This window comes from Corynebacterium casei LMG S-19264 (genome assembly GCF_000550785.1).
Classification (GTDB): domain Bacteria; phylum Actinomycetota; class Actinomycetes; order Mycobacteriales; family Mycobacteriaceae; genus Corynebacterium; species Corynebacterium casei.
In genome coordinates this window covers 1,610,883-1,726,225 of record NZ_CP004350.1, presented here as the reverse complement: position 1 = coordinate 1,726,225, position 115,343 = coordinate 1,610,883, and the positions used below count along the sequence as shown (strand labels likewise).

The following is a 115,343-nucleotide window of genomic DNA, read 5'->3' as shown; positions in this document are numbered from 1 at the left end:
TCGAAGGACAGGCCGAGCTCGGATGCAACTTTCTGACGCGGCTTAATGCGCTTGTGCACTCGCAGCAAAAGGTTTACTTCGGCCTGGCTGAGGTTGTCCTCGCGCGCAACAACTTCTGGGTGCGTGGTGCCAACGCGATCTTTAAAGCCCGCCACCAGGTCCCAGCCGCTGTTGCGGGCTGCCTGGTATGCGGTGTAAACGTTGGTCGATGTCATGTTTCATAGACTAGGAACAGCGTGCGGAACCAACAAGGGCAACTGCAAAGTGACGATAAAATCTGTGGATAACTTTTTTGCTATTTTTCTGAAACTTCGTCTACCTGGACAGATAGGCTGTGTAATTTCTTCTGCACCATGGTCTTAGCGAAGTAATCAAAGGGATGTTGGGCGAAACCGAAGATGGATAGGCCGAGTATCACCACGATGGTGGGCTCAACATAATGAATACCAAAGGCGGCGAGGATGGTCAGCAGCACCCAACTGTTGCGAATCGCGGCGGTTTTATAACCCGGGGTAATGGAGATGATGTCCAGATTCAAAGACCATTTGCCCAAGGAGGTATTCCATCGGCCCTCCACCACGGTGCGGTAGATGAAGAAGCACAGCGAAAATGCGTAAATCTGGTACAAGGTCGCGGCGTGGCCGACCAGGGGAGCATCGGCAGTTAAGTTGATGAGCCACTGGATGATGAGGATGACTGCACCGACGGCAAAACCGTCGATCCAAAAGCCGATGGCGCGGCGAACAAGAACAGACAAGCGGTAGCGCATGAAAAATACGTTACATGGCTCGTGTCAAGGATTGCACTGCTTGCAGCAAGGATGTAGTATTAATGAGGCGTGTCTATGCCTGCGAGCGGTTTCAATCAGTATAGGAGGGTTGACTTCGTTGGCGCGGTGAGATTGATACAACGAGTACAAGAGATGCGTTTCTGTCCATTTTCTATCTCCTAACAATTCGGAGCACACTTTAATATGCCCACTTCTAACACCCCTCAGGTAGCGATTAACGATATCGGTACCGCTGAGGACTTCCTCGCAGCAGTCGACGCAACCATCAAGTACTTCAACGATGGTGACATCGTCGAAGGTACCGTGGTTAAGGTTGACCACGACGAGGTATTGCTCGACATCGGATACAAGACCGAAGGTGTCATTCCGTCCCGCGAGCTGTCCATCAAGCACGACGTCGACCCAGATGAGGTTGTCGAGGTCGGCGATCAGGTCGACGCTTTGGTTCTGACCAAGGAAGACAAAGAAGGTCGTCTGATCCTCTCCAAGAAGCGTGCTCAGTACGAGCGTGCTTGGGGCGCCATCGAAGAGCTGCAGGCGAAGGAAGAGCCAGTTACCGGTACCGTTATCGAGGTTGTCAAGGGCGGCCTCATCCTGGATATCGGCCTGCGCGGCTTCTTGCCAGCATCCCTCGTTGAAATGCGTCGCGTCCGCGACCTGGAGCCATACATTGGCCAGGAGCTGGAAGCAAAGATCATCGAGCTCGACAAGCAGCGTAACAACGTTGTTCTGTCCCGCCGTGCATTCCTTGAGCAGACCCAGTCTGAGGTTCGCTCTGAGTTCCTGCACCAGCTGCAGAAGGGCCAGGTCCGCAAGGGCGTTGTCTCTTCCATCGTCAACTTCGGCGCATTCGTCGACTTGGGCGGCGTAGACGGCCTGGTGCACGTTTCCGAGCTGTCCTGGAAGCACATCGACCACCCATCTGAGGTTGTGACCGTTGGCGACGAAGTAACCGTTGAGGTTCTGGACGTCGATCTGGACCGCGAGCGCGTATCCCTCTCCCTGAAGGCAACTCAGGAAGATCCATGGCGCGTATTCGCACGTACCCACGCTGTGGGCCAGATCGTGCCAGGCAAGGTCACCAAGCTGGTTCCATTCGGTGCGTTCGTTCGCGTCGAAGAAGGCATCGAGGGCCTGGTTCACATCTCCGAGTTGGCACAGCGCCACGTTGAGGTTCCAGACCAGGTTGTTGGTGTCGGCGAAGAGGTAATGGTCAAGGTTATTGACATCGACCTCGAGCGTCGTCGTATCTCCCTGTCTGTTAAGCAGGCAGACGAGGATTACACCGAAGAGTTCGATCCATCCAAGTACGGCATGGCTGACTCTTACGACGAGCAGGGTAACTACGTCTTCCCAGAGGGCTTCGACGCAGATACCAACGAGTGGAAGGAAGGCTTCGACGAGCAGCGTCAGGCTTGGGAGGCACGCTACGCTGAGTCCGAGCGTCGCTTCCAGCTGCACACCGCTCAGATCGAGCGCCACCGTGCGGCTGCTGCAGAAGCAGCTGAGACCGAGGCAGCTTCCTCCAACTACTCTTCCGAGTCCAACGATGCAGCTCCGGCATCTGAGGCACCGGCTGAGTCCGCAGGTTCCCTCGCATCTGATGAGCAGCTCGCTGCTCTGCGCGAGAAGCTTGCTGGTGGCGAGAACTAATTCTCACCGCTAACTAAGCAACGCGCCCCCCGCTTCATTGCGGTGGGCGCGTTCTTTTATAGTTTTGCTCGGATTGACCACTTTCGGGGTTAGAGGCCCATCTGCCGATGACGTCACGGAGAATTGTGCTTTCTTGTGCGCTATTGCGTTGAAAACGCCGTGGCTATGCCCGTTACTGTGCTTCTGTGTTGGATTGCTGTGGGCTTGCTTCTGGTTGCTGCGGGAAGCTGGAGAAAGCCTAAGAATCAGTTAAACGTTGAATAGTAGTTGATTTTATTGGCACATTCTGCTTAGGATGTAACCTACAACACCCACAGGGTTGTTACTCGTAATGGAGGCAAGACCTGAGTGGCTTTTCTATTGTGAATTGCTGCTCAGGTCTTTTCGTGTTTTACCGAGACGGAAAGAAGGTACATCTCATGTCAAAGACTGAGATGCGCACCGCTGCGGAGGAAATCCTCGCAGGCATCGGTGGTGCGGAGAACATCACATCCTTTACTCACTGCGCGACGCGTCTGCGCTTTGAGCTGGCGGATGTTTCAAAGGCCGATAAGGATACGCTGGATGCGATCCCGAAGGTCATGGGCGCTGTCCCACAGGGCGGCCGCAACTATCAGGTTGTTATCGGTGGCGATGTTGCCAGCGTGTACAACGAAATGATTCAGCTGCCTGGTGTCAAAAAGACCGACGCTGACATCAAGGCCGCTAACCGTGCGAAGTCCAAGGGCAAGATGCCGTGGCTGGACACCGCGTTTGAGTATCTATCTGACTCCTTCCGCCCAATTCTGGGCGTGCTGCTTGGCGCTTCCTTGATCATTGCGTTTACCGCGGTGATGGAAGCTTTCGGCGTGGTGGATACCCGTTCGGAAGATAAGGCAGCAATCTGGTTCTTCATCGACGCCATGTGGCGCTCGGTGTTCTACTTCCTGCCAGTGATGGTGGCGTACAACGCGGGTAATAAACTCCGCATTGACCCGTGGGTTCCGGCGGCAGTCATGCTGGCGCTGTTTACTCCAGAGTTCCTGAACTTGAAGGAAAACCCGATCGCGCAGTGTGTTGTTGATGAAACACTGGGCACGGAATCCTGTTCCATTACTTTGCTGGGTATCAACGTTATCCTGCCTGATTATGGCGGAAACGTCTTCGTTCCATTGATGATGGCACTGGTCGCAGCGGCCGTATACAAGGGCTTCCAGAAGATCATTCCTTCGGCAGTGCACATGGTCTTCGTACCGTTCCTCACCCTGGTTGTGGCCATCCCAGTCACCGCAGTTCTCATCGGCCCATTCGGAGTGTGGCTCGGCGGCATCATCGGTGAAGGTCTGGCATGGATGAACGGCAACGCACCATTCGTCTTCGCAATCCTGATTCCAATGCTCTACCCATTCTTGGTTCCACTGGGTCTGCACTGGCCACTGAACGCTTTGATGCTGGTCAACATTGAGGCCTTGGGCTATGACTTCATCCAGGGCCCAATGGGCGCATGGAACTTCGCTTGTTTCGGTGCCACTGCAGCTGTTCTGGCTATCTCGATGCGTGAGAAAGACCCAGAAATGCGTCAGACTTCCGGTTCTGCTCTGGCGGCTGGTCTCTTCGGTGGTATTTCGGAGCCTTCGCTCTACGGTATTCACCTGCGCTTTAAGCGCATCTACCCGCGCATGCTGGTCGGTTGTTTCGCAGGTGGTCTCACCATCGCCATCCTGGGCACCGCGTCCGGCGGCGTCACCACCAACGCATTCGTATTTACTTCCTTGCTCACCATCCCGGTCTTCTCCCCAATGTTGACCTACACCATCGCGGTGGCCGTCGCATTCGTAGTAGCATTCGCGCTGATTTACTTCACCGACTACCGCACGGCAGAAGAAAAGGAAATTTCCCGTGAGCGCGCAGCAGCAGCTGGCATCATTCCGGCTGAAGAAAAGGAAGAAGTAGCACCAACCGCTGACCTGGTTTCCCCGGTAGACGGCATGGCTGTCAAGCTTGAAGATATTGATGACAAGGTCTTCGCTGGCGGAACCTTAGGTCAGGGCGTGGGCATTGTTCCTATCAACGGCCACATCCTCAGCCCAGTCGCGGGCACCATCGCGACGGTGACCAAGACTGGCCACGCATTCGGTATCAAGACCGATGATGGGGTAGAGGTTCTTGTCCACGTCGGCATCAACACCGTTCGCATGAAGGGTGAAGGCTTCGAGCCACAGGTTGCCAAGGGCGACCGTGTCGAAATCGGTACCGCTTTGGCCGAGGTTGACTTGGACAAGATCAAGGAAGCAGGTTATGACTCCACCGTGGTCATGACCGTGACCAACACCAAGGCAATGGCTGAGGTTGCCGGCACTGCGGAAGGTGCAGTCAAGGCAGGCGAGGCAGTGGTCAGCGTAAAACGCTAACCTAGTTATCGATGCAAATCCTTCGAGTATTTAATAACAACGTCGTTCTCGCACGTCGCGGGAACGACGAGGTTATTGTGACCGGGCGCGGCTTGGGGTTCAAAGCTCACCACGGTGATGACATTGAACCCGCGCGCGTGGCGCAGGTGTTTACGCCTTCGTTGGGCCGCGACCCAGACCACCTGGCCATCATGCTGGCGGCGCTGAGCCCGGACTACATTGACAAGGTGGTTGCAGCACTAGACAAGGTTGGAGTGGATGCAGAGCTCACGCTGGTCGTGGCGTTGGCAGACCACATCCAGTCCGCAGTCAAGCGCACCCGGGCAGGCCACCACATCAGCTACCCGTTGCGCGCTGAGGTGGAGCATTTGTACCCGGAGGACTATCGCCGCAGCACCCAGGTCTTGGCGCTTGTCAACGCTGAGCTGGAAACGCCGTTGCCAGATGAGGAGGCCATCGCTTTGGCGCTGCATTTGGTCAACGCGGGCTTCGCGTCAGGGGACTTGTCGCAGACCTACCGCATGACAGGTCTTATCCAGCAGTTGATCGCCATAATCGGTGAATTTTTGGGTAAAGAGCTAGATTCCGAAGAAGTCACCGTGGCCAGGTTTATTACCCATTTGCGGTATCTTTTCGTGCGCATGCAGCAAAATAAACAGCTAAGTGCGGAACATTCGGCGATTGGCCGCGCTATCGTGGAGGCGTACCCGCGCGCGAGTGAGTGCGCGAAGATTCTGGCCAATATCATCGAGCTGCGCATGGATGATCCGCTCACAGATGATGAGATTTCATACCTTGCGCTGCACGTTGCACGACTTGAGGGAAAGCATTGAAAATCATCGGTTTAACAGGCGGTATCGGTAGCGGCAAGTCCACGGTCGCACAGCTTTTTGTGGAAGAGGGCTTTCCTCTTATCGATGCCGATGTCATCGCACGTGAAGTCGTCGCCGCAGGCCAACCGGCATTGCAAGAGCTTGCCGATGTTTTCGGCGCGGACATCTTAGAGCCATCGGGAGAGTTAAACCGCCAGCTGCTGGCGCAGCGCGCGTTTGTGGATCGTGAGACCACCGACAAGCTCAACGCGATCACCCATCCGCGTATTCAACAGCGCACGCAAGAGCTTTTCGATGCATACCGCGAAAAAGATGTTGAAGCCGTCATCTATGACATGCCGCTGTTGGTAGACAATGGTCTGGATCGCGCGATGGATTGGGTCATCGTTGTTGATGTTGCGGCTGAAGAGCGCATCCGCCGCTTGGTGGAATACCGCGGGCTGGATGAAGAAGACGCTCAGCGTCGCGTCAAGGCGCAAATTCCGGATGGATTGCGCCTGGCAGCAGCGGATTCTGTGATTGATAACAATGCTGCGATTGACAACCTCAAACCACAGGTGGACCAACTGATCTCGGATGCGCCCTGGCTTGCCTAGCAGCGTAGAATAGCCGTTATGGCTTTTGCAGGAGAACACCCGATATATTCTCAGTCCGAGCACCGCCCGGTCGGCGAAATTGAACGCACCGGTCGGGCGTTCGAGGTAGTTTCTGAGTATCAACCTGCCGGCGACCAGCCAACGGCTATCGCGGAGTTAGACCGCCGTCTCAATGAGGGCGACCGTGATGTGGTGCTGATGGGTGCTACCGGTACGGGTAAGTCGGCGACGGCAGCGTGGCTCATCGAAAAGCAACAGCGTCCAACGCTGGTGATGGCTCCGAATAAGACTCTGGCGGCGCAGCTTGCCAACGAACTCAAGCAGCTGCTGCCGAATAACGCGGTGGAGTATTTCGTGTCTTATTACGACTACTACCAGCCGGAAGCGTACATCGCGCAGACTGATACCTATATTGAAAAAGACTCCTCGATTAATGAGGACGTGGAGCGTCTGCGCCACTCGGCGACCTCCGCGCTGCTGTCACGCCGCGATGTCGTGGTGGTCAGCTCCGTGTCCTGTATTTATGGTCTGGGTACGCCGCAGTCTTATCTGGACCGCTCGGTGCTGCTGCATATTGATGATGAAGTAGAGCGCGACCAGCTGCTACGCCTGTTGGTGGACATCCAGTATGAGCGCAATGATGTGGGCTTTACCCGTGGTACTTTCCGCGTCAACGGTGACATCGTGGATATTATCCCGGCCTATGAGGAACGCGCCGTGCGCATTGAGTTCTTCGGTGATGATATTGATGCTCTGTATTACATCCACCCGGTGACCGGCGACATGATTGAAAAAGTCGACGAGCTGCGAATCTTCCCGGCAACGCACTACGTGGCGGGACCGGAGCGCATGGAAAAAGCCGTGCAGGCGATCAAGGAAGAACTTGCTGAGCGCCTAGCTGACTTGGAAAACCGCGGCAAGCTGCTCGAGGCGCAACGCCTGCGCATGCGCACCGAATATGATCTAGAGATGATTGAGCAGGTCGGATTCTGCTCCGGCATTGAGAACTATTCGCGCCACATGGACGACCGCGGTCCCGGTACCGCGCCGGCGACGTTGATGGATTATTTCCCGGAAGACTTTCTCACCATCATCGACGAGTCACACGTGACCGTGCCGCAGATTGGCGGCATGTTCGAAGGCGATATGTCGCGCAAGCGCAACCTGGTGGAATTCGGCTTCCGCCTGCCTTCAGCAGTGGATAACCGCCCGTTGACCTTCGATGAGTTTGAGCAGCGCGTGGGCCAGACCGTCTATCTGTCGGCGACCCCGGGCAATTATGAAGTGGCTGCTGCTGGTGGTGAGTACGTGGAGCAGGTCATTCGCCCGACCGGCCTGGTGGATCCACAGGTCACGGTCAAGCCGACCAAGGGCCAGATTGATGATCTCATTGATGAGGTCCGCGAGCGCACGAAGAAAAACGAGCGTGTGCTGGTCACCACCTTGACCAAGCGCATGGCTGAGGACCTGACGGATTATCTGCTGGAGCACGGCATCCGCGTGCGCTATTTGCACTCAGATATTGATACGCTGCAGCGCATCGAGCTGCTGCGCCAGCTGCGCTTGGGCGAATATGACGTGCTCGTCGGTATTAACCTGCTGCGTGAGGGCCTTGACCTTCCCGAGGTATCGCTCGTGGCCATCCTGGACGCGGACAAAGAGGGCTTCCTGCGCTCAACCACCTCGTTGATTCAGACCATTGGTCGTGCGGCTCGTAACGTCTCCGGTGAAGTCATCATGTACGCCGACAAAGTCACGGAGTCCATGGAACGCGCGATTGATGAGACCGAGCGGCGTCGCGAAAAGCAGATTGCGTACAACAAGGAAATGGGCATTGACCCACAGCCTTTGCGCAAAAAGATCGCGGACATTCTGGACCAGGTCTATGAGAATGAGGGTGACGGCGAGTCCGATCCGGCATCTATTGTGGACAAGCCCGACGTGTCCATGATGGCGGCGGATGAGGTGCAAAAGCTGATTGATGATCTGTCGAAGCAGATGGCTGCCGCCGCGCGTGAGCTGAAATTCGAATTGGCAGGGCGTCTGCGCGACGAGATTGCTGATCTAAAGAAAGAACGCAGAGGACTCAAAGACGCGGGAATTTAGTGCAATAATAAATTCAATAGGTAAATTTCCGATCTCGACCAAGAAAGTGAATTTAAATGCTTACTTATGACACCATCGCTGTAGGTACTGACGGTTCTCCAACCTCCCTGCGCGCAGTCCGCGCCGCTGCCAGCATGGCGCGCGCGTATGAGGCCAAGCTGATCATTATTTCTGCTTTCTACAACCAGCCTGGCGCAATGCTTGGTGCACCTGACTCTGAAAGCGTCCCAGTCATCGACCGCGCTGATGCACAGTCCTACCTGGATGATGCAGCGGCCATCGCACAAAAGGAAGGCGCGAAGGCAATAGAGGTCATTGGCAAGTCCGGCGACCCAGTCAAGGCGATGCTGGAAGTGGAAAAGGACTACAGCGTGGACATGTTCGTTGTCGGCAACCGCGGCATGAACTCCGTGCGTGGCCGTGTTTTCGGCTCCGTGGCAACGGAACTAACGCGTAAGGCACAGGCAGACGTTGTCGTGGTAAACACCACGTCTGAGCGCAATTAATTAATTCTATTGTTAGACTGATATCAACAAATTATCGCGTGCGAAAGGTCAACATGAGCGAATATGACACCATCGTTGTGGGTACCGACGGATCCAAGTCGTCCCTTCTGGCAGTAGAGCGTGCAGCACTCATCGCGGCGGCATTTGATGCCACGCTGATTATCGGCTGCGCTTATTACGAGAACAAGGAAGAAGCATCCAAGACCCTGCGCCAGGAGTCTGTCACCATCTTGGGTGATGACATTGCTGCTGAAAACCTTGCTGCGGGCAAGGCTCACGCAGAGAAGCTCGGCGTGACCAAGGTTGAAACCGCTGTGCGCGCTGGCACCCCAGTGCAGGCACTGATGGCGATTGTTAACGATAACAACGCTGACCTGCTGGTTGTTGGTAACCGCGGCATCAACTCGCTAACCGGCCGCCTACTGGGCTCGGTTCCTGCAGATGTTGCACGTCAGTCTGACTGTGATGTCATGATTGTGCACACCGTGAACTAAGACTTCACAAATAAATACGCCGCTAAGTGGAAAGTACTCACTTAGCGGCGTATTTCGTTTTTAGTTATTCGGGTGTTTATCGAATTCCTCGATCAGCTCATGCCCGCTTTCGCCGTGGATAAACGGCACGGCCGCCCGCGCGCTTTTCGCCACTTCCGCCAAGGGTGCCACGGTGCCGTGGGAGAGCACATGCTCACGCGGGGTCAGGGTGCGCACGGCGACCATCTTGATCTGCGTCGGGTGCTCTTTGACCACCTCTGAGAAGATCAGCGGATCATGCTGGCCATCATCGCCAACCAGAATCCAAGTCATGTTTGGGTAGTCAATGATCAGGTTTCGCAGCTGCACCTTCTTGTGCTCCATGCCGCTGCGAAACAGCCCAGTATCGGTTGGTCCCCAGTCAGTCAGCAGCATTGGCCCGCGCGGAAAGCCGTGCTGGCGCACAAACCGGTTCAGCGTTCGGTAGGTATTCCACGCGCCGGTGGAGAGGTAGAAGACCGGGGCTTCTGGATGCGCTTCTTGGATGCGGCGGAAGAAGGCCGCCATGCCATCGACAGGCATGCGCGTGTTCGTGCGCTTGACCCACGAATTCCACGCCGCGACCATCGCGCGCGGCAGCCAGGTGACCAAGATGGTGTCATCAATATCGCTGATGATGCCCACCGGGCGGTCAGAATCCGCCACCATGACATCAGCGGTGGCATCCTGTGCGCCTTGAATTGAAATCTTGGCAGTGTGCCATCCTGGCTCCAAGCCTGGGTTGTCCATGCTGATGTCAATGTAGCCATTCGCGTCCGTCTGCGCGTGGACTTCCTTGTCACCGATTGTGACCGTGAACGGGAAATCCGTTAGCTGCACGGTGAGAAACTGCCGCCACCCACGCTGCTCCGGACGATCATCGGGATGTGCACCCGGCTGCTTCGCCGAAGGGCTTTCCGGATCCACCGCCAGCACGCGTCCAAAGATGCGGATGCTATTTTTCGAACCATATCCGGTGTACCCACTAATAGCAGGCACCCAACCACGCTTAGATGCGAACTTCACTGCAGTCTTATTGATGGTTTGCTCTGTTTTGCGGACGATGTCACTGAAAGCCATGGTTGCCAATTCTAGTGGAATTCCTCGGGCCACTCACCGATAATGGTCAAGGTTTGCGTTGCGCGGGTCAGTGCGACGTAGAGGTCGTTGATGCCCAGTGGGCTGCGTTCGATGATGTCCACGGGGTTGATGACAGTCACGTGGTCGAACTCAAGGCCTTTGACTTCCTCGACGTTGTTGACGTCAATGACCGCGTTGAGGCGGCCGTTGTCATCGGTGAAAATGCCGGCCTTAAGCGGCTTGTCGGAGTACTCAAGGAAGCGGACTGGTTCACCGTCGCGGATTGACTCGGTCTGCTGTGCGGAATCGTCCACGCTTTTGCGCACCTTGTACGCCAAGTCCGCAATGGGCTGTGGCGTGCGGTAATTGACCGTGAGATGGTGAATGCGGAAGCGATCGCCCACGAATTCACCGAGGGTGTCTTCCCAAGCATCAACGCCGGCGGGGGAGCTGGTCTGACTAGTATCGCCGACCACCGTCATCCAGCGCGAAGGGGTGCGGCGAAAGACCATGCGCCACTCCATCGGGGTGAGCTCTTGGGCCTCATCGATGACCACATGGCCATAGGCCCAGGTGTAGTCGGCGGCGGCACGCTCAGCGGTGGAGCGATGGTCCAAGGTCTGTTGGCGGCGAGCAAGTGCTTCGGCGTCAATCACGTCATGCGCGGAGAGAATCTCGGCCTCAAACATGTCGTCATCATTATCCGTTGACATCGAAGAAGACAGGATATCCAGCGCGTCTTCCGCATCAGAGACTTGCTCTTTCCACGCTGCACGCTCGGCTTCTTCCTGGGCCTCCACATCGGGCATGCCGATGAGCACCGCTAGCTCATCCAGCAGAGCCACATCCGCGGCCGACCAGGCTTCAATGCCATCGAACTGCGTCGGACGGAATAGCGCCTCACGGGTCTCATCGTCATAGGCATAAGCCGCATGAGCAATGGCATCCTCAGAACCCAGCAACTCCGCCAGGACGGATTGTGGGGAGAGCGTCGGCCAGAAGGCATCGATAAGCTCTTGCACCGCGGGGGTCTCTGAAAGATCATCAAAGAGCTGGTCGACATCGGCACGCGAGAGCAAGTTCTTGCCGCCCAACGGATCCGCACCAATCTTGTTAGCCATCTGCTCCGCGAGAGACTGCACGAAATGCTCAATGAACGCGCCGCGGGCATCATTATGCGGCTTGTGCGAACGCCGCGCACGAGTGCGTGCCGCCTTGACCATATCCGGAGTGGCAGTCAGATAAAGCTGCTCTACCTTGATGGAGACCGGATCTTCCGGCACAACCTGGTACGCGCGCAGGGCCTCGCCCAAGATACCCACCATGGCATCCGAGCCCTTGATTTCACGCGTGAGCAAAGAGTCCTGCAACGTTGCCGTAACACCGGGGAAAAGCTCCGAAATGGTAGACAGCACCACGCCGGTTTCACCGAGTTCAGGCAGAACGCGGGAAATATAGTCCAAGAAAGTTGAGTTAGGACCCAGGATGAGCACGCCGGTCGATGCCAAGCGTTCGCGGTGGTTGTAGAGCAAATATGCTATTCGATGCAGCGCCACCGCCGTCTTACCCGTACCCGGGCCGCCGTCAACCACCATGACTCCACGGCGCTCATCACGAATGATCTCATCCTGCTCACGCTGAATGGTCTCCACGATGGAACTCATGTGTGTGGTACGCGCGCGTTCCATCGCTTGGTGCAGCGCTGATTCGCTGGTGATGCTCGCGTCATTATCAACATCAACCGCTGCGGCTGCGAGCTCGCGGGCTAGCACCTCATCGGTGATATCAGTGACCGTGCGTCCCTTGGTGCGAATATGGCGACGCACCGCAACATCCTCTGGCTGCGCAGTAGTGGCCAAGTAGAAGGGCCGCGCCATTGGTGCACGCCAGTCCAACAGCAAGGTGCGGTAGTCATCTTCGCGGGCATCCAAGCCCATGCGGCCGATATAGCGGCGGTCCAAACCATCTGCGGTGGGATTATCACCTGGGGCATCAACGTCGATGCGGCCGAAGACGAGGCCGAGCTGCGCCAGGTTGAGGCGGTCCAGTTTGCCCTGGAGCAAGTGGTACTCGGTCTCACGGCGAACCAAGGCGTCTGAGTCGGGGTTAGCGGGGTCAACGTCTGCTTGGACTTCGTTCAGGCGCTGGTTGGCGTCCGCGACTTCCTTGTCCAAGCGGTCAAAGAGCATGTCGACATAGGTTTGCTCCGCTGCAATTGCGGAAGCTTTCTCTGTCTGAACTGGAGAATTAGGGGAGGAGGGGTTAGGTGTTGACGGCGAGGTCACGGAGGGCATCAACTTCCTTGGATGGTGATGAGTAAAAAATAGAACAACGGCCCAGCATACAAAAAGCTGGGCCGTTGTGGGTAGAGCGTGTGACGAACTAGATGTTCTTGCCAACCTTCTTGATTGCCTTAGCAATCTTCTTGTCAGCTTCCTTCTGGAACTTGTTCGCCTTCTTGTTCCACTTCTTGGCGGAACCACCGGAAGACTTCTCAGCCTTGGTCAAAGCCTTGTCGGCCTTCTTCTGTGCCTTGGAAGCGTTCTTAACCACTGCCTTGCGGGCGGTCTTTGCGTTATCTTCCGCGGTAGCCAACCAGTCACCAGCGTTGTCATTGACAAAGCCGCGTGCGGTCTCGGTGTAATCCTTAGCGGAGTCACGCACGTTAGCGATCAGGCCCTTGCCGGCATCCTGCCAATCATCCTTGTTGTCATCAACGTAGGAGCGTGCCTCATCGACATGAGACTTAGCAGTGTTGAGCAAGTCCTTGCCGGTGTCCTGCCACTCATCCTTGTGGTCATCCACATAAGAAGTCACACGGTCGGAGGTGTCCTCAAACCAGTCGGTGGCCTTGCCGGTCAGCTTCTGGGTTTCAGACTTGGTTGGCAGCGCAGCCTGTACCTTCTTGCTGGTGCGCTCACCAGCCTTCTGTGCGCGCCAGGTCAAAGATGGCTTGCCCTCACGGTCCTGGGTGGTGATAAAGAGTGCGCCCAGCAATGCGGTGTTGGTGATCAGCGCATTGCGGCCCTCGGTCTTTTCCTTCTCAGAGTCCGCAGACCAGAAAGCATTCGCGCCAACCAGTGCTGGCAGGCTGGTGCCAGCCAAAACAGCAGCGGAGGTGCGAGGAGCCTTGCCAATGGCAAACAGGGAACCTGCGCCGACGCGTGCACCAGCAAGTGCGCGCGCTACCAGCTCAGGATCACTTGGAATGTAGCCGGCGTACTCGCGTGGCAGCACCTTGCGCAGGCGCTCCAACATGTTTTCGGTTTCCGCAATGTGCTGGTCGGTGTTGCGCAGAGTGTCAACGCCATCCCAGACAAAGAAGGACGCGAGCATTGGACGGGCGATTTTACGTAGCATTTGTTTTTAGCTCCTTCAAATAAAGTTCGCAAACTTTTCTAGTCAACCAGTGTACGCATTTTGTCAGCACAGATGACTGAAATTTTATGTTTCCAGTAAAATTGTTATCGGTTCGCGACTACCAGCGGCGGTCCCACCAGTCACCCAGGTGTGGGCGCTCATCGCCCAGCGTGGTGGCCTTTCCGTGGCCCGGCCAGACCACTGCTTCATCGGGGTAGATGTCAAAGAGTCGTTCCGTAACATCCTTGTAAAGACGCACGAAGTCGCCTTCAGACGTGGTCTTGCCCACTCCGCCAGGGAATAAGGAGTCACCAACAAACAAGTGCGGCACACCGTCCATGTCTACGGCCAGACACGCGCCACCTGGAGTGTGTCCGCGCAAGATAATGACGTCATGTTCCCGGCCGCCGAATTCGATGGTGTCATCGTGCTGCAATTCGACATCGACAGACGATGGCAACGCTGGCGATTCCAGGAATGCTGCATAGTGCGTGGCGTCGGTTTCTTTCAAGACTTCTTGCAGCGCGCGGACATGGTCCCAGTGGCGGTGGGTGGTGAGAACCTTGGTGATTTTCACGCCGGCTTGTTCAGCCATGGCCAAAATGGCTTGGGCATCATCGGCGGCATCAATAAGCAGGCCTTCACCGTTTGATGCGAGCAGGTAGCAATTGTTGTCCATCTCAGAAACTGAGATGTGATGGAGAGTAATATCGTTCGTCATATTCACCACCTTACGGGTATGTTCGATGAAGAGTAGAACATAAAAGTCATCAGAGGAAGAGAAAAACCAACAAGTGGCTGATCGTTTAGTAGTCCGCGGTGCACGTGAGCACAACCTTAAAGGAGTGGACATTGATGTCCCGCGCGACAAAATGGTGGTATTTACCGGCCTGTCCGGTTCCGGCAAGTCTTCGCTGGCCTTTGACACTATTTTCGCCGAGGGTCAACGTCGCTACGTTGAGTCTTTGAGCTCCTATGCCCGCATGTTTTTAGGCCAGATGGATAAACCCGATGTGGACTTTATTGATGGTCTGTCGCCGGCGGTGTCCATTGACCAGAAATCCACCAACCATAACCCACGCTCGACCGTAGGTACGATTACGGAAATTTATGACTACCTGCGCCTTTTGTTCTCTCGCGCGGGTACCCCGCACTGTCCGAAGTGTGATGCGACTATTGAGCGTCAAACTCCGCAGCAGATTGTGGATTCTATTTTAGCGCAGGAAGAAAAGCTCAAGTTCCAGGTTTTGGCTCCGGTTGTGCGCAAGCGCAAGGGCGAGTTTGTGGATCTGTTCGAAGATTTGGCGGCGCAGGGTTTCGTGCGCGCGACCGTCGATGGAGATCTGATTCAGCTCAATGAGCCCCCGAAGCTTAAGAAGCAGATTAAGCACGATATCAACGTTGTGGTTGACCGTTTGCAGGTCAAAGCTTCTGCCAAGCAGCGTCTGACGGATTCGGTGGAGACTGCGCTGCGGCTTGCCGATGGTCTGGTGACCATTGATTATGTGGACAACGAAGAGTTGACCCACACCTATTCGGAGAAGGCATCCTGCCCGAATGGCCACGCGCTGACCATTGAGGAATATGAGCCACGCGCCTTTTCCTTCAACGCACCATTTGGTTCTTGCCCAGCTTGCGATGGCATCGGTACCAAGACTGAAGTGGACTTGGATCTGTTGATTCCAGATAAGGATGCACCAGCAGTCGAGGCCATCCAGCCGTGGAGCTCTTCGCCGAACTCCAAGTACTTTGTGAAGCTGGTTGAAGGCTTGGGCAAGGCGATGGACTTCGATCCGAACGCGCCGTTGAGCTTGCTCACCGAGGAGCAGCGCGATGCCCTGATTTACGGCACCGATGAGGAAGTCAACGTCCGTTACAAGAACCGTTATGGGCGCCAGCGCAACTGGACCGCACCTTTTGAGGGCGCAATCGGCTTCCTTGAGCGCAAGCTCGAGCAAACGGATTCTGATTGGGCCAAGGACCGCCTGCTGCAGTACACCCGCCTAGTGCCTTGTCCTACCTGTAAGGGCTCGCGCCTGCGCCCAGAGATCCTTGCTGTGCGTTTGGCAGCGCAAGGATTTGATGAGCTGTCCATCGCAGGTCTGACTGGACTGTCCATTGAGGATGCCTCGAAGTTCTTGGATTCTTTGGTGCTTGGTCACCGTGAAGAAATCATCGCCGGTGCCGTGCTGAAAGAAATCCAGGCACGTCTGCGCTTCCTGTTGGATGTCGGTTTGAACTACCTAACCCTGGACCGTGGTGCGTCCACCTTGTCCGGTGGTGAGGCACAGCGTATTCGTCTGGCAACGCAGATTGGTTCCGGTCTTGCCGGCGTGCTTTACGTGCTAGATGAGCCTTCCATTGGTCTGCACCAGCGTGATAACCACCGTCTGATTGAGACGCTGAAGCGTCTGCGCGATATCGGCAACACCCTGATCGTGGTGGAACACGATGAAGACACCATCCGTGAAGCAGACTGGCTCATTGATATCGGGCCACGCGCTGGCGAATACGGTGGCGAAGTCATCTACCAGGGCGAGCCCAAAGGCATCTTGAAGTCCAAGGAGTCTTTGACCGGACAATACCTATCGGGCGCAAAGAAGCTTGGTGTGCCGGATTCACGCCGGGAGATTGATAAAGAACGCACTCTGAAGGTCGTGGGTGCGCACGAGAACAACCTGAAGAACATCGACGTGGAAATCCCACTGGGCGTTCTGGTGTGTATTACCGGTGTGTCCGGCTCCGGTAAGTCCACTGTGGTTAATCAGATTCTGGCCAAGACTCTGGCGAATAAGCTCAACCGTGCGCGTCAGGTGCCGGGCCGCGCGGTGCGCGTCGAAGGCGTTGAGCACTTGGACAAGCTGGTGCAGGTTGACCAGTCTCCAATTGGCCGCACCCCACGTTCCAACCCGGCTACGTACACGGGTGTCTTTGACAAGATCCGTAACTTGTTCGCTGAGACCCAGGAGTCCAAGGTTCGCGGCTACAAGCCGGGACGTTTCAGCTTCAACGTCAAGGGCGGGCGCTGTGAGGCGTGCCAGGGTGATGGCACCATCAAGATTGAGATGAACTTCCTACCAGATGTTTATGTTCCGTGTGAAGTCTGTGAAGGCGCACGCTACAACCGCGAAACCCTAGAGGTTTTGTACAAGGGCAAAAACATTGCTGAGGTCCTCGACATGCCTATCTCTGAGGCGTCTGAGTTCTTCGAACCCATCACCTCCATTCACCGCTACCTGGCAACCCTGGTGGATGTGGGTCTGGGCTATGTCCGTCTTGGTCAGGCCGCAACCACCTTGTCTGGTGGTGAAGCGCAGCGTGTGAAGTTGGCATCTGAGCTGCAAAAGCGCACCAATGGTCGCACCATCTACATTCTGGACGAGCCAACTACAGGTTTGCACTTTGAAGACATCCGCAAGCTGATGCTGGTCATTCAAAGCTTGGTGGATAAGGGCAACTCGGTTCTCATCATTGAACACAACCTGGATGTCATCAAGGCAGCCGACTGGATTGTGGACATGGGGCCGGAAGGCGGAAACGGCGGCGGCACCGTAGTGGCTGAAGGCACACCTGAGGATGTCGCTGCAGTGCAAGGCTCCTACACGGGCCAGTTCCTCAAGCCAGTTCTGGAGAGCTAGTTGCGGCCCAGGTAATTTCCTGGGCTAGTGTTTCTTGACGTGACTTCACATCAGAACTCGCCACGTGCGAAGAGAAGGACTGCCCGCGGGAAGGCTATGTCCCGGGGAGCCTCACTGACGGTGGCGCTTTCTGCTTCCATCGCGTTGCTCACCGGCTGTGCGATGCCGGGCGGGCCAGGTGCGCCGACTGCCACCACGTCTTCTGCAGCCCCAGGTTTTGTGCAAGAAAAAGACGTTGAGATTCTCGAGGATGAAAACCTCGCGGCCGCCATGGAGCAGATTGTCTCCGATGTCGAGGACAAATATGGCGCGACCGTATCGCTGGCGGTAGTCGGTGATACCGATGAACACCTGGCTGGTGGCGAGGGGGCTGAGCCCGCCTGGTCAACCATCAAGGTTCCCATCGCCATCGCTGCCTTGCGTGACGGCGCGGACGAGTCCCTCGTGGACGCCGCCATTAAAGAGTCAGACAATGATGCTGCCTATGCTTTGTGGCAGCAGGTCGAATGGACTGAGGGCAGCGCGATTGAGAGCATCGAAAAGTTGCTCAATGATTTTGAATCCGATGTCGAAATGGACCAAGCCTTTGGCATGTCCACCTGGAAAGGCAAAGCCCAGGCGCGCTTTGCCTCCCGTCTGGGCTGCGTCCCTGAATCTGAATATGTCTATGACGCCATGCAAGATATCGTGGAGTGGCAAAAGTGGGGCTTATCGGGCCTCGGTGACGTGCACTCCAAGGGTGGCTGGGGCTTGGATGACTCCGATGGTGAGTACACCTCCCGGCAGATGGGCGTGATGCCTGTTGACGGTGGGGAAGTTGGTATAGCCATCTCTACCTCGTGGATGACCTGGGATGATGACATGGCTTTCTTGGATGACACCGAGTATGACTCAGTAGAAGACGTCTCCGCCGCCGCGCTCGATGAGATTGCTAGCCGCCTAGAAACGCTGATTGACAAAGCATTAGAGACCGGCGAGCTCAAGCCAGTCGATGACTGCTTCGCCACCTCAACCTCTCACACACCTACTGAAGAAGAATCCACGGAAGAAGCTTCGGTCTCTGAAGCATCCGCCGAAATCGAATCGGAAGAGCCAACGGAGGAAGAGTCCGCAGAATCCACCGAAGAACCTTCGCGGGAGTCTTCCAAGGAAGACGAAGAATAACCAACAGTGACTTGGGGTGTTGCGATTTGGATGTTGGATAAGGTGGTGTTAAAGTTATCTGCACTACCGCCCGTAGCGCCATTTTCAGGAGCATCGGGTCGCAAGCGGAGCATCTCCCACCTCATTCCGTACAAGGAAACTTGTGCAGGATACAGGTAAAAAGGTAACCAAGCTAGACCAGCCTTTGGATTCGAAGGTGAGTTTGCTTGGCAACTTTTGAGAGCTCCCGGCTGCACTGGTTTAAATATCAGGCAGGCGGGATTTTCCGTTTGTGGCTGGTAGGTGAACAATCTATCCCTTCTCACTTAGGAGACACACAATCAGCTCTGAAGCTCGCATTAATGAGCGCATCCGAGTACCAGAAGTACGTCTGGTCGGTCCCGGAGGCGAACAAGTAGGCATCGTACATACTGACGACGCACGAAAGCTCGCTTTTGAGGCAGATCTGGATCTGGTCGAGGTTGCCCCTAACGCTAAGCCGCCTGTAGCCAAGATCATGGACTACGGCAAATTCAAATACGAGCAGGCTCAAAAGGCCCGCGAATCTCGTAAGAACCAGCAACAGACTGTGGTTAAGGAACAAAAGTTCCGTCCTAAGATCGATGATCACGATTATGAGACCAAAAAGGCAAACGTTGTTCGCTTCCTGGAAAAGGGTTCCAAGGTAAAGGTAACCATCATGTTCCGTGGCCGTGAGCAATCACGTCCTGAACTTGGTTACCGTCTGCTGGAGCGTCTGGCTACAGATGTCGAAGAATTCGGCATCGTGGAGTCCCGCCCTAAGCAGGATGGTCGTAATATGACCATGCTCTTGGGTCCAAACCGCAAGGGTAAGAAGTAGCCCGAAAAGTTCAATTCGACGGTTGTACCGTGCGCTCCTGTTGGGGTGCGCTGCACCGCGTTATCGACTCGTCAAGGATTTAGGAATCTCATGAAGCAGAAGACCCACAAGGGCACCGCAAAGCGTATCAAGGTGACTGGTTCCGGCAAGCTGCGCCGTGAGCAGGCTGGCCGTCGCCACCTGTTGGAAGGTAAGACCTCCAAGCGCACCCGTCGTCTGAAGGGCACCGAAGAAGTTGCTCAGGCAGACACCAAGCGCATCAAGCGCCTGCTTGGCCGCGCGTAATTAGCGCCTAATCACCCACAAATAGTTCGTCAAAGATAGTTAAGGAAGTAACACCGTGGCACGAGTAAAGCGCTCAGTCAACGCCAAGAAGAAGCGTCGCGCGATTTTGAAGTCCGCTAAGGGCTACCGCGGCCAGCGTTCCCGCCTGTACCGTAAGGCTAAGGAACAGTGGTTGCACTCCATGACCTACGCTTACCGCGATCGTCGCGCGCGTAAGTCTGAGTTCCGCAAGCTGTGGATCCAGCGTATCAACGCTGCAGCTCGCATGAACGACATCACCTACAACCGTCTCATCCACGGCCTGCGCCTGGCTGAGATCGAGGTGGACCGCAAGATCCTTGCTGAGATTGCTGTCAATGATTTCGAGACATTCTCCGCACTGTGCGAGGCTGCAAAGGCTGCACTGCCAGAGGACGTTAACGCTCCTAAGGCTGCCTAAGTCTAAGCCTTAAACATACGGCTACTTGAAAGCCCAAGCTCTTCATCTGAATCTCAGATTACGAAGAGCTTGGGCTTTCATAATGTTTCGATAAACAAGTGTTTTCTCAGTGGTGGTTAGTCCCCGTGCGACCTAAGCTGGGCAGCACCGGCTAGAACCTGAAATATCTTTTGAGAGCGAGTTTGCATGACGAATCCTTATAATTCATTCGACCAAGGACGCGACGACTACTCAAATGATGAGCAAACGCCGCGGCCGCAGTCTTATGCCGAGTACCAGGAGTCGTTGAATAGTCCGCAGCCAAACCCACGACAGCAGCTTGCAGACCCGCGCGGGCAGGGCGGGCAACAGGCTTATGACCCGTTTCAGCAGCAGCCCATGGCGGGTGCACCGGCGCCTTATGCCCAGCAGTCAGGACTGATTCGCAATCCCGGCCAACCCAAGTCTTGGGTTGCCACGGTGTTGCTCACGGCGTTCCTTGGCACTTGGGGCGCGCACAATTTCTACCTCGGTTACCGCAATCGCGCGGTCACTCAGCTGGTAATGACCCTGGTTGGTTATTTGACCGCTATTTTCTTGGTTGGCTTCGTCTTGCTTGGCGCCGTTGCGATCTGGGCATTTGTTGACTTTGTTCGCGTTCTGTTGCGCAGCGGTGAATACGGTGTGGACGCTGATGGCGTACCGCTGACCTAGTCCTCGTTAGCCTGCTTGATTCTTGTATTTGCCCGCTGTGTGCTTCGGCTACAGCGGGCTTTGTCATACCCCGGTAGTTGATGGTGAGTTGATTGGTGGGGAAGAGGTTTTTGCGCGAATGCTTATAAGGCATCAGTGGTTGGTAGATTAAACGGCATGGCATTGGATTTTGAACAAGCATTTACCGAACGCACCCCGCGCATTGTTAACGCGGCAAAGCTGCACCGCTCCTCAGCGCGCAAGAAGGCGAATGCTTTCATCGTCGAAGGTGACAATTCCGTAGATGCGGCGGTGTCTACCGGTGCGGCCACGGATGTGTTTGTTACTGAGCGTGCCGCGGAGAAATTCGCGGATATCGTCACAGCGGCGGGCTACATGGACGTCTATGTTCATCCAATCACCGATAGGGCAGTGAAGTCCCTGTCTGATACCCAAACCACCACGGGTATCTTTGCCTTGTGTACTCCTGTGTTGTGGACCCCGGGCAAGATTCTCAACGGCAAGCCGCAACTGGTATCAGTTCCGGTGGAGACCTCCGAGCCAGGCAACGCTGGTACCTTGATTCGCACCTCAGACGCCATGGGCGCGGATGGCGTCATCTTCGCCGGTGAAACCGTGGATCCATTGGGGTCGAAGGTTGCGAGGGCATCGGCGGGCTCGCTATTCCACATCCCAACCGCACGCGATACCAACATCAAAGACGTGCTGGGTAAGCTGCGCTCTTCTAACCTGCAGATTCTTGCCACCGCACCGCAGGGTGATGCAACACTCGATGAGGTGGACTTGTCCAAGCCAACGGCATGGTTGTTTGGCAATGAGGCGCATGGTTTGAGCAAAGAGCTTCTCAATGCCGCTGATATCCGCGTCGGCATTCCGCTGCGAGGTCGTGCCGAGTCTTTGAATCTGGCCACCGCGGCGAGCATTTGCTTGTACGAATCCGCGAAGGCGCAGAACCGCTAGATTCCCATTGATTGTGACCGGAGAGTGAGACGGACTGAGCGTTGGGAAATCCGATGGCAGTCCGTCTCACTCTTTGGTGGGGTTAGCTGCGTGCTTGGTGGGGCGAGACTGTAGGATGGTTGCGTTATCAAACTGAAGTTTTCGTCCAAGTTAAAGAGGTTGAAGGACACGTGTCTGCTACCCCAGAGATAGAAATTAACGAGGCATCATTAGAAGCTGCAGCCAATGAGGCCGTTGCAGCATTTGATGCGGCGACCACCCTCGAGGAGCTGCAAGAAGCTCGCCGTGGGCATCTGGGAGACAAGAGCTTTATATCCCAGGCACGCCAGTCACTTGGAACCTTGCCTAAAAATGAGCGCAAGGATGCCGGCCGCATGGTCAACATGGCGCGCGGAAAGGCGGAAAAGCACTTCGCGGAAGTCAACCAGGTTCTGGAAGAAAAGGCTCGTGCTGAGCAGCTCGCTGCCGAAACCGTCGACGTTACTGTCGCGACCACCCGCCAGCAGACCGGTGCGCTGCACCCAATCACCGCGCTGAACGAGCGCATCGCCGATATCTTCATCGGCATGGGTTGGGAAGTTGCCGAAGGCCCAGAGGTGGAAGCAGAATACTTCAACTTCGACGCGCTGAACTTCAAGCCGGACCACCCCGCACGTACCTTGCAGGACACGTTCTACGTTGGTGAAGAAGGCTCCAAGCAGATTCTGCGCACCCACACCTCACCAGTGCAGGTTCGTACCATGCTGGGCCGCAATGTTCCTGTATACATCGTCTGCCCAGGCCGCGTATTCCGCACCGATGAGCTGGACGCAACCCACACCCCGGTGTTCCACCAGATTGAGGGTCTGGCCATCGATAAGGGCCTGACCATGGCAAACCTGCTGGGCACCCTGGATCACTTGGCGCGTCAGCTGTTCGGTCCTGACACCAAGACCCGCATGCGCACCAACTACTTCCCATTCACCGAGCCATCCGCTGAGGTGGACGTGTGGTTCCCAAACAAGAAGGGCGGCGCAGGCTGGATCGAGTGGGGCGGCTGCGGCATGGTCAACCCAAACGTTTTGCGTTCAGTTGGCGTAGACCCAGAGGAGTACCAGGGTTTCGCTTTTGGCATGGGCATTGAGCGCACCCTGCAATTCCGCAATGGCCTTTCTGACATGCGCGACATGGTCGAAGGCGACGTCCGTTTCACCCTGCCATTCGGCGTCCAAGCTTAAATTCCGAGGAAGGAAAACCACATGCTTATTTCACAAAACTGGCTCCACAGCGTCCTCGGTGAGCACAACCCAGGCTGGACCGTTACTAGCGAAGAACTCGACGCCGGCTTCGTCCGCGTCGGTTTTGAAACCGAAGGCTATGAGCCACTGCCCGAAATCAAGGGCCCAGTGGTCATTGGCCGTGTTGAAAAGATTGAAGAACTCACCGACTTCAAAAAGCCAATCCGCTACTGCCAGGTCAACGTTGGCCAGGCCAACGGCACTGGTGAGCTGCAAGGCATCATCTGTGGTGCTCGCAACTTCGAAGAAGGCTCCCTAGTCCCAGTATCCCTTCCAGGTGCAGTGCTTCCTGGTGGCTTTGAGATCGCCGCGCGTGAGACCTACGGTCACATCTCCAACGGCATGATCTGTTCTGCATCCGAGTTGGGCTTGACTGAAAAGTCCGAGGGCATCATCACTCTTGATGAGTCTTATGCACAGCACATCGGTGATGACGCACTGACTTTGCTCGGCGGCGCTGACACCGTATTCGATGTCAACATCACCCCGGACCGCGGTTACGCATTGTCCATGCGTGGCCTAGGCCGTGAAATCGCCTCCGCATTCGATCTCAAGTTCGTTGACCCAGTCGGTGAGGCATCGGCAGCCAATGGCAGCCTGATTGATATTGACCTGCGCGAGGAAACCAAGGCTATCCGCTTCGGCCTGCGTAAAGTCACTGGCATTGCCCCAAACGCTGACTCACCATTCTGGATGCAGCGCATTTTGATGCTGGCTGGGCAGCGCCCAGTCAATCTGGCAACCGACGTCACCAACTACGTCATGTTCTTCCTGGGCCAGCCAATGCACGCTTTCGACGCCAACAAGGTCGCAGGCAACCTGGTTGTCCGCAATGCACAAGCCGGCGAGAAGTTTGAGACCCTCGACCACGTCAAGCGTGAGCTGTTTGCCGAAGACGTCGTGATCTGCGATGACAACGGAATCCAGTCCATGGCTGGCGTCATGGGTGGTACTACCTCCGAGATCTCTGATGAGACCAGCGATGTCTACTTCGAGTCCGCTACCTGGGATCCAATCACCGTTGCGCGTACCTCACGCCGCCACAAGCTGAGCTCCGAAGCCTCCCGTCGCTTTGAACGCGGCGTTGATCCAGCGATTGTTGAATACTCCTTGGACTTGGCCTGCGAGCTGCTCGTGCAGTACGGCGGCGGCCACGTCGAGGAAGGGCGCACCATCGTGGGCGATGTCCCTGAAGCACCGGTTGTTTCCATGGATGTGTCCAAGCCATCGCGCTACGCCGGCGTGGACTACTCCCGTGAGACCATCACTGCCCGCCTAGAAGAGGTTGGTTGCTCGGTTTCGGCATGTGACAACGGCAACGCTGTGGATGTGACTATCCCATCCTGGCGCACCGACATTGCTGAAGATGTTGACCTGATTGAAGAGATTCTGCGCCTTGAAGGCCTGGAAGCAATTCCTTCCATCCTTCCCATCCCAACCATTGGTTCCACTGGTCTGACTGCGGCACAAAAGCGCCGTCGCGCGATTGGTCATGGTCTGGCATACGCCGGCTACGCAGAGGTCATCCCAAGCCCATTTGTGAACGCAGAAATCTTCAACACGTGGGAACTGGACGCTGATGATGAGCGCCGCAACGTCGTTTCCGTGCAGAACCCACTGGAAGCGGACAAGTCTGTACTGTCTAGCACCTTGCTACCGAACATGCTTGATGCCATCGCACGCAACGTAGCGCGTGGCCGCACAGATGTCTCGCTGTTTGGCTTGCAGCAGGTGTCTTTCAAGCGCGCTGATTCCACTCCAATGCCAGATGTGTCCAAGCGTCCATCGGATGAGGAGATTGAGCAGTTGGTCAACACCTTGCCAGCGCAGCCACTGCACGTGGCCACCGTTGGTACCGGCAATCTGGAGTTTGAAGGCCCATGGGGTGAAGGCCGTGCCTACACCTACGCGGATGCTATTGAGTCTGCACGCCAGGTAGCACGCTCTGCTGGTGTTGAGATTGAGGTTGAAAACGCTGATGTAAAGCCGTGGCACCCAGGTCGTTGTGCTGCCATCAAGGTTGGTGGGAAAGTAGTCGGCTACGCCGGCGAGTTGCACCCACAGATTCTCAAGGCCATGGGCCTGCCAGCGCGCACCTGTGCGATGGAGCTGGATATCACTGCGTTGCCGTTTACTGAGAACCTGCCAGAACCAGTGCTTTCTTCATTCCCATCCTTGCACCAGGACATCGCGCTGGTTGTGGATGAGGACGTTCCAGCAGAGACCGTTCGCCGCACCTTGGAAGAGGGCGCGGGGGAGCTTCTGGAAAGCGTTGAGCTATTCGATATCTTCCGTGGCGAGAAGCTCGGCGAGTCCAAGAAGTCCTTGGCATTCAAGATGTTCTTCCGCGCAGCGGAGCGCACCCTGACCGATGATGAAGTCAACACTCACCGCCTTGCCGCAGCTGAACTTGCGAGTGAGCGCCTCGGCGCAGAGATGCGCGCATAATGTTTCTTTAATTACCGCGCATTTTCGCTGACAACAAGGCTGCGTTTCCACTAGATTTACAGGTAGAAACGCGGCCTTTTGCAGATCATATGCACCGCTTGAGTTCGGCTACGACACTGAACCGGCTGATAGGTCGGGGCTTCCAGCTTGTTCCTTGTCCGTGGTGTAGCCCCCGCTTTGCCCGTATCTGCTGTGTGGCCTCTGGTTTACCCTTTACATGGAATTTCGAACGATATTCCATGTATAGTTTGCGGTTGCCTGCATAATTTACTATTGTGTTTCACATGACATACAAAGTTGCAATCGCAGGCGCCACGGGTTACGCCGGTGGCGAAGTTCTCCGCCTCCTTCTTAACCACCCGGCATATGCGTCCGGCGACTTGGAAATCGGCGCTTTAACCGGCCACTCCAATGCTGGCCAATCCGTGGCGCAGTTGATGCCCCACCTTCCGCAGTTGGCAGATCGCACCATCGTGGATACCACCGTGGAAAAATTGGAAGGGCACGACGTGGTCTTCTTGGGTTTGCCACATGGCCACTCTGGTCCTATTGCTAAAGCGTTGGGCGAAGACGTTGTAGTCATTGACTGCGCAGCTGATTTCCGTCTGAAAGATGCCCAGGACTGGGAAGACTTCTATGGCTCTGAGCATGCAGGCACCTGGCCTTATGGCATTCCGGAGCTGCCAGGTAACCGTGAGCAGCTCAAAGGCTCGAAGAGGGTAGCGGTGCCTGGTTGTTTCCCCACCACCATGACGTTGGGTGCGCTGCCTGCTATTCATTCGCAGATCATTGAGCCCGACTTGACCATTATCGCGGTCACTGGTGTCTCTGGCGCTGGTAAGAAGGCTTCCGTTCCGCTCATCGGTGCGGAAACCATGGGCAGCGTGAAGGCTTATTCACCTGGCGGAACCCACCGTCACACCCCGGAGGTCATTCAGAACCTCACCCCATTTGCGGAAAAGACCGTCAATGTCAGCTTCACGCCGGTGCTGGCACCGATGCCGCGCGGCATCCTGGCAACGATCACCGCACCGCTGAAGGAAGGCGTGACCCAAGATCAGGTTACGAAGATCTTCGATGAATTTTATGCGGAAGAGCCTTTCTGCCACGTCCTCCCACAGGGCCAGCAGCCGCAGACTCAATACGTGGTCGGCTCCAACATGTGCCACATCCAGGCGCACGTGGACGAGCGCGCCGGAAAGCTGATCATCACTTCCGCCCTGGACAACCTGACCAAGGGCACGGCCGGTGCTGCGGTGCAGTGCATGAATCTAAGCTTGGGTATTGATGAAACCGCAGGACTGCCACAAGCAGCCGTCGCGCCTTAAAAATTAGCTTGAATGAAAAGGACAACCTCCATGACTTCTTCAGAAAACACTGGGCCAGTTGAGTCAGCTGAATCATCTGCCTCTTTGCCACTGGGTGTGACCCTGCCTCAGGGCTTCCTTGCGGCATCCACCACCGCGGGCATTAAGCCTTCTGGCAATTCCGACATGGCACTGGTGGTCAACCAAGGACCACGTTTTGACGCAGCAGCTGTGTTTACCCGCAACCGCGTGGTCGCAGCCCCAGTCAAGGTATCCCGAGCAGCTCTGGTGGAAGGCGAGCCGAATCAGATCAAGGCTGTCGTTTTCAACGCCGGCAACGCCAATGCTTGCAACGGCGCGCAGGGCATGGCGGATGCGAAGAAGATGGCCGAAGGCACCGCGATAGCTCTTGGTCTTGCATCCCATGAGATTGCCGTGTGCTCCACAGGGCTTATCGGGGAGCTGATGCCGATGGATAAAGTTCACGGGGGCATCGAAAAGCTTGCAAAGAACCTGGGCGCGGACCCAAGCTTTGGTGCTGGTGCCGCCACGGCGATTATGACCACTGATACCTTGCCGAAGCAGACCGCTGTGCACGGCGAAGGCTGGACCATTGGCGGCATGGGTAAAGGCGTTGGCATGATGGCGCCATCTTTGGCCACCATGTTGGTGAGCCTGACCACCGATGCCATTGCGAGCCCGGCTGCGCTGGATGAAGCCCTGCGCAAAGCCTGCGATGTCACCTTCAACACCCTGGATGTGGATGGCTCTACCTCCACCAATGACACGGTGATTATTCAAGCAAACGGTGCATCTGGTGTGGAACCAACCCAGGAAGAACTGGATGAGGCCGTGCTGAAGGCTTGTGCCGATCTGGCCAATCAGCTGCAAGCAGATGCTGAGGGCGTGACCAAGCGCGTGAAGATCACCGTCAAAGGCACGGTCTCTGATGAACAAGCATTGAATGCTGCCCGGACCTTGGGCCGCGACAACCTGTTCAAGTGTGCAATGTTTGGCTCCGACCCGAACTGGGGCCGTGTGCTGGCCGCGGTGGGTATGGCTGATGCCGATATGGACCCGGATAATATTTCGGTCTTTTTCAACGACCAACCAGTGTGTGTTGAATCCACCGGTGCACCTGGCGCGCGTGAAGTAGACCTGTCCGGCGCGGACATCGACGTGCTGGTGGACCTGGGTACCAGCGGCAACGGCACGGCTTTTGTGCGCACCACTGACTTGTCGCACGAGTACGTGGAAATCAACTCGGCGTATAGCTCTTAATAAAGGGGGACTAGACATGATGCAAGGAATGACTGACACGGACCGCGCGGCGGTCTTAGCTGAGGCCCTGCCGTGGCTGCAGCACTACCGCAACAAGATTGTGGTGGTGAAGTACGGCGGCAACGCCATGATTGATGAAGATCTCAAGCGCGCCTTTGCCGCTGACATGGTTTTCCTGCGCACCGTTGGCGCCAAGCCGGTGGTGGTGCACGGCGGCGGCCCGCAGATCAATGAGATGCTGGCCAAGATTGGTATCGCTGGCGAATTCAAAGGCGGCTTCAGGGTAACCAGCCCCGAAATCATGGAAGTTGTACGCATGGTCTTGTTCGGCCAGGTCGGCCGAGACCTGGTTAACCTGATCAATTCACACGGTCCTTATGCCGTGGGTACCTCCGGTGAGGATGCCGGGCTATTTACCGCGACCAAGCGCCTGGTCAACGTGGATGGTGAGCTGACCGATATCGGCTTGGTGGGCGACATTACGGACGTGAACCCTTCTGCTGTCATGGACATTATTGAAGCTGGCCGCATCCCGGTGGTCTCCGGTATTGCGCCAGGTACCAGCGGCGAGGTCTACAACATCAACGCTGATGTTGCGGCCGGTGAACTTGCTCAAGCTATCGGCGCGGAACGTCTTGTCATGCTGACCAACGTTGAGGGCTTGTACACCGACTGGCCGAATAAGGAATCTTTGGTTTCCAAGATTGAAGCCTCCAAGCTGGAAGAAATGCTCCCGCAGCTCGATGCCGGCATGATTCCAAAAATGGAATCCGCGCTCAATGCCGTCAAGGGTGGCGTTGCGGCTTCACACGTTATTGATGGCCGTCTGGCGCATTCTGTCCTGTTGGAACTTCTCACCATGGGTGGCATTGGCACCATGGTTTTGCCCGATAATTATGAACGCTCTCGGTACCCAGAAGGCACCGTGTTCAGGAAGGATGATGCCCAGTGAACACTTCTGAGCAAACCTCGAAGGAATCAACTCTAACCAGCGCATGGCAATCAGCCATGATGAACAACTACGGCACCCCGCCGCTGGGAGTTGTTTCTGGGCACGGCGCGTACCTGGTGGATGAAGATGGCAATGAATATCTGGACCTTCTGGCTGGTATTGCCGTGAATTCCTTGGGCACCAACCACCCGGCGGTAGTTAAAGCGGTGACGGAGCAGGTCTCCACTTTGAGCCACGTCAGTAACCTCTTCGCGTCTCCGCCTGCAGTCAAGCTGGCACAGCGTCTGAAAGAGAAAGTAGGAGATGACTCCGCGCGCGTCATTTTCTCCAACTCCGGCGCGGAAGCCAATGAAGCGGCGTTCAAGCTTGCACGTTTGACTGGCCGCGGCCGCATCTTAGCCGCGAACCACGGTTTCCATGGCCGCACCATGGGTTCATTGGCCATGACAGGTCAGCCTTCCAAGCGGGACATTTTTGGCCCACTGCCTGGAGGGGTGGAGTTCTACCCTTATGGCGATATTGAGTATTTGCGCCAGCTGGTGGAGATCAATCCGACTGACACCGCTGCTATCATCCTGGAGCCAATCCAGGGTGAGACCGGCGTTGTGCCAGCACCAGAGGGATTCCTCAAGGATATTCGCGCGCTGTGCGATGAGCACGGAATCTTGATGATTGTGGATGAAGTCCAAACTGGCGTCGGCCGAACAGGCAGCTTCTTCGCCTTTGAAAAGGCGGGCATTGTTCCCGACGTCATCACCATGGCCAAGGGCCTTGGCGCGGGACTACCGATTGGCGCCTGCATTGGCGTGGGCAAAGCCGCAGAACTCTTCGGACCGGGCAGCCACGGCACTACCTTTGGAGGCAACCCAGTGTCTTGTGCCGCAGCGAATGCGGTGTTGGATGTGGTGGATGAAAAGTTCATCGCGGAAGTTGAATCCAAGGGCGAGAAGTTCACCGCGGAAATTTCCAACCTTCCGCTGGTAGACCACGTGCGTGGCCAAGGCCTGCTTTTGGGCGTTGTGCTCAAACAGTCTGTTGCCAAGGCAGTAGTAGCCGAAGGCCTGAAGAACGGGCTAATCCTCAACGCCCCGAGCGATGACGTGGTGCGTATTGCACCGCCGCTGGTTATCACCGAGCAAGACATTGCCGACGCCACTTTCAAGTTGAGCAGCATTTTCAACACGGTGTCGCAGCAAAAATTTAGCTACACCTAGTCACACTGAGCCACTCTGAAACTAGAAACACTTAAGACAGTAAGGATTAACACCTGATGAGCACGACCACGAGGCCAGAACCAATCCCACACGCACCTGAGGTTGGATTGAGCGGCATCCGTCACTTCCTGGCAGATGATGACCTCACGCCAGCAGAGCAGAAGGAAGTACTGGAGCTCGCACTGGAGTTGAAACAGGACCCGTTCAAGCTTCGTCCTTTGGAGGGCCCGAAGTCGGTGTCTTTGCTGTTTTCTAAGTCTTCTACTCGTACCCGATTCTCATTCGAGGCTGGTATTGCCGCGATGGGCGGTCACGCGATTGTGGCGACTGACCAAAGCTCGCAGTTGGGCAAGGGTGAGACTCTGCAGGACACTGCAGCGGTGATGTCACGGTTTACGGAGATGATTATCTGGCGTACCTTCGCGCACCAGAACCTCATTGACATGGCGGAGACCGCAACCGTGCCGATCATCAATTCTTTGACGGATGACTTGCACCCATGCCAGATTCTGGCGGACTTGGTCACCTGTGCCGAAGAATACGGCGGGGTAGAGCAGCTCAAGGGCAAAAAGGCAGTCTACTTGGGCGATGGCAACAACAATATGGCGAACTCCTACCTCATCGGTTTTGCAACCGCTGGCGTAGACATCGCTATTTGCGCGCCGGCTGACTTCCAGCCTGAGCAGCACTTCGTGGATCGTGCACAAGACCGCGCAAACCAGACCGGTGCAACCATTACGGTGACCGACAGCCTGGATGTGGTTGAAGGCGCGGACATCATCATCACCGATACTTGGGTGTCCATGGGCCAGGAAAAAGACGGCAAGGATCGTCGCACTCCATTTATGCCGTACCAGGTCAATGAGGAAATGATGGCAAAGGCCGGCGCTGATTCCATCTTCTTGCACTGCCTGCCGGCTTACCGCGGCAATGAAGTCACCGCTGAAGTTATTGACGGTGAACAGTCCCGCGTATTCGATGAAGCAGAGAATCGTCTGCACGCACAGAAAGCTTTGATGTGCTGGCTTTTAGACAAGGCCGCAGAAGCTTCCGCGAACAACGCTTCGAAAGTTTAAAGTAAATACTATGACCATGCCTAAGACCCGAAATGCACGCCAAGCAAAAATCTTGGAAATTTTAGGGAAGACACGTGTTACCAGCCAAGTGCAGCTATCTGATCTGCTGTTGGATGAAGGAATCGACATCACCCAGGCGACTCTTTCCCGTGACCTTGATGTTCTTGGCGCCAAGAAAGTAAAGCGCGACGGAGGACGTTCCTTCTACTCCGTCGGCGGTGAAATGGACCAGTACGTGGACCAAATCAACGGCCCACGTGAAAAGCTGCGCCGCATGATAGATGAACTGGTGGTGTCTTCGGACAACTCTGGCAACATCGCTATGCTGCGCACCCCAGCTGGTGCCGCGCAGTACCTGGCCAGCTTCATCGACCGTGTTGGCCTTGATGACGTCGTGGGCTGTATTGCTGGCGATGACACCATCTTCGTTCTGGCCCGCGAACCGCTCAGCGGCAAGGGACTGGCGCAGCGTTTGACCGGTCACCGCGAAGAACCATCTGAAGGGCCAACGGTTTAAGAGTTAATTGCCTAACTTGTAAACGGCCAGGGCCAAGACGCCTGACTCTTTGATAAAAGTTCTGGGTCGACCATATAACTGGCTGTATAAGCAGCATCGGCATGCATAGTCCTCATGACTAAAGGGCTCATGCATGTCGAATTTGTATATTATGTATCTTCGTGTATATTTTCCAGTAGATGATTTCATCACGTACTGCCTACGCAAGTAGACGTACCATGGGACAATAAAACCTGTTGTGTGGCTGAAACTTTTCACGGCCACATGTTTGGATTAAGAGGAGATTAAAACTATGAACGCACGTGTCGTGCTTGCTTACTCCGGCGGCCTGGATACCTCGGTTGCCATCCCTTACCTGTCTAAGATGACCGGTGGCGACGTTGTCGCAGTATCGCTGGATCTGGGCCAGGGCGGCGAGGACATGGAATCTGTCCGTCAGCGCGCACTGGATTGCGGCGCGGTGGAGTCCATTGTCATTGACGCCAAGGATGAGTTCGCGGAAGAGTACTGCCTGCCAACCATTCAGGCCAACGGCATGTACATGAAGCAGTACCCACTGGTTTCTGCTATCTCTCGTCCGCTGATTACTAAGCACCTGGTGAAGGCTGCTCAGGAATTCGGTGGCACCCACGTCTCCCACGGTTGCACCGGCAAGGGAAATGACCAGGTCCGCTTCGAGGTTTCTTTCCGCGCGCTGGATCCATCCCTGGACATCATTGCGCCGGCACGTGACTACGCATGGACCCGTGACAAGGCTATTGCTTTTGCTGAAGAGATTGACCTGCCAATTGAACAGTCAGCTTCCTCACCATTCTCCATTGACCAGAACGTCTGGGGCCGCGCGGTTGAAACTGGCTTCCTGGAGGATCTGTGGAACCCACCAACAAAGGATGTCTACGCCTACACCGAGGATCCAGCACTGGGCAACGCACCGGATGAGGTTGTCATCTCCTTTGAGAAGGGCAAGCCAGTAGCTATCGATGGCAAGCAGGTCACCGTCCTGCAGGCCATTGAAGAGCTTAACCGTCGTGCAGGCGCACAGGGCATTGGCCGTCTGGACATGGTCGAAGACCGCCTGGTGGGCATCAAGTCCCGCGAGGTCTACGAAGCACCGGGTGCAATTACCTTGATTCGTGCACACGAAGCTTTGGAAGATGTCACCATGGAGCGCGAGCTGGCACGCTACAAGCGCCTGACTGATGCTCGTTGGTCCGAGGAGGTCTACGACGGTCTGTGGTACTCCCCGCTGAAGCGTTCTTTGGATGCGTTCATTGCTGAGTCCCAAGAGCACGTCACCGGCGATATCCGTCTGGTGCTGCACGCTGGTCAGATCGTTGTCAACGGTCGTCGTTCCCCACAGTCTCTCTATGACTTCTCCTTGGCTACCTACGACACCGGTGATGCCTTCGATCAGACCGCAGCGAAGGGCTTTGTTCAGCTGCACGGTCTGTCCACTCAGATTTCTAACAAGCGTGACCGCGATGGCGGTTTCCCAACCAGCGCATCTGAGTAAATCTCTTTCAACCACGTCTCATTGATTCACGGAGGATAGTTAAGCACTATGCAGCCACATAAGACGAATGAAGGCGCACTGTGGGGCGGCCGCTTTTCCGGCGGACCGTCAGAAGCCATGGCTGCGTTGTCCGTATCCACTCATTTTGACTGGGTGTTGGCACCTTATGACGTTCTAGCGTCAAAGGCGCACGCAAAGGTTCTGCATGCAGCGGCATTGCTTTCCGATGCCGACTTGGACACCATGTTGAAGGGATTGGACGAGCTGGGCGCGAAGGTAGCGTCGGGTGAATTCGGTCCGGCACCAAGTGATGAAGATGTGCACGGCGCCATGGAGCGCGGTCTTATTGACATCGTGGGCACTGAGGTTGGCGGGCGTTTGCGCGCTGGTCGTTCCCGTAATGACCAGGTGGCAACGTTGTTCCGCATGTGGGTGCGTGATGCCATCCGTGACATCGCACTGCAGGTTAGCGACCTGGTGGAAGCAATTTCCGGCCAGGCTGAGAAGCACCCGGATGCGATCATGCCGGGTAAGACGCACTCGCAGGCAGCGCAGCCAATCCTTCTGGCGCACTCACTGCTGGCGCATGCGCAGCCACTGTTGCGTGATATTGACCGCCTGAAGGATCTGGATAAGCGTCTGGCTGTCTCTCCTTATGGCTCCGGTGCTTTGGCGGGTTCTTCTTTGCAGCTCAACCCTGAAGCTATTGCGGAAGAGCTGGGCTTTGATGCGGCTGCGGAGAACTCCCTGGATGCCACCGCATCCCGTGACTTCGCCTCTGAAACTGCATTCGTGTTGGCTCAGATTGCCGTGGATATGTCGCGCTTTGCTGAAGAGATCATCTACTGGTGCACCCCTGAGTTTGGCTATGTCACCCTCAGCGATGCCTGGTCAACGGGTTCTTCGATCATGCCGCAGAAGAAGAATCCTGACGTGGCTGAGCTGACCCGCGGTAAGACTGGCCGCCTGATTGGTAACCTGTCTGGCCTGCTGGCTACCCTGAAGGCGCAGCCGCTGGCTTATAACCGCGACCTGCAGGAAGACAAGGAGCCGATCGTGGACTCCGTGGCACAACTCAATCTGCTGCTTCCTGCGATGACTGGCTTGGTATCCACTTTGGAATTCCACACCGACCGCATGCGTGAGTTGGCTCCGCAGGGCTTCACTCTGGCCACCGATTTGGCTGAGTGGATGGTGCGCGAAGGCGTTCCCTTCCGTGAAGCGCATGAGGCTTCTGGCGAATGCGTACGTCTGGCGGAGTCCCGCGGCGTTGACCTCGTGGATCTGACCAATGAAGAGCTTAAGGGCGTTGATGAACGTTTGACTCCTGCGGTTCGTGACGTGCTGACCATCGATGGTGCAGTGGCATCTCGCTCCACCAAGGGGGGCACCGCTGCCGTTCGCGTCAACGAGCAGCGCGAGACCGTGAACAAGCTCAACTCCGAGTTCCGCACTTGGGCGCAGACACCAGTTCGCCCGGAGGCACAAAACTAAGCGACGCGGAAGCCTTTAGCTTCAACCAACAAGAGAGCCGATTTCCCAAGATATTTAAGGCAAATCGGCTCTCTTCGTCTTGCCCAAGCTCCAGCCGAGCTCAAATCTTCCGCGCAGTAGTTGACGCCAGTCAACTACTGCGCGGAGTCAAAGCGCTCTTGGGCTTCCATCACGTTGCCTAGTTCGGCCTCAATGATGCTGGTCAAGGCCTTGAGCGGTTGCGCGACTTTGGTGCCCAGCTCTGTCAGTGAGTAGTCCACGTGCGGGGGAATGGAGCTACGGACCAGGCGGTTGACCATGCCGTCGCGCTCCAACTGGCCAAGGGTTTGTGACAGCATGCGGTCGCTGATGCCGTCAATCTTGCGGCGCAATTCCGCAAATCGCATGGGGGAGTTGCTTTCTAGAAGGGCCACCATGGTCAAAGATCCCCAACGTCCCGTGAGGTGCTGAAGCGCGCCACGGGAGGTGCACATAGAAGAAAAGACATCAGCACACAGTTCGTTCTGGGGGGAATCATTGCTAGTGGACATGCTCATTACCTTAGTCCCTAAAATGTCCTAAATAAAGTATTGCACTAACTTTTTGGAAGTGCTATATTTATCAACGTATTCAAACGACCCTTTGATTTAGGAGATTTACCAACATGCGTATTGCAGTTACTGGCGCTACTGGCCACCTCGGCGGCCTCGTTATTGAAAGCCTGTTGAACAAGAGTGTTGAAGCATCCGACATCGTTGCCATCGTTCGCAACGAGGAGAAAGCTAAGGACTTGGCTGCGCGCGGCATCAACATTGCGGTTGCGACATATGACGATGAAGCTGCCCTGAAAGCTGCACTCAACGGAGTTGACCGCCTCGTGTTCGTCTCCGCTTCTGAGGTTGGCAAGCGCGTTGAACAACACTCCAACATCATTGCTGCTGCGAAGGAAGCAGGCGTCTCCTTCATCGCTTACACCAGCTTGCTCAACCTGGATTCTTCCGAGCTCTTCCTCGCGCCTGAGCATCAGGCGACTGAAAAGATGCTTGCAGAAAGCGGCATTGAGCACGCTAACCTGCGCAATGGCTGGTACTGGGAGAACTATGCAGCAGCTCTGGAGACAGGCAAGGCAATGGGTAAGTTCTTCTCCGCTGCTGGTGAGGCAAAGGTTGCTGGCGCAGCCCGCAAGGACTTCGCAGAAGCTGCAGCTGTAGTAGTTACCACCGACGGTCACGCTGGCAAGACTTATGAACTAGCTGGAGGACCAGCTCTGACCTACCCAGAGATCGCTGCACAGGTCGGCGAAGTTCTTGGCACCGACGTCGAGTACGTTAACCTCACCGTTGAAGAGTATGAGAAGTCTTTGCTTGATGCAGGTTTGCCAGCTGACTTCGCTGCTGGCCTCGCAGGCGCTGACCCAGTCATTGAGAAGGGTGCTCTTTACTCCGAAAGCACCGACCTGCAGGACCTCATCGGTCGTCCTGCTTCCACCGTCGCTGAGACCTTCAAATAAGTAAAACCGCACGGCCTCTAACCCTCCTGAGAAAAGGGAACGGGAACGTGCGGTTCATGCCTGATTAGCTCAGTGCTTGGGTGGCCAAGTCTTCAAAAGTATCCAGTGCCCACAGCTTGCCCAAGATGCCGGCACGGGTCAGGCCCCAGGTAAAGTCCTGGGCCTCATCGCCCACGGTGATGACCGTGCGACCTTCAGCTACAGCTGGAATTTGTTGGAACAGTGGCTGGTCTGTGAAATAGGCGCCGGTATCACCCAAAATGCCTACCAAGACCACATCGGCGTCAATGAGACCGACCATCTCATCACTGATTTCCCCATACTCTTCCTCCGGGAACTTATAGGCGTTTTCAGGAAGTGTGAAGCCCAGGCTTTCAACGATGGCCGCGGTGTCAGTACCCGGCATGGTTTCGTAGGAAGCCCCGTATTCGCGGCTATAAACGTTGACCATGGAGATGGTCTTGCCCGCGAATTCTGGATTATCGGCCTTGATATCTTCTATGCGCGCATCGAATTCCGCGATCTTCTCGGCGGCTGCGGTCTCCAAATCCAGCGTCTTTCCCAGGCTGTTCAGCACGTCTTGCCATGAGGTTTCTTCGGCATCGGCGTAGAGAACCGGCGCAATGGAGCTGAGCTGATCAAACCTATTTTGGTCGAAAGTCTCATATGCTTGCAGGTTCACAATGAGGTCCGGTTCGGAAGCCGCGATTGATTCGGCTGAGATTTCCTCGCCGGCAACGCCCTGTTCAGTGAACTCCACCTGCTCCCACAAATCCTCTGGCAGCCATGGATCCTCGCCGTCATACTTGGCAACGGCAAAGACGGGCACGGCATTGAGCGCGAGAAGGCTTTCGGTATCCACACCCACTGCGGAAACTACCGCCACACGTTCAGGGCGTTCCTCCAGTACTGTTTCACCGAATGGGGTCTCCAGCGTTAGCGGATACTCCGTGGTGCCTTCGCCTGCTGGAAGCAGACTGCTCGCCTCCGTAGCTGCAGCGGTTTGCTCAGTGTCACCGGCAGTCATTTCCGTTGAGCAAGCACTCAGCGTGAGAACCGCCGCGATGACCGCCGCACTCAGCGCCGTAAGGCGTGTACCGCGAAAAATACCTGATTGCGTCATTGAAATACGTGTCCTTCTTCATGGGAATTCACCCTCTTTGTGCCCGTAGTGAATTCATGTTGGTTTCGGGCGCTTGGAACACTATATTTAGGTTTGGCTAGCCTTGGTCTGCAGGATTCGACACCTTTTGTGCACAATCAGACCAAAGATAAGTAGACGGTAGGAAAGGGTGACATGCGGACTCGGCAGGACCTGCGCCCACGCGTGCAGAAAGAAACTGATCCGTGGGCTATTTCCATCCCGCCGGTCTCTATTGCAAATCGAGTGCATGAAGAAGAGCACATGCTGTTGTGGCAGGTGCGCGGCTATACTGATCTTCTCATTGACGGGGAGCCTCTTCGGCTGCTTAGTGGCCAAGCCGTTTGGATTCCGGCAGGGGCGTGGCATTCTTTAGTCGTCGGCGCTAATTCAGTCCTCTTGCCCCTTGAGTTTCCCGTCAATATCATCGCTACTACGTTGAGCCAGGTGACTGTGTTTAACGTTGACCGTGATTTGGGAACACCGCTGTTGGCCTTTCTTCAGTCGCAGGCCTCCATCATTTGTGCTGAGGTCAATTTAGCGCGACAGATTCTGGCACTGATCGAACAGAGTCCAATCGTGGCAAATACGCTCCCGCTGCCACAGCACCCGCAGGCTAGGCGAGTAGCGGCGTTGCTTATTGCCAATCCTGGTGATGACCGTACGGTGGCGCAACTAGCAGCGACCATGCATGTTTCCGGGCGAACATTGGAGAGAGCGTTTCTCGCAGAAACGGGCATGACCTTGGGCCAATGGCGACTGCAAAACCGCATGGAATGCGCGGCTGAGCTGTTCAAAAGCATCGACAATATCGCCGCTGTAGCAGCCCGCGTCGGCTACATGAATGTCAGTGCCTTCGGAAGAGTCTTCAAAAGCCACTTCCTTTTAACGCCAGGTGAGTATATCGAGCGCTACGCCAGGGGATACTAGGTTCGTCGTTTCTGAAGTTTTGTAGACATTCAGATGAACTGTTGCCTAACGTTTAGGGATTAGGGCTCTGACCGGTGAAGACGCAACTTAGAATGAGGCCATGGAGAGCAATCGTTCGGTGGGGCGCGAAACCAGTGGCCAAGGGACGGGCAGGCGAAAGTTCGGCTTGCTGCTCGGGGTAGTGCTGCTGATTTTTGCAGTCGCGGCAATCTTCATTGGCCGTGATGATGGAAATAAAGCCAGGTTTGATTCCCTCGTAGATTCCGTACTACCTGCAAGCGACCCAGTGGATGTGGGCCTACTGGTGGGCTCAGAGAAGAAAGGATTTCTCGCAGACCCGCGGGTAGTCGCGGCTTTCCGCGAAGAGGGATTCAATATCAGTGTTAGCACCATGGGCTCACTGGAAATTGCGCAGCGCGCCAGTCAAGGATCGCTTCCGGACCATGACTTCTATTTCCCAGCAAGTTCTGGCAACGCCGAACTCAAAAGCTTTGTTGGCGCGCAATCCCAGGAGGGACTACATGTGGAGTCTAATATCGCGCTTGTGGCCAAGCGGGATGTCGCCGAAGATTTAGCTAGCCAGGGCTATCTTGAGCCACTGGAGGGGCAATTCCAGGCGAATGCCCGTGAGCTATATCGGATGCTCACCAGTGGTCAACGGTGGCGTGATGTCACGGATGTTTATCAATCACCGCTCAATGTGGGCGTGCTGACCTCGGACCCCACGCGCTCTTATTCCTCCGCGCAATTTGCTTACCTGATGGCGGATGCCGCGATGGGCGGAAGTCTTCGCTCTTCTTCAAACCTCACCGAGGGTGCCCGCCGAGTTCTTCCCATATTCCAGGCACAAGGGTTGACTGAGGGGTCAAGCGGAGACTCCTTTAACCAATTCATTGCCAGCAATGGACACGGCACACCGATGACAGTGGCCTATGACTCGCAATTCCTCGCGCTGGTTAACCAGCGCCCCGAAAAGGCTGAAGAATTCGCGCTGATCAACTTAAACCCCACGGTGCGGGTGCAACACGAGCTGGTAGTCAATGACAGTTCCATGAGCACAGGGAAGGCAGAGGACTTCATTCAGGTGCTGGAGGAAAACCAGGAAGTGCTCACCGTGATGATGGAATATGGCTTCGCGCCCTCAGCGGAGTCGAACTATCGGTCAACCTTTGATGAAAGAACCCGGGATGTCTTCCCGCAGAATCCGCGCTATCTGAGTTCGGCTCCAACCATGGAAGAGACCACCCGGCTTGCCGGTGAACTTGAAAGGTTGATGTAAATGAAAAAGCTTGTGACCGCCGTGATGGTGTTCCTTTCCGGGATTATTCTTGTCGCCTGCGGCTCGATGGGTGGGATCTTTGATTTCGGGTTGAATTTCGGTGGTGTGGGCGGTGGTTCCGGTGATGGCGACGATGGAGCATCGTCAAGCGCTGATCCTTTAGTTATTGCTGCCGCAACAGAGTTGGAAGACCTGGAGCCTGCCATCGCGGTGGCGTCGGCAGACTTAGGCTTTGACATTCAGATGGAATTCCCTGACGGCACTTTGGCCAATACCCAGCAGTTGGCACAAGGCAACTTCGACGGCCGCTATGATGCGACCTGGTTTGCCACCAACCGCTACGTCACGATTGAAAACGCAGGTGACAAGCTTGCCGATGAAACCTCCATCGCCCGTTCACCTGTTGCCCTCGGCGTGAAGGCTGACGTGGCAGAAAGCAAAGGCTGGACGTATTCACCGCCATCGTGGCAGGAGATCGCGGCCTCAGGTGTGAGCTTCGGTATGACGGACCCGGCAACGTCCAACTCTGGCTTTAGCGCTTTGGCATCCGTATCCACCGCGATGGCGGACACCGGCAATGCGATCGTGGAAGCCGATATCCAGCGCGTTAGCCCGCAGGTTCGTGGCTTCTTTTCCAATCAGACGCTGACCTCTGGCTCTTCCGGCTGGCTGGCTGATGTGTTCTTGGATGACCCGAATAAGGCTGATGCAATTATTAACTATGAGTCGGTGCTGCACTCGCTCAAATCTGAGGGCGCGGATATTGAGGTCATCATTCCAAATGATGGTGTTATTAGCGCGGATTATCCGCTGTCCACGTTGGCGAATCCGCTGCACGACGGCGCGCAGGACCAAGTCGAGCAATTGGTTAGCTGGTTCGAAGACAACCCGGAGGAGCTGACTGGTTCGTATCGTCGTTTGAACAACGGTGAGCATGACCCGCAGTTACAAGACAGCGGCGTTTATGAATTGCCGTTCCCGGCATCAAAGGACGTGGTTGCCGCGCTGGTAAATGCCTATAGTAATCAGCTTCGAAATCCGGGCGAGACTGCATTCGTGCTTGACATTTCAGGCTCCATGGAAGGTGAGCGCTTTGACTTGCTCACTGAGACAATGCATTCGCTTATCGATGGCTCCGCTGCGACCACCACCGGCAATGTTGGATTCCGTGACCGCGAAACCATCACTCTGGCTCCTTTCGCTACCGAACCCTATTATCCAACGACGGTGACCTACAGTGTGGATGACCCGGCAACGCATGCTGAGCTTTCCAACCGCGTGGACCGCTTCAACCCAATTGGCTACACCGCCATCTACGATGCACTCGCGATGACCATGAACACCATCGGTGCCAATGATGACGCGATTCCATCGGTCGTGCTGATGACCGATGGTGAGAACACCTCTGGGCGAAGCTATGAAGAGTTCAAGCAGTACTACGACGGGCTCAGTGCAGAGAAGCAGCAAATCCCAGTCTTTGTCATCCTTTACGGAGAAGCTGATGTGGCTGAGCTCAGTGAGCTTGCCGATTACACCGGTGGCCGTGTCTTCGATGCTCTCGAAGGCGACCTCAATGAGGTATTCAAGGAGATTCGTGCCTACCAATAAGCGCAACCCTAATAGAAGCAGCTCAGGTTCCACGGGGATTGTCCGCCGCACTCCACGCGACCTGCAGGACGTCACTTCGAAGTCCCAGTCACAAACACAACCCGCGGCTAAAGAACCCAGCTATTTCACCTCGCGGAAGAATATCCTCGGCATGGCGGCGGCGGGAGGCGTCATTGCCTTGCACTTCGTTGCTGGCCTGGGTTTCTTGTGGCCAGTCGTGGCTGCCGCATCCTATGGCGGCTTTGCCCTTCTGACCCCGGTTAGGCCGGAGAAGAACCAACCCCAGCCCGAGCCTCAAACCCCAGATGGACAAGCATACGAATTAGAGAAGATCCTTTATGTGCAACTCGGCATGGTGGGCAATGTCGCGCCTCTCGCTGTTCAAAACAAGTTTCTGGATGTCTACGAAGCTTTGCACTGGGTGCTTGAGCACTGGGACCGCTTTAGCGATTCCTGGGCGGCGCGGGCATCGGTAGAAAGCATCATCAAAGAGCACATCCCGGATGTGATGGACGCGTACCTGCAGGTCATTGGCCGTGACAATGAAGCCCGCATCGAGGACATCAACCACACCTTGGAGATCTTCGAAAAGGAAGCTAAACGGATAAGGCAAGCCGCCGAGGATGACTCTGTATCCGCGCTGCGCGAGCGTACTTTGGCCGTCAAACTGCAATACGGGGTCATGCCAGTGGTGGCAGATCCTGACGGGTATGATGAGCAACCATGAGTTTAGATCCCGCGCTAGTAGAAATCCTTGTGTGCCCGCAGGACAAAGGACCATTGCGATATCTGGTCAACGACCAGGTCTTAGTCAATGAGCGCTTGGGCATTGCCTATCCCATTGAAGACGGAATCCCAGTCATGCTTGTCGACGACGCCAAGCCATGGCCACAGGCATAAACACACAATCTAAACGAGGTAAATATGAACATCATTGATGAACTGCAATGGCGCGGGCTGATTAACCAGTCCACCGATATTGATGCTCTGCGTGAGGCATGCGAAGAGCCAATCACGCTCTACGTTGGCTTTGACCCAACGGGTGATTCCCTGCACGCCGGCCACTTGGTACCGATGATTGTGCTGCGCCGCTTCCAGGAAGCCGGCCACAACCCGTTGGCCCTTGCTGGTGGTGCCACCGGTTTTATTGGTGACCCCCGTGATGTGGGGGAGCGCTCCATGCTGACCCAGGACGAAATTGATAAGAACCTCGAGGCTATTAAGAAGCAGCTTCGACAGTTCATCAGCTTCGAGGGCGACAACGCTGCAACGATGGTGAACAACGCGGACTGGACAATGAACATGTCCGTTATTGATTTCCTGCGCGATGTTGGCAAGAACTTCTCTTTGAACACCATGCTGGACCGCGACACCGTCAAGCGCCGCTTGGAAACCGACGGTATTTCTTACACCGAGTTTTCCTACATGCTCCTGCAGGCAAATGACTTCGTGCAGCTACAGCGCAAGTACAACTGCACCTTGCAGGTCGGCGGCGGCGACCAGTGGGGCAACATCGTTTCCGGTGTTGACCTCAACCGCCGGACCGACAGTGTGAAGACTCATGCTTTGACCTGCCCACTGGTTACCGATGCTCAGGGGCAGAAGTTCGGTAAGTCCACCGGCGGCGGCAAGCTGTGGTTGGATCCGGAAAAGACGTCTGCTTACTCCTGGTACCAGTACTTCCTCAACGCTGGCGACTCTGTAGTCATTGACTACCTGCGTTGGTTCACCTTCCTTACTCAGGACGAAATTGCTGAATACGCAAAGGCAGTAGAAGAAGAACCTTTCAAGCGTGCCGCTCAGCGTCGCCTTGCACAGGAGATGACCAACCTGGTTCACGGCGAAGATGCCACCAAGGCTGTTGAGCTCGCTGCCCAGGCACTCTTCGGCCGCGCGGAACTGACCGAATTGGATGAAAAGACCCTCGAAGGCGCGCTGTCTGAGACCAACGTTGCCGAACTAGGTGCGGAAGAATCCTTCAACATCGTTGACCTTCTCGTGGCATCCGGTCTTGCTGATTCCAAGGGTGCAGCACGACGCACCATCAAGGAAGGCGGCGCCTATGTCAACAACGAGCGCATCGAATCCGAGGATTGGGCGCCAAGCGAAGACAACTTCCTCCACGGTGCATGGTTGGTCATGCGTCGCGGCAAGAAGAACTTCGCGGCCATCCGCCGCACCGCCGCCTAGCCAATGCACTTAAGCAAAACGTTTAGCCAATAACTGAACTAGAGCGCGAAACCCCGCTATTTCAGACTCCTGGCACTTACTCGAAGCAATTAACCTTGCGTTAGTAACCCACAGGAGCAGAGATGGCGGGGTTTCATCTTGCTTGCACTTCGAAAAACAACCAATAACCTGGCGATTTGTCAACGATCTCAGTCCCGTGTAACTTTATCGAAGTCGCCGCGAGAGAGCGTGTGACAGAAAAGTTAACACCTGGTTGACAAACTTTAAACGGATTGTCTAAGGTAGAAACTCCAGCCAAGAACAATGATTGCTTCTAAAAGAAGCAAGAATTAACTTGTGCGGTTGTTGTCTGAGAACTCAATAGTGTGCCAATGTACTAGATATATTATTTTTGTCTGTGTTGTGTGGATGAGGATTATGTTGGGCTGAATACTCTTTGTGGTGTTTGGTTGTTGGTGTGTACCGGATGTCACTTGTCGTTAATGGGGTGTCATTGAAAATAGTTAAATATTTTAACGGTGCATATTGAATGTCGATGTAATTGTTGTCTGTAGTGATACAGAATAAACACTTTTTACCTTACTCAGTCAGTTTGTTCTGGTTGGGTTTGTTGATTTCTTTATGTAGTAATTTTTGGTCAGCTTCACACATTTGGTTTAAGCGCTTTGTGTGTGTTGTTTGTCTTTTTTGCTTGGTTTAGGCTTTCTCGCCTTAATGTTTTTGCATTTTTTGTGGAGAGTTTGATCCTGGCTCAGGATGAACGCTGGCGGCGTGCTTAACACATGCAAGTCGAACGGAAAGGCCTCAGCTTGCTGGGGTACTCGAGTGGCGAACGGGTGAGTAACACGTGGGTGATCTGCCCTGCACTTTGGGATAAGCTTGGGAAACTGGGTCTAATACCGAATATGACCACTTCTTGGATGTTGTGGTGGAAAGCTTTTGCGGTGTGGGATGAGCCTGCGGCCTATCAGCTTGTTGGTGGGGTAATGGCCTACCAAGGCGGCGACGGGTATCCGGCCTGAGAGGGTGTACGGACACATTGGGACTGAGATACGGCCCAGACTCCTACGGGAGGCAGCAGTGGGGAATATTGCACAATGGGCGCAAGCCTGATGCAGCGACGCCGCGTGGGGGATGAAGGCCTTCGGGTTGTAAACTCCTTTCGCTATCGACGAAGCCTTCGGGTGACGGTAGGTAGATAAGAAGCACCGGCTAACTACGTGCCAGCAGCCGCGGTAATACGTAGGGTGCAAGCGTTGTCCGGAATTACTGGGCGTAAAGAGCTCGTAGGTGGTTTGTCGCGTCGTCTGTGAAATCCCGGGGCTTAACTTCGGGCGTGCAGGCGATACGGGCATAACTTGAGTGCTGTAGGGGAGACTGGAATTCCTGGTGTAGCGGTGAAATGCGCAGATATCAGGAGGAACACCGATGGCGAAGGCAGGTCTCTGGGCAGTAACTGACGCTGAGGAGCGAAAGCATGGGTAGCGAACAGGATTAGATACCCTGGTAGTCCATGCCGTAAACGGTGGGCGCTAGGTGTAGGGGGCTTCCACGTCTTCTGTGCCGTAGCTAACGCATTAAGCGCCCCGCCTGGGGAGTACGGCCGCAAGGCTAAAACTCAAAGGAATTGACGGGGGCCCGCACAAGCGGCGGAGCATGTGGATTAATTCGATGCAACGCGAAGAACCTTACCTGGGCTTGACATGTACCGGATTGGGCTAGAGATAGTCTTTCCCTTGTGGTCGGTATACAGGTGGTGCATGGTTGTCGTCAGCTCGTGTCGTGAGATGTTGGGTTAAGTCCCGCAACGAGCGCAACCCTTGTCTTATGTTGCCAGCACGTTATGGTGGGAACTCATGAGAGACTGCCGGGGTTAACTCGGAGGAAGGTGGGGATGACGTCAAATCATCATGCCCCTTATGTCCAGGGCTTCACACATGCTACAATGGTCGATACAATGGGCAGCGACATCGTGAGGTGAAGCGAATCCCTGAAAGTCGGCCTTAGTTCGGATTGGGGTCTGCAACTCGACCCCATGAAGTCGGAGTCGCTAGTAATCGCAGATCAGCAACGCTGCGGTGAATACGTTCCCGGGCCTTGTACACACCGCCCGTCACGTCATGAAAGTTGGTAACACCCGAAGCCAGTGGCCTAAACTTGTTAGGGAGCTGTCGAAGGTGGGATCGGCGATTGGGACGAAGTCGTAACAAGGTAGCCGTACCGGAAGGTGCGGCTGGATCACCTCCTTTCTAAGGAGCTATTATTTTTTAGCATCATGCATGCTACACAGTTGTGTAGCTGGTGGTGTTGGTGGTTGATGACCCGAGTGTGGTCATGCCACCATGTTGAATCGGAGTGGAAACACACCGCCAACCACAATTCGGTTGGTAACAGTATTCTTTGAACACATAAACATCAGACAGAATGTTTCTGGGTAAATCGTTGGCACACTGTTGGGTGTCTGGGACAACAATCCATTTTTTGTGGGTTGGTCCTGGTGCTCACACCAGATTTGAGACACGCACGAGTGGTTAACACTGTGGTTGTTGATGGTGGTGTGGGGTGTTGTGTGAGAACTGTATAGTGGACGCGAGCATCCATCACACGAGCCTTGTGGTTTGTGTGGTGTGTGTAATTTCTTATTTTTTTGTGAGAACGGCATATCAATGCTGATGCTTTCGAGTGTTGGTGTTGGTGTGTGTTTAGTATTTTTTAGTTACGGTTGTTCACCCCCACTTCTGGTGGTCATCTTTTGGTGGTTGTTGGTTGTGGGGTGTGTGTTCGTTATTTAAGGGCGCATGGTGGATGCCTTGGTATGCTGGGCCGATGAAGGACGTGTAAGGCTGCGTTAAGCCTCGGGGAGTTGTCAATTGAGCGTTGATCCGAGGATGTCCGAATGGGGAAACCCACCTGCCGTTATGGGTAGGTACCCACTAGTGAATTCATAGCTGGTGTGGGGGTTATACGTGGGGAAGTGAAACATCTTAGTACCTGCAGGAGGAGAAAATAATAATGATTCTGCTAGTAGCGGCGAGCGAACGTGGATGAGGCTAAACCGTGTGTATGTGATACCTGGTAGGGGTTGTGCATGCGGTGTTGTGGGGCCATGATTTTTTGTATCTACCAGTACAAAGCGCGCAGTGTGTTGTTAGGTGAAGTGGGTTGGAATGCCCGGCCGTAGAAGGTGAGAGCCCTGTAGGTGAAGACAATGTGTTGTGTGTGTTGTGGTGCCCGAGTAGCAGCGGGCTCGTGGAATCTGCTGTGAATCTGCCGGGACCACCCGGTAAGCCTAAATACTCAGTGTGACCGATAGTGTATGAGTACCGTGAGGGAATGGTGAAAAGTACCCCGGGAGGGGAGTGAAATAGTTCCTGAAACCATGTGTCTACAATCCGTCAGAGCCTCTTTTGTTGGGTGATGGCGTGCCTTTTGAAGAATGAGCCTGCGAGTCAGCGGCATGTCGCGAGGTTAACCCGTGTGGGGTAGCCGTAGGGAAACCGAATCCTAACTAGGGTGTTTAGTGGCATGTTCTGGACCCGAAGCGGGGTGATCTACCCATGGCCAGTGTGAAGCGATGGTAAGACATCGTGGAGGCGCGAACCCACGTAGGTTGAAAACTGCGGGGATGAGTTGTGGGTAGGGGTGAAAGGCCAATCAAACTCCGTGATAGCTGGTTCTCCCCGAAATGCATTTAGGTGCAGCGTCGTAGTAGCTTGGTGGAGGTAGAGCTACTGGTTGGTTGAGCGGGACTATCATCTTAGCAACATCAGCCAAACTCCGAATGCCATCAATGTGTTCTACGGCAGTGAGACTGTGGGGGATAAGCTTCATAGTCGAGAGGGAAACAGCCCAGATCGCCGGTTAAGGCCCCTAAGGGTGTGCTAAGTGGAAAAGGATGTAAGATCGCGAAGACAGCCAGGAGGTTGGCTTAGAAGCAGCCATCCTTGAAAGAGTGCGTAATAGCTCACTGGTCGAGTGGTTTTGCGCCGACAATGTAGTGGGGCTCAAGCACACCGCCGAAGCCGCGGCAAATATTTTTGATATTTGGGTAGGGGAGCGTCGTGCATGGGTTGAAGCGTTACCGTGAGGAGGCGTGGACTGTGTGCGAGTGAGAATGCAGGCATGAGTAACGAATTGAACAGTGAGAATCTGTTCCGCCGGATGACTAAGGGTTCCTGGGTCAAGTTCGTCTTCCCAGGGTGAGTCGGGACCTAAGGCGAGGCCGACAGGCGTAGTCGATGGACAACCAGTTGATATTCTGGTACCCGTATATGCGCGCCCGTGGTAAAGCATTGATACTAACCACCCACAAGCATGTGCCTTTTATCCTTCGGGATTGTTGGTGTGTGTGCGTGCGTGGGGCCTGAGATGTGGTCCAAGCGATGGGGTGACACAGGGAGGTAGCCATGCCACTTATTGGATTGTTGGTGTAAGCGTGCAAGCCGAGTGATAGGTAAATCCGTCGCTCAATAGGCTTAGGCGTGATGCGTAGCCTTTATTGGTGAAGTTGGTGATCCTGTACTGTCGAGAAAAGCCTCTAGCGATGTGTGTATATGGCCCGTACCCTAAACCGACACAGGTAGTCAGGTTGAAAATACTAAGGCGTTCGGGTGAACTGTGGTTAAGGAATTCGGCAAAATGCCCCCGTAACTTCGGAAGAAGGGGGACCTACCAAAGTGAGCATACTTGCTATGTGAGCTTGGGTGGGTCGCAGAGAATAGAGGGAAGCGACTGTTTATCAAAAACACAGGTCCATGCGAAGACGTTAAGTTGAGGTATATGGACTGACGCCTGCCCGGTGCTGGAAGGTTAAGAGGACCGGTTAGAGACTTTCGGGTTTCGAAGCTGAGAATTTAAGCCCCAGTAAACGGCGGTGGTAACTATAACCATCCTAAGGTAGCGAAATTCCTTGTCGGGTAAGTTCCGACCTGCACGAATGGCGTAACGACTTCTCTGCTGTCTCAACCACAGGCCCGGTGAAATTGCACTACGAGTAAAGATGCTCGTTACGCGCGGCAGGACGAAAAGACCCCGGGACCTTCACTATAGCTTGGTATTGGTGTTCGGTTCGGTTTGTGTAGGATAGGTGGGAGACTGTGAAGCATTCACGCTAGTGGGTGTGGAGTCGTTGTTGAAATACCACTCTGATCGGATTGGATACCTGAACCTTGGCCCATGATCTGGGTTGGGGACAGTGCCTGGTGGGTAGTTTAACTGGGGCGGTTGCCTCCTAAAATGTAACGGAGGCGCCCAAAGGTTCCCTCAGCCTGGTTGGCAATCAGGTGGTGAGTGTAAGTGCACAAGGGAGCTTGACTGTGAGACTGACAGGTCGAGCAGGGACGAAAGTCGGGACTAGTGATCCGGCACCTACTTGTGGAAGTGGTGTCGCTCAACGGATAAAAGGTACCCCGGGGATAACAGGCTGATCTTCCCCAAGAGTCCATATCGACGGGATGGTTTGGCACCTCGATGTCGGCTCGTCGCATCCTGGGGCTGGAGTAGGTCCCAAGGGTTGGGCTGTTCGCCCATTAAAGCGGCACGCGAGCTGGGTTCAGAACGTCGTGAGACAGTTCGGTCTCTATCCGCCGCGCGCGTTGAAACTTGAAGAAGGCTGTCCCTAGTACGAGAGGACCGGGACGGACGTACCTCTGGTGTGCCAGTTGTTCCGCCAGGAGCATTGCTGGTTGGCTACGTACGGAAGGGATAACCGCTGAAAGCATCTAAGCGGGAAGCCTGTTTTAAGATGAGGTTTCTGTTGAGGTTCCCTAGAGACTATAGGGTTGATAGGCCAGACCTGTACGCATTGTAAAATGCTAAGGCTACTGGTACTAATACACCAACAAACAAACACACCAAACACATAAGTCACACTGTGGTTGGTTTGGTTTCGCAATCGTAACGAGAAAATACTCAAAAAAATAAGAACACATAAAGACTACTAGGTCTTTGTCGTGCAACGCGTCCACTATGCAGTATCTGACACAACACCCATAAGTATCAGAACACTGATTGTTCCGATGATTTGTCGGTGGCCATAGCGGCAGGGAAACGCCCGGATACCCATTCCGAACCCGGAAGCTAAGCCTGCCCGCGCTGATGGTACTGCACCCGGGAGGGTGTGGGAGAGTAAGTTACCGCCGACATAAAACATAAAATAATTGAATATAGAAGGAAGGCTAGGAAGAACATCATGTTCTTCCTAGCCTTCCTTTTTGTGCGTTTTGGCCCCTTTGGGTCGTTGGGGAAAGCCGCCAAGAAGAGGGCCAAGTCTATAGGTTCCTATTTAAAGGAGCTTGGGCTAATTGCGCTTCTCGCGAATCCACTCATGGCCTTTGGTGATGCCTCGCCTCCAATTCAAATAGTCGTGTCCACCATTGTATTCTCTGGTGGTACTTACTGTGTTCGTTTGGCTCCCTAGGACTTCTCCGAACTTCGCGTTCTCGCCGGATAGATGAATGTCGTACTTTCCATACTCGTGGAAAATTACCCTCCTGAGTCCGTCGGAGCTTGCAGAGCGGCTGTTCCACTCATTCAGAAGATCATAGTCATTGTTGGGCCACCAGAACGCGGCAGGTGCACTCATCGGTAGTCTTGCTGCTTGTAGCTCCGAAGAGTCCGGTGCCACATCAAATGAGGATTCTGCAGCCAGCGGTGAAGGATCAACCGAAGCTGATAGTGTCGAATGGACACGAACTATTGAAACCGACAACGGCGAGCTGACTCTGGAATCTCAGCCAGAGCGGATTGTCTCCACGTCAGTCACACTGGCCGGTTCCTTGCTTGCTGTTGATGCACCAGTCATTGCTACTGGCGCCACCGGTGAGAATGTGGAAGACCTTTCCGATGAGAACGGTTTCTTTATCCAGTGGTCGGAAGAAGCAAAAGAAGCCGGCGTTGAAAAGCTTTGGGATAACACCGCACCAGGCGCGGAAAAGGCTGTGGGATACGCTCCTGACCTGATTGTCGGTTCCAAAAACTCCGGTGACTCCGCGTTCGACTAAATCGATAGGCTTGAGCAAATCGCCCCCGTACTTGTCGTTGACTACTCGGATGCTTCGTGGCAGGACGTCACTACCAAGATTGGTGAGGCCACTGGTCATGAGGAAGGAGCTGCTGAGGTAATCGCGGACTTCGATGAACGTATCGAAGAAGCGAGCGAGCAGATTGAACTTCCAGAGGGCAAAACGTCTTCATTCATCGTGTTTGGTGATGGATCGGGCGCTGCTGCATTGACTCCGGAGGCTCCACAGAATCAGATTCTGTCTCGTCTTGGATTTGACCTTACCGAGGTGCCGGAAGAAGTAAAGGGGGACCTCTCCATGGGTGCCGACCGCGGCGATATCATCAGCTTGTCAATTGAGAACATCCAAGCGGGGCTGCCTGGCGAGAACTGGATTTTAGTCTCTAGCGATAAGGAAAACCAGGAGATGATCAAGAACGAACCAGCGTTCAATACGTCTCCAGCCGTGACGGAGGGCCGTGTCTACCACACTCCAGCCTCCACCTTCCGTCTTGACTACTTCTCTGCAAACATCCTGGTCGACTCGATTGTTGAGCAGTTTTCAAAGTCGTGTGTAGCGGCATTTCTAGTCGAAGTGCTTAGTAAGTCGTGTGCGATATTAGTTGTCGCGCAAGGCTTTTCTGGTTTTCTGGGCAGCTGTCTCTGGACTTAAGTTCTTGTGGGGTTTGATGGTGGCTTATCGGGTGAAATATGAGGAAGAGGTAGCTGAATCTTCATCGATGTCTTGTGGCACGCAAGACAGTATTCGGGTTCCAGGATGTGGAATCTGTTTTCAGAGCTTTCGCGGGTAGAATAGCCGAAGATAATCTGCCATAAGTAGCAATGAAAGAGAATGTGAATGTCTGAGCGTTATAACGAAGGCCGCCGTGAAGAGTCGCGGGGTCGTCGCTCCGACTCGCACGGTTCTAATCGTCGTGATGACCGTCAGGGTGGTTCCCGTGGCGGTCGTGACGACCGTCGTGATTCCAACCGTGGTGGCCGTCGTGAATGGAACAACGACCGCCAAGATCGAGGAGATTGGAAGCCACGCGGTGAGGGTCGACGAGACGACCGACGTGATGATCGCCGGGACGGACGTCGCGATGACCGTCAGGGCGGCTCCCGCGGCGGCTGGAACAACGATCGCAATGATCGTGGTGGCCGCAACGACCGCGGAGGACGCGATGATCGTCGTGATTCCAACCGTGGTGGCCGTCGTGAATGGAACAACGACCGCCAAGATCGAGGAGATTGGAAGCCACGCGGCGAGGGACGTCGAGACGACCGACGTGATGACCGTAGGGATGATCCTCGTGACAACCGTCGTGATGATCGCCAGGGCGGTGGCCGTGGCGGTTGGAACAATGACCGCAACGACCGTAACGACCGCGGTGGCCGTGGACGATACGATGACCGCAATGATCGCGGTGGTCGTGGGGATCGTCGCAACGATGATCGTGGTCCACGTCGGGAAAACCGTGGCGGTCGAGCAGAAGCAGAGCGCGAGAAGAACAGCTTGGCGCCACAGCGCGCTGGCTTCCGCGAGGAGCGCATCAACCGTCGCATGGCCGATCCGGACCTGCCAGATGATATCGATATCTACGACTTGGATGAGATGATCCTGCAGGACCTACGGGTTCTGTCCAAGGACAATGCTGATGCAACCGCTAAGCACATGATCATGGCAGCACAGTGGATGGAAGATGACCCACAGTTGGCGCTTCGCCATGCCCGTGCAGCAAAGGACCGCGCAGGCCGTGTAGCTGTTGCGCGTGAGGTTAACGGCATCGCCGCATATCACGCTGGTGAGTGGAAAGAAGCACTTGCGGAATTGCGCGCTGCCCGCCGAATCTCCGGCGGAGCAGGCATGTTGGCTGTTATGGCTGACTGTGAACGTGGCTTGGGTCGTCCTGAGAAGGCGATTGAGCTCGGCCGTAGCGAGGAAGCTCGCACTGTTGATGCGGAGACCGCCATTGAACTGGCCATCGTTGTTGCCGGCGCACGCTTAGACTTGGGCCAGGCTGAATCAGCTGTGGTTACCCTGCAGCGCGCTAATCCATCCAAGGAAGCGAAGGGCATCCCAGCGATGCGCTTGAGCTACGCCTACGCAAATGCCTTGGCAGAGGCAGGACGCAAGGAAGAAGCCAAGGAATGGTTCGAGCACACGGCAAAGCTTGACGAAGACAAATGGACAGACGCTGAAGAGCGTTTGAAGGAGTTCTAAAACCCCAATGAGCCTGATTGAACAGCACGACGCACTGCTTTTAGATCTTGATGGAACTGTCTGGGAAGGCGGCCGCGCAATTGACGGTGCGGTTGATTTCATTAACAGCTGTGGCCTGCCAAGCGTTTACGTGACAAATAATGCGTCGCGCGCGCCGGAAGCAGTTGCAGAAAAGTTGCGTGGAATTGGCCTGAAAGTCGAAACCGCGGATGTGCTGACCTCAGCGCAGGCTGCAGTGACTTTGGCTGGAGAGCATGTCCCACAGGGCGCGAAGATTCTCGTTATTGGCGCAGACTCTTTCCGCGACCTTGTGACAGCTGCGGGCTACACTGTCGTTGCATCGGCCGATGACAAGCCTGATGCTGTTCTTCAGGGTTTTGACCCTTCCGTCGATTGGGCACAGCTGACCGAAGGCGCGCTGGCTATTCGCCAGGGCGCTAAGTACGTCGCATCCAACCTCGATTCCTCTTTGCCAACTGAGCGTGGTTTGGCTGTGGGTAATGGCTCCTTGGTCGCGGCAATCGAATCCGCAACCGGTGTCAGCCCGGTTTCTGCTGGTAAACCGGAACCAGAGATGTTTGGCCAAGCTGCCAAGCTAGTCGGCGCGAAGCGCCCGCTGGTGGTCGGAGACCGTCTAAACACCGACATTGCCGGCGGCAACGCTGCGGCAATGAACACCTTCCATGTCTTGACTGGTGTCTCCCATGAGATGGAACTCATTGAGGCAAGCAAGGAATACCGCCCGAACTTCATTGGTGACTCATTGTCAGATATGACTCGCAGTGCCCATGAACTGGCACCAGGTGCCCAAGGTGGATTCACCGCGCGCGTCGATGGCCATGATGTCCTTGTGGACAATGGTGATAGCACTGCGACATCTGTCCAGGCCCTACGTACGGTCTTGGAAGTGGTGTGGTCAATGGGCAAAGCCCCACGCTACATTCAGCCGGTGTCAGAAAAGGCTGAGTCCGTTATCAGGGGATGGAGTTAATGACTCATCCAGTTCCCAGGGATCCGCGCCAGCTCGCGGTGACACCCGAAGAGCTTAATCAGTCCATCGAAGAAATACTTGCTGAGCCAGCCGAAGATCTTTCGGCCCAGGCCGAGCACCTCAACCAGGCTCATGAGCTGCTTCGCGCAGCGCTACAGGAGAACTAATGGCCCCACAACGACGTCGTCTTGATGCCGAGCTTGTGCGCCGCAAGATTGCGCGCTCACGCGAACATGCTGTTGAACTGATCAAAGATGGTCGCGTGTTCGTTGGCGGTTTCAAAGCATCGAAGCCAGCGACAGTCGTGGATCCAGAAGTCTCAATCCGTATTGAGGGCGGCGATGATAATAATTGGGCATCACGCGGTGCGCATAAGCTGCTTGGCGCCCTAAAAGCTTTCGATGTCGAACTTGAGGGCAAGAAGGTGCTCGATGCTGGGGCATCGACAGGCGGCTTTACCGATGTCTGCCTGCGTGACGGAGCATCGGCAGTCTATGCGGTTGATGTCGGCTACGGGCAATTGTTGTGGCGACTGCAAAACGACGACCGCGTCAAGGTCTTAGACCGGACAAACATTCGCTACCTCACGCTTGAGCACACCGATGGTTCATGCGATGTCATGGTTGGGGACCTGTCTTTTATCTCCCTGAAGCTAACGCTTCCTGCGATGGCGCAGGTTATGGCCCCGGGCGCGATCATGTTGCCCATGGTCAAGCCGCAATTTGAGGTGGGCAAAGACCGCGTTGGCACGTCCGGCGTAGTACGTTCGCCAGAGCTACGCATTGAAGTCACCCACGAGGTCGCGGTATTCGCGAAGACCTTGGGTTTGAGCTGCCACGGTGTGGTGGCCTCGCCGCTGCCTGGCCCAAGCGGCAACGTAGAATACTTTCTAATGCTTATCAATGACGGCGGTGCTTCGCATCCTTCAGACGAAGACTTGCTGAAGATGATCGAAACTGCAGTAAAGGATGGTCCTCAGTGAGCGAACCAGCACACAGCGCGCAGGTGGAGAATGCCTCGCCGCGCCGCATACTTTTGGTGCCGCACACTGGGCGAGCCAGCAACATTCGTGACGCGGAACGCGCTGCGAAACTGCTTGTTGAAGCCGGCATTGAACTGCGCGTTGTAGCGCGTGAGCCTATCGAGGCGCCGTCGATTCTTTCTACTTTCCCGTACATGGCGCATGACCTCAAAGCCGCTGAGGGCTGTGAGCTTGTGCTGGTGCTTGGCGGTGATGGTACATTCCTGCGCGCTGCTGACCTTGCACGCAAAGTTGGTGCGCCCGTGCTGGGCATCAACTTGGGCCACGTGGGCTTCTTGGCAGAAGGTGAGCGCGAGTCCCTCGAAGGGGCTATCCAGCGAGTAATTGATCGCGACTACCGGGTCGAAGACCGTATGACCATCGACTGCACGGTCTTTGATGAGCAGGGTGAAGTCATTGGCTCCAACTGGGCGCTTAATGAAGCCAGTGTTGAAAACCTGGACCGGTCCGGTGTTTTAGATGCCATCTTGGAAGTTGATGAGCGCCCGGTGATGGCCTTTGGCTGTGACGGCGTTTTGGTTTCCACACCGACTGGTTCAACGGCCTACGCGTTCTCCGCGGGCGGTCCAATCTTGTGGCCTGAGTTGGATGCCATCTTGGTTGTGCCGAACAATGCTCATGCGCTGTTTACCAAGCCTTTGGTTGTATCGCCGGATTCTTCGGTGGCAGTGGAATCAGCATCCGTAACCTCACCAGCGATCGTGATCTTGGATGGATTCCGAGAAATCAACATGCCTCCTGGTTCGCGTATTGAAGTAACTCGCGGCACAACGCCAGTGCGTTGGGTACGTTTGGATGAAGAGCCGTTTACGGACCGTTTGGTGACCAAGCTGCATCTGCCAATTCAAGGTTGGCGCGGTCCGCAGCGATAGAATTTCGCGGCTTTCGGGGTAGGAATTGGGTTAATCGCCGCCACGTAGCCGCGTTTCTTTATTATTGCTGTGGTAGCTTTTCGTTAATGTGTTCTAAAAGCTTAGGAGGAGGTACTCGCCGTGTTAGCAGATATCACCATTTCTGATCTTGGCGTAATCTCCTCAGCATCAGCCGAGCTTTCGTCCGGATTAACAGTTCTGACCGGTGAGACCGGTGCCGGTAAAACCATGGTCGTCACCGGCCTGCGCCTGCTAGCTGGCGGGCGTGCCGATGCATCGCGAGTCCGCGCGGGAGCAAGCAAAGCAGTGGTTGAAGGAACCTTCATCACTGAAGAGCTCACCAAAGAAGATGCTTCGAGTGTGGCAGAAATTGTTGATACTGCTGGCGGTTCAGCGGATGAAAATGGCGAGTACATCGCATCACGCACCGTGATGTCTACTGGGCGTTCCAAAGCGCATCTTGGCGGGCGCAGCGTTCCTGCAGCAACGCTGGGTGAGTTTTCACGTGCATTGCTTACGGTGCATGGACAAAATGATCAGCTTCGTCTTTTGGCACCAGACCAACAGTTGGCGGCGCTGGATCGTTCCTCAAGCGACATTGCGCCTTTATTGGACAAATACCGCGAGAGCTTCGTGCATTGGCGCACACAGGCCAAAGATCTCAAACGCCGCACCGAATCCCGCAGAGAGATGGCGCAGGAAGTTGATCGCCTGCAGTTCGCGGTTAATGAGATTTCTGAGATTGACCCACAGCCAGGTGAAGATGAAGAACTGATTACCCTTATCAAGCGCTTGCAGGACGTTGATGGTCTCCGTGAGGCAGCGCAGACAGCCCTGGTTGCTATTGATGGTGTGGAGGGAGACTTTGGTGAGGAAAAACCAGCCTCAACACTTCTTGGTGAGGCTCATGCAGCTGTCCATGCGGTGGATGATAAGCAGCTGGAAGAACTCAGCCAGCAGTTAGGGGAGATGACCTCACAACTGGCGGGTATCGCGGGAGAACTTGGTCAGTTCCTCTCGGATTTACCTGCGGACCCGGAGCTGTTGGAAAAGAGCTTGCAGCGCCAACAGGAGCTGCGTGGGCTGACCCGCAAGTACGCTGGTGATATTGATGGTGTATTGGCGTGGAAGCAGGAAGCTGAAACCAAGTTGGCCTCGATGGATACTTCCACTGAGGCATTAGAGAAGCTGCAGGCTGAGGTCGCTGAGGCGCAAACTGAGATGGTGGCGCGGGCTGAAAAGCTCACGGCAGCGCGTACCAAGGCTGCGAAGAAGCTGGCCAAGGCCGTCTCCGAGGAAATTCATGGTTTGGCTATGCCGAAGGCGCGTTTAGAGGTGGATGTCCGCCAGGCTAAGTATTCGCGTGCTGGCGCTGATGAGGTGGAGCTGCTATTGGCGGCCAATGACGCCGCAACACCAAAGCCATTGTCGGTCGCGGCATCTGGCGGTGAGCTTTCCCGCGTGATGTTGGCACTAGAAGTTATTTTGTCAGCGGGTACCGCTGGCACCACGTTGGTTTTTGATGAGGTGGATGCTGGCGTTGGCGGCCGCGCCGCAGTGGAGATTGGGCGCCGTCTAGCGCGGCTAGCCCAAGCCAATCAGGTTCTTGTGGTCACCCACCTGCCACAGGTTGCTGCGTATGCGGACACACACCTGCATGTGGCGAAGGATGTCACCGATAAGTCAGTGACTTCCGGTGTCGTGACGTTGAGTAGGCAAGAACGAGTCGAAGAATTGGCCCGCATGTTGGCTGGTTTGGATGACACCGCAACGGGTCGTGCACACGCCGCGGAGCTACTATCGAAGGCTCAAGATGAAGTTGAAGGTTTCAGAGTTTAACACCGCGCGCCTTCCACACTTTTAGGCTCCCACAAGGAACAATATCCGGCATGAGCCTGTTTTCCCGAACTGAAGAATTGCCTGGTCTGCATGGCGCTTTGCGCGATTGCACGCCTGGTGGAAATGGTATGAAAAAGTTCCGCGCCGGCGATATCGCCGTTATTAATGCTGCGAATATTTCACGCCAAGAGGCCCAGGCGCTCATCGATGTTCAACCAGCCGCTGTAGTTAACGTGGCCGAGTTTTCCACCGGGGCAATCCCTAATTATGGCCCGCACATGTTGCTGGACGCTGAAGTGCTGTTGCTGGAAAATGTTGGCACTGATTTCATCGCTGGTTTTAAGGACGGCAAGAAAGCCCGCATCACGGACGAAGGCACCATCTACGCCGGCGACAAGGTCATCGGTGAAGGCACCAGTGTTGAACGCACCAAGGCGGAGAAGGATTTCTCTGAAGCGCGACGTAGTCTGGTTGAACGCATGGAAGCCTACTTTGGTAACTCCATTGAGTTCATTCACTCGGAGGGGCCTTTGCTTATCGATGGCCTGGGGATCCCTGAGGCCGGCTCAGAGATGAAAGACCGCAAGGTCGTCATTATTTCCCCGAGTGAAGACCACCGCAATCACATCAAGGGACTGCGCAACTTCATCCGCGAGTATGAACCCATCCTCGTCGGCGTAGATGCCGGCGCTGATTCTTTGATCGCGCAGGGATATACGCCCGATTTGATCGTTGGCAATCCAAGGAACATCGCGACCGAATCTTTGCGCAGTGGCGCGCGGGTTGTTCTCCCAGCAGATCCGGACGGCACCGCGGAAGGTCTTGAGCGCATCCAGGACTTAGGCATCGGTGCAATGACCTTCCCCGCAGCAACTGACAGTGCAACTGATCTGGCGCTGCTGCTGGCAGACTTCCACGAAGCAGAGCTCATCGTGCAGGTCGGTGATTCTCTGGACTTGGACGATATTTTTGCGGCCAAAGACCACGCAACTCCAGCTGCGATGCTCACGCGGTTGAAGGCAGGAAACCGTCTGGTGGACTCCTCAGCAATTATCAACCTGTACACGGTGCGAACCGGCGGTTCCATGGCCTGGCTGTGGGCGGTGCTGGGCGTGCTGGTTGCGCTGGCCGTAATTGTTCTAGTTGTTGGACTCGGCGGGGATGGCACTTTTGCTAATAACCTCATCGATACGTGGAACAACATCGCGTTGACGTTCCAGGGGTGGTTTTAAACCATGGCTGTCCAAAAATCTTCTCGTAGTGCGCTTGTAATCGCTGGCCTTGGTTTTGGCGTCGCCTTGGGCGTTGCCGCTGGAACAATGGTGCTTGCGCCGAATATGGAGGGGACATCGGCAGCCGTTGCCAGTGATGATCCAATCCGTGAAGAACACCGTGCGCTGTTGCAGGAAAACAAGGAAATCCAGGCGCAGTCTGATTCCGCTGATTCTCTCATCAGTGGTTTGTCCGCGGACGCCTTGGCCGGCTCATTGGAAGGCCGTGATGTTTCAATCATTGCCACGGGTGATGCCGCTGAAGGCGATGTGGCAGGTGTTCGTAACATGCTCAATTCCGCTGGTGCGGTTGATTCCGGCACTATCACCATGACCAATGAGTTTTTGCACCCTGAGGGCGCGGACAAGATTAAGTCCATCGTTGCAAACGTTCTGCCAGCCGGTGCGGAGCTAGATGAGCAAGATCTTTCCGCTGGCCGCCACACCGGTCAAGCATTGGCCGCAGCGCTGTTGCGTGACCCTGAATCAGCCGAGCCAATGGCTTCCTCTGAAGACCGCGGCGCACTGTTGCAGGCACTGCGTGAGGCAGGCTTTTTGAACTATGAAGACGGCACCATATTGCCTGCGCAAGCGGTCGTCGTGGTGATGGGCCGTGGTGGCGACGAGTACTACCACGACAACCTGGTGGCCTTTGCAAACTCTCTGAATGAAGCTGGCACCTATGGCGTGCTCGCCGGAAGGCTACAGGCCGCTGGTGAAGGCGGGGTCATTGACACGTTGCGTACAGAGGCCGGCGGTGGCGAGGGTCCAAGCCCGGATGCCATCTCCACTGTGGACTCCATTAATCGAGACTTTGCGCAGCTAGCGGTTGCGCTCGCGGTAGTTGAGCAACTGGGCGACGGATCTGGTGCCTATGGTGCTAGCGAATCCGCGGACGCTGCCGCACCTCCACTTCCGGAAGGAGAGTAGAACTCATGGCACATGACTTTAAGGTGCTGTCCTCCGAGCTTTTGCTCGATGCCCCGATCGTCGCGGTGCGCCAGGACAAGCTGGCCATGCCCAATGATCAGGTTGCTTTCCGTGAAGTAATTGAGCACATGGGTGCTGTGGCTGTCGTTGCGGTTAATGAGAACAACGAAATTGCGATGGTCAATCAGTACCGACACAGCGTCAAGCGCCGCTTGTGGGAGATTCCCGCCGGGCTTTTGGACGTTCAGGGCGAGTCCGAAATTCTTGGTGCCCAACGCGAACTGGTAGAAGAAGCAGGACTAGAGGCCGCCGAATGGTCTGTTTTGACCGACTTGGTGACTTCGCCTGGTTTCTGCGAGGAATCAGCTCGTGTCTTTTTGGCACAGGACCTCACAGCAGTGGAACGCCCCGAGGCTTTTGGCGACGAAGAAGCAGACATGGATTTCGCCTGGGTGGACTTGGATGAAGCAGTAGCGAAAGTCCTGAGCGGTGAAATCAATAACTCCATCGCCGTGGCCGGAATTCTCGCCGCCAAGCAGGTACTTAGTGGAAACGGCCAAGCTCGTGAGGTTTCTGCGCCTTTTGAACTGCGCCCAACCTCGATTGCTTCGCGCCGTCAGGGTCCTGACCTGAAGAAGCAATAGATGTCTTCTTCAACTATCTCGGGTGCTTCTGGTGCCGCCGGGCATTCCGGTAACTCCGGAATCTCCGGCATCGCCGGCGGGACTGAGCCTGCACCGGAACTGGTAACACTCGCACAAGGGTGGTTGGACCACCTCGCGGTGGAAAAGGGATCTTCACCCAATACCGTCAGCAATTACCGCCGGGATCTGAAGCGTTATGTTCATTGGCTCGCTGCCGCAGGAGTAACGTCTCTGCGTGATGTAACCACGCAACATCTTGAGGCTTATGTCGCGGACCTTCGCCGCGGGTGGGAGGGACAGAAGCCGCTATCGGGGGCATCGACAAGCCGTGCTCTTATCGTTGCCCGCGGGCTTCACAAGTTTGCGTTGTCTGAGGGCGACATCAATGTTGATGTCGCTGCCGATGTCGCACCACCAAGTCCGGCGAAGCACCTACCGGATACGTTAACTGTTGAAGAAGTCACGGCACTCATTGATGCCGTTCCGACGGGGGAGTATGCCACGGCGGTAGATATTCGGGATAAAGCGCTGTTGGAAATGCTCTATGGCACTGGTGCGCGTATCTCCGAGCTGCTTGATCTGGTGGTAGATGATGTTGCTGATGGCCCAGATATTTTGACCGTGACCGGTAAAGGTTCCAAGCAGCGCCTGGTGCCGATGGGTTCTCATGCACGCAAAGCCATTGAGGACTACCTGGTTCGTTCGCGGCCGCAGATGAGCCGCGGCAAAACACATGCGCTGTTTCTCAACACGTTGGGCAAGCCTCTGTCACGGCAAAGCGCTTGGGCTGTCATCCAGCAAGCCGTTGAGCGCGCCAAGGTTGGCAAGAAAGTGTCCCCGCACACATTAAGGCACTCTTTTGCTACCCATTTGCTGCAGGGCGGCGCCGATGTGCGTACTGTGCAGGAGTTATTGGGGCACTCTTCAGTAACGACCACGCAGATCTACACACATGTTACTGCGGATTCCCTGCGAGAAGTCTGGAGAGTTGCTCACCCTCGCGCTTAAATCTGGAAATATGCATGCCAGTTCCAGTACCGTGATTTTCGTGCCTGTGCGCGCATTCCGCGTGCACTAATATTTCTCTTCAATCCTTTGTGTGCTGAGTTTGCGCGTTTCATTGTCTTGAATCGCGTGAGTACAGCACCGAATATGGGTTGAATGATGTCTTGTACGTCTTATGAAAGGACGACTGTTCACGTGAATTCCTCACGCAACCATGCCCTTGGCCACAGTCTTGCTAGTGCTAGTGTCACTAGCACTACTGCGACACCACTTGCTGGCTTTATTGCTAGCCGACAATTTGCTGCATCAGTCGCGGCTGCATGCATTCTGGGCCTCGGCGCTTCAGCTGGCGCTGTTGCGGCCGCCCCGGCAGCACACGCATTGCCAGGAGGTATGTCAGTAGAGGATGCACGCGCGGCAATCTCTGCTCCGATTTCAGTTCCAGCAGGACAAACCACCACGGTTAGTTTGCCCGTGGCAGCAAACGCGTCCTATTCCGGCGACGGCTGGTCCGTCTCCACCTCCGGCAGTACCGTGACCATTACCGCGCCGCCTGAGGGCGGCCAGATTTCTATCCCTGTTACTGCCCAAGGCCAGTCCACGACCATCACTTTGGTAGCAGAAGGCGGCGCAAGCGGCGGTAACACCTCCGGTGGTGGCACTGCTGGTGGCGATACTCCAGTTGGCAGCGATGGCAACGGCGGCGGTACCGGAGGCGGTGCGACTGGCTCAGGTGCTACCGATAACGGAAGGACCCCTGGTTCTGATGGCGGAGGTAGCACTGACGGTTCTGCTGGCGCCGGTGGCCAGGGCGCTAACGGTGCAGGAGGCTCAGGCGATGAGAACACCGGCACTGGTGATGTCTCCGGAAGCCAGAATGCGTCCTTGCCAGCCGTGCCAGGGGATAAGCCGGAGCGTCAGGCGGCAGAACAGCTAGATGAATCTACCGCTGAGCGCATCGATCTGGAGTCCACCATCGAGGGCAACACCATCACTGCACAGTTGGGTCTGCGCCAGGCGCTAGATTTTTACAATCAGTTCGGCAACTTGGACCAGGAGCAGTTCACCCTGCGCTACGTCGATGCTGATGGCAACATCATCCAAGACATCAAGCGCGATATTGATGCGGCTAGCCGTACCTTGACCTTGACCTATCCGGAAGGCCAAGCACCAGATAATCCGTTCTACATGCAGCTAGTGCGCAACGATGGCACTGGCATTGAAGTCATTGTCAGCCTGACTGACCCGAACTACCAGCGCGCTGGTGAGGAAGCTCAAAATGCATCAGCTACGAGCACTTCCAGCGATGATGAAGGCTCAAACCTGTTGGCCAACGGGGTCATTGGCCTGGGCATTGTGATCCTCTTGATCATCATTGGCTTCATCATCCGCAAGGTGAGCAATCGCCGTAAGCAACATCAGTACGAGTACTAAGCAAGTGGCTAAACAGAGTAATAGGTTATCGGCATCGAAACCACGCTAGATTGACGATCCGGCGCTAGATTGACCTAAGTTAATCTAGCCTGAAGCGTTGACCTACGGGCGACGATGTGCCTTGTAGGATAGACGAGTAAGCTGTATCTCAGTGTTAAATGACAGCCGTGTAATTTCGTGTTCGAAGTGCGGGTTGAGCGTTGGTAGGGAAGTAGGGAGTAAAACGTGAGCAACGAGGGACTCTTTCACGCAGGCGAACCTGAAGTTGGTCTAACAGGCAGGGAGCTGCGCACTATCCCACAGCCACCAGCACTGGAAAAGAATGGTCCAGCGACCATCATCTCAATGTGCAACCAAAAAGGTGGCGTGGGCAAGACCACCTCAACCATCAATATGGGTGCTTGCTTGGCCGATTATGGCCGCAAGGTGCTTTTGGTGGACTTGGACCCGCAGGGCGCACTGTCCGCAGGTTTAGGCCTGGGCCATGATGAAATTGAAGACACCATCTATGACGTGATGCTTGATAGCCAGGTGTCTATTCACTCCGCTATCGTGCACACCGGCGTACCTGGTCTGGATTTGGTTCCTGCCAACATTGACTTGTCGGCCGCTGAGATTCAGATGGTCAATGAGGTCGGCCGTGAGCACACGCTGGCGCGTGCGCTGCGCCCAGTAATGAAGGACTATGACTTCATCATCATTGACTGCCAGCCGTCCCTTGGTCTTTTGACCGTCAACGCGTTGGCGTGTTCTCACGGCGTCATCATTCCTATGGAATGTGAGTTCTTCTCGCTTCGCGGACTGGCTTTGTTGACTGACACGGTGGAGAAGGTTGCTGAGCGCATCAACTTTGACTTGGAAGTCATTGGCATTCTGGTCACTATGTTTGACCGCCGCACCAAGCATGCACGCGAAGTGATGTCGCGCGTTGTTGAATACTTTGATGAGAAAGTCTTTGACACCGTCATTACCCGCACCGTGCGTTTCCCAGAGACTTCCGTGGCTGGAGAACCCATCACCACCTGGGCGCCGTCGTCGCAGGCAGCGAAGCAATACCGTGACTTGGCTGCTGAGGTCATTGAGCGCACCAAGCGCTAGATGCAGGTGTAGATGGCTCATCAACCAATAGATGAAGCAGTGCAGCCGGAGATTCCAGGCTTTCGCATTGCGCTGGCCAACTTTGAGGGCCCGTTTGACCTGCTGCTGCAGCTGATTCAAAGCAAGAAGCTGGATGTCACTGACGTTGCTTTGTCGGAAGTCACTGATGAATTCGTGGCTTATACTCGCGGGCTTGGCCAAACCGCTGACCTGGATGAGATCACGGAATTTCTCGTCGTTGCAGCAACCCTTCTGGACTTGAAGGCAGCACGTCTGTTGCCACGCGGTGAGGTCGATGATCTGGATGACCTCGAACTTCTAGAATCCCGTGACCTTTTGTTCGCACGCCTTTTGCAGTACCGCGCCTACAAACAAGTCGCAGACCAGTTTGCGCAGTGGCAGCGTGAGGCGCGCAGAGCTTACCCGCGTGCAGTCGGCGTGGAAGAGCAGTTCGCATCGTTATTGCCACCGGTCAAGCTGGGGCACACCCCGGCGAGTTTCGCGGAGTTGGCCGCTGGTGTCTTTCGCCCCAAGCCGCCCGAGGAAGTTGGGATTGGACACATCCACCAAGTGGCCGTGTCCGTGCCGGAACAAGCCGGCAAGATCATGGATACGCTCAAGCTGCTTGGCGCGGACAAGTGGTTGAGCTTTAATGCGCTTACGCGGGATTGCACGCTGTCGATGCATGTGGTTGGCCGTTTCTTGGCGCTGCTGGAGCTTTACAAAGCTAAGGCCGTAGAAACCGAACAAGAAGAACAGCTTGGACCCCTAAACGTGTCCTGGACTGGTTTGGACGTCGATCCAGCTGTTGTGGCTGCGGCGAACTGGGATTAAGGAGAAGCTATGAATCCGAATGAGATGACGGCCGATGAGATGCCGTTTATCAGCCAGTTGCGCTCCCAGATTGAGTCAATTCTTCTTGTCATCGATAGCCCGGCTACATCGGCAAGCATTGCTCGCGCGGTTGAATCAACCGTCGAAGAAGTTGAAGCCCTACTCGAAGAAATCCGCACCGAACTGGACATGCGCGGCTCTGGCATTGAGCTGCGCACATGTGAAGAAGGTTGGCGCTATTTCACACGCCGTGACAATGCCGACGCCGTGGAGCAATTCATGTTGGATGGCACCCAAACAAGGCTCTCCCGTGCAGCACTAGAAACTCTAGCCGTGGTGGCGTACCGACAACCGTGTACCCGCGCTCAGGTCGCTGCGGTGCGTGGAGTCAACGTCGATGGCGTGATGCGCACACTGACCTTGCGCGGTCTGGTGCGCGAAATCGAGGACGGGGAGTTCGAAGGCCCCGGCATCCGTTATGAAACAACGGCGCTGTTTCTGGAACTGTTGGGCATTGACTCCTTGGAGCGTCTTCCTGATTTGGCACCTCTTTTGCCCGACGTCGACATGATCGATGAAGAATATTAGAGATTTTGCTGTAGGCTCGTTGGCAGGAGTAAGATCTCCCAAGCGCAATTTAAACAATTTAAGAGAAAAGGACACGATCGACGTGACCCCACCCGCTCGCCGAGACGGCACACCGGAAAAGAAAAAGCGTGACAGCGACATGCTGATCTCCAACGCTAAACCGGCCCGTCGTCAAAACGTCAAGCGCTCCCAGCGCGAAAAGAAAGCCACCGCCCAGTCCATCGCTAATGACTTGGGCGCTGATTGGCTCTACGAGGACTCCAAGTCCACCCAAAACCCCAGCACCGAAGGCGAACGCCTGCAAAAGGTCCTAGCCAAGGCAGGCGTAGCATCACGCCGCCACGCGGAAGTACTCATTGAAGCAGGCCGCGTTGAAGTCAACGGTGAAGTTGTTAAGCGCCAAGGCGTGCGCGTGAACCCAAACGTGGACATCATCCGCGTGGACGGTGTGCGCGTCAACGTCAATGAAGAGCACGAGTACTTCATCCTGAACAAGCCTCGTGGCATGCAGTCCACCATGCAAGATGACATGGGCCGTCCATGCGTGGGCGACATGGTTTCGGAGAAGGTCGCATCCGGCCAGCGCCTGTTCCACGTCGGCCGCCTTGACGCTGATACTGAGGGCTTGCTCATCCTCACCAACGACGGTGAGTTGGCAAACCGCCTGATGCACCCGAAGTACGAGGTGTCCAAGACCTACCTGGCCACCGTGTTGGGTGAGGCAGACAACCGTCTGATCCGTACTCTGAAAGAGGGCATTGAGCTCGACGACGGCAAGGCCAAGGCTGACTTTGTTCAGGTTGTGGACAAGAACCAGGGCATGTCGCTTATCCGCTTGGAGCTGCACGAAGGCCGCAAGCACATTGTTCGCCGCATGCTCAAGGCCGCCGGCTACCCAGTACAGCGCCTGGTGCGCACCAAAATCCACACCGTGCAGTTGGGCGATATGAAGCCCGGCGGTATCCGTGCGTTGAACTCTGCTGAGCTCACCAGCTTGTACAAGGTAGTGGGGATGTAAATGGTTTCTAATCTTCCTAATGGCGGCCTCATTCTGGCTGTTGACGGACCATCCGGAACCGGAAAGTCCACCACGTGCCGTGCGTTGGCGAAACAGCTGGACGCAAAATACATCGATACTGGCGCTATGTACCGCGTGGCCACCTTGGCTGTGCTGCGTGCGGGGGTCGATCCACAAGACACTCAGGCTGTCATCGCGGCGACTGCGAATTTGCCTTTGACTGTGTCCAATGACCCGGATTCCACGGAAGTCATCCTCAATGGAGAGGATGTGTCCAAGGAAATCCGTGAGGATGAGGTCACCCGCAACGTCTCTGCTGTCTCTGCCATCCCGGAGGTGCGCACGAACTTGGTGCAGTTGCAGCGCAAGCTTGCCGATGAATCGCACCGCGCCATCGTTGAAGGCCGCGACATCGGCACAGTAGTGTTGGTTGATTCCCCGGCTAAGGCCTTTATGACCGCCTCCGCTCAGGTACGTGCCCAGCGCCGATACGACCAGAATGTAGCTGCTGGTATCCCAGCTGAATTCGACACCGTATTGGCCGACGTGGAGCGCCGCGATGCGGCAGATTCTTCACGCGCAACCTCACCTCTTCGCCCAGCAGATGACGCTGTTGTGGTGGATACTTCTGAAATGAGCCTTGAAGAAGTGCTCGACGCCCTCATTACTATTGTCAAGGAGTCTGCTGATGAGCGATAAGAATTCTGAGAAAGACACTGAGTTCCACTACCCAGCGGGCAAGTTCGACGAAGAACTCGTTGAAGCGCCGCACGGTGGTTGGGCGTCGGATGACTTCAATGAAGAAGAGTTCGACTTTGAGTTTGATGATTCCAACTTTGATGACTCTGAGTTCGGCGAAGCCGATTACGGAGATGGCTATGACGAAGAGGGCGTTCCAACCGGCGTTGCTGGTGAAGAGCTGAGCGAAGAAGAGTGGGCGCAGATTGAGCGCGCCTTCGGCGTTGCCGGACCTTCCCACACCGAAGAGTCCCTGTGCACCGTTGCCATTGTGGGCCGTCCAAACGTGGGCAAGTCCTCCTTGGTCAACCGATTCCTGGGCCGCCGTGAAGCAGTTGTGGAAGACCACCCGGGCGTTACCCGTGACCGTATTTCTTACATCGGTGACTGGAACGGCCAGCGCTTCTTCGTCCAGGATACCGGCGGCTGGGACCCGAATGCCAAGGGCATTCACGGTGCTATTGCACGCCAGGCTGAAGTAGCCATGGAAACTGCGGACGTCATTGTCTTCGTGGTGGACACCAAGGTGGGTATCACTGAGACTGACTCCGTGATGGCACGCATGCTGCAGCGTTCTGAGGTTCCAGTCATTTTGGTATCCAACAAGTTCGACTCGGACAACATGTACGCTGACATGGCTGAGTTTTACGCGCTGGGCTTGGGCGATCCATGGCCAGTCTCCGCCCAGCATGGCCGCGGTGGCGCGGACGTGTTGGATGAGGTACTGCGCTTGTTCCCGGAGGAACCACGCAACCCATCTATTACTGAAGGTCCACGCCGTGTGGCGCTGGTGGGTAAGCCAAACGTGGGCAAGTCCTCTTTGTTGAACAAGTTCACTGGTGAGCAGCGCGCTGTTGTTGACAACGTTGCTGGTACCACCGTGGATCCGGTTGACTCTTTGGTGCAGCTGGATCAGAAGCTGTGGCGCTTTGTTGACACAGCTGGTCTGCGCAAGAAGGTCAAGAATGCCCAGGGCCATGAGTACTATGCATCCCTGCGTACCCGCGGCGTCATTGATGCGGCCGAGGTGTGCGTCATGCTTATCGATGCCTCCGAGGAGATCTCTGAACAGGACCAGCGCGTGTTGAACATGGTGCTTGAAGCCGGCAAGGCTTTGGTCATTGCGTTCAACAAGTGGGACCTGATGGATGAGGACCGCCGCTACTACCTGGACCGCGAAATGGACCAACAGTTGGCGCACCTTCCATGGGTAACCCGCATCAATATCTCTGCTGAGACTGGCCGCTCACTGCAGCGCTTGGAGCCAGCGATGATTGCTGCTCTGGAGAGCTGGGACCAGCGTGTTACCACTGGTCAGCTCAACAACTGGATGCGTGATGCGATTGCCGCTAACCCACCTCCAATGAAGAACAACCGCCTGCCACGCGTTCTATTCGCTACCCAGGCTGGTACACAGCCACCAACCATCGTGCTGTTTACCACCGGCTTTTTGGATGCTGGCTACCGCCGCTACCTGGAGCGCAAGTTCCGTGAGAAGTTCGGCTTCCACGGCACCCCAGTACGCATTGCCGTTCGTGTTCGCGAACGCCGCAGCCGCACCAAGCGCTAGGTAAAAGATCTTTGGATCTCATAAGGCGGTTATCTCCCACAACTTTAAGTGGAGTGATAGCCGCCTTTTGTTTTGGGCATGCAGAAGCGGCTAAGTCGCCTGCGCATTAGCCGATGTGCTTTTAGATTAGGTTCACTGCCCCTAAGCGAATGTTGGTGTGGTCGTTGTCGATGAGTTTTCCGGAAGGGGACCGGTATCTAACTTTTCCTCGGTGTCGATCAACCCTTCCGCGAGGACGTGGCCCGTTCGGTTTCTTTCGCCGCTTCTTCCTTCGCCGCCTGGGGTCATCATCATTTACGCCATTGTGATATGCACATAGAGTTGTCAGATTTGATGGTTCGGTTTGCCCGCCATCGCTATGTGCGTGGATGTGGTGGACTTGGCATCTATCGGCTGGAACGTTGCAACCTGGCCAAGGACACACCAGATTTTCCGCCTTGGCGAGGATTCGCTGCTTATAGGAGGCGAACCGTGCTTCGTACAAGTTGACTGGACCTGCCGTCGGATGAAATAGGCCGGCCATAGTGTTTGACCCCAACTCACCAGCGATGGCAGCAGAAACTAGCTCTGCGCCTGTCATGGTGGTGCCATCGGAAAGTCCGATGACCACGTCATCACCTTCCCCGCGCAAAATCTTCATTGAGTCTTTAAGCCCAATGGCAATCACGGTTTGATACGCGGGTGTTAGCGTTCCTCCGCCGGATTCTAGAAGCGTCCACAACCCCTTAAGCAGGGATTGCCTGCGTTCGCCGTCAATATTGTGGTCTTTGATGACCGCATCCAGGGTCTTTTCAAAGTCAGTAAGTCGGCGCTGCTCATCGGTAATTGTCATCGTACGCATCCCATCTTTAGCACGTGAGATGCGTATTCCTGGTGTGCGCGAGCTGGCACCGTTGATGCTTTGCACCCTCTCGAGGCCGGCCCTATTAACTTCTTCGTAGCTTCCAGGCATGGCAACGAGTTCTGCGCGAAGTCTCCATGCAGCGCCACGAGTTTTCAACTTCCGAGCATGGCGATTAATCTTAGCGAGGTGATCTATCGAATGTTCCATGCGAACAGCCTGCTCGACGGTTTTCTGCTGCAGCCGTGGGGAATCGGCATGCCCGAGGAAGCCCTCGGCTGCGCGGACGTAACCACGAGCACGGTCAAGTGGTATCCCCAGACCTGCTAGGTGGAACTTATCCACCTCAATTATCTCTCGCAGCAACGCCACCCCGTTGCGCGAGAGATATTCCAAAGCCTTTAACGTGTTCATGCCTCATACGCTAAACAAGTACGTCAAAGGTGCAAAGGATAAGCAAATAGCTATCCACATTTCCGTGATGACGTATCACTCAACATTGAGGGTTACCCACAAAGCCCAGTTCGCGCATGTCTGAGATTAAGGGTTGATTGAGCTTTTTGCCAGGCAGTGCGGAACGGATTAGTCGATTGAAACAGCATCCCGCACGCGCAACATTCCAAGCGGCATAGAGGTGTCCGATGGGTAGCTCATTTGCTCAGGCGTTGAGGTGATGGTGATGTGCTGGCCTACATATGGCATCCACTTGCTGTGCTCGATGGGCTTATCACTGTTGTATGGATGGAGGACAACCTGAGTCATCGTCGCTGTACGGTGCGAATTTGCTGGGGTTTGAGCAGTGACTTCCTGAGGTGAATCCAAGGTTAGGATGATGTGTTCTTGGTCTAGTGGTTCGCCATTTGCAGGCCCCTCGGAAAAGTCGGCATTGGTCATGATGACGACCTCACCAGAGAAGCGGTAAGTACCATCGGCGGGGGCTACTTCTGCCTCAGTTTCCGTGTTGGCTGTTCCATACGGAGTAATTTCTTCTACCCCAGGGGCGGCCCCGCCAGCGCCCTGAACTATGTTAAAGCCTTCTGGTTCCGTGGTGTCGTACCAGACGATTGGTTGATGGTCGTCTGCAGGGGTTTTGATGTTGAACTTGACTTGGTTTTCAACATTCTTGAGTGTACTGCCAGCTATGTGGAATAGGGAGCTGTATGCTTCCGTCCGTAATGAGTGATAATCAACTTGGTATAAACCTTCGCCTGCTTTGGAAGCCCAAACCCTTGATCGGCCGCCTCCTGCACCTGCGGCGCCATCGATCAGCACGTCATCAGTTTGCACTGCGGTTTCAGAACCTGAGTCGTAGGAGAAAACGAGCACTGGGGAGTATTCCATTCCGTTAACTCGCACTAACAGTTCTGGAGTATTGTCTGATGTTGCTTCCACGAGCGCATACTGGTAACCACCACGGGGTTCATACTGCGCTGCCGGGTTTACTGGGTAATCCTCGGGGTTCGCAATTACCACACGATAAGCATTCAACGCGGCGGCTTCAACCGAGGATGCTTCATCTTCACTTGGTTCTTCGGAAGTTGTGTCCTCTGGCTGTGCTGAGGTCGTAATCGTCGTGGTAATGGTCGTGCGCGGGGCGTCCTCTCCAGGCGCAAAATCACACCCAGCGAGCAGTAGGGAAAAGGCGGCGACAAGGGAGAGTAGCCTGCGGGATTGGGGCATAGGGAATCCTTAGGGGAACAAATGAATGAATCAAAAGTATTCTATATTAGACATTCTGAATTTGTTCTAACTGGGGAGTCCTCCCCACACCCAAGTCGTATCCACATGGGCGGTACGGAAATCTAAGGTATTCGAGTAGCGCCTATTCGGATTCTGAGCGAGGCTCCCAGAGATGTTCACGGCCCAGCTCGTGAGCCAAAGCTTTATCGATGGTTGGATAGCGGAAGTGATGCCTATGGTTATAGAGTACTTCCGGAATAACTCGCTGGTCGGCGAGTGCGAGCTCGCGTGCTCCCTCTTTGCCAAGCAAGAGAGCTGGGCCAAATGTCGGAATTGGGATGACGGAAGGGCGTTTCATCTCAGTTCCGATGGCTTGAGCCAAACCTCGGTTGAGTAGGGGGTTTGGTCCGACGGCATTCACAGCACCGTGGATTTTCTTATCGAAGATGGCGTGGATGAACACGTCCGTTAGATCATCGGCGCCGATCCAGGAAAGCCAGAAATCGCCATCGCCAAAGGTGCCGCCCAACCCAGTGGAAAACAGTGCCTTGAACAGCGGAAGAACACCAGAGTTTCCCGAAATCACCACGCCTGTGCGCATGGTGACAACGCGCTTGCCGGCGTCCTGAGCTGGCGCGGTGGCTGCTTCCCATTCGACGCAGACATCCGCCAAGAAGCCGTCACCGGGTTCTGAACTCTCAGTCAGAACCTCTTCACCACGGTCATTGCCGTAATAGCCAATCGCAGACGCTGACACCATTGCGGTGACCGAATCTGATTCGGCGACTAATTCGGCAAGCTTACGCGTAGGGCCCACGCGGGAATCGCGAATGTCCTTCTTGTGGGAGTCATTGAAACGTCCGAAGATGGGCTCGCCTGCTAAGTGGACAAGGACATCCACACCGTCGAGAAGGTCTGGGGCCGGCGCGATGGGATTCCAGTGGCGCTGCCCAGGCTTGGTTTTCCCACGTACTAATTGGATGACGTCGTGGCCAGCTAGCGACAGCTGCGATGTGAGAAGGCGTCCCACCGCGCCGCGGGAACCGGTCATCGCGACCTTGAGTGGGCGAGTTGCACCATAGATTGATGTCCCGTCCTCAACCCCGTTGATGTGGCCTAAGGCTTTGAGGCGATTGAGAAGCGACATGTCTTCGATGAGCTGGTGCTGGCGATATGCGAACATGGACTCCAACACGGCATGTGGCAGGCGAGTATCCACCGTATCGGTGACCAAAGTGCCGTCGGGGTGATCCTCAAAGTGATGGTCATGGCGCCAATTAGCTAGCACACGCATTGGGGCATTGATACAGACATCCGAAAAGGCATAACCTTTGCGATATCGCGATAAATCATGCCGCGATGTCCACCTTAGGCCGGCGGGGAAGCCTAGGATCGTGGTGCCATCGGAAAGCTTATCTGCCTGCTGCAACGGAGTCATTGGCACAAATGGCGGGGTTAGCCGCGCCAACGCGCCTTTGCGCGAGTGCCATTCCCACACCTGTTCCCGGGGTGCTGGAACAACGTGCGTTGCAGAAAAACTCATGCAGGAAACGCTCCTTTAAATATGTATCAAGCACAAGGCGAAACTGGCCTCATATCATCTCTATAGCTTAGCCATTTAGATGCTTGAGCGGAGCTAACCACCGCCGGGGATTTCTGAGACAAGACAAAGTATCACCCAACCCGGGGGAACAAGGGGTAGAAAGTAGCGCGGTTGGGTACTGTCAGTGCTAGGGTTGGTGCAGCTGTAGAAACTACGGTCACCATATTTCTGTGAACACATCCTTTAAGGACCGCACTGTGAGGCGGGGAAGGAGGTCACGATGAGTGGAACCACTGTACCCAACGGCGGGCACGAAGCTAATGCTGCGCAGACGAATGTCACGCAGACAGAATTGCTAACTGCCAGCGACGTTGAACGTACAACGGCTCGCATCGCGCACCAGATTATTGAAAAGACAGCTCTGGATTCCCCAGACGCTGCGCGAGTAATTCTTTTGGGCATCCCTTCGGGCGGCGTGCCCCTTGCACACCGACTTGCAAACAAGATTGAAGAGTTTGCCGGTGTTGAAATCCCTTGCGGATCCCTAGATATCACGTTGTATCGCGATGATTTGCGTAATAAACCCCACCGCGCACTGCAACCAACGTCCATCCCAACTGGCGGCATTGATAATGCCATTGTCATTTTGGTTGATGATGTTCTCTATTCCGGCCGCACCATTCGCGCTGCACTTGATGCGCTTAGCGATATTGGACGCCCAGAATCCATCCAATTAGCAGTCCTCGTGGACCGTGGCCACCGCCAGGTCCCAATCCGTGCTGACTATGTGGGTAAGAACGTCCCAACCGCACGGGACGAAGACATTGATGTCCTTATTAGCGATATTGACGGCCGCGACGCGGTGGTCTTGAGCCGCGGCATCACTTCCACGCAGTAAGGAGACTTAGTGAAACATCTATTAAGCATCGCTGACCTCAACAAACATGAGATCCTCGGCCTGCTCGATGAAGCAGACAAATTCCGCGAAGCACTTGAGGGCAGGGAAGTAAAGAAGCTTCCAACCCTGCGCGGTCGCACCATTTACACCTTGTTCTATGAGAACTCGACCCGCACCCGCGCCTCTTTTGAGACGGCCGGCAAGTGGATGTCTGCTGACGTTATCAACTTGTCTGCCTCTTCCTCTTCCGTAAAGAAGGGTGAGTCTTTGCGTGACACCGCTTTGACACTGTCTTCTCTGGGCGCGGATTCCATCATCATCCGCCACCCGTCCTCGGGCGCGGCGCAGCAGGTTGCAAACTGGGTGGCTCCAGGCGGCGACGGTCCTTCCGTAATTAACGCCGGCGATGGTTCCCACCAACACCCGACCCAAGCGCTTTTGGACGCAGTAACTATGCGTCAGCGTTTGGGTATTTCTTCAGGCGACTTCGGTGGCCTGAAGGTCAAGATTGTGGGCGATTGCCTGCATTCGCGCGTGGTGCGTTCCAACGTTGACCTGCTGACAAGTTTGGGTGCGGAAGTTACCCTGGTGGCGCCTCCAACTTTGCTGCCTTTCGGGGTGGAGACTTGGCCGGTAAAAACTTCTGTCGATTTCGACACTGAGGTCCAAGACGCTGATGTGGTCATGATGCTGCGTGTTCAGGCAGAGCGCATGAACGGTGGCTTTTTCCCATCGCACCGCGAGTACGCAACCTTGTTTGGTCTGTCCAAGCAACGTGCCGCAATGATGAAGAAAGATGCCATCATCATGCACCCAGGGCCAATGCTGCGTGGCATGGAAATCAACTATGCCGTCGCCGACCTTGACCGCACTGCTATCTTGCAGCAGGTCAACAACGGTGTGCATCTGCGCATGGCAGTCTTGTTCACGCTCATCGCTGGCGGGGCTGAAGCCGTCGGTGTTTAAGCCGGTATCTAGAAAACAGTAGGAGATTTACCTGTGACTCATTATCCAGAAACCGGCCGACAAGCCCCAGCGGCCGCCGCGACCACGCTGCTTACCAACGTTCGCCCTTATGGCGAAGGTGAGCCGGTCAACGTTTTAATTCAAAACGGTGAAATCACCGCTATCGGTGCATCCGCTGGTGCCGATGGGGACATCGCTATTGACCGCATCATTGATGGCGCAGCCCGTGTGCTTCTACCAGGCCTGGTTGATATGCACGTGCACTTGCGTGAGCCCGGCCGCGAAGATACTGAAACCATTGAAACTGGTTCCAAGGCTGCAGCCAAGGGCGGATTCACCGCCGTATTTACTATGGCGAATACCTCACCAGTGATGGACCAGCCAGTTATCGCTGAGTCCGTATGGGCAAAGGCGCAGGGTTTGGGCATCTGCGATGTCCACCCAGTTGGCTCCATCACCAAGGGACTTGAAGGCAAAGACCTTACCGAGTTTGGTATGATGGCGCGCTCCGATGCCAAGGTTCGTATGTTCTCCGATGACGGCAAGTGCGTGGAAAACCCACAGCTGATGCGCCGGGCATTGGAATACGCCAAGGGCTTGGATGTGCTGCTGGCTCAGCACGCTGAGGAACCTCGTTTGACCGAAGGTGCTGTTGCACACGAGGGAGCGACAGCAGCGCAGCTTGGTCTGCGCGGCTGGCCACGCGTGGCTGAAGAATCCATCGTTGCGCGTGACGCATTGCTTGCTCGTGACTACGGCAACCGCGTGCATATCTGCCATGCATCGACCACCGGCACCGTTGAACTACTCAAGTGGGCCAAGGGTCAGGACATTCCTTTGACCGCTGAGGTCACCCCGCACCACTTGCTGCTTACTGATGACAAGCTGCGCACCTACGACGGTGTGTTCCGCGTGAACCCGCCACTGCGTGAAGAGCATGACACGTTGGCACTGCGCCAGGCATTGCTCGATGGCGTCATCGATGTTGTCGCCACTGACCACGCTCCGCACGGATCGGAAGATAAGTGCGTTGAGTTCGACAACGCTAAGCCCGGCATGCTGGGTCTGGAAAGTTCCCTGGCTGTCATCGTCAAGCTCTTTGTGGAACCTGGCCTGGCTGACTGGCGCTTTGTTGCTCGCGTGATGAGTGAGCGTCCAGCGGAAATCACCCGCCTTCCTGACCATGGCCGACCAATCGAGGTAGGCGAGCCAGCCAACCTCACCCTGGTTGACCCAGAAGCACAGTGGGTATCGGATAAAACCCTGCTGGAATCCAAGAGCGAGAACAATCCATACGAAGGTATTGAGTTCGGTGCACGCGTGACTCACACCCTGCTGCGCGGGCACGTCACCTACCAACTTGATGCGCAAGATAACTAGACAGCTCAATATGCAGTCCTCTTAAATTATGCAGCAGACCAGCTCATTGAAGCCAACTTTTTAAGGCTGAGTGCTGGATGGACGCAAGGGGACGAACAGTAATATAATGCAAAACAGTGAATTATTTACACTCAAATTGAAAGGCACACTCCTGTGACGAACACTTCACAACCTGCCATCCTGGTGCTCGCAGACGGCCGTAGCTTCCGTGGCTTCGGCTTCGGCGCAACCGGCACCACCTTGGGTGAGGCGGTATTTACCACCGCCATGACCGGCTACCAAGAGACCATGACGGACCCGTCCTACCACCGCCAGATTGTGGTCACGACCGCGCCACAGATTGGCAACACCGGCTGGAACGATGAGGACAATGAGTCCAGCGGCGGCAATATCTGGGTTGCCGGCCTGGTTATCCGCAACCTGTCCCACCGCGTCTCCAACTGGCGCGCACAGCGCAGCCTGCAAGAAGAAATGGAATCCCAGGGCATCATCGGTATTCAGGGTGTAGACACCCGCTCGCTGGTGCGTCACCTGCGTGACCAGGGTTCTGTCGCCGCAGGCATTTTCTCCGGTGAGGCAGCAAAGCGCCCAGTGGAAGAACTCGTTGAAGAAGTCAACGCCCAGGAATCCATGGCTGGCGCGGACCTTTCCACCGAGGTTTCAACTGATGAGGTCTACACCATCCCAGTTGAAGGGGAGAAGAAGTACACCGTCGTCGCATATGACATGGGCATTAAAATGTCCACCCCGAACCACTTTGCCAAGCGCGGCATTGAAACCATCGTGGTTCCAGCAGGTACTCCTTTCGAAGAAATTAAGCAGTACAACCCAGACGGCGTGTTCGTCTCCAACGGCCCTGGTGACCCAGCAACCGCGGATGAAGCAGTAGCGATTGTGCGCGATGTTCTGAAGGAAGAGGTTCCTTTCTTCGGCATCTGCTTCGGCAACCAGATTCTGGGCCGCGCACTTGGTCTGGACACCTTCAAGATGAAGTTCGGCCACCGCGGCATCAACGTTCCGGTAAAGAACCACGTCACCGGCAAGATTGACATCACCTCCCAGAACCACGGCTTCGCGCTGGCTATGCCAACGGAGAACCCTGGCGAGGAATTCGATACCGATTTCGGCGCAGCAAAGGTCACCCACACCTGCCTGAATGACGGCGCAGTTGAGGGCGTAGCGCTCTCTAACGGCCTGGCATACTCCGTGCAGTACCACCCTGAGTCTGCCGCTGGTCCACATGATGCAAACCCACTGTTTGACCAGTTCATTGACCTCATGTCCAACCACTCGCCAAACAACAAGTAACCCAGACCAGGAAAGGTAAGAAAGAAAACCATGCCAAAGCGCAACGATATTAACCACGTCCTGGTCATCGGCTCCGGCCCAATTGTTATTGGCCAGGCCTGTGAGTTCGACTACTCAGGTACCCAGGCGTGCCGCGTCCTCAAAGAAGAAGGACTGCGCGTCACCCTGATCAACTCCAACCCGGCAACAATCATGACCGACCCGGAGTTCGCAGACCACACCTATGTTGAGCCAATCGAGCCAGCATTCATCGAAGAAATCGTGATCAAGGAACGCGAAGAAGGCCACCCAATCGACGCCGTGCTGGCAACCCTTGGTGGTCAGACTGCACTAAACGCAGCTATCCAGCTGGACCGTGCAGGCATCTTGGACAAGCACGGCATTGAGCTTATCGGCGCTGACATCGACGCCATCGAGCGCGGCGAAGACCGTCAGAAGTTCAAGGACATCGTGGAATCCATCGGCGGCGAATCCGCACGTTCCGCGGTCTGCCACAACATGGAAGAAGTCCACGCAGCCGTCGCAGAGCTTGGCCTGCCAGTAGTGGTCCGCCCATCATTTACCATGGGTGGTCTTGGCTCCGGTTTGGCGTACACCAATGAAGACCTCGAGCGCATCGCTGGTGGCGGTCTTGCCGCATCCCCAGAAGCCAACGTTTTGATTGAAGAATCCATCTTGGGCTGGAAAGAATTCGAGCTCGAGCTCATGCGCGATGGCGATGACAACGTTGTTGTGATTGCATCCATCGAAAACGTCGACGCACTCGGCGTGCACACCGGCGACTCAGTCACCGTGGCTCCAGCACTGACCCTGACCGACCGCGAGTACCAGAACATGCGCGACCTGGGGATTGACATCATCCGCGAGGTTGGCGTTGACACCGGCGGTTGTAACATCCAGTTCGCAGTGCACCCAGACAACGGCCGCATCATCGTCATTGAGATGAACCCACGCGTGTCCCGTTCCTCCGCTCTGGCTTCCAAGGCAACCGGCTTCCCAATCGCGAAGCTTGCTGCCAAGCTGGCTATTGGCTACACCCTGGATGAAGTCACCAACGACATCACCGGCGTCACCCCAGCGGCCTTCGAGCCCACCCTGGACTACGTCATTGTCAAGGCTCCACGCTTTGCCTTTGAGAAGTTCGTCGGTGCAGATGACACCCTGACCACCACCATGAAGTCGGTGGGTGAAGCCATGGGTATTGGCCGCAACTACATTGCTGGCCTCAACAAGGTCATGCGTTCTTTGGAAGCAAAGCAAGAGGGCTTCTGGACTCGTCCGGACGAGTACTTCGCAGAAGAGCGCGCTACTGACGTCAACGCCGTGTTGGATGACTTGCGTCGTCCAACCGAAGGCCGTCTTTACGACGTTGAGCTGGCACTGCGTCTTGGCGCATCCATCGAGCAGGTCTTTGAAGCATCCCAGATTGACCCATGGTTCCTGGCTGAACTGCAGGCACTGGTTGATTTCCGCACCAAGCTCATCGACGCACCAGTCCTGGACGCTGACCTTCTGCGTGAAGCTAAGTACATGGGCTTATCCGATAAGCAGATTGCCGCACTTCGTTCCGAGTTTGCTGGTGAAGACGGCGTTCGTGCCCTTCGCTGGTCCCTGGGTATTCGTCCTGTCTACAAGACCGTTGACACCTGTGCCGGTGAGTTTGAGGCACAGACCCCATACCACTACTCAGCATATGAGCTGGACCCAGAAGCAGAGTCTGAGATTGCACCACAGACCGAGCGTGAAAAGGTCATCATCTTGGGCTCCGGTCCAAACCGCATTGGTCAAGGTATTGAGTTTGACTACTCCTGTGTTCACGCAGCGCTCGAGTTGTCTGAGCAGGGCTATGAGACCGTCATGGTCAACTGCAACCCAGAGACCGTTTCCACCGACTATGACACCGCAGATCGTTTGTACTTCGAGCCACTGACGTTCGAAGACGTCATGGAAATCTACAACGCTGAATCCGAGTCCGGCACCGTTGCCGGCGTCATCGTTCAGCTAGGCGGCCAGACCCCACTGGGCTTGGCACAGCGCCTGTCTGATGCCGGTGTCCCTGTCGTTGGTACCACTCCTGAGGCCATCAACATGGCTGAAGACCGCGGCGAATTCGGCAAAGTTCTGGCTAAGGCTGAACTGCCAGCACCAGAATTCGGTACCGCTACCTCTTATGAGGAAGCACGCGCGGTTGCCAACAACATTGGCTACCCAGTGCTGGTACGTCCTTCCTACGTCTTGGGCGGCCGCGGCATGGAAATTGTCTACGACGAAGCATCGCTGGAGTCCTACATCGAGCGTGCAACCGAGCTGACTGATGACCACCCAGTCTTGGTTGACCGCTTCTTGGATGGCGCGATTGAGATTGACGTTGATGCACTGTGCGACGGCACTGACGTGTACTTGGGCGGCGTCATGGAGCACATCGAGGAAGCCGGTATTCACTCCGGTGACTCTTCTTGCTCCTTGCCACCAATGACCCTTGGACCAGAGGACATTGAAAAGGTCCGCCACGCTACCAAGGAATTGGCAGCAGGTATCGGCGTCAAGGGCCTGATGAACGTGCAATATGGCCTGAAGGACAACCAGCTCTACGTCATTGAGGCAAACCCACGTGCATCACGTACCGTGCCATTCGTATCGAAGGCAACCGGCGTGCAGCTGGCCAAGGCAGCATCGCGCGTCATGATGGGTTCCACCATTGCGGAGCTTAAGGCAGAGGGCATGTTGCCTTCCAACTATGACGGTGGTTCCTTGCCACTGGAGCACCCAATCGCGGTGAAGGAAGCAGTCTTGCCATTCAACCGCTTCCGCAGCGCGGACGGTTCCATGCTGGACACCATCTTGAGCCCGGAAATGAAGTCCACCGGTGAGGTCATGGGCCTGGCTGAGAACTTCGGTGCTGCTTACTACAAGGCGCTGATTGCTGGCTTTATGAAGATGCCAAAGGAAGGCTCCATCTTCGTATCCGTTGCAAACCGCGACAAGCGTAACTTGACCTTCCCAATCCAGCGCCTAGCCGATATGGGATACAAGATCTTCGCAACCACCGGTACCGCATCCATCCTGCGCCGCAACGGCATTGAGTGCGAGACTGTGAAGAAGTCCTCTGAAATCCGCAACGGTGCCGAAGGTCGCTCTGTTGTGGACCTGATTCTGGACCGCGAGATTGACCTGGTCATCAACACACCGGATTCCACTTCCGGTGCACGCTTCGATGGCTACGAGATTCGCAGCGCGGCCCTTGAGGTCGACATCCCACAGATCACCACCGTGCAGGGCGTTACCGCAGGCGTTCAGGCGCTTGAGGCACTGCGCAAGGGTGACTTCAAGGTCCGTGCACTTCAGGAGCTTCAGCATGCCCCAGCAGACAACTAATCAAACACTGAGCAGCGAGTCTGAAAACCTCGGCTTTGGTCAGCGGCTGGTAGCAGCTGGCCAGGTCCGCGGCCGGTTGTGCGTCGGCATAGACCCTCATCCTTATCTGCTGAAGCAGTGGGGTCTAGAAGACAACGTCGATGGTCTACGTCGCTTCAGTGAGGCGTGCGTGGAAGCATTTGCGGATTCTGCGGCGTTGGTCAAGCCACAGGTGGCTTTCTACGAGCGCTTTGGCTCCCAAGGCTTTGCTGTACTCGAGGAGACTCTGGCGAGTCTGCGTGAGGCAGGTTGTTTGACTGTGGCCGATGCTAAGCGCGGCGATATTGGTTCGACGATGGCTGGCTATGCCGATGCCTGGTTAGGGGAGAGCTCTCCCTTGCAGGCGGATGCGGTAACGGTCTCGCCATACCTTGGTGTCGCCGCCTTGCAGTCGGTCTTCGACGTGGCGGCAAAGAATGGACGCGGTGTGTTTGTTCTCGCAGCGACTTCGAACCCGGAGGCAATCCAGCTGCAGAGCTTCACCGATGGTTCCCAGACCGTTTCGCAGCACGTGGTGGATATCTGTGCTGCCTTCAACGCGGAGCTTGGCGCAGTTGAAGGCGTGGGTGAAGGCGCAGGTGAAGAAGCAGTGCCGGGTGACATCGGCGTTGTAGTCGGTGCAACGTTAGAGAATCCACCAGAGCTTTCACAGCTCAATGGGCCCGTGTTGTTGCCAGGTGTGGGCGCGCAGGGAGCTTCGGCTGCCGATGTCGCGCGGATTACGCAGGTGAGGCCCGAACTGGGCTTTGCCAACGTCTCACGCGCTGTTCTGGCCGTTGGTCCGCAGGTCGCTGACTTGCGTGCTGCAGTGAAGGAGACAGCAAGCGAATTCTTCGACGGAGGACTCATTTAGGCAGCTCAATCTAGGGTCAGACTAGACAAAATCTGACAAACTTTATGCTGGCAGCTTCTTTTGAAGGACCGGGTAAGAAATTGACAGGAACTCTTCCTGCAATTGCCCGTAAATTCTGAAGGAGTGCCAGCATAAAGCCTATTTTGGGCCATTTCCGTGTCTAAATTTACACGTGAGGCTATGAGCTGGTAGTTTGATCTGCGTAGTGCGGTGACGTGCTTAAATAGCCGTTCTAATCTGTTGCGTTATCTACCTTGGTAACGTTGCAGTGCTAGGATTGCCTGAAGTCGGAGCACAACGAGAAGTAGAATTCTGAGTTAGGCTTTCGAGTTCCGGTAATTTAGTACTGGATCAATTAATCAACCAATGAATCGGAGGAAACCCGTGGCCCTTCCAAAACTGACTGATGAGCAACGCAAGCAAGCTCTCGCCAAGGCCGCTGAGGCTCGCAAGGCTCGCGCTGAACTGAAGGCATCCCTCAAGCGCGGTGACACCACCTTGAAGGACGTTCTCGAAAAGGCAGAAACCGATGAGATTATCGGCAAGACCAAGGTCTCTGCACTCCTCGAGGCCCTTCCAAAGGTTGGCAAGGTCAAGGCTCGTGAGATCATGGAAGACCTCGAAATCGCTCAGACCCGTCGTCTGCGTGGCTTGGGCGACCGTCAGCGTCGTGCCCTTCTGGAGCGTTTCGGCTTTTCCGAGTAAACGTTGATGAACAGCGCTAATCACCGCGGACGCCTTGTCGTACTGGCAGGGCCCTCCGCTGTTGGTAAATCCACGGTGGTAGCGCGCTTGCGTCAAGACGTAGACAGGCTCTACTTCAGCGTGTCCATGACGACACGCGGCCCACGTCCGGGTGAACAGGACGGGGTGGACTACTTCTTTGTTAGTCCGGAAGAATTCCAGCGTCGCATCGACGCCGGTGAAATGCTCGAATGGGCAGATATCCATGGCGGTTTGCAGCGTTCCGGTACGCCAGCAGCACCAGTCAATGAAGCTTTAGAAGCTTCAAGGCCGGTGCTGGTTGAGGTGGACTTGGAAGGCGCTCGCAACGTCAAGAAATCCTTGCCAGAAGCGGAACTGGTATTCCTAGCTCCGCCTTCATGGGAGATCTTGGTAGACCGCCTCACCGGCCGTGGAACGGAACCTCAGGATGTTATTGAGCGCAGGCTTGATACCGCGCGTGAGGAGCTGGCTTGCCAGTCTGAGTTCGACCACGTGATTGTCAATGATGACCTGGATGACGCAGTTGCGGCCATCACTGCTATCCTGCAAGGATAAGCATTAACCAAACATTAATAAGCAACTTCTAGAAAAGGTGCATGTGACCAACGTGACCACCCCTGCTAATTCTGAGATCAAACCAGAACCAGTATTTGATACGCCGATTGGTATTACCTCTCCGCCGATCGATGAACTGTTGGAGAAGGTTTCGTCGAAGTACGCACTCGTGATCTTCGCTGCCAAGCGCGCGCGTCAGATCAACAGCTACTACCAAGAGCAGGACGAAGGCGTATTCGAGTTCGTCGGCCCACTGGTAACCCCAGAAGCAGGCGAGAAGCCTTTGTCCATCGCATTGCGCGAGATTGAGGCTGGCTTGCTTGACCACGAGGAAGGCATCGAGTCTTAATCCTCGTCCGGATTCACGCAGTTAATCCCCAAAGTGCTCCCTGAGCGTTCAGACTGAGAAATCAGTTGTGAACCTTCAGGGAGCACTTTTGTGCGCTGGGGGCGTTAAATGCACCTCGTCGACACCGTGGGAGAGAGGATTGTTGTTTCGCGGTAGTATTGCCCTCTATGAGTGAAAATGCGGCACAGGCACAATCTTCCCCTCAGCAACCACGCAATATCGTCGTCGGAGTCTCCGGCGGAATCGCAGCATATAAGGCAGCGCACCTGGTGCGTAACTTTAAAGAACATGGTGATGATGTTCGGGTCGTGCCTACTCAGGCCGCATTAAACTTTGTTGGCGCCGCAACCTTTGAGGCACTTTCTGGCAATCCTGTATCTACCACTGTCTTTGATGCCGTGGATGAAGTCCAGCATGTCAACATCGGCCAGCACGCGGATGCTGTTGTGATTGCCCCAGCAACCGCAGATGTTATTGCGCGGATTGCGGCAGGCCGTTCTGATGATTTGCTCACCGCAACCGTGCTGGTGGCAACCTGTCCTGTCATTGTCGTGCCAGCGATGCACACGGAGATGTGGTTCAATCCGGCCACCCAGGACAATGTGGCTACGCTGCGCCGCCGCGGGATTACCGTCATGGAGCCAGCACACGGTCGTTTGACTGGCAAGGACACTGGTCCGGGACGTTTGCCAGAGGCAGAACAGATTGCGGAACTGGTGCGCACGCGTTTGGCTTTTGGTGAGCTTCCTTATGACTGGCGGGGCCTTAGCGTCCTGATTTCAGCCGGTGGAACGCAGGAGAACCTGGACCCAGTGCGGTTCATCGGTAATCGCTCATCGGGCCGTCAGGGCTTTGCGTTGGCGGAACTAGCTGCCCAACGCGGCGCGATGGTGACCATCGTCGCGGGTGATACTGATGACCTGATCACACCTTCAGGCGCAGAAGTGGTCAAGATCGTGTCCACGCAGGATTTGAAGAATGAAATGGACACACGCGCACCAGAGGCAGACATCGTCATTATGTCGGCGGCGGTATCTGACTACCGCCCGGTCAACGTGGCAAGCTCAAAGATGAAAAAGGGCAGTGATGATAGCGCGCTGTCCACGCTGGAGATGACTGAGAACCCAGATATCTTGAAGGGCCTTGTCGCAGCGCGGAAAGGTGGCCTGATTCCGGCATCTACCACCATTGTTGGATTCGCGGCAGAGACCGGGGATGAAGAGTCCACGGCGCTGGAATTCGCACAGGCAAAATTTGAGCGCAAGGGCTGTGACGTGCTCATGGCCAATGATGTTTCAGCAGGAAAGGTCTTCGGGCAAAAAGATAATGAAGGCTGGATTTTGACCAAGGAGCTGGAGCCACGCACCGTTGCGCGCGGCAGCAAGCAAGTGGTGGCCGCGCAGATTTTGGATGTTGTGAATGAAATTCGTCATGAAAAGTAGGGCAACATTGCCCCTCTAGACCGCTTAGTCTAGGATTGGTGGACGTTAAGCTAACTTATTTTTCCGGTGCCGGTCAACGGTAAGTGCTGCCGCACTTTAGCGCCAGAACAACGGCCTCTGGGCCCGTTGTTCTCGGGCCTGTGACACCGACTATCCCAACGCAAGAAGGAACCAGTGACTTCATCTCTTGAGGCTTCAAAGCGCCTTTTTACTAGTGAATCCGTAACCGAGGGCCACCCAGATAAAATCTGCGACGCCATTTCAGACACCATTTTGGATGCGCTATTAGCCAAAGACCCACATGCCCGTGTCGCCGTGGAAACCATGGTGACCACCGGTCAGGTGCACGTGGTGGGTGAAGTCAGCACCTCCGGTTATGTGGAAATTCCAGCGCTGGTTCGTAACACCTTGACTGAGATTGGATTTATTTCCTCAGACGTTGGATTCGACGGCACCACCTGTGGCGTCAACGTTTCCATTGGTGAGCAGTCCCGTGAGATCGGCGATGGCGTGACCACCTCGTCTGAGGCGCGTGCTGGTGGGGACTTGGATGAGCACGACATGGCTGGCGCTGGTGACCAGGGCTTAATGTTTGGCTACGCGTCGAATGAGACCGATGAGTACATGCCGCTGCCCATCGCGGTGGCACACCGCCTGTCACGTCGTCTGACCGAGGTACGTAAGGACGATATCGTTCCGCACCTGCGCCCGGACGGCAAGACCCAGGTGACCTTTGCTTATGACGGTGACACCCCGGTCAACTTGGACACCGTGGTTATCTCCACGCAGCATGATCCTGAGGTCACTCAGGAATGGTTGGCGCAGCAGCTGCGCGAGCACGTCGTGGAGTGGGTTATCAAGGATGCGGGTCTAGAGAAGTTCTACAACGAAGAGACCACCTTGTTGGTTAATCCTTCCGGCTCCTTTATCCTCGGCGGTCCAATGGGTGATGCCGGGCTGACCGGCCGCAAGATCATCGTTGATACTTACGGCGGCATGGCACGTCACGGCGGCGGTGCCTTCTCCGGCAAGGATCCATCAAAAGTGGATCGCTCAGCGGCTTACGCGATGCGCTGGGTTGCTAAGACCATCGTTGCGGCAGGTCTGGCAGACCGCGCTGAGGTACAGGTTGCCTACGCCATCGGCCGTGCAACCCCCGTGGGCCTTTATGTTGAGACCTTCGGCACCGCAAAGCACGGGCTTGATGATGCCACCATCCAGGCTGGCGTGTCACAGGTCTTTGACCTGCGTCCAGCGGCAATTATCAAGGACTTGGACTTGCTTCGTCCTATCTACCGTCAAACCGCGGCCTATGGCCACTTCGGTCGCACCGACCTGGATTTGCCGTGGGAGTCGCTAGACCGTGTGGACGTGCTTCGTGCTGCAGTCGGGCTTTAAGTAGAATGAGCACTTATGCCTAAAAAGACACCCGCCTCCGTTAAACCGGTTGTGCGGGTGTTGCCTTTATTGGGGGTCTCTCACCTGGATCGGCCGTTTGATTACCTAGTCACAGAAGAAGAGTCGGAGGCAGCACAGCCGGGGGTTCGAGTACGCATTAGGTTCAATGGCAGGCTTGTCGATGCCCTCTTGATGCAGCGTCTTTCTGAGTCAGACTTTGACGGCAAGTTGGCCTATATTGACCGCGTGATTTCACCTTTTCAGGTGTATCCGCAGCAGTTGTCCACTCTGGTGGACGCGCTGGCTAATCGCTATGGCGGCAACCGCTCAGACATTATTCGCTTCGCTATTCCGCCGCGGCATGCAAAGGCAGAAGAAGCTGACTTGGATACTTCCTTTGAGGATCTGGGGGAGATTACTGAGCCTGACCTGTCACCGTTTTCTGCTTACCAGCATGGTGAATCCTTCGTGGATTTCGTGCTCGCCGGCAACACTGCGCGTGCGGCGTGGCAGGTAGCGCCGGGTGATGACTGGGCGGCAGCGATCGCAGCCCTTGGCACCAAGGTTGCTCTCGATGGTCGCGGCGTGCTAGTCGTGGTTCCTGACCAGTCTGATGTGGACATGGTCGAGGCAGCATTTCGCAAGTATGTCTCCGCTAAACAAGTCACAGTGCTCAATGTCTCCCAAGGCCCGCAGGCACGCTACCGCCGTTACCTCTCAGTGCTCGTCGGACAGGCGCGCATCGTGGTGGGCACCAAGTCCGCGGCGTTCGCTCCAGTAAAAGACCTCGGCCTGGCGGTTATCTTCAATGACGGTGATGACAACCTCGTCGAGCGCAGCGCGCCCTATGTGCACAGCAGGGAAGTGCTGACCACGCGGAGTGCGCAGGAGAACTGCTCATTGCTCATCGTCGGGCATTCGCGCACCGCGGAGACCCAACTGTTAGTCAGCTCCGGATGGGCACATGATTTGGTCGCTGCTGAGTCCACGTTGCGCACCCGTATGCCAGCGATGATTGCGGTGGGGCCCTATGGTTTGAATTTCTCCCGCAATATTGCTGCAGGATCTCGACCCGCACAGCGTGGAGCATCGACAAGCTCTGCCAGTGCGGCGCAACCTGGCGCTGGCACAACGTCATTGGATGGCCGGGCCTATCAAGCCGCAAAATCCGCGCTTGATCGCGGTGAACCAGTACTAGTGCAATCACCACGTAAGGGCTATGTTCCTACTCTTGCCTGCGCGAAGTGTTTTACCCGCGCCCGCTGCCGCCACTGCAACGGCCCGCTAACTCTGCCACATTCCCAAGAGCAGGCAGCAACGCCAAGTTGTGCCTGGTGCGGCAAGATGGAGCCACGTTTCAAATGCACAGAGTGCGGCTCCAACCGGCTGCGCGCCGTGGTCTTGGGCTCTGAACGCACGGCAGAAGAACTCGGACGTGTGTTTCCCAATACGCGGATCATTGTCTCCGGCGGCAACAAGGTAGTTGAAGAAATCCCGCACGCACCCGCTTTGGTGGTGGCAACCCCAGGCGCGGAACCCCGCGTCGTGGCATGCAAGGTAACCGAGGCAACTGCCGATGGCGAAACGCCTTATTACGGCGCGGCATTGTTGCTGGGCGCCGGTGCCTTGCTCAATAGGCAAGACCTGCGTGCCGGCGAGGACGCCATGGCCAAATGGATGGCTGCTGCCACCATGGTTGCTCCGGCGGCTAAAGGCGGTGCCGTGGTGATCTCAGCAAACCCTGGTGTGCCCGTGATTGATGCCTTCTTGGCCTGGGACGTGGTGGGCTTTGCCCGACATGAGCTCAACTCCCGCCGCGAAGTCCGATTCCCACCGGCAGTGCACATGGCTGCCATCGACGGTGCTGATGCTGCATTGGACGATTTTCTCGATGTAGCAAAGCTGCCAGAGCATGCGGAGATTTTAGGCCCCGTCCCGCTGCCGGAGAACCTATCTTTGCCCGGGGAATATGACACCAAACGATTTGGCGCGGCACAGCGCCTTCTCATTCGCACCCCATTGGGCCCGCGTTCAGAGCTGGGTATTGCCCTGCGCGCGGCAAACGCCAACCGCAGTGCGCGCAAAGATGATCTGCCATTGCGCATCCAAGTTGATCCAATCAATATTGGTTAAGCACAGCTGCTAGCCACCGTGCTTAACCAATGTCTTCAACCATTGCGGAACCCAGCGTGTCTGCGCGAAGCAATATTCACTATGGTTGGTAGGAAAGTGAAACAGCTACAAGCCCTAGGCTTAGCAGCTCCACCGTTTGTTAGAAAGTGCGAAGAACCTTGACCATCAAAGCTATCCGTATGTACGGCGACCCAGTATTGACCACTCGCGCCACCGAAATCACCGAGTTTGATGAATCCCTAGAAGAACTGGCCTTTGACATGCTTGAAACCATGGATGATGCCGGGGGAGTAGGCCTTGCTGCCAACCAGATTGGTCTGCTTAAGCGCATCTTCGTCTATGACTGCTCCCATACTGAAACCGGTATGCGCGGGGCGATTATCAATCCTGTGTGGGAAGCCATTGGCGAAGAAACCCAGACGGGTATTGAGGGCTGTTTGTCCATCCCGGATATCTCCACGCCAACTACTCGCTATGAAACTGTGCGGGTCTCAGGTCAAGACGTGCAGGGCAATCCCATTGGCATGGTGCTCTCTGGACTGATGGCACGGTGTTTTCAGCACGAAACTGACCACTTGGATGGCGTGTTGTTCTTGCAGCGCCTGGATTCAGAATCACGCAAAGAAGCGATGGCCACTATCCGCAACTCTGACTGGTTCAACAAGTAGAAAGCGACCTCAAAATGAAGCTAGTATTCGCCGGAACACCCGAACCAGCGGTCCCCGCGCTAGAAGCACTCATTGCCTCCGACCATGAAGTCGTGGCGGTTATCACCCGCCCCGATGCGCGCAAGGGACGCGGGCGCAAAATGGTGCCAAGCCCCGTCAAAGAAGTAGCACTGGAGCATGGAATTGAGGTGCTGACCCCAACCACGCTCAAAGCGGATACCGAAGACGGTGACTCCATTCGGGCACGCCTTCGAGAGCTAGCTCCTGACGCCATCCCGGTGGTCGCTTATGGCAACCTAGTGCCGAAGGACCTGCTGGATATCGCACAGCACGGCTGGGTGAATCTGCACTTTTCGCTGCTTCCCGCATGGCGCGGCGCAGCGCCGGTGCAGGCATCAATCAACGCGGGCGATGACATCACGGGTGCTACTACCTTCCAGATTGAAGAAGGACTGGATACCGGTCCGATTCTGGGCACCATGACGGAGACCATCCAGACGGTGGATACTTCCGGTGACCTGCTTGAGCGCCTGTCCAAGTCTGGCGCGCACTTGCTGGTGGCCACGATGGATGGTCTTGAAAGCGGTGAGATTGTGCCGCAGCCGCAGCAGGGTGAGCCAACCTACGCGTCGAAGATTTCCACGGAAGATGCGCGTATCGTCTGGACTCAGCCTGACTTTGCCGTTGACCGCCACGTGCGTGCGCACTCACCATTCCCAGGTGCGTGGGCTATGCACGGCGAAGACCGCATGAAGATAGGTAAAATAACGCCACTGCATGCCAGCTCCGAAGTACTCGGCGAGCTGCCGAAGCTGCAACCGGGCCAAGTTCACATCACGAAGAAGGCTGTTTACATCGGTACTGCCACGCACCCAGTGCGGATTGACGAACTGCAGCCAGTGGGTAAGAAGATGATGAACGCGGCCGACTGGGGCCGTGGATTTAGTGCAAACAGCAACGATGATGAGGTGTTCTTTTCATGAGTGGTGGATTTAGGTCCCGTTCCAAATCTGGTGGTTCCTCATCAGACCGCACCCCGCAGGGTGGCAAGACGCAGTCCACCCCAAATAACCACCCCGGTGAAAATTCTCGCGGTGACCAACGTGGCGGTGCACGCGGCGGACAGTCCGGACGCAATGGCGCTCACGGCGGCCAGGGTGGTCGTGGCCGGCAGGACGGCCGCGGCAATCAGGGCAACCCGGGTGGGCAGCGCCGGCAGTATGAGCGCCATGATCGCAATCGTGCGCATCAGCCAGCGGACTTTATCCGCAATGCTCGCCAGGTGGGCGTGGACCTGCCGCGCGCGGTGGTCTTCGAAACGCTGCTGCGTGTCCACAAGGATGATGCTTTCGCCAACCTGACATTGCCTAAGGCGCTTCGCGTGAACAATCTGGAAGGCCGAGATGCAGCGTTTGCTACTGAGCTGACCTATGGCACATTGCGTGCCGAGGGCGTGCTGGACGCGATCATCGCTAAGTGTTCTTCCCGCGAGCTGGACACACTTGCCGTTGAGGTGCTTGATGCGCTGCGTTTGGGCACCTACCAGCTCATCTACACTCGCGTCGAGCCACATGCGGCGGTAGACACTACCGTCCGCCTTGTTGAGGCAGCTGGCCATGAGAAGGCGAAGGGCTTTGCCAACGGCATCATGCGCACCATTACCAGAACCCGTCCTGATCAGTGGCTGGAGCAGCTGACTCCCGCCGGTGAGATTGAGGCGGTTGCTTTCCGTCACGCGCACCCAACGTGGATTGCGCAATCTTTCTCCCGCGTCGTTGGACTCGGCGAGTTGGAGGAGGCTTTGGAAGGCGATTCCCAGCGCCCAATCGTGCACCTTGTGGCACGTCCAGGTGAGATCACCGCGGAAGAACTAGCGCTGATGACCGGCTATGACGAGGGAAAGTATTCGCCTTATGCGGTCTACATGGAAGCTGGCGATCCAGGCGATCTGGAGCCGGTGCAGCAAGGTCTTGCGGCCGTCCAAGATGAAGGATCGCAGTTGATTGCCCGCGCGGTCTCCGAGGCGCCGGTTGAGGGCAAGGACAATGGCCGCTGGTTGGACCTGTGCGCTGGTCCTGGCGGCAAGGCTGCGCTCATGGGCTCTTTGGCGCGCATGGATGGTGCAACCGTTGATGCGGTGGAGGTCTCCGAGCACCGCGCGCAGTTAGTGGAAAAGACAGTGGGAGATTTGCCGGTCCGGGTCCATGTGGCCGATGGCCGCAAGCCAGGCTTGGAGCCAGGTTATGATCGCATTCTTGTCGATGCCCCGTGTTCCGGCCTTGGCGCCTTGCGTCGTCGCCCTGAGGCGCGCTGGCGCAAGGCTGAGTCTGATATCGCAGAGCTGTCGATTTTGCAGTTCGAGCTGTTGGAATCCGCAGTCAAGCTTCTTCGCCCAGGCGGCGTCATCGTATACTCGACCTGTTCGCCTGATCTACGCGAAACCCGCAGCATCGTGGACCGTGCAGTCAAGGAATTAGGCGTGGAAGAAGACAACGCGCATGACTTGATTCCTGACATGGGCGATGTGGGAGACCATAAGTCTGTGCAAATGTGGCCGCACCGCCACGGCACGGACGCAATGTTTTTCGCCGTGCTCCGCAAGAAGTCCTAAGATGGGGAGCATGACTTCCAGCTCTTTTAACGCACCAATTATTTCTCCTTCTATCCTCGCCGCCGATTTCGTGCGCTTGGGGGAGGAGGTGCAATCTGTGTCCAACGCTGACTGGATTCACGTCGACATTATGGATGGACACTTCGTTCCCAATCTGTCTTTTGGGCCAGATATCACCGCCGTGGTTGATGGCATCACGGATCAGGTCCTGGATGTACACCTCATGATTGAAGAGCCAGAAAAGTGGGTAGAGACCTACGCGAAGGCCGGCGCGGATTGCATTATCTTCCATGTGGAAGCCGTAGAAGATGAGCAGGCAGCGCTGGACTTGGCGCAAAAGATCCGTGACCTGGGCGTGCGCGCAGGCTTTTCCATCAAGCCGAACACTCCGATCGAGCCTTGGCTGGACAAGCTCTCACACTTTGACCTCGCACTGGTCATGAGCGTGGAGCCAGGCTTTGGCGGGCAGAAGTTCATGCCCGAAATGTTGGATAAGGTGCGCAAGCTGCGCGCAGCTATTGATGAACAGCAGTTGGAAACCATCATCGAGATTGATGGGGGAATCTCTGCTGAGACCATTCGCGAAAGTGCCGAAGCAGGCTGTGATGCCTTTGTGGCTGGTTCTGCCATTTTCAAAAAGGACGACAAGGCAGCTGAAGTAGACAACCTTCGCCAGCTGGCCACGCTTTAATCAGGAAGAATTAAGCAGTTATGGACACACGACCGGAAAAAGCGCCTTCGGCGATCATTGATGAGGCGTTACGCAAGGCCATGTCTGCAGGATGGGAAGTGCGCGGCACCACCAGTCCGAACCCGCCGGTAGGCGCAGTTATTGTCTCCACCTCCGGTGAAATTGTTGGCACTGGCGCTACTCAGCCGGTCGGCGGTGCGCACGCTGAAGTGCAGGCGCTAGCCGATGCCGCAGGGAACACTGAGGGCGCCACCGCGGTGGTGACCTTGGAGCCTTGTAATCACACCGGCCGCACTGGCCCGTGCACATCCGCTTTGATTGAAGCGGGAATCAAGGAAGTCTTTTACCTGCACAGTGACCCCAATCCGGATGCTGCCGGCGGTGCCGAAGAGCTGCGTGAGGCGGGTATTTCCGTTTCTCAGCTCCATACCCCACAGGGCGAGCCTGATGCCTTGTTACCGTGGCTGAAATCCGTACAACTTGGTCGCCCGCATGTGACCTTGAAGTTCGCGCAGACCATTGACGGTTTCACCGCGGCTTCTGATGGGACCAGCCAATGGATTACCGGAGATATAGCGCGCAACCACGTCCACGAGGACCGCGAACACCGCGATGCCATCATCGTCGGTACCGGTACCGCATTGACCGATAATCCCTCGCTGACCGCCCGCAACTCGGACGGAACTCAACGGGAAAATCAGCCGCGCCGCGTGGTCATCGGCAGGCGAAGCCTCGCCGACGTTGGTGAGAATGCCTCCAACCTCAACTCCCTGGGCTTTGAACAGTACGCCAACATTGACGTAGCCATGGAAGAACTCTTCGCCAGCGGTGCCCGCGACGTGCTGGTCGAAGGTGGCTCTGGCCTTGCCTCCGGATTCATGAATGCCGGCCTCGTGGACTGGGTGCAGGTCTATCAAGCCCCAATCCTGTTGGGCGAGGGAATATCGGTGCTTGCGCATCCGTTGGCTAATACATTGAAGGATGCCGTGCGTTTTTCTCGCGGCCAGGTGATTGCTCTGGGAGATGACCTGCTCATCAACTATGTCAAGACCCCTGATAGTTCCTAAATAATTCCTAGCAGCATCAACACATTAAAGATTTAAAGGAGATTGGATTGTTTACAGGGCTCGTTGAAGAAAAGGGCAAGGTCGTTGAATTGCAGGAGCTCGGTGACTCCATTCGCATGAGCATCGATGCGCCAGTAGTGACTTCTGATGCCAAGCTCGGCGACTCCATCTCCGTCAACGGCGTGTGCTTGACTGTCGCGGAGCTTAATGATTCCACGTTCATCGCCGACATCATGCAAGAGTCCTTGACCCGTTCTGCGCTGGGACAGCTTGCAGCCGGCAGCACAGTGAACTTAGAGCGTGCGTTGCTGCCCACCACGCGCCTGGGCGGACACATCGTGCAAGGCCACGTCGATGGCACGGCGAAGCTAATTTCCCGTACCCCGTCGGAGCATTGGGAAGTCCTGCGCTTCGAACTGCCGCACGAGCTTGCGCACTACGTGGTGGAAAAGGGCTCCATCGCTATTAGTGGTACCTCCTTGACCGTATCTTCCATCGGTGCCGACTGGTTTGAGGTTTCTCTCATCCCGGTCACCTTGCGGGATACGATTCTGGGAGAACTGCAGGTAGATTCCTTGGTAAACCTCGAGGTAGACGTGCTGGCAAAGTATGTTGAAAAGATGGTTAGCCCCCAACACAATGTGGCAGAGGATAGAGACTAAGCTAGAAACTTATGAGCGCACCTGGTAATAATGCAGTTCGTCTGGACTCTGTCGAAAACGCAATTGCTGATATCGCCGCCGGCAAGGCGGTAGTTGTTGTTGACAACGAGGACCGTGAGAATGAAGGCGACCTCATCTTCGCAGCTGAGCTGGCAACCCCCGAGCTAGTAGCTTTCATGGTGCGGTATTCCTCCGGTTATATCTGCGTACCTCTGCTCCCGGAGGACTGCAAGCGCCTGAACCTGCCACCCATGATGGGCAAAAACGAAGACGTTCGCGGTACTGCGTATACCGTGACCGTTGATGCAGCGACCGGTTCCACCGGTATTTCTGCCACCAGCCGCGCGGAAACCATGCTGCGTCTAGCTGACCCACTCTCTACCGCGGATGGTTTCACCCGCCCCGGTCACGTCGTGCCCTTGGCAGCGCGTCCTAACGGCGTTTTAGAGCGTGACGGTCACACTGAGGCAGCCATCGATTTGGCTCGTCTTGCTGGCCTGCGCCCAGCTGGCGTGTTGTGCGAGATTGTGTCCGAAGAGGACCCAACTGATATGGCGCGCTACCCAGAACTGCGTCGCTTCGCTGATGATCATGATCTGAAGATGATCTCCATTGAGCAGCTCATTGAATGGCGCCGCCACAATGAAACCCAGGTTCGCCGCATCGTGGAAACCCGTTTGCCCACCGACTTCGGCCCGTTTACGTCACTGGGATACAAGCACGATATCGACGGCCAAGAGCACATCGCTCTCATCGTTGGTGACGTTGAGGACCTCAACGGCGCAACTGAGGTTTTGGTTCGCGTGCATTCTGAGTGCCTCACCGGCGACGTATTCCACTCCCGCCGCTGCGACTGTGGCCAGCAGCTGCATGAATCCATGCGCAAGGTCCAAGAAGCAGGCAAGGGCATCATTATCTACCTGCGTGGCCATGAAGGCCGCGGAATTGGCCTGCTGGCAAAGCTAGCGGCATACCGCTTGCAAGATTCTGGCCTGGATACTGTCGATGCCAACCTGGAGCAGGGCCTGCCGGAAGATGCCCGTGAGTATTCCGTTGCGGGACAGATTCTTCGCGATTTGGGAGTAAAGTCCGCAAACTTGCTGACCAATAATCCACATAAGGATGAAGGGCTGCGCGGTTTCGGCGTTGATGCTTCCAATCACACTTCAATTGAAGTTGAACCAAACGAAGATAATATTGATTACCTGCGCACTAAGCGTGATCGCATGAACCACGTGTTGCCACAGGTAGCGCGCTGGGACGCAGAGCACCAGGGCAAATAAGTACTAACCAGACAGCTGAAGAAGGCAAGGGCATGAGCAAAGAAGGACTTCCAGAAGTAGCGGCAATTGATGCCACCGGAATCTCCGTAGCAGTCATCACCGCTACCTGGAATGCAGATATCTGTGACCGTCTCCATGAGCGTGCTCTTGCTGAAGCAGAACGCTTGGGAGCAACAGCTGATGGCTTCCGCGTTGTCGGAGCTTTGGAGATTCCGGTCGCGGTTCGAGAAGCAGCCCGTCATTATGATGCCGTTGTGGCATTGGGCTGCGTTATCCGCGGTGGAACCCCTCACTTCGATTATGTTTGTGACTCTGTTACCCAAGGTCTGACTCGAATCGCGCTGGATTCGTCCAAGCCGATTGCCAATGGCGTGCTGACTGTAAATACCCATGACCAGGCAGTGGACCGCTCTGGAGCACCGGGCGCCGCCGAAGACAAAGGAGTCGAGGCTATGGCAGCGGCTTTAGATACTGTGCTCCAACTGCGTAATATTAAAGAACGTGCATCCAAGCGCGGACTGTAGGAGATGACTTAACCCATGACTGACTCAACGGCTGGTGCCAACACCTCCGGAAATACCGTTCCCCCAAAGCAAACGGATTTTCAAGGCGGCAACCAACCGAAGAAGAAGCTGAGCGACGAACAGATTCTGGCGTACACCACTGCCGATCCGTTCGCTATGACTTCCACCAAGCCGTGGGAATTGATCGTCAAATCACCATATCTGCGCAAGATTTCCTTGCTGTGTATCGCTATCCTCATCCCCGTACACCTGTTTATGGGCATCATGCTGGACATCGAGTTCACCGGTGCTCACATCACTTTGATTGATAAGTTCGCTTTCCCTGGCATCGGTGTCGTGCTGTCCATCCTGGCGTGGATTGTGTTTAACCGTCCGCGGCTTCGCGCAAACGCTGATGGCGTCGAGGTTCGCAATATTATTGGCACCCGCTTTTACCCATGGCAGGTCATCTACGGCTTGGCTTTCCCAGAAGGCTCCCGCATGGCGCGCATTGAGCTTCCAGACTTTGAATATGTTCCAGTCTGGGCTATTCAGTCCGGTGACAAGGAAAAGGCAATTATGTCCACCCGCCAGTTCCGCGAACTGGAAGCAAAGTACATGCCGCTGGATTAATACATCCCGCAGCTACCTCGTAGCTTCCCAATCGCTACGAGATAGCTACGAGGAGTAATCATCGTCAGCCGAAAAAAGGGGAGTAGTTTAACATGGCAGATCCAAGTACCTACCGGCCTGCCCCTGGAACTATTCCAACGGGCCCAGGCGTCTATAAGTTCCGCGATGAAAATAAACGCGTGGTGTATGTGGGCAAGGCAAAGAACCTTCGCGCACGCCTGTCCAACTACTTCCAAGAGCTCACCATGCTTCATCCGCGCACGCGGCAAATGGTGCAGACCGCAGCCAGCGTGGAATGGACCGTGGTTGCCAGTGAAGTAGAAGCACTAGCACTGGAATACACCTGGATTAAGAAGTTTGATCCGCGCTTCAACGTCAAGTACCGAGACGATAAAACCTACCCAATGCTGGCTGTTTCAGTGGGTGAGCGGATTCCGCGTGCATTCTTCTACCGGGGTCCGCGGCGCAAGGGCGTTCGGTACTTTGGCCCGTATTCTCACGCCTGGGCTGTTCGTGAAACTCTCGATCTGCTGACTCGTGTTTTCCCAATGCGCACCTGTTCCAAGGGCGTGTATAACCGCCATGAAAAGCTGGGACGTCCCTGCCTGCTGGGGTACATCGGCAAGTGTGATGCCCCATGCATCGGCCGCGTGAGCGAAGAAGAGCACCGCGAAACCGTCAACCGGCTGATCTCTTTTATGAACGGCAACACCGGCGATGTTGTACGAGCGCTGACAGCGCAGATGCAGGAAGCCTCTGAAGCTCTTGAATTTGAGCGTGCGGCACGCCTTCGTGATGACTTGGACGCTATTAACAAGATCATGGAACAGCAGGCCGTCGTCTTTGGTGATGGCACGGATGCTGACTTGATCGCCTTTCATACCGATGAGCTGGAAGCAGCCGTTCAGATCTTCCACGTCCGTGATGGCCGCATCCGTGGACAACGCGGATGGGTGGTTGAACGCGTTGGCGACCAAGCAACCCTGGAAAAGCTAGATGAAGGCACGGAGGACCCGGCGCTTCCGCTTCTAATGCAGAACTTTCTCATTCAGTTCTATGGCGACGCCGTGGAAAGGGAGAAGATTGAAGCAGAAGAAGACGCCGCATTAGAGCGCCGTGGCGTGGACCAAGAATCACGCGAAGAACCCCGGCAGGTTCGCGTCGTGCCGCGTGAAATTCTTGTGCAAGCAATGCCTGAGGAAGCAGATCAGGTCCGCGAACTGCTTCAGGAACTGCGTGGCGCGCAGGTTGATATGAGAGTTCCGCAGCGTGGTGACAAACGTGCCCTCATGGAGACCGTGGAGAAAAACGCCAAGGACTCTTTGCGTCAACACAAGCTCAAGCGGGTTGGTGACCTCACGGCTCGTTCGGCAGCGCTGCAGGATATTCAAGAAGCGCTTGGCATGGAAACCGCGCCTTTGCGCATTGAGTGTACGGATATTTCGCATATCCAAGGCACCGATGTGGTGGCATCCCTGGTGGTGTTTGAAGATGGCTTGCCGCGCAAGTCTGACTACCGCCGATACCGTATCAAGGAAGCCGCGGGCGATGGCCGCTCAGACGACGTGGGTTCGATTGCCGAGGTGACTAAGCGTCGATTCAAGCGCCACAATGAAGACAAACTGGCCAATCCTGATGAAGAAGCCGAGGACTCAACCTTCGATGATGAAAACGTCATCGAGGAGTCAACCGATGTCGCACGTAGGTTTGCTTATCCACCACAACTATTCATCGTTGATGGTGGCGCGCCCCAGGTTGCTGCTGCGCAAAAAGTGTTTGATGAACTAGGCATCGTGGATGTCACTTTAGTGGGTCTTGCCAAACGCCTAGAAGAAATCTGGGTCCCAGGCGATGATGAACCGGTTATTTTGCCCAGAAACTCTCAAGCATTGTATTTACTTCAGCAAATTCGCGATGAAGCCCACCGCTTCGCCATCACGTACCACCGCCAGCAGCGCTCCAAGCGGATGCGCGCATCGGTGCTTGATTCCATCCCGGGATTGGGCCCGACACGGCGAACCGACTTAGTCAAACACTTCGGATCCGTCAAGAAGCTCAAGGAAGCAAGCGAAGAGCAAATTGCGGAAGTCAAGGGGATCGGTCCGAAGATGGCATCGACGATCTTTGAGCATCTTCGCGCTTAGCCTTCATGAAATGATCTTTGTGAGATCGTTATCCCAACATCACTTGTTTACGCTGCCGGGATATGCCCATTCACGATAGACTGGCACGCATGACAACCACAGAGATGCCACCGATTTTGCTGACTGGAATGTCTGGTGCCGGTCTAAGCTCGGCATCAAAGGTATTGGAAGACAAGGGCTACTACGTTTCTCACAATCTTCCCCCGTTTCTCATCGCCGAGGTGTTTAAAGCGGGCCAAGAAAATGACCCACCTGTCCGCCCAATGGCGGTCGTGACCGATACGCGATCCCGCGTTTTCCCGGGATCCATCAAAGAGACCGTCGAAGATCTTGAAGCTATTGGCGTAAAGCCAAGCATCCTCTTTCTCGATGCGCGCGATGATGTATTGATACGTCGTTTTGACTCCGTGCGTCGTACCCACCCGCTGCAAAAGGGTGACACGCTGAAAATCGGGATTACCCGTGAGCGCGAAGCTATGGAGTCTGTGCGTGGGGCAGCGGATGTCATTATTGATACAACCGCACTGTCAGTTCATGACCTGCGCCGCGCTATCGAAGCTTCGTTCGGTTCGATGAGTGAAAGCGAACAGCACATTACCGTGCAGTCATTTGGTTTCAAGCACGGTTCCCCGCGCGATGCTGATTTGGTTGTGGACGTGCGCTTCCTCCCGAACCCTTACTGGGTCCCAGAGCTACGCGGATTCCGCGGTACCGATGAACCGGTGTCGGACTACGTCCTGAGCCAAGATGCCGCTGCACCTTTTATCGATAATTTTCTCGTCATGTTGGATTCGATGATGGACGGCTACCGTCATGAGGGCAAGAACTTCATCACGGTTGGTGTTGGTTGTACCGGTGGGCACCACCGCTCGGTAGCCGTTGCCGAAGAGATTGTGCGCCGTTTGCGCGACGAGCGAGAAGAGCTCGACGTCAACGTCTTGCACAGAGATATCAATCGTGATTAATTGATGCGGACAATGTACCCCTGAGAACAGCTAATGGTTCGAGACTTTCTACTACGGCGGGAGTCTTCATTGCTGAGCAAGACAAGTATCTCTCAGGTTTGTTGTATCGTGTGATAATTAATCTCTTTTTCACATTAGTTAGCAATTGCCCCACTGGTTGCACATCAGCGATGAGTAGGGCAGTGCCTTGAACCCAAGGAGTGAGTTGAGTACTTCTCCCGTCAACATTGCTTGTCTCGGCGGCGGACATGGCTTGTTCCAGACGCTTTTAGCCGCGCGTCAGTGTGATCCGGCGAATATCTCTGCCATCGTTACGGTGGCAGATGATGGTGGTTCTTCAGGCCGCTTGCGCCGTGAACTAGACATTATTCCTCCGGGTGATCTGCGAATGGCTCTTGCAGCGCTCAGTCGCAATGATGACAACGGCACTTTGTGGGCAAAGACCTTGCAGCATCGCTTTGGCGGCACTGGCGCATTGGCCGGTCACGCGGTTGGTAACTTGATGATTGCGGGCCTCGCTGAGGTGCTCGGTGATATGCAAGCGGCTTTGGATAAGGTCGCGGAACTTACTGATTCTTATGGTCGCGTTCTCCCCATGGTGAACCGTCCGCTGAGCATTGAGGCGGAAGTCGCGGGTCTTGATGATGACCCGCGCATTATTCGCTCTGTCAGGGGACAGGTAGCAGTAGCTACCACCCCGGGCCAGGTGCGCCGCGTGCATCTTAAGCCCAATGATCCGCAGGCTAACCCACGTGCGCTGCAGGCTATTAATGAATCTGACATCATCACCATTGGCCCCGGCTCCTGGTTCTCTTCAGTGTTGCCGCACATGCTGGTCCCACAGATTGTGGATGCAATTTCTCGATCGAAGGCTCTGCGCGTTCTGGTTCTCAACCTGTCGGTCGAACCAGGGGAGACAAGTGGTTTCTCCGTTGAGCGCCACCTGCACGTCTTGGCACAGCACGCGCCAAAGCTTCAGGTCGACCGCGTGGTCATCGATCGCAATTTGGACCTTGCGGGAGGTGAAAGAAGCCATGTGCAGCGTGCTTCCAAGCAGTTGGGTGCAGAAGTCGTTTTCGCAGATGTTTGCATGGTCACGGATGATGGATTAGAGCTCAACCGCCATGATCCAGCTAAGCTGGCTAGCGTCCTTGATTCTATGTACAGCGAATGGGTGGCTGCTCAAGCAACTCAGGGCACTGCGGCTCAATAAGCAGTGGTGCGCTATCGTTAAATAATTCATTAGGACGAGTAATTAAGAAGGCAGGGAGATTTCTACAGTGGCATTGACCGATGACGTCAAGAAGGAACTAACGGCGACGACGATAACCCGTCCGAGCGCCCGAGCTGCAGAGATCGCAGCTATTCTTCGCTTTGCAGGTCAACTACAAACCTCCAATGGCCAGCTCGCTTATGAAATTGAATTAGAAGACCAGGCGATCACAGATCGCTTGGTGTCCTCCATTGAAGAGATGTACGACATTAAGGTTTCAAGCCATGTCGTGGGCCCTCCAGGCTCGACCAAAAAGTCCCGCATTCAGCTGCGTATTGGTGCCGGCGCTAAGGAACTCACGCGACGCCTGGGTCTGGTCACTCGCTCCGGGCACCCAGTAGTAGGTCTGCCACCACAGGTGGTTTCCGGATCCATCGCAGATAACGAAGCTGCCTGGCGTGGTGCATTCCTAGCCGCTGGATCATTAACCGAGCCTGGTCGCTCGTCGTCACTCGAAGTTGTCTGCCCGTGCCAAGAAGCTGCCCTGGCGCTCGTTGGTTGTGCACGTCGACTTGGCATTGCCGCGAAAACGAAGGAGACACGTGGTGCCGACCGCGTGGTTATCCGTGATGGTGATGCCATCGGTGCACTTCTCACTCGAATGGGCGCGCAAGTAACCCGTCTGACGTGGGAAGACAAGCGCAAGCGCCGTGAGGTTAGGGCATCTGAGAACCGGTTGGTCAACTTCGATGACGCTAACCTGCGCCGCAGCGCCCGTGCTGCCGTGACCGCGGCCGCGAGAGTAGAGCGCGCCATGGAAATCTTGGGCGATGACGTACCGGAGCATCTGGCCGATGCTGGTACCCTGCGCGTGCAGCATCGACAAGCATCGCTCGAAGAGCTTGGCCGACTTGCAGAGCCGCAGATGACCAAGGATGCCGTGGCAGGTCGTATCCGTCGCTTGCTTTCAATGGCGGACCGTCGTGCGCAGGAGTTGGGTATTCCAGATACCAATGAAGCCACGAATGATTTAGCGTACGAAGAAGAAGAAGACGAGTAGATCCGATCGAACTACTTTTATCGCCCTCACAGACCTCACTGTGGGGGCCTATTTGTGCGTAATGCAGCTCACTTTTATTCAATGTGATCCAAATAACATTCAAGTTCACGATCAAACGGGCATGATCGGACACGAGTGTGTTGACCTCGGAGAATATGGGTTTCGGGACTGGACAACCTCGCCCGTTTCGATTGCAAAATGTCCGATAATTCGAAGAAAATGTGGGTTTGCCTTTTTGTTTCTGCGCAGTGTAGGCAACCTCGGTATTATCGGCATTGTCGGAGAAACATCAAGTAGGAATTTATAGACGTTTACTCCCAGGCAAAAGCTTTTGTCGTACTCCGCTTCCCAACTTTTTAGGAGACAACTACCGTGACCACCCGCATTGGTATTAATGGATTCGGCCGAATTGGCCGCAACTTGTTCCGCGCAATCGCACAGGGCAACACCGACTTGGAAGTTGTTGCACTCAACGACCTGACCGATAACGCAACCTTGGCAAACCTCCTGAAGTACGACTCCGTCTTGGGTCGCTACGATGGTGAAATTGAGTATGACGACACCGCGATCATCGTGAACGGTAAGCGCATTGCTGTCTACGAGGAGCCAGATCCAAAGAACCTCAAGTGGGCAGAGAACGAAGTTGACATCGTGATTGAGTCCACCGGCCGCTTCACCGACGGCGAGGCTGCGAAGGCTCACATCGAGGCAGGCGCAAGGAAGGTTATCATCTCCGCGCCAGCGAAGAACGTTGACGCAACCTTCGTTTACGGCGTTAACTCCGATACCTATGATGCGGAGAACCACAACATCATCTCCGCAGCTTCGTGCACCACTAACTGCTTGGCACCAATGGCAAAGGTTCTGCACGAGAAGTTCGGTATCGAAAAGGGCCTGATGACCACCGTTCACGCTTACACCGGTGACCAGCGCCTGCAGGACGCTCCTCACAAGGATATGCGTCGCGCACGTGCAGCAGCGGTCAACATGGTTCCAACCTCCACCGGTGCAGCTAAGGCTGTTGCACTGGTTCTGCCAGAGCTCGAGGGCAAGCTTGATGGCTACGCAATGCGAGTTCCAACCATCACCGGCTCCGCAACCGACCTGACCTTCACCGCTTCCCGCGACGTCACCGTTGAAGAGATCAACGCGGCTATCAAGGAAGCAGCAACCGGCGAGTTCGGTGAGACTTTGGCTTACACCGAGGACCCAATTGTATCCACCGACATCATCTCTGACTCCCACGGCTGCATCTTCGACGCTGGTATGACCAAGGTCACCGGCGGCAACATGGTCAAGGTTCTGGGCTGGTACGACAACGAGTGGGGCTACACCTCCCAGCTGGTTCGCACCACCGCTCAGGTAGCTGCCGCGCTGTAAAACAGCTTTACAAAGCTGAGTGAAAATGAACAAAGCCTTACCGGCCCGCCTTTTGTGGCAGGGTCGGTATTGTTTTAGATGAAGCTTTAAAAACGACCATTTTTTGCGCGTGAAACTGCGCATTATTAAGAGGAGATGACATGGCTTTTAAGACCCTTGATGATTTGCTGGCAGAAGGCGTGGATGGACGCCACGTGCTGGTGCGCTCAGACTTCAATGTTCCACTGGATGATGAAGGCAATATCACCGACCCAGGACGCATTAACGCATCCCTGCCAACTATCAAGGCTTTGGTTGAGGGCGGAGCGAAGGTTATCTTGAGCGCTCACTTGGGCCGACCAAAGGGCGAAGTCAATACCAAGTACTCTTTGGCGCCAGTCGCTGAGGCATTGAGCGAAGCACTTGAGCAGTATGTTGCGCTCGCCGGCGATGTCACTGGAGAAGATGCTCATGAGCGTGCAAATGGCTTGAGCGAAGGTGACGTATTGCTCATCGAGAACGTGCGCTTTGACGCACGTGAGACCTCCAAGGACGAGGCAGAACGTGCAGCATTCGCGGAAGAGCTAGCCGCATTGGCTGCCGATGACGGCGCGTTCGTCTCCGACGGCTTCGGCGTTGTTCACCGCGCGCAGGCATCTGTCTACGACGTAGCGAAGAAGCTGCCTGCTTATGCCGGCAAGCTGGTTCAAGCCGAGCTTGACGTGCTGTCCACCGTGGCTAAAGAGCCAGCACATCCGTACGTAGTTGTTCTGGGTGGCGCGAAGGTCTCTGACAAGCTTGGCGTGATTGAAGCTTTGGCGCAAAAGGCTGACAAGGTCATCATCGGTGGCGGCATGTGCTACACCATGCTGGCGGCACAAAGCTACAACGTGCAAAAGTCCCTGCTGCAGGAAGACCAGATTGACAACTGCAAGTCCCTGCTCGAGCGCTTTGGCGACAAGCTGGTTCTGCCGGTCGATCTGATTGCTGCATCCGAATTTGCTGCTGATGCAGAGAACAAGGTTGTTGAACTTGACGGCATTCCTGAGGGCTGGATGTCTTTGGATATCGGACCTAAGTCTGTTGAAGAATTCGCCAAGGTCCTGGCTGACTCCAAGACCGTGTTCTGGAATGGCCCAATGGGCGTATTCGAGATGGAGGCATTCTCCAAGGGCACCGCTGGTGTTGCGCAAGCAATCATTGATGCAACCGCAAACAACGGTTCTTTCACCGTAGTCGGTGGCGGTGACTCCGCAGCATCGGTTCGCGCACTGGGCCTGGATGAGGACGGCTTTAGCCACATCTCCACCGGTGGTGGCGCATCCCTAGAGTTCCTGGAGGGCAAGAACCTGCCAGGCGTTGAAGTCCTTGAGTCCTAATTAATTCACGAGCTTTACCCGCACTTAATTGAAAGGATGTGTGCCCCAATGGCACGTACCCCACTTATTGCCGGCAACTGGAAGATGAACCTCAACCACAAGCAGGCCATCGGCGAGCTGCAGAAGTTCTCCTTCACCCTGCCGAAGGAATACTACGAGAAGGTAGATGTTTCGTTCATGGTGCCGTTTACGGATATCCGCACCGCGCAGACCCTGGTTGAAGGTGACAAGCTGAAGATCACCTACGGCGCGCAGGACATCTCCCAGCACGAGTCCGGTGCGTACACCGGTGAGGTATCTGGCTCCATGCTGGCTGCGCTTGGCTGCACCTACGCAGTTGTTGGCCACTCTGAGCGCCGCGAGTACCACAATGAATCTGATGAGCTTGTTGCAGCAAAGGCGGCAGCCGCTATCACCAACGGTATTTCTCCAATCGTGTGCGTGGGTGAGCCACTCGAAATCCGTGAAGCAGGCACTCACGTTGATTACGTCGTGGAACAGACCCGCAATTCTTTGGCTGGCCTCGATGCCGCCGCATTGGCAAAGACTGTTATCGCTTATGAGCCAGTCTGGGCAATCGGTACCGGCAAAGTAGCATCGGCAGATGACGCGCAGGAAGTGTGCGCTGCTATCCGCGAACTAGTCAAGGAACTTGCTGGCGAGGAAGTTGCTGCCGGCATCCGCATTCTTTATGGCGGTTCCGTCAAGACTGACTCCATCGCGGAGATCGTCTCCAAGCCGGACGTAGATGGCGGCCTTGTTGGCGGTGCATCCCTGAGCGGTGAGGAGTTTGCCAAGCTGGCTGCCAACGCCGCGAACGCAAACCAGTAGGGAGAACATCGCAGAAGTTCTCCCTAACTCTGCTGGCAGTGCTCATCTGACGCAACCCGGGCTGGTTAACGGCTAATCGGGGCAGATGGTGTAGCATTGCTAGGAGCAAAGGTCTCATCATGATGTACTTTGTGCATCAACCCCCGCCTCGCACACGTTGAGAGACTCAAACGCGCACTTGGGGGGAGAATGGGACCAAGAAATCTAATATCAACACGCAAGGTAGCTAATTCATGATTTTGACTCTGCAAATCGTACTGGTCATCTCCGCAATTTTGATGACTGTGTTCGTGTTGCTTCACAAGGGCAAGGGCGGCGGCCTGTCCAGCCTCTTCGGCGGCGGCGTTCAGTCCAACCTGTCCGGTTCAACCGTTGTTGAGAAGAATCTTGACCGCTACACCATTGTCATGGTCATCATCTGGCTGGCCTGCATCATTGGCCTGAACCTTATTCAGGCATACGCTTAAACACACTGACTTAAGCCAAGCGAAACGCCCACTGGAGATTATCTTCCAGTGGGCGTTTGCTGTTGCTAAGAACTAGCCGTGGTTAGTCGCGCAATTGCGAAGCAGCGTTCTCAGCGAGGAACAAAATAGTTTCTTCGATGCCATGAGCACCGGCAGCAGGCCACTCTTCAGGATTCGCGCCAGCGGCGACGTGGCTGGCGGCCTCAGCCTTTTCTTCACCAGCAACTAAAAGCCACACGCGCTGCGACTTAGCAATTGCGCGGAGCGTCAGCGTTAGGCGCTCAGCAGGTGGCTTAGGGCTGTCATGGACAGCAACCACAATATCTTCCTGCTCCCGGACAGCGTCGGTGTGAGGGAACAGCGAGTTGATGTGGCCTTCTCCACCCATGCCGAGCAGGTGGATATCAAAGCCCTGAGGGGCGAACTCGCGCAGCTCTTCCTCATAAGCCTGGGCAGCAGAACTCATAGAAATCGCGCCTAGGTCGAAGCCGTGGATGTGGCGGTTTGGAATGCCAACGTGATCCAGCAGGGCTTCGCGTGCCTGGCCTTCATTGGAGTCAGCGTCGGTGACAGGCACATTGCGCTCATCACCAAAGAAGACGTGGATGCGCTCCCAATCAATGCGCAGGGCAGGGAAGTCCTCACCCTGTTCATCAGCAGCACGATCCAAGCGTTGCAGCTCCTTGAGAAGGCCAATACCAGCGCCACCGCCGGTGAGAACAACGCGCGCAACACCGTCGCCATGAACACCTCCGCCAGGCGATTGAGCCGCAGCGACAACGTCAATGAATTTCAACGCTGCAGTTGATATGAGGGCGTCCAAGTCGGCCACGCGATTGATAGTCACCATGACTAAGGTTATTGTCCTTTCACACGTCTGCACTTATGTGGGAATAGGGGTGCAGAAAAAGATGAGCTAAATAAAACTACTAGTAGTCTACTTGTGCCAGTCCGCGCAATGTATGTGCGTATGCCTCATCGGCATCCAAGTGACGAAGCTCCTCGGACAAAATCTCCGCACGCGAGCGCGTATTCAGCGCAACCATGGACTCTGGGGAGCCAGGAACATTCACGCGAACAGAGCCTTCTTCAGAGGCATCGATGATGATATCGGACGTCTCGCGGAAGAACCGGACACTGTGGATCGTGAACTTTTCGCCCGGAGCATCGGACACCACGCGTTTGACTGGAACTGCTAGACGGTCCAACATCCAGGCGGCAGCAAGGTCGACGGCGAGGCTGTCGCTAGGGCCAGAGATTTCCACGCGCTTGACTGGCTCATGTGGCAAACGGTCCAAGGATGAGGCAACAATGCCACGCCATTGGGTGATCTCGCCCCACGCCATATCTGTATCACCTGGCGCATAGCCAGAAGACAAGCGGCGCAAGTCGCCTTTTGCCGCGGCGTAGGTAATGCGGCGCTGACCAAGCTTACCAATCGGCGTCTTAGAAGGCCCTTCTGGCGCAGCGGTTGGCCACCACACCACAATCGGTGTATCCGGCAGCAGCAGCGGAGTCACAACGGACTCGGCATTATCTGCCAAAGGTCCGAACAGGTGCATCACTACGATTTCGGAAGCGCCAGCTTCGCCGCCGACGCGCAGTTCAGCGTTGAGCAAAGGCTCGGCATCGCGCGAGCCGGTAATAACGACAAGCACGCGAGAAGGGTGCTCATGGGAGGCGTCACGGACTGAGTCCAAGACGGCGTCGACCTCATCATCGACGTTGACCACAACAATCAACGTTAGAACGCGTGAGGTAGTCAGGGTGTAGTGTTCCTGCGCTTCAACAAGGCCACGTGCAATCTTGCTCGTGGTGGTATTTGGCATTGGGGTGATCACAGCAAATTATCCTTCACACTTCACTTGTTATGGACGACGCCAGGTGCGGCCACGGCGCGACAACATTGCATCGGCAGATTCCGGGCCCCAGGTGCCTGAGGCATAGCTTTCGGGCTGGCCGTTGTTTTCCCAGTACTCCAAAATTGGGTCCAGGATTGCCCAGGACAGCTCAACTTCTTCGTTGGTAGGAAACAGCGAGGACTCATCCAACAAAGCGTCCAGAATCAAACGCTCATAAGCTTCCGGAGATTCTTCAGTAAATGCCTGCGCGTAGGAGAAGTCCATGTTGACGTCACGAACTTCCATGGTGGAACCAGGCACCTTTGAACCAAAGCGCAAGGTCACGCCCTCATCAGGCTGCACGCGGATAACCACCGCGTTGGATCCCAGGGCAGAGGTCTGACGGCTATCAAAAGGCTGGTGTGGCGCTGGTTTGAACACCAAGGCAATCTCGGTGACGCGGCGTCCCAAGCGCTTGCCGGTGCGCAGGTAGAAAGGCACACCAGCCCAACGGCGGGAGTTTACTTCCAGGGTGCAGGCTGCGTAGGTCTCAGTCGTAGAGTTCGGGTCAAAGCCCTCTTCCTCGCGCAAACCCTTGACGTAATCAGAGCCCTGCCAGCCGGCAGCATACTGGCCACGCGCGGTGGTCTTCGCCAGGGGATAAACAGGAGTGGTTGCCTGCAGCACCTTGATCTTCTCAGCCTGCAAAGCTGATGGGCTAAATGAGCTTGGCTCTTCCATGGCCACGAGCGCCAGAAGCTGAATTAGGTGGTTTTGGATGACGTCGCGGGCAGCGCCGATGCCGTCGTAATAGCCAGCGCGGCCGCCAAGGCCGATGTCCTCAGCCATGGTGATCTGAACGTGGTCAATGTAGTGGGCGTTCCACATTGGTTCATAGATCTGGTTGGCAAAGCGCAACACCATGATGTTCTGGACAGTCTCTTTGCCCAGGTAGTGGTCAATGCGGAATACGGCGTCTTCAGGGAAGACAGCGTTGACAATCTCATTGAGCTCGTGCGCAGATTCTTGGTCATGGCCAAAAGGCTTTTCGATGATGACGCGACGCCAAGAATCATCCGATTGCGTTGCTAGGCCAACGCGCTCTATCTGGTGGCAGATCTCAGAGAAGTAGTCTGGTGGAACCGACAGGTAGTATGCCCAGTTTCCGCCGGTGCCGCGGGAAGAGTCGAGCTCCGTGAGACGCTCAGAAAGGGCATCAAAGCCCTTGTCATCAAAGTCGCCGGACACAAACTCAATGCCCTGGGCTAGATGCGTCCACACATTTTTCCTAAATGGGGTACGCGCGCCAGCTTCCACGGCTTCTTTGACGTAGTCGCAGAATGCCTGCTTGTCCCACTCGCGACGGCCATAGCCAACAAGAGTAAAACCGGCCGGAAGAAGACCGCGGTTTGCCAAGTCATAAATGGCTGGTAGAAGCTTCTTCCGGGCAAGGTCACCGGTTACACCAAAGATGACCATTCCGGAAGGACCGGCAATGCGCGGCAGGCGTTTATCATTATCATCACGTAGGGGGTTAACCCAGTCGCTAGGGCTGGTCACAAGCAAGCAATCCTTTCAGCGAAAATCAACGTCCCCGAGTCTACTAGTTTGTGCGACGCGGCAGACGAAGACCACAGGCAGAAGCAATCAAAAATAAGCAGGTATAAACAAACCCACCACGTTCACGTGCACAAGGCAAGCAAACGTGGTGGGCGAGGTGTTATCTATCGCACCTGAAATTAAACGAGTCGAGGAGAGACAGACTCCAGAAGCTCGTTCCAAGCGTCGACGAACTTCTCTACGCCTTCACGCTCAAGTTGCGCAAAGACATCATCCAAATCGACGCCGATTGCCGCGATATCTTCCAGAACCTTTGCGGATTCCTCAGCGGAATTGGAAAGCGTGTCACCATGCAAGGTGTCCGACTCCAAGGTCGCGTCAATGGTCTTTTCAGGCATGGTGTTGACCGTATTTGGACCAGCCAGCTCAGAAACGTACAGAGTTGGGGAGTAGTCCGGATTCTTCACACCGGTAGAAGCCCACAGTGGACGCTGCAGGTTGGTGCCCTCTGGCAGATCCGTTGCATTCTCCAGCTCGGAGACGTATAGGGCATAAGCCTGCTGTGCGTTGGCTACACCTGCCTTGCCACGAAGTGCCAGCGCGTCTTCGCTGCCGATTTCTTCCAGACGCTTATCAATCTCAACATCCACGCGAGAGACGAAGAAGGAAGCAACGGAGTGAATCTTGGAAACATCCAGATCATTGGCAGCTGCGCGGCGGATGCCGGTCTTGAAGGCTTCAATAACTTGCTTGTAGCGCTCAAGGGAGAAGATCAGGGTGACGTTGACGGAGATGCCATCGGCAAGTGCCTCGCTGATAGCACCCATGGAGCCATCAGTCGCTGGAATCTTGATCATCAAGTTCTCACGGCCAACGCGGTTCCAAAGCTCGCGAGCCTGGGCGATGGTTGCCTCACCGTCATCGGAGATGCGTGGGTCGACCTCGATGGACACGCGTCCATCCTTGCCGCCAGACTTTTCGTAGACTTCCTGGAAGACGTCACATGCATCACGGACATCGTCGATAGCCAAGGAGTACACGGCTTCATCAGCCTTTGCGCGCTCCGCCTTGAGCTTTTCGATGTCTGCGTCATAAGCCGTGCCCTTAGACATTGCCGCAGCGAAGATTGCTGGGTTGGTGGTGACACCAACGATGGACTTGGTGCTCAGCAGCTCCTTGAGATTGCCGGACTCCAAGCGCTCACGCGACATGTCGTCGAGCCAGGTAGAGGTACCGATCTTGGCTAGATCATCAATGGTGGTCATTTTTATCTCAAACTCCTATTTCTTAGCTGCAGCAAGTGACTCTTGAGCTGCTTCGACGACCTTAGCGGCGGTGAAACCGAAACGCTCGAAGAGCTCCTCAGCTGGGGCAGATGCACCGTAGTGCTCAATGGATACAGTGCGACCTGCAAAGCCCAGGTACTTGTGCCATGACTGAGCGATGCCAGCCTCAACAGAAACGCGTGCGAGGACATCATTTGGCAGGACCTGCTCGCGGTATTCTACTGGCTGCTCATCAAACCATTCCTGGCACGGCATCGAGACTACGCGCGTTGCGGTCCCGGCGGCTTCTAGTTCCTTCGCAGCCTCTACAGCCAACTGAACTTCGGAACCGGTAGCAAGCAGGATGACATCTGGGGTTTGCTTGGATGCCTCAACCAGAACGTAGCCACCGCGGCGAACGCCTTCAGCGGCCTTCTCCTTGGTACCTTCCAGCACTGGGATATTCTGACGAGTCAAAGACAGCCCCTTCGGTGCAGCCTTGTACTCCATTGCCGCAGCCCATGCCTGAACAGTCTCATTTGCATCCCCTGGGCGGATAACAGAGAGATTCGGCACAGCACGCAGCGCAGAAAGTACCTCGACTGGCTGGTGGGTTGGGCCGTCTTCGCCCAGACCGATGGAGTCATGAGTCCAAACGTAGTAGGTGTCAGTAGACATCAGGGAACCCAGGCGAACAGCTGGGAACTGGTACTCCGAGAAGATAAGGAAGGTACCGCCGTAAATACGGGTGTTGCCGTGCAGTGCGATGCCGTTCATGATCGCAGCCATGGCGTGCTCGCGGATACCGAAGTGCAAGTTGCGGCCCGCGTGAGGATCCGCCGACCACATGTCGGTGGTGATGGTCTCCGGGCCAAAGGATGGTGCGCCCTTGATAACAGTGTTGTTGGAACCTGCAAGGTCGGCAGAGCCGCCCCACATTTCTGGCAGCTTGGCGGCCAGAGCCTGGATCGCAGCCTCGGACGCCTTACGGGTAGCAACACCCTTTGGATCGGCATCCCAGCTTGGTAGGTCATCGGTGAAGCCTTCTGGAAGCTCACGTGCCGCCAAGCGGTCAAACAGCGCCTTGTTTTCTGGGTTAGCTGCAGCCCACTTATCGAACTTCTCTTGCCACGCAGCCTTCTTCTCCGCACCGCGATCGGCGAGCTTGCGGGTGTGCGCGATGACCTCGTCGTCAATGTGGAAGTTGACCGCTGGATCGAAGCCCAAGATTTCCTTGGTCGCTGCAACTTCATCATCACCCAAAGCAGAGCCGTGAACACCGCCGGTGTTCATCTTGTTTGGCGCTGGGTAGCCAATGACAGTCTTGACGCGAATGAAAGATGGGCGAGAGGTCTCAGCCTTAGCGCTTTCTACTGCTTCCAGAATGGACACAACATCTTCGCCGGACTCTACGGTCTGAACGTGCCAGCCATAAGCCTCGTAGCGAGCGTTGACATCCTCATTGAATGCAATGTTGGTGTCGTCTTCGATGGAGATGCGGTTGTCATCCCAGAAAACAATGAGGTTGCCGAGCTGCTGCGTACCTGCCAAAGACGAAGCCTCTGCGGTGACGCCTTCCTGCAGGTCGCCGTCGGAAGCGATGACGTAGACGTGGTGGTCAAATGTCGACTCGCCGGCTGGAGCTTCCGGATCGAAAAGACCGCGCTCCTTGCGCGCTGCCATTGCCATACCCACGGAAGACGCTAGACCCTGGCCCAAAGGACCAGTAGTGATTTCCACACCATCGGTGTGCCCGACCTCTGGGTGGCCAGGAGTCAAAGAATCCCAGGTACGCAGAGCTTCCAGGTCCTTCATCTCCAGACCGAAACCGCCCAAGTACAACTGAATGTACTGGGTCAGTGAGGAGTGGCCCACAGACAAGACAAAGCGGTCACGGCCAGCCCAATTCACGTCCTTTGGATCGTGGTTGAGCACGCGCTGGTACAGCGTGTAGGCCAGTGGTGCCAAAGACATTGCGGTGCCCGGGTGGCCAGAACCGCAGTTTTGAACCGCGTCAGCTGCTAGAACACGCACGGTATCAATCGCGCGAGTGTCATGCTCTGACCAGTCGTCTGGGTAGCGACGCTCTGTCATCGCCTGCAATTCGGGGGAGAGGTTCGAAGAAGACACGGTTAAAGTTGCCTCACCAATCTAATCGGGATTAATTCTGACGCCGTCAAGTCTACTGATATCTAGCAGTAGACGGATCCACTATGTGTTGCTATTTCACCCTTTCAACAAAAAGTTGTAGGCTGTGATGGTTACCTGCTGCTTAACCTGCTTAAAATCATTATGGAATTTCTGCGTAATTCAAGAAATTAAGTCGGTTTAAGTCTGTAGAAGCAACGTGATGGCCACGCACTGTGACGTTGCCAACGATTTAGACGCGCGAGGGAACTAGTATGGTTCCGCACTCGACTACTGAAGCGTAAACGGTACGTTTGTTCCGTTGAATTTAGTTTTAATAAGCGCCCTGAATGCTGTTGACAGTTCGCCACTTTGTTGGCGGAGTACCCGAATACTGCATTGCGCATAGACAATCAATAGTTGGAGGAAAATTCCTTGGATACCATCAAGGCCTATATTGCTTTGACAAAACCCAGGATCATCGAGCTCCTCCTTGTAGCCGCCATCCCTGCAATGCTGCAGGCGCAGCGCGGTATTGACGCAGCGGCCGACAATATCTGGCTCATCATTTCCACCATCTTCGGTGGCTGGATGGGTGCAGCGGCAGCGCACACGTTTAACAACGTGGTCGAATACGAGCTTGATCAAAAAATGCAGCGCACGCGCGCACGGCCCCTGGTTCGCGGAAAGATCAGCCGCAAGAATGCAGCGATATTCGCCTGCATCATGCTGGTGCTTTCTGTCTTCTGGCTCGGTGTCATGGCCAACTCCTGGTTGGCTGCTTTCTTCGTGCTTCTGACCAACTTCTTCTACGTGGTGGTCTACACCAAGTGGCTGAAGATGAAGAATGAGCAGGGCATCGTCTGGGGCGGGCTTGCAGGTTGTATGCCGGCTCTTGTTGGTTGGGCCGTTATCCGTGACAATGCGATGGACGGCCAGCCTGACCGCTGGTGGCAAGCAGTGGTGCTTTTCCTCATCATCTTCTTCTGGACCCCGCCACACACCTGGGCGTTGGCCATGAAGTACAAGGAAGACTATCGCCGCGCAGGCGTTCCAATGCTGCCAGTGGTGGCGAAGGAATCTGAGGTAACCCGTCAGATTGTCTGGTACACCGTGGCTACTGTGGTGGTCACCTTCCTCATTATCCCGGCAGCGTCCTGGATTTACCTGATCGCAGCTGTCGCTTCTGGCATTGGCTTCTTGTGGATGTCTATCCGGCTGCACGACGGAGTGAAGAAGGGTGCAAAGGTCAAGCCTATGCGCTTGTTTATCTACTCCAACAACTACCTATCCGTGCTATTCATTGGCCTGACCATTGACTCCCTGGTCGGCTGGGAGCCACTCGGACGTATGCTGGGCTGGTCAACGGTTCTGTTCTAGGATCCGGCCGCGAGGACATAAATACATAATTGCATTGATGAACTATCGCGGTGGCGACAGATATGCAACGCCATAGGGCGGCGACCAAGGTTAATATCCCTTCTGGTTGCCGCCCTTTTCGTGCGCTTGGCAGTAACTATGCTTCGCGGACACGCAAGACAACAGAGCCTGTGGTCTTGCGGTTTTGAAGGTCCTCGTGGGCTTGGCGTGCATCCTTGAGATCATAGATATCGTGCACGCGGAAATGCAGCTTGCCCTCGTTGACCATTTGCACAACGGTTGACGCGCGCATCTGGAACTCGGCATCGGTAGCAGTGTAAGCACCCAGGGATGGACGGGTGAGGAAGATGGAGCCGTGCTTGTTCAGCACCTGAGGATCAACAGGTTCTACAGGGCCTGAGGCTGCGCCAAAGAGGCAGACAACACCACGTGGACGGACAACCTCAAGCGATTCTTGGAAGGTTTCCTTGCCAACGCCGTCATAGACCACATCGACACCACGGCCACCGTTGAAGCGGCGCACCTGCTCCGCCAGTCCACCGGAGTAACGGAATACTTGGTCCGCGCCAGCTTCAAAGGACAGTTGCTCTTTTTCATCGGAAGAGACCACGGTGTAGACGGTTGCGCCCGCTGCCTTGGCCATCTGAGTGGCCAAGAGACCAACGCCACCAGCGCCGGCTGTAATAAGACACGTACTGTTCTCATCGAGCTCGTAGACGCCCTGGATGAGGTAGTGCGCGGTCATGCCCTGCAGCAGCATGGTGCCAGCCACGTTGGTGTCAATATCATCCGGGACGGCGACCATGCGGTTGCGGTCAACACAGACTTGCTCGGCATAAGAACCAAAGGCGTTGTTCCACGCCACCATGGTGCCTTCGGCGATTTCACCCTTGGGGTCAGAAACCACGCGGCCGACTCCCTCAAGGCCAATGGTGAACGGGGTCTGGGCATTATAAATACCCTCCCGGTAGTAGGTATCAATGTAATTGACGCCCGCTGTGATGACGTCTACTAATACCTGCTCCTCTGAAGGAGTCGGGGAGGGCGCTTCGGTGTAGTCCAGAACTTCTGGTCCACCATGTTTCGATACCTGAATTGCATACATGAATCCAGGCTAACTGTTTTTAACGAGCAGCGAGTGATTTTTCGCGCTTTTCGCGCTTGATATCTCCAGCAGGGGAACCCGATTGGAGTTCCTGTGTGCCGCCGGTGCGCACGATTCCGTGGGAGTACAGCAAAGCTGTGCATGCAGTGACGACAGAAGACATTCCGATGTGGAAAGGAATGGTCCAGCGTGGAACACCCATGTAGAACTGGTACACGCCGATTGCCCACTGAATGATAATGCACGCGATGAGAATCCAGCCCGCATTCTTTGCCGCCTTGGATGCATTGTTGCGGTAGATCAGAATCTGCACGATGACGGTGAAGATGACGTAGACGTACATGCATGCTGCGTGGATATAAGCCATGATCTCTGTATCAACA

98 protein-coding genes and 3 rRNA genes (2 of these 101 cut by a window edge) are annotated in these 115,343 nt (G+C 55.6%); 83 read left to right on the top strand and 18 right to left on the bottom strand.

The genetic code is table 11. The features are described 5' to 3' along the window. Both CCASEI_RS07915 and CCASEI_RS07910 read right to left on the bottom strand, forming a co-directional pair. Window positions 1–215, bottom strand: the beginning of a protein-coding gene (locus CCASEI_RS07915) for a hypothetical protein (protein WP_025387618.1). It extends 934 nt beyond the left edge of the window; only the first 215 of its 1,149 coding nucleotides appear in the window; it begins with the start codon at window positions 213–215; the stop codon falls past the left edge of the window. A gap of 80 nt (window positions 216–295) precedes the next feature. Further along, window positions 296–769: an RDD family protein gene (locus tag CCASEI_RS07910; protein WP_025387617.1), complete on the bottom strand. Its 474-nt coding sequence runs from the start codon at window positions 767–769 to the stop codon at window positions 296–298. 204 nt (window positions 770–973) lie between these two features. On the opposite strand from CCASEI_RS07910, the gene rpsA reads away from it, so the two are divergent. From rpsA to CCASEI_RS07875, 7 genes are all read left to right on the top strand, one after another. After that, window positions 974–2,443: a 30S ribosomal protein S1 gene (gene rpsA / locus CCASEI_RS07905; protein ID WP_006823071.1), complete on the top strand. Its 1,470-nt coding sequence runs from the start codon at window positions 974–976 to the stop codon at window positions 2,441–2,443. Between the two features lie 419 nt (window positions 2,444–2,862). Continuing rightward, window positions 2,863–4,833, top strand: a complete 1,971-nt coding sequence (locus CCASEI_RS07900; RefSeq protein WP_025387616.1) for a glucose PTS transporter subunit IIA — start codon at window positions 2,863–2,865, stop codon at window positions 4,831–4,833. 11 nt (window positions 4,834–4,844) lie between these two features. After that, window positions 4,845–5,666, top strand: coding sequence for a PRD domain-containing protein (locus tag CCASEI_RS07895; RefSeq protein ID WP_025387615.1), 822 nt, complete (start codon window positions 4,845–4,847; stop codon window positions 5,664–5,666). After that, a complete protein-coding gene (gene coaE / locus CCASEI_RS07890) occupies window positions 5,663–6,262 on the top strand; it encodes a dephospho-CoA kinase (protein ID WP_025387614.1) in 600 nt (199 codons plus the stop codon). Before CCASEI_RS07895 ends, coaE begins: the two co-directional genes overlap by 4 nt. An 18-nt stretch (window positions 6,263–6,280) precedes the next feature. Further along, window positions 6,281–8,368, top strand: a complete 2,088-nt coding sequence (gene uvrB, locus CCASEI_RS07885) for an excinuclease ABC subunit UvrB (protein WP_025387613.1) — start codon at window positions 6,281–6,283, stop codon at window positions 8,366–8,368. Between the two features lie 56 nt (window positions 8,369–8,424). After that, window positions 8,425–8,874: a universal stress protein gene (locus CCASEI_RS07880; RefSeq protein ID WP_025387612.1), complete on the top strand. Its 450-nt coding sequence runs from the start codon at window positions 8,425–8,427 to the stop codon at window positions 8,872–8,874. A 53-nt stretch (window positions 8,875–8,927) separates the two neighbouring features. Next, on the top strand, window positions 8,928–9,368 hold the full coding sequence (locus CCASEI_RS07875; RefSeq protein ID WP_025387611.1) for a universal stress protein: 441 nt from the start codon (window positions 8,928–8,930) through the stop codon (window positions 9,366–9,368). Between the two features lie 60 nt (window positions 9,369–9,428). Here the strand turns inward: CCASEI_RS07875 and CCASEI_RS07870 are convergent, their stop codons facing one another. From CCASEI_RS07870 to CCASEI_RS07855, 4 genes are all read right to left on the bottom strand, one after another. Next, window positions 9,429–10,466: an App1 family protein gene (locus CCASEI_RS07870; RefSeq protein WP_025387610.1), complete on the bottom strand. Its 1,038-nt coding sequence runs from the start codon at window positions 10,464–10,466 to the stop codon at window positions 9,429–9,431. Between the two features lie 11 nt (window positions 10,467–10,477). Next, complete coding sequence (locus CCASEI_RS07865; RefSeq protein WP_038574545.1) at window positions 10,478–12,760, bottom strand: HelD family protein; 2,283 nt, start codon at window positions 12,758–12,760, stop codon at window positions 10,478–10,480. An 88-nt stretch (window positions 12,761–12,848) separates the two neighbouring features. Beyond that, complete coding sequence (locus tag CCASEI_RS07860) at window positions 12,849–13,826, bottom strand: DoxX family protein (RefSeq protein ID WP_025387608.1); 978 nt, start codon at window positions 13,824–13,826, stop codon at window positions 12,849–12,851. A 118-nt stretch (window positions 13,827–13,944) separates the two neighbouring features. Then, window positions 13,945–14,547: an MBL fold metallo-hydrolase gene (locus CCASEI_RS07855; RefSeq protein ID WP_006823056.1), complete on the bottom strand. Its 603-nt coding sequence runs from the start codon at window positions 14,545–14,547 to the stop codon at window positions 13,945–13,947. Window positions 14,548–14,620: 73 nt separating this feature from the next. Between CCASEI_RS07855 and uvrA the strand changes: the two genes are divergently transcribed. The 17 genes from uvrA (at window position 14,621) to argH (ending at window position 34,925) form a co-directional block, all read left to right on the top strand. Further along, the gene (gene uvrA, locus CCASEI_RS07850) at window positions 14,621–17,464 is read left to right on the top strand and encodes an excinuclease ABC subunit UvrA (RefSeq protein ID WP_025387607.1); all 2,844 of its coding nucleotides are present in this window, start codon (window positions 14,621–14,623) and stop codon (window positions 17,462–17,464) included. Between the two features lie 39 nt (window positions 17,465–17,503). Further along, window positions 17,504–18,628 (top strand): serine hydrolase, encoded by a 1,125-nt coding sequence (locus CCASEI_RS07845; protein ID WP_225868385.1) that lies wholly within the window; start codon window positions 17,504–17,506, stop codon window positions 18,626–18,628. Between the two features lie 289 nt (window positions 18,629–18,917). Continuing rightward, window positions 18,918–19,469, top strand: a complete 552-nt coding sequence (gene infC, locus CCASEI_RS14740) for a translation initiation factor IF-3 (protein WP_081748471.1) — start codon at window positions 18,918–18,920, stop codon at window positions 19,467–19,469. Window positions 19,470–19,559: 90 nt separating this feature from the next. Next, window positions 19,560–19,754, top strand: a complete 195-nt coding sequence (gene rpmI, locus CCASEI_RS07835) for a 50S ribosomal protein L35 (RefSeq protein ID WP_006823052.1) — start codon at window positions 19,560–19,562, stop codon at window positions 19,752–19,754. Between the two features lie 55 nt (window positions 19,755–19,809). Next, a complete protein-coding gene (gene rplT, locus CCASEI_RS07830) occupies window positions 19,810–20,193 on the top strand; it encodes a 50S ribosomal protein L20 (protein WP_025387603.1) in 384 nt (127 codons plus the stop codon). Between the two features lie 186 nt (window positions 20,194–20,379). After that, window positions 20,380–20,886 (top strand): TM2 domain-containing protein, encoded by a 507-nt coding sequence (locus tag CCASEI_RS07825; RefSeq protein ID WP_025387602.1) that lies wholly within the window; start codon window positions 20,380–20,382, stop codon window positions 20,884–20,886. Window positions 20,887–21,042: 156 nt separating this feature from the next. Continuing rightward, window positions 21,043–21,846, top strand: coding sequence for a TrmH family RNA methyltransferase (locus tag CCASEI_RS07820; protein WP_025387601.1), 804 nt, complete (start codon window positions 21,043–21,045; stop codon window positions 21,844–21,846). 170 nt (window positions 21,847–22,016) lie between these two features. Then, a complete protein-coding gene (pheS, locus tag CCASEI_RS07815) occupies window positions 22,017–23,063 on the top strand; it encodes a phenylalanine--tRNA ligase subunit alpha (RefSeq protein WP_025387600.1) in 1,047 nt (348 codons plus the stop codon). A 21-nt stretch (window positions 23,064–23,084) separates the two neighbouring features. Then, window positions 23,085–25,571 carry a phenylalanine--tRNA ligase subunit beta gene (gene pheT / locus CCASEI_RS07810; protein ID WP_025387599.1) on the top strand — a complete coding sequence of 829 codons (2,487 nt, stop codon included), beginning with the start codon at window positions 23,085–23,087 and terminating at the stop codon, window positions 25,569–25,571. A gap of 284 nt (window positions 25,572–25,855) precedes the next feature. After that, window positions 25,856–26,899 carry an N-acetyl-gamma-glutamyl-phosphate reductase gene (argC, locus tag CCASEI_RS07805; protein ID WP_006823046.1) on the top strand — a complete coding sequence of 348 codons (1,044 nt, stop codon included), beginning with the start codon at window positions 25,856–25,858 and terminating at the stop codon, window positions 26,897–26,899. Between the two features lie 30 nt (window positions 26,900–26,929). Then, window positions 26,930–28,159 carry a bifunctional glutamate N-acetyltransferase/amino-acid acetyltransferase ArgJ gene (gene argJ / locus CCASEI_RS07800; RefSeq protein ID WP_025387598.1) on the top strand — a complete coding sequence of 410 codons (1,230 nt, stop codon included), beginning with the start codon at window positions 26,930–26,932 and terminating at the stop codon, window positions 28,157–28,159. Window positions 28,160–28,175: 16 nt separating this feature from the next. Continuing rightward, the gene (argB, locus tag CCASEI_RS07795; protein WP_006823044.1) at window positions 28,176–29,111 is read left to right on the top strand and encodes an acetylglutamate kinase; all 936 of its coding nucleotides are present in this window, start codon (window positions 28,176–28,178) and stop codon (window positions 29,109–29,111) included. After that, entirely contained in the window at window positions 29,108–30,325 is a 1,218-nt protein-coding gene (locus CCASEI_RS07790; RefSeq protein WP_006823043.1) for an acetylornithine transaminase, read from the top strand. The genes argB and CCASEI_RS07790 overlap by 4 nt, the downstream gene beginning before the upstream one ends. A 56-nt stretch (window positions 30,326–30,381) precedes the next feature. Further along, window positions 30,382–31,401, top strand: a complete 1,020-nt coding sequence (gene argF, locus CCASEI_RS07785) for an ornithine carbamoyltransferase (protein ID WP_006823042.1) — start codon at window positions 30,382–30,384, stop codon at window positions 31,399–31,401. A 10-nt stretch (window positions 31,402–31,411) separates the two neighbouring features. Further along, the gene (locus tag CCASEI_RS07780; protein ID WP_006823041.1) at window positions 31,412–31,918 is read left to right on the top strand and encodes an arginine repressor; all 507 of its coding nucleotides are present in this window, start codon (window positions 31,412–31,414) and stop codon (window positions 31,916–31,918) included. A gap of 292 nt (window positions 31,919–32,210) precedes the next feature. After that, window positions 32,211–33,431, top strand: coding sequence for an argininosuccinate synthase (locus CCASEI_RS07775; protein ID WP_006823040.1), 1,221 nt, complete (start codon window positions 32,211–32,213; stop codon window positions 33,429–33,431). Window positions 33,432–33,479: 48 nt separating this feature from the next. Beyond that, entirely contained in the window at window positions 33,480–34,925 is a 1,446-nt protein-coding gene (argH, locus tag CCASEI_RS07770) for an argininosuccinate lyase (RefSeq protein ID WP_025387596.1), read from the top strand. A 134-nt stretch (window positions 34,926–35,059) separates the two neighbouring features. On the opposite strand, the gene CCASEI_RS07765 is transcribed toward argH, so the two are convergent. Further along, the gene (locus CCASEI_RS07765; RefSeq protein WP_006823038.1) at window positions 35,060–35,455 is read right to left on the bottom strand and encodes a winged helix-turn-helix transcriptional regulator; all 396 of its coding nucleotides are present in this window, start codon (window positions 35,453–35,455) and stop codon (window positions 35,060–35,062) included. 113 nt (window positions 35,456–35,568) lie between these two features. On the opposite strand from CCASEI_RS07765, the gene CCASEI_RS07760 reads away from it, so the two are divergent. Beyond that, window positions 35,569–36,414: an SDR family oxidoreductase gene (locus tag CCASEI_RS07760; protein WP_006823037.1), complete on the top strand. Its 846-nt coding sequence runs from the start codon at window positions 35,569–35,571 to the stop codon at window positions 36,412–36,414. 64 nt (window positions 36,415–36,478) lie between these two features. On the opposite strand, the gene CCASEI_RS07755 is transcribed toward CCASEI_RS07760, so the two are convergent. Beyond that, on the bottom strand, window positions 36,479–37,537 hold the full coding sequence (locus CCASEI_RS07755) for an ABC transporter substrate-binding protein (RefSeq protein WP_025387595.1): 1,059 nt from the start codon (window positions 37,535–37,537) through the stop codon (window positions 36,479–36,481). A 174-nt stretch (window positions 37,538–37,711) separates the two neighbouring features. Between CCASEI_RS07755 and CCASEI_RS07750 the strand changes: the two genes are divergently transcribed. The 28 genes from CCASEI_RS07750 to der all read left to right on the top strand — a co-directional run bounded on the left by CCASEI_RS07750 (window position 37,712) and on the right by der (window position 68,660). Next, on the top strand, window positions 37,712–38,485 hold the full coding sequence (locus tag CCASEI_RS07750) for an AraC family transcriptional regulator (RefSeq protein WP_025387594.1): 774 nt from the start codon (window positions 37,712–37,714) through the stop codon (window positions 38,483–38,485). A 100-nt stretch (window positions 38,486–38,585) separates the two neighbouring features. Beyond that, window positions 38,586–39,764, top strand: a complete 1,179-nt coding sequence (locus CCASEI_RS07745) for a substrate-binding domain-containing protein (RefSeq protein WP_006823034.1) — start codon at window positions 38,586–38,588, stop codon at window positions 39,762–39,764. Then, window positions 39,765–41,372 (top strand): vWA domain-containing protein, encoded by a 1,608-nt coding sequence (locus CCASEI_RS07740; RefSeq protein ID WP_006823033.1) that lies wholly within the window; start codon window positions 39,765–39,767, stop codon window positions 41,370–41,372. Further along, complete coding sequence (locus CCASEI_RS14420) at window positions 41,359–42,099, top strand: hypothetical protein (protein ID WP_139017192.1); 741 nt, start codon at window positions 41,359–41,361, stop codon at window positions 42,097–42,099. The genes CCASEI_RS07740 and CCASEI_RS14420 overlap by 14 nt, the downstream gene beginning before the upstream one ends. Continuing rightward, window positions 42,096–42,272, top strand: coding sequence for a Trm112 family protein (locus CCASEI_RS07730; RefSeq protein WP_006823031.1), 177 nt, complete (start codon window positions 42,096–42,098; stop codon window positions 42,270–42,272). Before CCASEI_RS14420 ends, CCASEI_RS07730 begins: the two co-directional genes overlap by 4 nt. A gap of 24 nt (window positions 42,273–42,296) precedes the next feature. Further along, complete coding sequence (tyrS, locus tag CCASEI_RS07725; protein WP_006823030.1) at window positions 42,297–43,562, top strand: tyrosine--tRNA ligase; 1,266 nt, start codon at window positions 42,297–42,299, stop codon at window positions 43,560–43,562. A gap of 728 nt (window positions 43,563–44,290) precedes the next feature. Continuing rightward, window positions 44,291–45,811: ribosomal RNA gene (locus CCASEI_RS07720) — 16S ribosomal RNA — on the top strand. Between the two features lie 528 nt (window positions 45,812–46,339). Further along, window positions 46,340–49,415: ribosomal RNA gene (locus CCASEI_RS07715) — 23S ribosomal RNA — on the top strand. Window positions 49,416–49,586: 171 nt separating this feature from the next. Next, window positions 49,587–49,705: ribosomal RNA gene (gene rrf / locus CCASEI_RS07710) — 5S ribosomal RNA — on the top strand. The 16S, 23S and 5S rRNA genes sit together here, the layout of an rRNA operon. A gap of 408 nt (window positions 49,706–50,113) precedes the next feature. Beyond that, window positions 50,114–50,563 carry a hypothetical protein gene (locus CCASEI_RS14415; RefSeq protein ID WP_139017073.1) on the top strand — a complete coding sequence of 150 codons (450 nt, stop codon included), beginning with the start codon at window positions 50,114–50,116 and terminating at the stop codon, window positions 50,561–50,563. Then, complete coding sequence (locus CCASEI_RS14410) at window positions 50,564–51,235, top strand: ABC transporter substrate-binding protein (RefSeq protein ID WP_081466602.1); 672 nt, start codon at window positions 50,564–50,566, stop codon at window positions 51,233–51,235. A 186-nt stretch (window positions 51,236–51,421) separates the two neighbouring features. Beyond that, window positions 51,422–52,786 carry a hypothetical protein gene (locus CCASEI_RS07695; protein ID WP_006821585.1) on the top strand — a complete coding sequence of 455 codons (1,365 nt, stop codon included), beginning with the start codon at window positions 51,422–51,424 and terminating at the stop codon, window positions 52,784–52,786. Between the two features lie 7 nt (window positions 52,787–52,793). Further along, the gene (locus CCASEI_RS07690; RefSeq protein ID WP_006821586.1) at window positions 52,794–53,777 is read left to right on the top strand and encodes an HAD-IIA family hydrolase; all 984 of its coding nucleotides are present in this window, start codon (window positions 52,794–52,796) and stop codon (window positions 53,775–53,777) included. Next, a complete protein-coding gene (locus tag CCASEI_RS15220; RefSeq protein WP_169731178.1) occupies window positions 53,777–53,944 on the top strand; it encodes a hypothetical protein in 168 nt (55 codons plus the stop codon). Before CCASEI_RS07690 ends, CCASEI_RS15220 begins: the two co-directional genes overlap by 1 nt. Continuing rightward, the gene (locus tag CCASEI_RS07685) at window positions 53,944–54,759 is read left to right on the top strand and encodes a TlyA family RNA methyltransferase (protein WP_025387590.1); all 816 of its coding nucleotides are present in this window, start codon (window positions 53,944–53,946) and stop codon (window positions 54,757–54,759) included. Before CCASEI_RS15220 ends, CCASEI_RS07685 begins: the two co-directional genes overlap by 1 nt. A 23-nt stretch (window positions 54,760–54,782) precedes the next feature. Further along, window positions 54,783–55,691 (top strand): NAD kinase, encoded by a 909-nt coding sequence (locus tag CCASEI_RS07680; RefSeq protein ID WP_038575061.1) that lies wholly within the window; start codon window positions 54,783–54,785, stop codon window positions 55,689–55,691. A 120-nt stretch (window positions 55,692–55,811) separates the two neighbouring features. Continuing rightward, a complete protein-coding gene (gene recN / locus CCASEI_RS07675) occupies window positions 55,812–57,530 on the top strand; it encodes a DNA repair protein RecN (protein ID WP_006821590.1) in 1,719 nt (572 codons plus the stop codon). 50 nt (window positions 57,531–57,580) lie between these two features. Beyond that, window positions 57,581–58,762, top strand: a complete 1,182-nt coding sequence (gene steA, locus CCASEI_RS07670; RefSeq protein WP_006821591.1) for a putative cytokinetic ring protein SteA — start codon at window positions 57,581–57,583, stop codon at window positions 58,760–58,762. A 3-nt stretch (window positions 58,763–58,765) separates the two neighbouring features. Beyond that, window positions 58,766–59,731: a copper transporter gene (locus CCASEI_RS07665; protein ID WP_006821592.1), complete on the top strand. Its 966-nt coding sequence runs from the start codon at window positions 58,766–58,768 to the stop codon at window positions 59,729–59,731. A gap of 5 nt (window positions 59,732–59,736) precedes the next feature. Beyond that, complete coding sequence (locus tag CCASEI_RS07660) at window positions 59,737–60,375, top strand: NUDIX domain-containing protein (protein WP_006821593.1); 639 nt, start codon at window positions 59,737–59,739, stop codon at window positions 60,373–60,375. Next, window positions 60,376–61,383, top strand: coding sequence for a site-specific tyrosine recombinase XerD (gene xerD, locus CCASEI_RS07655; protein ID WP_006821594.1), 1,008 nt, complete (start codon window positions 60,376–60,378; stop codon window positions 61,381–61,383). A 192-nt stretch (window positions 61,384–61,575) separates the two neighbouring features. Further along, window positions 61,576–62,814, top strand: coding sequence for a hypothetical protein (locus CCASEI_RS07650; RefSeq protein ID WP_038574534.1), 1,239 nt, complete (start codon window positions 61,576–61,578; stop codon window positions 62,812–62,814). Window positions 62,815–63,039: 225 nt separating this feature from the next. After that, on the top strand, window positions 63,040–63,912 hold the full coding sequence (locus CCASEI_RS07645) for a ParA family protein (RefSeq protein ID WP_006821596.1): 873 nt from the start codon (window positions 63,040–63,042) through the stop codon (window positions 63,910–63,912). A gap of 12 nt (window positions 63,913–63,924) precedes the next feature. Beyond that, window positions 63,925–64,746: a segregation and condensation protein A gene (locus CCASEI_RS07640; protein ID WP_006821597.1), complete on the top strand. Its 822-nt coding sequence runs from the start codon at window positions 63,925–63,927 to the stop codon at window positions 64,744–64,746. A gap of 9 nt (window positions 64,747–64,755) precedes the next feature. Next, window positions 64,756–65,334, top strand: coding sequence for an SMC-Scp complex subunit ScpB (gene scpB, locus CCASEI_RS07635; protein ID WP_025387586.1), 579 nt, complete (start codon window positions 64,756–64,758; stop codon window positions 65,332–65,334). Window positions 65,335–65,416: 82 nt separating this feature from the next. Further along, window positions 65,417–66,352: a pseudouridine synthase gene (locus tag CCASEI_RS07630; RefSeq protein ID WP_025387585.1), complete on the top strand. Its 936-nt coding sequence runs from the start codon at window positions 65,417–65,419 to the stop codon at window positions 66,350–66,352. Next, window positions 66,353–67,051, top strand: coding sequence for a (d)CMP kinase (gene cmk, locus CCASEI_RS07625; protein WP_006821600.1), 699 nt, complete (start codon window positions 66,353–66,355; stop codon window positions 67,049–67,051). It begins immediately after the preceding gene. After that, window positions 67,041–68,660, top strand: coding sequence for a ribosome biogenesis GTPase Der (gene der, locus CCASEI_RS07620; protein WP_025387584.1), 1,620 nt, complete (start codon window positions 67,041–67,043; stop codon window positions 68,658–68,660). Before cmk ends, der begins: the two co-directional genes overlap by 11 nt. A gap of 121 nt (window positions 68,661–68,781) precedes the next feature. Here the strand turns inward: der and CCASEI_RS07615 are convergent, their stop codons facing one another. The 3 genes from CCASEI_RS07615 to CCASEI_RS07605 form a co-directional block, all read right to left on the bottom strand. Further along, a complete protein-coding gene (locus tag CCASEI_RS07615; protein WP_025387583.1) occupies window positions 68,782–69,915 on the bottom strand; it encodes an HNH endonuclease signature motif containing protein in 1,134 nt (377 codons plus the stop codon). A 168-nt stretch (window positions 69,916–70,083) separates the two neighbouring features. Further along, window positions 70,084–71,181, bottom strand: coding sequence for a hypothetical protein (locus CCASEI_RS07610; RefSeq protein WP_025387582.1), 1,098 nt, complete (start codon window positions 71,179–71,181; stop codon window positions 70,084–70,086). 142 nt (window positions 71,182–71,323) lie between these two features. Further along, a complete protein-coding gene (locus CCASEI_RS07605) occupies window positions 71,324–72,724 on the bottom strand; it encodes a TIGR01777 family oxidoreductase (RefSeq protein WP_025387581.1) in 1,401 nt (466 codons plus the stop codon). Between the two features lie 280 nt (window positions 72,725–73,004). Between CCASEI_RS07605 and pyrR the strand changes: the two genes are divergently transcribed. The 29 genes from pyrR (at window position 73,005) to secG (ending at window position 105,682) form a co-directional block, all read left to right on the top strand. After that, window positions 73,005–73,622: a bifunctional pyr operon transcriptional regulator/uracil phosphoribosyltransferase PyrR gene (gene pyrR, locus CCASEI_RS07600; RefSeq protein WP_006821604.1), complete on the top strand. Its 618-nt coding sequence runs from the start codon at window positions 73,005–73,007 to the stop codon at window positions 73,620–73,622. Between the two features lie 9 nt (window positions 73,623–73,631). After that, window positions 73,632–74,588, top strand: coding sequence for an aspartate carbamoyltransferase catalytic subunit (locus CCASEI_RS07595; protein WP_006821605.1), 957 nt, complete (start codon window positions 73,632–73,634; stop codon window positions 74,586–74,588). Window positions 74,589–74,621: 33 nt separating this feature from the next. Continuing rightward, on the top strand, window positions 74,622–75,968 hold the full coding sequence (locus CCASEI_RS07590) for a dihydroorotase (RefSeq protein ID WP_006821606.1): 1,347 nt from the start codon (window positions 74,622–74,624) through the stop codon (window positions 75,966–75,968). A gap of 153 nt (window positions 75,969–76,121) precedes the next feature. Further along, on the top strand, window positions 76,122–77,276 hold the full coding sequence (gene carA / locus CCASEI_RS07585) for a glutamine-hydrolyzing carbamoyl-phosphate synthase small subunit (RefSeq protein WP_006821607.1): 1,155 nt from the start codon (window positions 76,122–76,124) through the stop codon (window positions 77,274–77,276). 30 nt (window positions 77,277–77,306) lie between these two features. Further along, window positions 77,307–80,651: a carbamoyl-phosphate synthase large subunit gene (carB, locus tag CCASEI_RS07580; RefSeq protein WP_006821608.1), complete on the top strand. Its 3,345-nt coding sequence runs from the start codon at window positions 77,307–77,309 to the stop codon at window positions 80,649–80,651. Continuing rightward, entirely contained in the window at window positions 80,632–81,543 is a 912-nt protein-coding gene (pyrF, locus tag CCASEI_RS07575; protein WP_006821609.1) for an orotidine-5'-phosphate decarboxylase, read from the top strand. The genes carB and pyrF overlap by 20 nt, the downstream gene beginning before the upstream one ends. Before the next feature lie 384 nt (window positions 81,544–81,927). Then, on the top strand, window positions 81,928–82,248 hold the full coding sequence (gene mihF, locus CCASEI_RS07570) for an integration host factor, actinobacterial type (RefSeq protein ID WP_025387580.1): 321 nt from the start codon (window positions 81,928–81,930) through the stop codon (window positions 82,246–82,248). A 6-nt stretch (window positions 82,249–82,254) separates the two neighbouring features. Then, on the top strand, window positions 82,255–82,824 hold the full coding sequence (gmk, locus tag CCASEI_RS07565; protein ID WP_006821611.1) for a guanylate kinase: 570 nt from the start codon (window positions 82,255–82,257) through the stop codon (window positions 82,822–82,824). 43 nt (window positions 82,825–82,867) lie between these two features. Next, complete coding sequence (gene rpoZ, locus CCASEI_RS07560) at window positions 82,868–83,173, top strand: DNA-directed RNA polymerase subunit omega (protein WP_006821612.1); 306 nt, start codon at window positions 82,868–82,870, stop codon at window positions 83,171–83,173. A 167-nt stretch (window positions 83,174–83,340) separates the two neighbouring features. Continuing rightward, entirely contained in the window at window positions 83,341–84,615 is a 1,275-nt protein-coding gene (gene coaBC, locus CCASEI_RS07555) for a bifunctional phosphopantothenoylcysteine decarboxylase/phosphopantothenate--cysteine ligase CoaBC (protein WP_025387579.1), read from the top strand. Window positions 84,616–84,789: 174 nt separating this feature from the next. Further along, the gene (gene metK, locus CCASEI_RS07550) at window positions 84,790–86,013 is read left to right on the top strand and encodes a methionine adenosyltransferase (RefSeq protein ID WP_006821614.1); all 1,224 of its coding nucleotides are present in this window, start codon (window positions 84,790–84,792) and stop codon (window positions 86,011–86,013) included. A gap of 15 nt (window positions 86,014–86,028) precedes the next feature. Beyond that, window positions 86,029–88,146, top strand: coding sequence for a primosomal protein N' (locus CCASEI_RS07545; protein ID WP_025387578.1), 2,118 nt, complete (start codon window positions 86,029–86,031; stop codon window positions 88,144–88,146). Between the two features lie 158 nt (window positions 88,147–88,304). After that, window positions 88,305–88,814 (top strand): peptide deformylase, encoded by a 510-nt coding sequence (gene def / locus CCASEI_RS07540; protein ID WP_006821616.1) that lies wholly within the window; start codon window positions 88,305–88,307, stop codon window positions 88,812–88,814. 14 nt (window positions 88,815–88,828) lie between these two features. After that, window positions 88,829–89,797, top strand: a complete 969-nt coding sequence (gene fmt, locus CCASEI_RS07535) for a methionyl-tRNA formyltransferase (protein ID WP_025387577.1) — start codon at window positions 88,829–88,831, stop codon at window positions 89,795–89,797. After that, a complete protein-coding gene (locus CCASEI_RS07530; protein WP_025387576.1) occupies window positions 89,794–91,425 on the top strand; it encodes an RsmB/NOP family class I SAM-dependent RNA methyltransferase in 1,632 nt (543 codons plus the stop codon). Before fmt ends, CCASEI_RS07530 begins: the two co-directional genes overlap by 4 nt. 10 nt (window positions 91,426–91,435) lie before the next feature. Then, window positions 91,436–92,116: a ribulose-phosphate 3-epimerase gene (gene rpe / locus CCASEI_RS07525; protein ID WP_006823755.1), complete on the top strand. Its 681-nt coding sequence runs from the start codon at window positions 91,436–91,438 to the stop codon at window positions 92,114–92,116. Window positions 92,117–92,136: 20 nt separating this feature from the next. Continuing rightward, a complete protein-coding gene (gene ribD, locus CCASEI_RS07520) occupies window positions 92,137–93,183 on the top strand; it encodes a bifunctional diaminohydroxyphosphoribosylaminopyrimidine deaminase/5-amino-6-(5-phosphoribosylamino)uracil reductase RibD (RefSeq protein ID WP_006823754.1) in 1,047 nt (348 codons plus the stop codon). Between the two features lie 47 nt (window positions 93,184–93,230). Beyond that, the gene (locus tag CCASEI_RS07515) at window positions 93,231–93,845 is read left to right on the top strand and encodes a riboflavin synthase (protein WP_025387575.1); all 615 of its coding nucleotides are present in this window, start codon (window positions 93,231–93,233) and stop codon (window positions 93,843–93,845) included. A gap of 11 nt (window positions 93,846–93,856) precedes the next feature. Continuing rightward, window positions 93,857–95,128 (top strand): bifunctional 3,4-dihydroxy-2-butanone-4-phosphate synthase/GTP cyclohydrolase II, encoded by a 1,272-nt coding sequence (locus CCASEI_RS07510; protein WP_025387574.1) that lies wholly within the window; start codon window positions 93,857–93,859, stop codon window positions 95,126–95,128. Between the two features lie 32 nt (window positions 95,129–95,160). Continuing rightward, complete coding sequence (gene ribH / locus CCASEI_RS07505; RefSeq protein WP_006823751.1) at window positions 95,161–95,652, top strand: 6,7-dimethyl-8-ribityllumazine synthase; 492 nt, start codon at window positions 95,161–95,163, stop codon at window positions 95,650–95,652. Between the two features lie 15 nt (window positions 95,653–95,667). Then, window positions 95,668–96,264 (top strand): PH domain-containing protein, encoded by a 597-nt coding sequence (locus CCASEI_RS07500; protein ID WP_006823750.1) that lies wholly within the window; start codon window positions 95,668–95,670, stop codon window positions 96,262–96,264. Window positions 96,265–96,356: 92 nt separating this feature from the next. After that, window positions 96,357–98,408, top strand: coding sequence for an excinuclease ABC subunit UvrC (gene uvrC, locus CCASEI_RS07495; RefSeq protein WP_025387573.1), 2,052 nt, complete (start codon window positions 96,357–96,359; stop codon window positions 98,406–98,408). Window positions 98,409–98,488: 80 nt separating this feature from the next. After that, the gene (rapZ, locus tag CCASEI_RS07490; RefSeq protein WP_170316220.1) at window positions 98,489–99,373 is read left to right on the top strand and encodes an RNase adapter RapZ; all 885 of its coding nucleotides are present in this window, start codon (window positions 98,489–98,491) and stop codon (window positions 99,371–99,373) included. Between the two features lie 205 nt (window positions 99,374–99,578). Beyond that, window positions 99,579–100,586 carry a gluconeogenesis factor YvcK family protein gene (locus tag CCASEI_RS07485; RefSeq protein ID WP_035095918.1) on the top strand — a complete coding sequence of 336 codons (1,008 nt, stop codon included), beginning with the start codon at window positions 99,579–99,581 and terminating at the stop codon, window positions 100,584–100,586. Window positions 100,587–100,653: 67 nt separating this feature from the next. Beyond that, entirely contained in the window at window positions 100,654–101,646 is a 993-nt protein-coding gene (whiA, locus tag CCASEI_RS07480) for a DNA-binding protein WhiA (RefSeq protein ID WP_025387571.1), read from the top strand. Between the two features lie 372 nt (window positions 101,647–102,018). After that, on the top strand, window positions 102,019–103,026 hold the full coding sequence (gene gap / locus CCASEI_RS07475) for a type I glyceraldehyde-3-phosphate dehydrogenase (RefSeq protein ID WP_006823745.1): 1,008 nt from the start codon (window positions 102,019–102,021) through the stop codon (window positions 103,024–103,026). Window positions 103,027–103,166: 140 nt separating this feature from the next. Continuing rightward, window positions 103,167–104,384, top strand: a complete 1,218-nt coding sequence (locus CCASEI_RS15350) for a phosphoglycerate kinase (protein WP_006823744.1) — start codon at window positions 103,167–103,169, stop codon at window positions 104,382–104,384. A 48-nt stretch (window positions 104,385–104,432) separates the two neighbouring features. Continuing rightward, window positions 104,433–105,215 (top strand): triose-phosphate isomerase, encoded by a 783-nt coding sequence (gene tpiA / locus CCASEI_RS15345; protein ID WP_025387570.1) that lies wholly within the window; start codon window positions 104,433–104,435, stop codon window positions 105,213–105,215. A gap of 233 nt (window positions 105,216–105,448) precedes the next feature. Then, on the top strand, window positions 105,449–105,682 hold the full coding sequence (gene secG, locus CCASEI_RS07460) for a preprotein translocase subunit SecG (protein WP_006823742.1): 234 nt from the start codon (window positions 105,449–105,451) through the stop codon (window positions 105,680–105,682). An 82-nt stretch (window positions 105,683–105,764) separates the two neighbouring features. On the opposite strand, the gene pgl is transcribed toward secG, so the two are convergent. The 5 genes from pgl to tkt all read right to left on the bottom strand — a co-directional run bounded on the left by pgl (window position 105,765) and on the right by tkt (window position 112,442). Next, the gene (gene pgl, locus CCASEI_RS07455) at window positions 105,765–106,532 is read right to left on the bottom strand and encodes a 6-phosphogluconolactonase (RefSeq protein WP_006823741.1); all 768 of its coding nucleotides are present in this window, start codon (window positions 106,530–106,532) and stop codon (window positions 105,765–105,767) included. Between the two features lie 79 nt (window positions 106,533–106,611). After that, the gene (locus tag CCASEI_RS07450; RefSeq protein WP_006823740.1) at window positions 106,612–107,523 is read right to left on the bottom strand and encodes a glucose-6-phosphate dehydrogenase assembly protein OpcA; all 912 of its coding nucleotides are present in this window, start codon (window positions 107,521–107,523) and stop codon (window positions 106,612–106,614) included. A 27-nt stretch (window positions 107,524–107,550) separates the two neighbouring features. After that, complete coding sequence (gene zwf, locus CCASEI_RS07445) at window positions 107,551–109,083, bottom strand: glucose-6-phosphate dehydrogenase (RefSeq protein WP_006823739.1); 1,533 nt, start codon at window positions 109,081–109,083, stop codon at window positions 107,551–107,553. Between the two features lie 179 nt (window positions 109,084–109,262). Beyond that, window positions 109,263–110,348 carry a transaldolase gene (gene tal, locus CCASEI_RS07440; RefSeq protein WP_006823738.1) on the bottom strand — a complete coding sequence of 362 codons (1,086 nt, stop codon included), beginning with the start codon at window positions 110,346–110,348 and terminating at the stop codon, window positions 109,263–109,265. 15 nt (window positions 110,349–110,363) lie between these two features. Continuing rightward, entirely contained in the window at window positions 110,364–112,442 is a 2,079-nt protein-coding gene (tkt, locus tag CCASEI_RS07435; protein ID WP_174401655.1) for a transketolase, read from the bottom strand. Between the two features lie 468 nt (window positions 112,443–112,910). On the opposite strand from tkt, the gene CCASEI_RS07430 reads away from it, so the two are divergent. Next, the gene (locus CCASEI_RS07430; protein WP_006823736.1) at window positions 112,911–113,855 is read left to right on the top strand and encodes a heme o synthase; all 945 of its coding nucleotides are present in this window, start codon (window positions 112,911–112,913) and stop codon (window positions 113,853–113,855) included. 136 nt (window positions 113,856–113,991) lie between these two features. Here the strand turns inward: CCASEI_RS07430 and CCASEI_RS07425 are convergent, their stop codons facing one another. Next, window positions 113,992–114,960 (bottom strand): quinone oxidoreductase family protein, encoded by a 969-nt coding sequence (locus CCASEI_RS07425; protein WP_006823735.1) that lies wholly within the window; start codon window positions 114,958–114,960, stop codon window positions 113,992–113,994. A 19-nt stretch (window positions 114,961–114,979) separates the two neighbouring features. Beyond that, window positions 114,980–115,343: the final stretch of a COX15/CtaA family protein gene (locus CCASEI_RS07420; protein ID WP_025387567.1), read on the bottom strand. 683 nt of this gene lie beyond the right edge of the window; the window shows 364 of its 1,047 coding nt (coding positions 684–1,047); the start codon falls outside the window, past its right edge — the gene reads right to left on this strand; its stop codon occupies window positions 114,980–114,982.

Bases quoted from the DNA above. Each gene is read 5' to 3' on its own strand.
- CCASEI_RS07910 (WP_025387617.1), bottom strand. From the start codon at position 769: ATGCGCTACCGCTTGTCTGTTCTTGTTCGCCGCGCCATCGGCTTTTGG.
- rpsA (WP_006823071.1), top strand. From the start codon at position 974: ATGCCCACTTCTAACACCCCTCAGGTAGCGATTAACGATATCGGTACC.
- CCASEI_RS07900 (WP_025387616.1), top strand. From the start codon at position 2,863: ATGTCAAAGACTGAGATGCGCACCGCTGCGGAGGAAATCCTCGCAGGC.
- CCASEI_RS07895 (WP_025387615.1), top strand. From the start codon at position 4,845: ATGCAAATCCTTCGAGTATTTAATAACAACGTCGTTCTCGCACGTCGC.
- uvrB (WP_025387613.1), top strand. From the start codon at position 6,281: ATGGCTTTTGCAGGAGAACACCCGATATATTCTCAGTCCGAGCACCGC.
- CCASEI_RS07880 (WP_025387612.1), top strand. From the start codon at position 8,425: ATGCTTACTTATGACACCATCGCTGTAGGTACTGACGGTTCTCCAACC.
- CCASEI_RS07875 (WP_025387611.1), top strand. From the start codon at position 8,928: ATGAGCGAATATGACACCATCGTTGTGGGTACCGACGGATCCAAGTCG.
- CCASEI_RS07870 (WP_025387610.1), bottom strand. From the start codon at position 10,466: ATGGCTTTCAGTGACATCGTCCGCAAAACAGAGCAAACCATCAATAAG.
- CCASEI_RS07865 (WP_038574545.1), bottom strand. From the start codon at position 12,760: ATGCCCTCCGTGACCTCGCCGTCAACACCTAACCCCTCCTCCCCTAAT.
- CCASEI_RS07860 (WP_025387608.1), bottom strand. From the start codon at position 13,826: ATGCTACGTAAAATCGCCCGTCCAATGCTCGCGTCCTTCTTTGTCTGG.
- CCASEI_RS07855 (WP_006823056.1), bottom strand. From the start codon at position 14,547: ATGACGAACGATATTACTCTCCATCACATCTCAGTTTCTGAGATGGAC.
- rpmI (WP_006823052.1), top strand. From the start codon at position 19,560: ATGAAGCAGAAGACCCACAAGGGCACCGCAAAGCGTATCAAGGTGACT.
- CCASEI_RS07825 (WP_025387602.1), top strand. From the start codon at position 20,380: ATGACGAATCCTTATAATTCATTCGACCAAGGACGCGACGACTACTCA.
- CCASEI_RS07820 (WP_025387601.1), top strand. From the start codon at position 21,043: ATGGCATTGGATTTTGAACAAGCATTTACCGAACGCACCCCGCGCATT.
- pheT (WP_025387599.1), top strand. From the start codon at position 23,085: ATGCTTATTTCACAAAACTGGCTCCACAGCGTCCTCGGTGAGCACAAC.
- argC (WP_006823046.1), top strand. From the start codon at position 25,856: ATGACATACAAAGTTGCAATCGCAGGCGCCACGGGTTACGCCGGTGGC.
- argJ (WP_025387598.1), top strand. From the start codon at position 26,930: ATGACTTCTTCAGAAAACACTGGGCCAGTTGAGTCAGCTGAATCATCT.
- argB (WP_006823044.1), top strand. From the start codon at position 28,176: ATGATGCAAGGAATGACTGACACGGACCGCGCGGCGGTCTTAGCTGAG.
- argF (WP_006823042.1), top strand. From the start codon at position 30,382: ATGAGCACGACCACGAGGCCAGAACCAATCCCACACGCACCTGAGGTT.
- CCASEI_RS07780 (WP_006823041.1), top strand. From the start codon at position 31,412: ATGACCATGCCTAAGACCCGAAATGCACGCCAAGCAAAAATCTTGGAA.
- CCASEI_RS07775 (WP_006823040.1), top strand. From the start codon at position 32,211: ATGAACGCACGTGTCGTGCTTGCTTACTCCGGCGGCCTGGATACCTCG.
- argH (WP_025387596.1), top strand. From the start codon at position 33,480: ATGCAGCCACATAAGACGAATGAAGGCGCACTGTGGGGCGGCCGCTTT.
- CCASEI_RS07765 (WP_006823038.1), bottom strand. From the start codon at position 35,455: ATGTCCACTAGCAATGATTCCCCCCAGAACGAACTGTGTGCTGATGTC.
- CCASEI_RS07760 (WP_006823037.1), top strand. From the start codon at position 35,569: ATGCGTATTGCAGTTACTGGCGCTACTGGCCACCTCGGCGGCCTCGTT.
- CCASEI_RS07755 (WP_025387595.1), bottom strand. From the start codon at position 37,537: ATGACGCAATCAGGTATTTTTCGCGGTACACGCCTTACGGCGCTGAGT.
- CCASEI_RS07750 (WP_025387594.1), top strand. From the start codon at position 37,712: ATGCGGACTCGGCAGGACCTGCGCCCACGCGTGCAGAAAGAAACTGAT.
- CCASEI_RS07745 (WP_006823034.1), top strand. From the start codon at position 38,586: ATGGAGAGCAATCGTTCGGTGGGGCGCGAAACCAGTGGCCAAGGGACG.
- CCASEI_RS07740 (WP_006823033.1), top strand. From the start codon at position 39,765: ATGAAAAAGCTTGTGACCGCCGTGATGGTGTTCCTTTCCGGGATTATT.
- CCASEI_RS07730 (WP_006823031.1), top strand. From the start codon at position 42,096: ATGAGTTTAGATCCCGCGCTAGTAGAAATCCTTGTGTGCCCGCAGGAC.
- tyrS (WP_006823030.1), top strand. From the start codon at position 42,297: ATGAACATCATTGATGAACTGCAATGGCGCGGGCTGATTAACCAGTCC.
- CCASEI_RS07695 (WP_006821585.1), top strand. From the start codon at position 51,422: ATGTCTGAGCGTTATAACGAAGGCCGCCGTGAAGAGTCGCGGGGTCGT.
- CCASEI_RS07690 (WP_006821586.1), top strand. From the start codon at position 52,794: ATGAGCCTGATTGAACAGCACGACGCACTGCTTTTAGATCTTGATGGA.
- CCASEI_RS15220 (WP_169731178.1), top strand. From the start codon at position 53,777: ATGACTCATCCAGTTCCCAGGGATCCGCGCCAGCTCGCGGTGACACCC.
- CCASEI_RS07685 (WP_025387590.1), top strand. From the start codon at position 53,944: ATGGCCCCACAACGACGTCGTCTTGATGCCGAGCTTGTGCGCCGCAAG.
- steA (WP_006821591.1), top strand. From the start codon at position 57,581: ATGAGCCTGTTTTCCCGAACTGAAGAATTGCCTGGTCTGCATGGCGCT.
- CCASEI_RS07665 (WP_006821592.1), top strand. From the start codon at position 58,766: ATGGCTGTCCAAAAATCTTCTCGTAGTGCGCTTGTAATCGCTGGCCTT.
- CCASEI_RS07660 (WP_006821593.1), top strand. From the start codon at position 59,737: ATGGCACATGACTTTAAGGTGCTGTCCTCCGAGCTTTTGCTCGATGCC.
- xerD (WP_006821594.1), top strand. From the start codon at position 60,376: ATGTCTTCTTCAACTATCTCGGGTGCTTCTGGTGCCGCCGGGCATTCC.
- CCASEI_RS07640 (WP_006821597.1), top strand. From the start codon at position 63,925: ATGGCTCATCAACCAATAGATGAAGCAGTGCAGCCGGAGATTCCAGGC.
- scpB (WP_025387586.1), top strand. From the start codon at position 64,756: ATGAATCCGAATGAGATGACGGCCGATGAGATGCCGTTTATCAGCCAG.
- cmk (WP_006821600.1), top strand. From the start codon at position 66,353: ATGGTTTCTAATCTTCCTAATGGCGGCCTCATTCTGGCTGTTGACGGA.
- der (WP_025387584.1), top strand. From the start codon at position 67,041: ATGAGCGATAAGAATTCTGAGAAAGACACTGAGTTCCACTACCCAGCG.
- CCASEI_RS07615 (WP_025387583.1), bottom strand. From the start codon at position 69,915: ATGAACACGTTAAAGGCTTTGGAATATCTCTCGCGCAACGGGGTGGCG.
- CCASEI_RS07610 (WP_025387582.1), bottom strand. From the start codon at position 71,181: ATGCCCCAATCCCGCAGGCTACTCTCCCTTGTCGCCGCCTTTTCCCTA.
- CCASEI_RS07605 (WP_025387581.1), bottom strand. From the start codon at position 72,724: ATGAGTTTTTCTGCAACGCACGTTGTTCCAGCACCCCGGGAACAGGTG.
- pyrR (WP_006821604.1), top strand. From the start codon at position 73,005: ATGAGTGGAACCACTGTACCCAACGGCGGGCACGAAGCTAATGCTGCG.
- carB (WP_006821608.1), top strand. From the start codon at position 77,307: ATGCCAAAGCGCAACGATATTAACCACGTCCTGGTCATCGGCTCCGGC.
- pyrF (WP_006821609.1), top strand. From the start codon at position 80,632: ATGCCCCAGCAGACAACTAATCAAACACTGAGCAGCGAGTCTGAAAAC.
- gmk (WP_006821611.1), top strand. From the start codon at position 82,255: ATGAACAGCGCTAATCACCGCGGACGCCTTGTCGTACTGGCAGGGCCC.
- coaBC (WP_025387579.1), top strand. From the start codon at position 83,341: ATGAGTGAAAATGCGGCACAGGCACAATCTTCCCCTCAGCAACCACGC.
- CCASEI_RS07545 (WP_025387578.1), top strand. From the start codon at position 86,029: ATGCCTAAAAAGACACCCGCCTCCGTTAAACCGGTTGTGCGGGTGTTG.
- fmt (WP_025387577.1), top strand. From the start codon at position 88,829: ATGAAGCTAGTATTCGCCGGAACACCCGAACCAGCGGTCCCCGCGCTA.
- CCASEI_RS07530 (WP_025387576.1), top strand. From the start codon at position 89,794: ATGAGTGGTGGATTTAGGTCCCGTTCCAAATCTGGTGGTTCCTCATCA.
- rpe (WP_006823755.1), top strand. From the start codon at position 91,436: ATGACTTCCAGCTCTTTTAACGCACCAATTATTTCTCCTTCTATCCTC.
- ribD (WP_006823754.1), top strand. From the start codon at position 92,137: ATGGACACACGACCGGAAAAAGCGCCTTCGGCGATCATTGATGAGGCG.
- CCASEI_RS07510 (WP_025387574.1), top strand. From the start codon at position 93,857: ATGAGCGCACCTGGTAATAATGCAGTTCGTCTGGACTCTGTCGAAAAC.
- ribH (WP_006823751.1), top strand. From the start codon at position 95,161: ATGAGCAAAGAAGGACTTCCAGAAGTAGCGGCAATTGATGCCACCGGA.
- CCASEI_RS07500 (WP_006823750.1), top strand. From the start codon at position 95,668: ATGACTGACTCAACGGCTGGTGCCAACACCTCCGGAAATACCGTTCCC.
- uvrC (WP_025387573.1), top strand. From the start codon at position 96,357: ATGGCAGATCCAAGTACCTACCGGCCTGCCCCTGGAACTATTCCAACG.
- CCASEI_RS15350 (WP_006823744.1), top strand. From the start codon at position 103,167: ATGGCTTTTAAGACCCTTGATGATTTGCTGGCAGAAGGCGTGGATGGA.
- tpiA (WP_025387570.1), top strand. From the start codon at position 104,433: ATGGCACGTACCCCACTTATTGCCGGCAACTGGAAGATGAACCTCAAC.
- secG (WP_006823742.1), top strand. From the start codon at position 105,449: ATGATTTTGACTCTGCAAATCGTACTGGTCATCTCCGCAATTTTGATG.
- pgl (WP_006823741.1), bottom strand. From the start codon at position 106,532: ATGGTGACTATCAATCGCGTGGCCGACTTGGACGCCCTCATATCAACT.
- tal (WP_006823738.1), bottom strand. From the start codon at position 110,348: ATGACCACCATTGATGATCTAGCCAAGATCGGTACCTCTACCTGGCTC.
- tkt (WP_174401655.1), bottom strand. From the start codon at position 112,442: ATGACAGAGCGTCGCTACCCAGACGACTGGTCAGAGCATGACACTCGC.
- CCASEI_RS07425 (WP_006823735.1), bottom strand. From the start codon at position 114,960: ATGTATGCAATTCAGGTATCGAAACATGGTGGACCAGAAGTTCTGGAC.